This is a genomic window from Idiomarina solivarensis (genome assembly GCF_033052755.1).
Taxonomy (GTDB): Bacteria; Pseudomonadota; Gammaproteobacteria; order Enterobacterales; family Alteromonadaceae; genus Idiomarina.
In genome coordinates, this window is sequence record NZ_JAVFHZ010000001.1 from 458,555 (window position 1) to 573,897 (window position 115,343).

Annotated in this window: 114 protein-coding genes, 1 tRNA gene, 2 pseudogenes and 1 riboswitch (1 of these 118 cut by a window edge); of the genes and pseudogenes, 49 read left to right on the forward strand and 68 right to left on the reverse strand. The window is 45.3% G+C overall.

Annotation, left to right across the window (positions count from 1 at the left end):
• Positions 1-16 precede the first annotated feature (16 nt).
• A complete protein-coding gene (yejK, locus tag RBK99_RS02200) occupies positions 17-1,060 on the reverse strand; it encodes a nucleoid-associated protein YejK (RefSeq protein ID WP_317503004.1) in 1,044 nt (347 codons plus the stop codon).
• A 67-nt stretch (positions 1,061-1,127) separates the two neighbouring features.
• Here yejK and RBK99_RS02205 point away from each other — a divergent pair, with 67 nt between their 5' ends.
• The 3 genes from RBK99_RS02205 (at position 1,128) to RBK99_RS02215 (ending at position 3,427) form a co-directional block, all read left to right on the forward strand.
• Complete coding sequence (locus RBK99_RS02205) at positions 1,128-2,762, forward strand: DUF3413 domain-containing protein (protein WP_317503005.1); 1,635 nt, start codon at positions 1,128-1,130, stop codon at positions 2,760-2,762.
• Positions 2,763-2,848: 86 nt separating this feature from the next.
• Positions 2,849-2,925 (forward strand) — tRNA-Pro (locus RBK99_RS02210).
• 367 nt (positions 2,926-3,292) lie between these two features.
• The gene (locus RBK99_RS02215; protein WP_317503006.1) at positions 3,293-3,427 is read left to right on the forward strand and encodes a hypothetical protein; all 135 of its coding nucleotides are present in this window, start codon (positions 3,293-3,295) and stop codon (positions 3,425-3,427) included.
• A 59-nt stretch (positions 3,428-3,486) separates the two neighbouring features.
• Here the strand turns inward: RBK99_RS02215 and RBK99_RS02220 are convergent, their stop codons facing one another.
• The 7 genes and pseudogenes from RBK99_RS02220 to RBK99_RS02245 form a co-directional block, all read right to left on the reverse strand.
• Positions 3,487-5,013, reverse strand: a complete 1,527-nt coding sequence (locus tag RBK99_RS02220) for a hypothetical protein (RefSeq protein WP_317503007.1) — start codon at positions 5,011-5,013, stop codon at positions 3,487-3,489.
• A complete protein-coding gene (locus RBK99_RS02225) occupies positions 5,010-5,252 on the reverse strand; it encodes a helix-turn-helix transcriptional regulator (RefSeq protein WP_317503008.1) in 243 nt (80 codons plus the stop codon). Before RBK99_RS02225 ends, RBK99_RS02220 begins: the two co-directional genes overlap by 4 nt.
• A 9-nt stretch (positions 5,253-5,261) precedes the next feature.
• Positions 5,262-5,498, reverse strand: coding sequence for a hypothetical protein (locus RBK99_RS02230; RefSeq protein WP_317503009.1), 237 nt, complete (start codon positions 5,496-5,498; stop codon positions 5,262-5,264).
• Positions 5,499-6,173: 675 nt separating this feature from the next.
• Positions 6,174-6,347, reverse strand: coding sequence for a hypothetical protein (locus RBK99_RS02235; protein WP_317503010.1), 174 nt, complete (start codon positions 6,345-6,347; stop codon positions 6,174-6,176).
• Between the two features lie 48 nt (positions 6,348-6,395).
• Positions 6,396-6,743: a Calx-beta domain-containing protein gene (locus RBK99_RS02240; RefSeq protein ID WP_411161961.1), complete on the reverse strand. Its 348-nt coding sequence runs from the start codon at positions 6,741-6,743 to the stop codon at positions 6,396-6,398.
• Positions 6,744-6,866: 123 nt separating this feature from the next.
• Positions 6,867-6,914: pseudogene (locus RBK99_RS13515) on the reverse strand (hypothetical protein); the annotation flags it as partial.
• A gap of 2 nt (positions 6,915-6,916) precedes the next feature.
• Positions 6,917-8,350 carry a Calx-beta domain-containing protein gene (locus RBK99_RS02245; RefSeq protein ID WP_317503011.1) on the reverse strand — a complete coding sequence of 478 codons (1,434 nt, stop codon included), beginning with the start codon at positions 8,348-8,350 and terminating at the stop codon, positions 6,917-6,919.
• 398 nt (positions 8,351-8,748) lie between these two features.
• Between RBK99_RS02245 and RBK99_RS02250 the strand changes: the two genes are divergently transcribed.
• Together RBK99_RS02250 and RBK99_RS02255 are read left to right on the forward strand one after the other, a co-directional pair.
• Positions 8,749-9,612 carry a phage integrase N-terminal domain-containing protein gene (locus RBK99_RS02250; RefSeq protein ID WP_317503012.1) on the forward strand — a complete coding sequence of 288 codons (864 nt, stop codon included), beginning with the start codon at positions 8,749-8,751 and terminating at the stop codon, positions 9,610-9,612.
• Positions 9,613-9,787: 175 nt separating this feature from the next.
• The gene (locus tag RBK99_RS02255) at positions 9,788-10,702 is read left to right on the forward strand and encodes a DnaB-like helicase C-terminal domain-containing protein (protein WP_317503013.1); all 915 of its coding nucleotides are present in this window, start codon (positions 9,788-9,790) and stop codon (positions 10,700-10,702) included.
• Positions 10,703-10,994: 292 nt separating this feature from the next.
• Here RBK99_RS02255 and RBK99_RS02260 read toward each other — a convergent pair whose 3' ends face one another.
• The 15 genes and pseudogenes from RBK99_RS02260 to RBK99_RS02330 all read right to left on the reverse strand — a co-directional run bounded on the left by RBK99_RS02260 (position 10,995) and on the right by RBK99_RS02330 (position 26,885).
• On the reverse strand, positions 10,995-11,189 hold the full coding sequence (locus RBK99_RS02260) for a hypothetical protein (RefSeq protein WP_317503014.1): 195 nt from the start codon (positions 11,187-11,189) through the stop codon (positions 10,995-10,997).
• A gap of 36 nt (positions 11,190-11,225) precedes the next feature.
• The gene (locus RBK99_RS02265) at positions 11,226-11,810 is read right to left on the reverse strand and encodes a putative adenosine monophosphate-protein transferase Fic (protein WP_317503015.1); all 585 of its coding nucleotides are present in this window, start codon (positions 11,808-11,810) and stop codon (positions 11,226-11,228) included.
• Complete coding sequence (locus RBK99_RS02270) at positions 11,803-12,288, reverse strand: YhfG family protein (RefSeq protein ID WP_317503016.1); 486 nt, start codon at positions 12,286-12,288, stop codon at positions 11,803-11,805. The genes RBK99_RS02265 and RBK99_RS02270 overlap by 8 nt, the downstream gene beginning before the upstream one ends.
• Before the next feature lie 507 nt (positions 12,289-12,795).
• Positions 12,796-13,122 carry a hypothetical protein gene (locus tag RBK99_RS02275; RefSeq protein WP_317503017.1) on the reverse strand — a complete coding sequence of 109 codons (327 nt, stop codon included), beginning with the start codon at positions 13,120-13,122 and terminating at the stop codon, positions 12,796-12,798.
• 111 nt (positions 13,123-13,233) lie between these two features.
• Positions 13,234-14,988, reverse strand: coding sequence for a hypothetical protein (locus RBK99_RS02280; protein WP_317503018.1), 1,755 nt, complete (start codon positions 14,986-14,988; stop codon positions 13,234-13,236).
• Positions 14,989-15,069: 81 nt separating this feature from the next.
• Positions 15,070-16,542 (reverse strand): DUF5677 domain-containing protein, encoded by a 1,473-nt coding sequence (locus RBK99_RS02285; protein WP_317503019.1) that lies wholly within the window; start codon positions 16,540-16,542, stop codon positions 15,070-15,072.
• A gap of 145 nt (positions 16,543-16,687) precedes the next feature.
• A complete protein-coding gene (locus tag RBK99_RS02290) occupies positions 16,688-17,689 on the reverse strand; it encodes a hypothetical protein (protein ID WP_317503020.1) in 1,002 nt (333 codons plus the stop codon).
• A gap of 89 nt (positions 17,690-17,778) precedes the next feature.
• A complete protein-coding gene (locus RBK99_RS02295) occupies positions 17,779-18,621 on the reverse strand; it encodes a hypothetical protein (RefSeq protein ID WP_317503021.1) in 843 nt (280 codons plus the stop codon).
• A gap of 66 nt (positions 18,622-18,687) precedes the next feature.
• Positions 18,688-20,289, reverse strand: a complete 1,602-nt coding sequence (locus tag RBK99_RS02300) for a GmrSD restriction endonuclease domain-containing protein (protein WP_317503022.1) — start codon at positions 20,287-20,289, stop codon at positions 18,688-18,690.
• Between the two features lie 151 nt (positions 20,290-20,440).
• Complete coding sequence (locus tag RBK99_RS02305) at positions 20,441-21,286, reverse strand: DUF6602 domain-containing protein (RefSeq protein ID WP_317503023.1); 846 nt, start codon at positions 21,284-21,286, stop codon at positions 20,441-20,443.
• A 116-nt stretch (positions 21,287-21,402) separates the two neighbouring features.
• Positions 21,403-21,978, reverse strand: a complete 576-nt coding sequence (locus RBK99_RS02310; protein WP_317503024.1) for a hypothetical protein — start codon at positions 21,976-21,978, stop codon at positions 21,403-21,405.
• 689 nt (positions 21,979-22,667) lie between these two features.
• Positions 22,668-24,011 carry a tyrosine-type recombinase/integrase gene (locus RBK99_RS02315; protein WP_317503025.1) on the reverse strand — a complete coding sequence of 448 codons (1,344 nt, stop codon included), beginning with the start codon at positions 24,009-24,011 and terminating at the stop codon, positions 22,668-22,670.
• A gap of 347 nt (positions 24,012-24,358) precedes the next feature.
• Positions 24,359-24,579: pseudogene (locus RBK99_RS02320) on the reverse strand (transposase); the annotation flags it as partial.
• 10 nt (positions 24,580-24,589) lie between these two features.
• Positions 24,590-25,681 (reverse strand): hypothetical protein, encoded by a 1,092-nt coding sequence (locus RBK99_RS02325; RefSeq protein WP_317503026.1) that lies wholly within the window; start codon positions 25,679-25,681, stop codon positions 24,590-24,592.
• Positions 25,682-25,823: 142 nt separating this feature from the next.
• Positions 25,824-26,885: a Fic family protein gene (locus tag RBK99_RS02330; RefSeq protein ID WP_317503027.1), complete on the reverse strand. Its 1,062-nt coding sequence runs from the start codon at positions 26,883-26,885 to the stop codon at positions 25,824-25,826.
• 123 nt (positions 26,886-27,008) lie between these two features.
• Between RBK99_RS02330 and RBK99_RS02335 the strand changes: the two genes are divergently transcribed.
• Positions 27,009-28,922, forward strand: coding sequence for a methyl-accepting chemotaxis protein (locus RBK99_RS02335; protein ID WP_317503028.1), 1,914 nt, complete (start codon positions 27,009-27,011; stop codon positions 28,920-28,922).
• Here the strand turns inward: RBK99_RS02335 and RBK99_RS02340 are convergent.
• Together RBK99_RS02340 and RBK99_RS02345 are read right to left on the reverse strand one after the other, a co-directional pair.
• A complete protein-coding gene (locus tag RBK99_RS02340; protein ID WP_317503029.1) occupies positions 28,912-29,316 on the reverse strand; it encodes an HIT domain-containing protein in 405 nt (134 codons plus the stop codon). The two genes, RBK99_RS02335 and RBK99_RS02340, sit on opposite strands and share 11 nt — an antisense overlap.
• A 3-nt stretch (positions 29,317-29,319) precedes the next feature.
• Positions 29,320-29,826, reverse strand: a complete 507-nt coding sequence (locus RBK99_RS02345) for an alpha/beta hydrolase (protein WP_317503030.1) — start codon at positions 29,824-29,826, stop codon at positions 29,320-29,322.
• 163 nt (positions 29,827-29,989) lie between these two features.
• Between RBK99_RS02345 and RBK99_RS02350 the strand changes: the two genes are divergently transcribed.
• Positions 29,990-30,775 carry a hypothetical protein gene (locus tag RBK99_RS02350; protein ID WP_317503031.1) on the forward strand — a complete coding sequence of 262 codons (786 nt, stop codon included), beginning with the start codon at positions 29,990-29,992 and terminating at the stop codon, positions 30,773-30,775.
• Positions 30,776-30,785: 10 nt separating this feature from the next.
• Positions 30,786-31,610: a TIGR02285 family protein gene (locus tag RBK99_RS02355; RefSeq protein WP_317503032.1), complete on the forward strand. Its 825-nt coding sequence runs from the start codon at positions 30,786-30,788 to the stop codon at positions 31,608-31,610.
• Between the two features lies 1 nt (position 31,611).
• On the opposite strand, the gene RBK99_RS02360 is transcribed toward RBK99_RS02355, so the two are convergent.
• From RBK99_RS02360 to asnA, 5 genes are all read right to left on the reverse strand, one after another.
• Positions 31,612-31,995 carry a glutathione S-transferase N-terminal domain-containing protein gene (locus tag RBK99_RS02360; protein WP_317503033.1) on the reverse strand — a complete coding sequence of 128 codons (384 nt, stop codon included), beginning with the start codon at positions 31,993-31,995 and terminating at the stop codon, positions 31,612-31,614.
• Positions 31,996-32,078: 83 nt separating this feature from the next.
• Positions 32,079-33,062, reverse strand: coding sequence for an LLM class flavin-dependent oxidoreductase (locus RBK99_RS02365; RefSeq protein WP_317503034.1), 984 nt, complete (start codon positions 33,060-33,062; stop codon positions 32,079-32,081).
• Between the two features lie 6 nt (positions 33,063-33,068).
• On the reverse strand, positions 33,069-33,806 hold the full coding sequence (locus RBK99_RS02370) for an SDR family oxidoreductase (protein ID WP_317503035.1): 738 nt from the start codon (positions 33,804-33,806) through the stop codon (positions 33,069-33,071).
• Between the two features lie 23 nt (positions 33,807-33,829).
• On the reverse strand, positions 33,830-34,417 hold the full coding sequence (locus tag RBK99_RS02375) for a TetR/AcrR family transcriptional regulator (RefSeq protein WP_317503036.1): 588 nt from the start codon (positions 34,415-34,417) through the stop codon (positions 33,830-33,832).
• Positions 34,418-34,474: 57 nt separating this feature from the next.
• Entirely contained in the window at positions 34,475-35,455 is a 981-nt protein-coding gene (gene asnA, locus RBK99_RS02380) for an aspartate--ammonia ligase (RefSeq protein WP_317503037.1), read from the reverse strand.
• A gap of 150 nt (positions 35,456-35,605) precedes the next feature.
• Between asnA and asnC the strand changes: the two genes are divergently transcribed.
• The 11 genes from asnC to RBK99_RS02435 all read left to right on the forward strand — a co-directional run bounded on the left by asnC (position 35,606) and on the right by RBK99_RS02435 (position 49,698).
• The gene (gene asnC, locus RBK99_RS02385) at positions 35,606-36,076 is read left to right on the forward strand and encodes a transcriptional regulator AsnC (protein WP_317503038.1); all 471 of its coding nucleotides are present in this window, start codon (positions 35,606-35,608) and stop codon (positions 36,074-36,076) included.
• Complete coding sequence (gene selD, locus RBK99_RS02390; protein WP_317503039.1) at positions 36,073-37,113, forward strand: selenide, water dikinase SelD; 1,041 nt, start codon at positions 36,073-36,075, stop codon at positions 37,111-37,113. The genes asnC and selD overlap by 4 nt, the downstream gene beginning before the upstream one ends.
• Positions 37,114-38,118, forward strand: coding sequence for a tRNA 2-selenouridine(34) synthase MnmH (gene mnmH, locus RBK99_RS02395; protein ID WP_317503040.1), 1,005 nt, complete (start codon positions 37,114-37,116; stop codon positions 38,116-38,118).
• Positions 38,119-38,212: 94 nt separating this feature from the next.
• Positions 38,213-40,831, forward strand: a complete 2,619-nt coding sequence (locus RBK99_RS02400; RefSeq protein ID WP_317503041.1) for a M14 metallopeptidase family protein — start codon at positions 38,213-38,215, stop codon at positions 40,829-40,831.
• A 139-nt stretch (positions 40,832-40,970) separates the two neighbouring features.
• Positions 40,971-41,144, forward strand: coding sequence for a DUF1328 family protein (locus RBK99_RS02405; protein WP_317503042.1), 174 nt, complete (start codon positions 40,971-40,973; stop codon positions 41,142-41,144).
• Between the two features lie 115 nt (positions 41,145-41,259).
• Entirely contained in the window at positions 41,260-42,936 is a 1,677-nt protein-coding gene (locus RBK99_RS02410) for a carbon starvation CstA family protein (RefSeq protein ID WP_317503043.1), read from the forward strand.
• 19 nt (positions 42,937-42,955) lie between these two features.
• Positions 42,956-43,228, forward strand: a complete 273-nt coding sequence (locus RBK99_RS02415; RefSeq protein ID WP_317503044.1) for a cory-CC-star protein — start codon at positions 42,956-42,958, stop codon at positions 43,226-43,228.
• Positions 43,229-43,261: 33 nt separating this feature from the next.
• Positions 43,262-44,272 carry an ArsA family ATPase gene (locus tag RBK99_RS02420; protein WP_317503045.1) on the forward strand — a complete coding sequence of 337 codons (1,011 nt, stop codon included), beginning with the start codon at positions 43,262-43,264 and terminating at the stop codon, positions 44,270-44,272.
• 73 nt (positions 44,273-44,345) lie between these two features.
• Positions 44,346-45,362, forward strand: a complete 1,017-nt coding sequence (locus RBK99_RS02425; RefSeq protein ID WP_317503046.1) for a zinc-binding alcohol dehydrogenase family protein — start codon at positions 44,346-44,348, stop codon at positions 45,360-45,362.
• Positions 45,363-45,432: 70 nt separating this feature from the next.
• On the forward strand, positions 45,433-46,584 hold the full coding sequence (locus RBK99_RS02430; RefSeq protein WP_317503047.1) for an efflux RND transporter periplasmic adaptor subunit: 1,152 nt from the start codon (positions 45,433-45,435) through the stop codon (positions 46,582-46,584).
• A 12-nt stretch (positions 46,585-46,596) separates the two neighbouring features.
• Complete coding sequence (locus tag RBK99_RS02435) at positions 46,597-49,698, forward strand: efflux RND transporter permease subunit (RefSeq protein ID WP_317503048.1); 3,102 nt, start codon at positions 46,597-46,599, stop codon at positions 49,696-49,698.
• A gap of 58 nt (positions 49,699-49,756) precedes the next feature.
• Here RBK99_RS02435 and RBK99_RS02440 read toward each other — a convergent pair whose 3' ends face one another.
• The 5 genes from RBK99_RS02440 to RBK99_RS02460 all read right to left on the reverse strand — a co-directional run bounded on the left by RBK99_RS02440 (position 49,757) and on the right by RBK99_RS02460 (position 54,973).
• Positions 49,757-50,800: a GtrA family protein gene (locus RBK99_RS02440; protein WP_317503049.1), complete on the reverse strand. Its 1,044-nt coding sequence runs from the start codon at positions 50,798-50,800 to the stop codon at positions 49,757-49,759.
• An 18-nt stretch (positions 50,801-50,818) separates the two neighbouring features.
• Positions 50,819-51,187, reverse strand: a complete 369-nt coding sequence (locus RBK99_RS02445) for a hypothetical protein (RefSeq protein ID WP_317503050.1) — start codon at positions 51,185-51,187, stop codon at positions 50,819-50,821.
• A gap of 75 nt (positions 51,188-51,262) precedes the next feature.
• The gene (locus tag RBK99_RS02450; protein ID WP_317503051.1) at positions 51,263-52,939 is read right to left on the reverse strand and encodes a M28 family metallopeptidase; all 1,677 of its coding nucleotides are present in this window, start codon (positions 52,937-52,939) and stop codon (positions 51,263-51,265) included.
• A 54-nt stretch (positions 52,940-52,993) separates the two neighbouring features.
• Positions 52,994-53,497, reverse strand: a complete 504-nt coding sequence (locus RBK99_RS02455) for a DUF192 domain-containing protein (protein WP_317503052.1) — start codon at positions 53,495-53,497, stop codon at positions 52,994-52,996.
• 69 nt (positions 53,498-53,566) lie between these two features.
• Complete coding sequence (locus RBK99_RS02460) at positions 53,567-54,973, reverse strand: protein adenylyltransferase SelO (RefSeq protein WP_317503053.1); 1,407 nt, start codon at positions 54,971-54,973, stop codon at positions 53,567-53,569.
• Between the two features lie 106 nt (positions 54,974-55,079).
• On the opposite strand from RBK99_RS02460, the gene RBK99_RS02465 reads away from it, so the two are divergent.
• A complete protein-coding gene (locus RBK99_RS02465) occupies positions 55,080-55,976 on the forward strand; it encodes a gluconeogenesis factor YvcK family protein (protein ID WP_317503054.1) in 897 nt (298 codons plus the stop codon).
• On the opposite strand, the gene dcd is transcribed toward RBK99_RS02465, so the two are convergent.
• Positions 55,973-56,560: a dCTP deaminase gene (dcd, locus tag RBK99_RS02470; protein ID WP_317503055.1), complete on the reverse strand. Its 588-nt coding sequence runs from the start codon at positions 56,558-56,560 to the stop codon at positions 55,973-55,975. The genes RBK99_RS02465 and dcd overlap by 4 nt on opposite strands.
• 45 nt (positions 56,561-56,605) lie before the next feature.
• Positions 56,606-57,589, reverse strand: a complete 984-nt coding sequence (gene apbC, locus RBK99_RS02475) for an iron-sulfur cluster carrier protein ApbC (RefSeq protein WP_317503056.1) — start codon at positions 57,587-57,589, stop codon at positions 56,606-56,608.
• Between the two features lie 108 nt (positions 57,590-57,697).
• On the opposite strand from apbC, the gene metG reads away from it, so the two are divergent.
• Positions 57,698-59,731 (forward strand): methionine--tRNA ligase, encoded by a 2,034-nt coding sequence (metG, locus tag RBK99_RS02480; RefSeq protein WP_317503057.1) that lies wholly within the window; start codon positions 57,698-57,700, stop codon positions 59,729-59,731.
• A gap of 11 nt (positions 59,732-59,742) precedes the next feature.
• Here the strand turns inward: metG and RBK99_RS02485 are convergent, their stop codons facing one another.
• Positions 59,743-60,045, reverse strand: a complete 303-nt coding sequence (locus RBK99_RS02485) for a PilZ domain-containing protein (RefSeq protein WP_317503058.1) — start codon at positions 60,043-60,045, stop codon at positions 59,743-59,745.
• A gap of 98 nt (positions 60,046-60,143) precedes the next feature.
• On the opposite strand from RBK99_RS02485, the gene hspQ reads away from it, so the two are divergent.
• Both hspQ and RBK99_RS02495 read left to right on the forward strand, forming a co-directional pair.
• Entirely contained in the window at positions 60,144-60,455 is a 312-nt protein-coding gene (hspQ, locus tag RBK99_RS02490) for a heat shock protein HspQ (protein WP_317503059.1), read from the forward strand.
• Positions 60,456-60,516: 61 nt separating this feature from the next.
• Positions 60,517-60,885, forward strand: coding sequence for a histidine triad nucleotide-binding protein (locus RBK99_RS02495; RefSeq protein WP_317503060.1), 369 nt, complete (start codon positions 60,517-60,519; stop codon positions 60,883-60,885).
• 4 nt (positions 60,886-60,889) lie between these two features.
• Here the strand turns inward: RBK99_RS02495 and RBK99_RS02500 are convergent, their stop codons facing one another.
• Complete coding sequence (locus RBK99_RS02500) at positions 60,890-61,333, reverse strand: hypothetical protein (RefSeq protein ID WP_317503061.1); 444 nt, start codon at positions 61,331-61,333, stop codon at positions 60,890-60,892.
• Between the two features lie 6 nt (positions 61,334-61,339).
• Positions 61,340-63,079, reverse strand: coding sequence for a gamma-glutamyltransferase (gene ggt, locus RBK99_RS02505; protein ID WP_317503062.1), 1,740 nt, complete (start codon positions 63,077-63,079; stop codon positions 61,340-61,342).
• A gap of 78 nt (positions 63,080-63,157) precedes the next feature.
• On the opposite strand from ggt, the gene rrtA reads away from it, so the two are divergent.
• Positions 63,158-63,727 carry a rhombosortase gene (gene rrtA / locus RBK99_RS02510; RefSeq protein ID WP_317503063.1) on the forward strand — a complete coding sequence of 190 codons (570 nt, stop codon included), beginning with the start codon at positions 63,158-63,160 and terminating at the stop codon, positions 63,725-63,727.
• Between the two features lie 11 nt (positions 63,728-63,738).
• Here rrtA and RBK99_RS02515 read toward each other — a convergent pair whose 3' ends face one another.
• The 14 genes from RBK99_RS02515 to pspA form a co-directional block, all read right to left on the reverse strand.
• On the reverse strand, positions 63,739-66,222 hold the full coding sequence (locus RBK99_RS02515) for a S9 family peptidase (protein ID WP_317503064.1): 2,484 nt from the start codon (positions 66,220-66,222) through the stop codon (positions 63,739-63,741).
• Positions 66,223-66,250: 28 nt separating this feature from the next.
• Positions 66,251-66,889, reverse strand: a complete 639-nt coding sequence (gene maiA, locus RBK99_RS02520) for a maleylacetoacetate isomerase (RefSeq protein WP_317503356.1) — start codon at positions 66,887-66,889, stop codon at positions 66,251-66,253.
• The gene (locus RBK99_RS02525) at positions 66,889-67,914 is read right to left on the reverse strand and encodes a fumarylacetoacetate hydrolase family protein (protein WP_317503065.1); all 1,026 of its coding nucleotides are present in this window, start codon (positions 67,912-67,914) and stop codon (positions 66,889-66,891) included. Before RBK99_RS02525 ends, maiA begins: the two co-directional genes overlap by 1 nt.
• Positions 67,915-67,920: 6 nt before the next feature.
• Positions 67,921-69,051 carry a homogentisate 1,2-dioxygenase gene (locus RBK99_RS02530; protein WP_317503066.1) on the reverse strand — a complete coding sequence of 377 codons (1,131 nt, stop codon included), beginning with the start codon at positions 69,049-69,051 and terminating at the stop codon, positions 67,921-67,923.
• Complete coding sequence (gene hppD / locus RBK99_RS02535; protein WP_317503067.1) at positions 69,044-70,117, reverse strand: 4-hydroxyphenylpyruvate dioxygenase; 1,074 nt, start codon at positions 70,115-70,117, stop codon at positions 69,044-69,046. The genes RBK99_RS02530 and hppD overlap by 8 nt, the downstream gene beginning before the upstream one ends.
• Before the next feature lie 190 nt (positions 70,118-70,307).
• On the reverse strand, positions 70,308-71,888 hold the full coding sequence (gene tyrR / locus RBK99_RS02540; protein WP_317503068.1) for a transcriptional regulator TyrR: 1,581 nt from the start codon (positions 71,886-71,888) through the stop codon (positions 70,308-70,310).
• A 116-nt stretch (positions 71,889-72,004) separates the two neighbouring features.
• The gene (locus tag RBK99_RS02545) at positions 72,005-72,346 is read right to left on the reverse strand and encodes a 4a-hydroxytetrahydrobiopterin dehydratase (protein ID WP_317503069.1); all 342 of its coding nucleotides are present in this window, start codon (positions 72,344-72,346) and stop codon (positions 72,005-72,007) included.
• 19 nt (positions 72,347-72,365) lie between these two features.
• Positions 72,366-73,160: a phenylalanine 4-monooxygenase gene (gene phhA, locus RBK99_RS02550; RefSeq protein WP_317503070.1), complete on the reverse strand. Its 795-nt coding sequence runs from the start codon at positions 73,158-73,160 to the stop codon at positions 72,366-72,368.
• A gap of 59 nt (positions 73,161-73,219) precedes the next feature.
• On the reverse strand, positions 73,220-74,446 hold the full coding sequence (locus tag RBK99_RS02555; protein ID WP_317503071.1) for a trans-sulfuration enzyme family protein: 1,227 nt from the start codon (positions 74,444-74,446) through the stop codon (positions 73,220-73,222).
• A 109-nt stretch (positions 74,447-74,555) separates the two neighbouring features.
• Positions 74,556-75,539, reverse strand: coding sequence for a TIGR01620 family protein (locus tag RBK99_RS02560; protein ID WP_317503072.1), 984 nt, complete (start codon positions 75,537-75,539; stop codon positions 74,556-74,558).
• Positions 75,536-76,909 carry a YcjX family GTP-binding protein gene (locus RBK99_RS02565; RefSeq protein ID WP_317503073.1) on the reverse strand — a complete coding sequence of 458 codons (1,374 nt, stop codon included), beginning with the start codon at positions 76,907-76,909 and terminating at the stop codon, positions 75,536-75,538. Before RBK99_RS02565 ends, RBK99_RS02560 begins: the two co-directional genes overlap by 4 nt.
• Positions 76,906-77,289, reverse strand: coding sequence for an envelope stress response membrane protein PspC (gene pspC, locus RBK99_RS02570; protein WP_317503074.1), 384 nt, complete (start codon positions 77,287-77,289; stop codon positions 76,906-76,908). Before pspC ends, RBK99_RS02565 begins: the two co-directional genes overlap by 4 nt.
• A complete protein-coding gene (pspB, locus tag RBK99_RS02575) occupies positions 77,286-77,528 on the reverse strand; it encodes an envelope stress response membrane protein PspB (RefSeq protein ID WP_317503075.1) in 243 nt (80 codons plus the stop codon). The genes pspC and pspB overlap by 4 nt, the downstream gene beginning before the upstream one ends.
• Positions 77,529-77,543: 15 nt before the next feature.
• Positions 77,544-78,218: a phage shock protein PspA gene (pspA, locus tag RBK99_RS02580; RefSeq protein ID WP_317503076.1), complete on the reverse strand. Its 675-nt coding sequence runs from the start codon at positions 78,216-78,218 to the stop codon at positions 77,544-77,546.
• 190 nt (positions 78,219-78,408) lie between these two features.
• Between pspA and pspF the strand changes: the two genes are divergently transcribed.
• From pspF to putP, 7 genes are read left to right on the forward strand one after another with little or no spacing between them, the layout of a single operon-like run.
• Positions 78,409-79,482: a phage shock protein operon transcriptional activator gene (pspF, locus tag RBK99_RS02585; protein WP_317503077.1), complete on the forward strand. Its 1,074-nt coding sequence runs from the start codon at positions 78,409-78,411 to the stop codon at positions 79,480-79,482.
• Entirely contained in the window at positions 79,475-81,103 is a 1,629-nt protein-coding gene (locus RBK99_RS02590; RefSeq protein ID WP_317503078.1) for an ABC transporter substrate-binding protein, read from the forward strand. Before pspF ends, RBK99_RS02590 begins: the two co-directional genes overlap by 8 nt.
• Positions 81,100-82,128 (forward strand): ABC transporter permease, encoded by a 1,029-nt coding sequence (locus RBK99_RS02595; RefSeq protein WP_317503079.1) that lies wholly within the window; start codon positions 81,100-81,102, stop codon positions 82,126-82,128. The genes RBK99_RS02590 and RBK99_RS02595 overlap by 4 nt, the downstream gene beginning before the upstream one ends.
• Positions 82,115-83,008: an ABC transporter permease subunit gene (locus RBK99_RS02600; RefSeq protein WP_317503080.1), complete on the forward strand. Its 894-nt coding sequence runs from the start codon at positions 82,115-82,117 to the stop codon at positions 83,006-83,008. Before RBK99_RS02595 ends, RBK99_RS02600 begins: the two co-directional genes overlap by 14 nt.
• A complete protein-coding gene (locus tag RBK99_RS02605; RefSeq protein WP_317503081.1) occupies positions 83,008-84,000 on the forward strand; it encodes a peptide ABC transporter ATP-binding protein in 993 nt (330 codons plus the stop codon). The genes RBK99_RS02600 and RBK99_RS02605 overlap by 1 nt, the downstream gene beginning before the upstream one ends.
• Positions 83,997-84,809, forward strand: a complete 813-nt coding sequence (locus RBK99_RS02610) for a peptide ABC transporter ATP-binding protein (protein WP_317503082.1) — start codon at positions 83,997-83,999, stop codon at positions 84,807-84,809. The genes RBK99_RS02605 and RBK99_RS02610 overlap by 4 nt, the downstream gene beginning before the upstream one ends.
• Before the next feature lie 22 nt (positions 84,810-84,831).
• Entirely contained in the window at positions 84,832-86,361 is a 1,530-nt protein-coding gene (gene putP, locus RBK99_RS02615) for a sodium/proline symporter PutP (protein WP_317503083.1), read from the forward strand.
• Positions 86,362-86,457: 96 nt separating this feature from the next.
• Here putP and rssA read toward each other — a convergent pair whose 3' ends face one another.
• Positions 86,458-87,432, reverse strand: coding sequence for a patatin-like phospholipase RssA (rssA, locus tag RBK99_RS02620; protein ID WP_317503084.1), 975 nt, complete (start codon positions 87,430-87,432; stop codon positions 86,458-86,460).
• An 80-nt stretch (positions 87,433-87,512) separates the two neighbouring features.
• Here rssA and RBK99_RS02625 point away from each other — a divergent pair, with 80 nt between their 5' ends.
• Positions 87,513-88,835, forward strand: a complete 1,323-nt coding sequence (locus tag RBK99_RS02625) for an anti-phage deoxyguanosine triphosphatase (protein ID WP_317503085.1) — start codon at positions 87,513-87,515, stop codon at positions 88,833-88,835.
• Positions 88,836-88,899: 64 nt separating this feature from the next.
• On the opposite strand, the gene recA is transcribed toward RBK99_RS02625, so the two are convergent.
• Together recA and RBK99_RS02635 are read right to left on the reverse strand one after the other, a co-directional pair.
• On the reverse strand, positions 88,900-90,018 hold the full coding sequence (gene recA / locus RBK99_RS02630; RefSeq protein WP_317503086.1) for a recombinase RecA: 1,119 nt from the start codon (positions 90,016-90,018) through the stop codon (positions 88,900-88,902).
• 99 nt (positions 90,019-90,117) lie between these two features.
• A complete protein-coding gene (locus RBK99_RS02635) occupies positions 90,118-90,624 on the reverse strand; it encodes a CinA family protein (protein WP_317503087.1) in 507 nt (168 codons plus the stop codon).
• 30 nt (positions 90,625-90,654) lie between these two features.
• Between RBK99_RS02635 and mutS the strand changes: the two genes are divergently transcribed.
• Positions 90,655-93,252, forward strand: coding sequence for a DNA mismatch repair protein MutS (gene mutS, locus RBK99_RS02640; protein ID WP_317503088.1), 2,598 nt, complete (start codon positions 90,655-90,657; stop codon positions 93,250-93,252).
• Positions 93,253-93,287: 35 nt separating this feature from the next.
• Here mutS and rpoS read toward each other — a convergent pair whose 3' ends face one another.
• From rpoS to ftsB, 9 genes are all read right to left on the reverse strand, one after another.
• Positions 93,288-94,256: an RNA polymerase sigma factor RpoS gene (rpoS, locus tag RBK99_RS02645; RefSeq protein WP_317503089.1), complete on the reverse strand. Its 969-nt coding sequence runs from the start codon at positions 94,254-94,256 to the stop codon at positions 93,288-93,290.
• Between the two features lie 78 nt (positions 94,257-94,334).
• The gene (locus RBK99_RS02650; RefSeq protein WP_317503090.1) at positions 94,335-95,249 is read right to left on the reverse strand and encodes a peptidoglycan DD-metalloendopeptidase family protein; all 915 of its coding nucleotides are present in this window, start codon (positions 95,247-95,249) and stop codon (positions 94,335-94,337) included.
• A gap of 2 nt (positions 95,250-95,251) precedes the next feature.
• Positions 95,252-95,836, reverse strand: coding sequence for a YqaA family protein (locus tag RBK99_RS02655; protein WP_317503091.1), 585 nt, complete (start codon positions 95,834-95,836; stop codon positions 95,252-95,254).
• On the reverse strand, positions 95,833-96,474 hold the full coding sequence (locus RBK99_RS02660; protein ID WP_411161967.1) for a protein-L-isoaspartate(D-aspartate) O-methyltransferase: 642 nt from the start codon (positions 96,472-96,474) through the stop codon (positions 95,833-95,835). Before RBK99_RS02660 ends, RBK99_RS02655 begins: the two co-directional genes overlap by 4 nt.
• The gene (gene surE / locus RBK99_RS02665; protein WP_317503093.1) at positions 96,474-97,226 is read right to left on the reverse strand and encodes a 5'/3'-nucleotidase SurE; all 753 of its coding nucleotides are present in this window, start codon (positions 97,224-97,226) and stop codon (positions 96,474-96,476) included. Before surE ends, RBK99_RS02660 begins: the two co-directional genes overlap by 1 nt.
• The gene (gene truD / locus RBK99_RS02670) at positions 97,223-98,275 is read right to left on the reverse strand and encodes a tRNA pseudouridine(13) synthase TruD (protein WP_317503094.1); all 1,053 of its coding nucleotides are present in this window, start codon (positions 98,273-98,275) and stop codon (positions 97,223-97,225) included. The genes surE and truD overlap by 4 nt, the downstream gene beginning before the upstream one ends.
• On the reverse strand, positions 98,275-98,754 hold the full coding sequence (gene ispF, locus RBK99_RS02675) for a 2-C-methyl-D-erythritol 2,4-cyclodiphosphate synthase (RefSeq protein WP_317503095.1): 480 nt from the start codon (positions 98,752-98,754) through the stop codon (positions 98,275-98,277). The genes truD and ispF overlap by 1 nt, the downstream gene beginning before the upstream one ends.
• The gene (ispD, locus tag RBK99_RS02680; protein ID WP_317503357.1) at positions 98,754-99,467 is read right to left on the reverse strand and encodes a 2-C-methyl-D-erythritol 4-phosphate cytidylyltransferase; all 714 of its coding nucleotides are present in this window, start codon (positions 99,465-99,467) and stop codon (positions 98,754-98,756) included. The genes ispF and ispD overlap by 1 nt, the downstream gene beginning before the upstream one ends.
• A 54-nt stretch (positions 99,468-99,521) precedes the next feature.
• Positions 99,522-99,803: a cell division protein FtsB gene (ftsB, locus tag RBK99_RS02685; protein WP_317503358.1), complete on the reverse strand. Its 282-nt coding sequence runs from the start codon at positions 99,801-99,803 to the stop codon at positions 99,522-99,524.
• Between the two features lie 92 nt (positions 99,804-99,895).
• Here ftsB and RBK99_RS02690 point away from each other — a divergent pair, with 92 nt between their 5' ends.
• Positions 99,896-100,618, forward strand: a complete 723-nt coding sequence (locus RBK99_RS02690; RefSeq protein ID WP_317503096.1) for a sulfite exporter TauE/SafE family protein — start codon at positions 99,896-99,898, stop codon at positions 100,616-100,618.
• A 40-nt stretch (positions 100,619-100,658) separates the two neighbouring features.
• Positions 100,659-103,151, forward strand: coding sequence for an EAL domain-containing protein (locus RBK99_RS02695; protein ID WP_317503097.1), 2,493 nt, complete (start codon positions 100,659-100,661; stop codon positions 103,149-103,151).
• A 1-nt stretch (position 103,152) separates the two neighbouring features.
• Here RBK99_RS02695 and RBK99_RS02700 read toward each other — a convergent pair whose 3' ends face one another.
• Positions 103,153-103,419, reverse strand: coding sequence for a DksA/TraR family C4-type zinc finger protein (locus RBK99_RS02700; RefSeq protein WP_317503098.1), 267 nt, complete (start codon positions 103,417-103,419; stop codon positions 103,153-103,155).
• 112 nt (positions 103,420-103,531) lie between these two features.
• On the opposite strand from RBK99_RS02700, the gene RBK99_RS02705 reads away from it, so the two are divergent.
• The 3 genes from RBK99_RS02705 to RBK99_RS02715 are packed head-to-tail and all read left to right on the forward strand — an operon-like array spanning position 103,532 to position 105,049.
• A complete protein-coding gene (locus RBK99_RS02705; RefSeq protein ID WP_317503099.1) occupies positions 103,532-103,834 on the forward strand; it encodes a putative signal transducing protein in 303 nt (100 codons plus the stop codon).
• Between the two features lie 21 nt (positions 103,835-103,855).
• The gene (locus RBK99_RS02710) at positions 103,856-104,593 is read left to right on the forward strand and encodes a ZIP family metal transporter (RefSeq protein ID WP_317503100.1); all 738 of its coding nucleotides are present in this window, start codon (positions 103,856-103,858) and stop codon (positions 104,591-104,593) included.
• A 33-nt stretch (positions 104,594-104,626) separates the two neighbouring features.
• A complete protein-coding gene (locus RBK99_RS02715; protein ID WP_317503101.1) occupies positions 104,627-105,049 on the forward strand; it encodes an MAPEG family protein in 423 nt (140 codons plus the stop codon).
• Between the two features lie 19 nt (positions 105,050-105,068).
• Here the strand turns inward: RBK99_RS02715 and RBK99_RS02720 are convergent, their stop codons facing one another.
• Entirely contained in the window at positions 105,069-105,728 is a 660-nt protein-coding gene (locus tag RBK99_RS02720) for a Fe2+-dependent dioxygenase (RefSeq protein ID WP_317503102.1), read from the reverse strand.
• A gap of 79 nt (positions 105,729-105,807) precedes the next feature.
• Here RBK99_RS02720 and RBK99_RS02725 point away from each other — a divergent pair, with 79 nt between their 5' ends.
• From RBK99_RS02725 to thiH, 11 genes are all read left to right on the forward strand, one after another.
• On the forward strand, positions 105,808-106,602 hold the full coding sequence (locus RBK99_RS02725) for a 4-helix bundle domain-containing protein (RefSeq protein ID WP_317503103.1): 795 nt from the start codon (positions 105,808-105,810) through the stop codon (positions 106,600-106,602).
• Positions 106,603-106,737: 135 nt separating this feature from the next.
• Entirely contained in the window at positions 106,738-107,130 is a 393-nt protein-coding gene (locus RBK99_RS02730; RefSeq protein WP_317503104.1) for a c-type cytochrome, read from the forward strand.
• A gap of 34 nt (positions 107,131-107,164) precedes the next feature.
• Entirely contained in the window at positions 107,165-108,322 is a 1,158-nt protein-coding gene (locus RBK99_RS02735; protein ID WP_317503105.1) for a multicopper oxidase domain-containing protein, read from the forward strand.
• Positions 108,323-108,333: 11 nt separating this feature from the next.
• Positions 108,334-109,086, forward strand: a complete 753-nt coding sequence (locus RBK99_RS02740) for a formylglycine-generating enzyme family protein (RefSeq protein WP_317503106.1) — start codon at positions 108,334-108,336, stop codon at positions 109,084-109,086.
• The gene (locus RBK99_RS02745; protein WP_317503107.1) at positions 109,079-109,708 is read left to right on the forward strand and encodes an SCO family protein; all 630 of its coding nucleotides are present in this window, start codon (positions 109,079-109,081) and stop codon (positions 109,706-109,708) included. The genes RBK99_RS02740 and RBK99_RS02745 overlap by 8 nt, the downstream gene beginning before the upstream one ends.
• Positions 109,709-109,748: 40 nt before the next feature.
• A riboswitch (TPP riboswitch) is annotated at positions 109,749-109,867 on the forward strand.
• A gap of 83 nt (positions 109,868-109,950) precedes the next feature.
• Entirely contained in the window at positions 109,951-111,648 is a 1,698-nt protein-coding gene (gene thiC, locus RBK99_RS02750; RefSeq protein WP_317503108.1) for a phosphomethylpyrimidine synthase ThiC, read from the forward strand.
• On the forward strand, positions 111,648-113,156 hold the full coding sequence (gene thiE / locus RBK99_RS02755) for a thiamine phosphate synthase (protein ID WP_317503109.1): 1,509 nt from the start codon (positions 111,648-111,650) through the stop codon (positions 113,154-113,156). Before thiC ends, thiE begins: the two co-directional genes overlap by 1 nt.
• The gene (locus RBK99_RS02760) at positions 113,146-113,904 is read left to right on the forward strand and encodes a HesA/MoeB/ThiF family protein (protein WP_317503110.1); all 759 of its coding nucleotides are present in this window, start codon (positions 113,146-113,148) and stop codon (positions 113,902-113,904) included. Before thiE ends, RBK99_RS02760 begins: the two co-directional genes overlap by 11 nt.
• A complete protein-coding gene (thiS, locus tag RBK99_RS02765) occupies positions 113,888-114,088 on the forward strand; it encodes a sulfur carrier protein ThiS (protein ID WP_317503111.1) in 201 nt (66 codons plus the stop codon). The genes RBK99_RS02760 and thiS overlap by 17 nt, the downstream gene beginning before the upstream one ends.
• 2 nt (positions 114,089-114,090) lie before the next feature.
• Entirely contained in the window at positions 114,091-114,861 is a 771-nt protein-coding gene (locus RBK99_RS02770; protein WP_317503112.1) for a thiazole synthase, read from the forward strand.
• Positions 114,858-115,343, forward strand: the 5' portion of a protein-coding gene (thiH, locus tag RBK99_RS02775) for a 2-iminoacetate synthase ThiH (RefSeq protein WP_317503113.1). Its footprint extends 657 nt past the window's final position; the window shows 486 of its 1,143 coding nt (coding positions 1-486); its start codon is at positions 114,858-114,860; its stop codon lies off the right edge, out of view. The genes RBK99_RS02770 and thiH overlap by 4 nt, the downstream gene beginning before the upstream one ends.

The window sequence follows — 115,343 nt, forward strand, 5'->3', positions numbered from 1 at the left end:
ATCCTTACTGCATCTTCTAGCTATCTATACCAAAATAACGTCGTAATTGATCACGTAAATTCGGTGGCGTCCCATTTATTGTCAAGGTATCGGTGGCTGCATCGTAATGTACTCTTTCACCTAAGGCTGTGTGGTCAAAACCAACACTGACACCGCCTCCCTGCCCCTGAAACTTTACCAATTTCCGTAATGTCGACTTATCCGCCGGAAAGTCATCCACCAATTCACGTGAATTCTGTTCAGCAAAATCTTTAGAGAAGCTCTCAAAACTCTTTTCGGTAGGGTATTGCTCTGCAAACTGTTCCGAAAGATCTTTTATTTTTACTGTGTCGCCCTGCTTCCACTGGTCATCACAGTATTCATAAGCCGCTTTACTCAGAGCCTGCCGCTGCTCTGTCTCCAACTCCGAGTGTTTAGCATACTCCTGCACTGAATCAACCAACTGCTGCGTATTAGCCTTGGAGTTCAGACGCTCTGTGCATCCTAAAAAGTCGAGGAAAAAATCGGACACTTTGCGTCCCGCTCGTCCTTTTATAAAGGAAATATAGCGCTCACTTTCGGGTGATGTTTTCCATTCAGTTAAATCGATACGAGCCGCCAGCTGTACTTTAGTAATGTCCAATTGAGACGACCGATCAACCGCTAAATCGGGGTTAATGGTGACCCCTTCCTTTACCGGCAAAAAGCACACTAACAAATACTCAGTACTTATATGCTGATAGCGCGTCACCAGTAAAAAACCGGCTTCGAGCAGATTATAGTTCTGTAGTTGCTCTAGCAGCAATTTCGCTGACTGTTGGCTGAATTCGACAAAATCTAACTGCTTATCGTACCAAGCTGACAAATGCTCTGGAAAAGGACCAGGCTCACCGTCCTCGCCTTCCTTTAGAAAACTCGCATAACCTTTAGCGGGCTTACTGGTGTAGACATCTGTGAGTTCAACCAATAAATCATGCAGCTGGTCATCCTCAGCTAACTCAGACGGCGCTAGCCGCAAACCAACTTGCCCATCATTTTGATAAAACTGATGAATGATACTTTCTTCTATCCGCAATTGCATAACGGGGACTATCCTTGCTGTTTTGCTGTGTTACTATATCGGCATTGTAACACGGGACAGACAGACGATGGGAAAGTACCAACGTAGGGATAAAATAGCCCGACTAATAAGCTGGGGACATTGGTTTACCTTTGCCAATATTATTCTCTGCTTGTTTATTGGCCTTTTATATATTGAAGCGGCCCCGAAATCACCAACAGCTATCGGCAATCTTTATATGCTGGTTAGCTGGATTGGTCACTTCGCATTTCTGCCTTTCGTGTTTTTTATTATTTTAATATTTCCGTTTTGTCTAGTGGTCCCTTATTCCAAGATACTTCGCGGTTTTGCCGCCTTGGTGACCTCCTTTGGCCTTATCGCATTGATTGCAGATGCCATTTTCTTCCGCCAGTACGGATACCACCTGAATACTTACTCTTTGGCTCAAATGACACGTGACGCTGAAGCAGTCTTCACCGGCGCTAGTTTTGTTATTATTTCCGCCATTCTTTTTGGATTTTTACTGATTGTCGGTATTCAGCTTCTATTAGCAAACCTGGCCTGGAAACGACTTGATGAGCTGCAGCGCCGGAAAATCGGGGCCCCTGTAACCGCTCTTTTCGTCTTGTGCTTTTTTATAAGTCATAGTGTTCACGTTTGGGCCGATGCCGTCCTCTATGATCCTATTACTCAGCAGGACGATATGTTTCCTTTGTCATACCCTGCAACAGCCAAGACCCTAATGGCTAAACATGGGGTTATCGACGTTGAAAGCTATCAAGCCAGACAGCAGATGTTAATGGCGACGGATCAAATAAAACTTAACTACCCTCAGCAACCTCTGCTGTGCTCGAAAACCGACTTTCAACAATCAACAACGCTCATTCTATTTGAACGTGCCAGCGCAGAAATTCAGAACAAGTTAGAGCAATTGACCGCAGAAAGTCAGCTGGAACGGGCTAATATTCAACTACTGGCTCACCCGAGTCGCGAGGGTGGCTTGTTTCAAGTGCTGTATGGTCTTCCGGACTTTTATCAGGAATCTATTGAACGACAACAACTGAAACCTGCGTACCTCAAACCACTTAATGATTTCAATTTTGATGTGAACTGGTATCACAGCAGGGGCTGGAACGATGCATTAAGGCTGTCTCAATTTGACAGTAACTGGAGCAGTCAGGAGCTGGAGAACTTCAACGCACTTAAGCAGAACCAGATTAATGTTGTTTTAATAGCAGAAGGTGACCTTCCTGCTTTAGATGACGTGCTTAAACACACCAGAGGGCACCAGCTGTTAATAACCTCCTTATCACCCGAACGAAATGACGAACTGCTAGGCAATAAACAGTTTGCTCTTAAAAATATGCAAGTGCCTCTTTGGGAGCGAAACTATGAACTGGCGAATCAGCCTATTGCAGGCCTTATGGATATTATGCCGACCATACTGGAAAGCCGTATTTCATGTGCCGGATCCCATAAAAATTATACCAATGGCGAAAGTTTACAGACCCCTAATCGGCGCTGGCCTTTGGTTGAAACCTACAGCCCGTACATTGTGATCTACGACGAGAAAGAAATTACCATCTTGGACAACAGCGGCCAATTTAGCGTGTATAACAGCAATGATTTCGAGCTTAAAAAGCAAGCCGAACCACCTGTTCCGGTGCTTATCGATGCATTGAAAGATTTAAAACGTTTCAGTAAAACCGGTGAAAATAGGTAATTGTCGAAAATAGCAGCAGTTGAATGCCTTAAATGGTGTTGAGGCTTGCTAATTTAAGGTAATCCAGTAACATAGCAATCCTCGGTCGGCGTGTAGCGCAGCCTGGTAGCGCACTGTCATGGGGTGTCAGGGGTCGGAGGTTCAAATCCTCTCACGCCGACCAATTCTTCTTAGTTTAATCTCTTTTATATCAAAACCTTACAAACTCTCTTTTAAAGTTCCATGTTTCACTAATATTGTCTCTCAGAGTGAAATGTTGCTCTCGTGTCGCGTTTTAAAAGTTACTTCAGATTAGAATTTATCGTGTATAAAGTTACTTGGATGTGCTTCCCCTGTATTGTCACTAAGATTCTCTACTAGCTCTTAAATTGAAAGGGTTATAGACTGATTCGTTGCTAATTATGAAAGTATTATTGGGTATTAATCCCCTCCCCCCACTATAAGGCAACTGGATTTGGCTTTTTCTCAGAACTACATATTTTAGAATTTTTAAGGTAAGGTATTTTAGTCTAAGAGACTGAGAGGATTTTATGGAACTTGACTTTACTTTGTTTGAAATTGGTTACGGTGCCTTCTTTATTGCTGTTGGTATTCTGTGTATCGGGTTAACCTTGTTATGGTTTCTCGCTGCAAAGCTTGACAGAAAAGAAGCGGATAAAAGTTAACCCTGTTGGCTGGCCAAGCATTTGCTCGACACCCCATCGTCTTCTCAAACACAACTACTTTAAGTTTTAACATTAGATATTTGTCTAATTCTATAGTAACCAGATTTCATCACAATGAGCTCAATATCACAAACCTTATGAGCCTTTGTTGACGGGTTACAAATCAAATGCCAAACCCAAATGTTAGACTTTTTTAGACCTAGGTTCCTTAATGTTTGATTCGTCAATCCAGAAGCCTCAGAAACATTTTTTAATCGTACCTTATGAACAGGAATACCTTGCGTTTGAATGCTAGATATAGCTTCAACAACCTTATGCATTGATTCTTTTCTGATTTTCTTTGATACATACCGAGCATGTTCCGCTCTATTCCTTTTACTTGGTTTTCTCTTTTTTACTAAGTGCCCAGCAGGTACACCTGTACCTTTAGTGAAGTTCTTAATGAACTCCCCTGAGCTTGCCTGATAGCGCTTCATCATAACCGTAGACATGTAGTTTAAAAGCGTTCCCGGTGGTAGCTTAATTGAACTTCTATTGATCTTAATAATAACCTCCTTAATTAAGTTACGTGGGCATGTAAGCTGTCTTAAGCAAACAACAACCGAGTAAGCAACTAGATCTCGAAAACCAACTTTTACTTTCGTTCCTTTCAGAAGAATAGGAATCACAAAGTTCGCATATTTCAAGCACCATTTCTGATGGTTACTTAAGCTCTCAGGAACATGAAAATAGTTTCGGCAGAAGTCCTCAGACGAAATTAGCGAAGGTTTGAAGTTCTTGTTGTAAGCTCTAGGTACGGTCTTTTGCGTATCTTTTATACCTAACTGCGCTATCAAGCTCCCAAGGGTTCTTCTCTCTCTTCTTCTACTATTACGATATGCCTTGCATGCTGTGTGATATTTAATGTTTATCGTCCCAGGAAGACGCATCACTCCTCTGGGGCTTTTATTAGCTTTCTCATCGACAAACAGCTCTCTATCAATACATAGAGCGGTAAATAGACTATTAAGTCGCTCTTTTAACATAAACCAAAGTTTTACATTTTTGGAAGTTGCCTCTTCTGTTTTGAAAAGCCAGTAAAAATGTAATCCTCCAGAGCCAGACTCCACAACCAAATCTGGCTCAGGTAAGCTTTCATCTTCACCTAAAGCAGTATAGAGAGAGTTGTGTATGCGAGCGGTCTCAATTAACGAGAGTCTCTTTTCCAACTCTTTGTCTCGAACATCGAGGTCAACCCAAACGCAACATACCTCAGATAACCTCGCAATCCTTGAAATAGGAGCTTTGCAAAAACCATTAGGTGTAAAGAAAACTTCTTCGCCTAAAAAATCATCATCTTCTTCAGATAGATTTCCATAAACTGCTTCACGGAATGATTTTTTAGTCAAAGACCTAATATTTTTCGAGTTCACCGAACCAAACAAGGTGGTATTTTTAACTCTAAAGCTTAACTCTTCCTCTACATGCTTCTCTAATTTATCAGCATATAAACTTCTCACATCCCTATGAGCAGAGGTCTCAAAACCAACCACCGAGCCGAAAAAGTCCGGCAGTGTTACTTCTGAAAAAACACTGTTAGTTCTCATGTCAGCTTGTTCTTAGCTACAAAATCTCTAAGGTCATCAAGCAGGAAGTAAACCTTAGAACTTCCAGGTATTTTCTTAACCGGGGGCAATACCTTATCAGCTTCTTCAATACGACCAGCCTCTAAGTGCATTTCCCTAGTCTTTTGCCAACGTCTTAGAGTTTTTCGGCTTATATTAAAGTATTTCTCACACACGTCTTTTGCGCTTATTAACTGCATTGAAGCTTTAGTATTACTCATAACTGTCTCCTATCGAATTTCAACGTCATCTAAATGATTTAAAAAGTTATTAATATCTTGAACGCTAAATCTTACTGTCCCTCCTCCGTATAAATAGATCGGTGATGGGCAACATCTCTTGGCGTCAGATTTATTCCCGCTGCGATATAGCCTGTTGTAATCCCTCATCATTCGCTCTACTGATGAAACCGAGGTACTAAACATTTCAGCTAACTGAGTTTTTTTAAGTAATGTAATGTCTTTCATAGTTTTCTCCCTTAATGGACGGATATATCTTATCCAGAAGATCTATGCCCTCCAAAAATCGGAGAAATTTTTGGTGTGGGTTTTTTTGAGGAGTTTTTTAGAGGAACAAAAAGGACTTTTTAGTTAGCATCGTCCCTACTTTTTGGGTAGGGACGATGCGTAGCATATTCGTGAAAGCCGCTTCAACAGCGGGTTTCACGAAAAGTAATTAAGGGGATGAGCAAGTGATCAGAGAGGTTTATAGTTCTTGGTGACACTTTTTTGATGTCATAGGTTAAAGCTACGAGTAAGGAAAACTCGATAAAATTATGATGAAAATTGGGAAGAAGCCTAAATATTTATAAAATATGCGGACATGTCCGCATAACGTAAAATCTTGATTCTAAACTTCCACTAAACTTACCGAAGAACTGATAGCCCTAATACCTAAAGTCTAATAAAACTGGATTAGCAACTGTCACATCGATACTCCCTGCTCTATTTATTCTATTGGCGAATGAGCATTTCCAGACAATGTAAGTTCAACCTCACCGTCCTCAGACATGTGATAAACGTATATTGGTCCAACTTCATCATCCTCAACTGCATCAGTAGTCGGAGAGTCGTCAACAACAATTGACTCAAAAACTCTCATTAAAGAAGCAAAAGGAGGGCTCTTTATAGGGCTCTCTTTTTTTATTCTATTGGAGAGTGAGCAGTGCTTGATGGTTGAAGCTCTACTTCTCCGTCATCAGACATGTGATAAACATAATTTGGCGTTACTTCTTCTTCAGGCTCTTTAGTTTCTGGTGAATCACCAAAAAAAAGATCAAATAAAAAACCAAACAAAAAGTCTAATACGATTTTCATTTTTCTTCCCCATTTGCGGACATGTCCGCATATTTTTATATTTTCAGCCTACTTCGCAACCGTGTCGTTATTCAAGCCAAGCAATCTGATAAACGGTATTATCAATATAATCAAAAAGCTAATTAGTCCCATACTACCGCCTGACGTGTCGCCTCCTGTCGACTCCGCGACAACGACATTCACGGTGGCACTTTCTCCTGTCGAAAGCTCAACAGAGAAACTTCCTGTATTATCACTAGTCAGGTTAATACTTATTTGTTTGTTCGTTTCGCCTGCTTCAAAACTTACGGTCTGGTTTAGTTCTTCAAAGTCAGTTCCAGCTACTAGCGAACCATTTACTGACGTAGCGGTAACTGAAGTGCTTCCTTCTGTGTCGCCTGAGCGGTTAATAGCCACTCTTGCAGTACTTCCGGCATTTGCCTCCGTGGATGACAGCGAATACTCAACTTGTGGTGTTTCATTGTCAGTGATTGTTACTTGTGCTTGATCAAGGATTTGCTCTTCGTCTTCAACGGTTATTTTGAAAGCTCTCTCTCCAGTAAACTCTTCATCATCTTGGGTCTGAATTGTTAATGATTTTTCTGTTTCACCATCTCCAAAACCAAACGCTGATTCACCTTTTCAAAGTCATAAGCAGTCGCTGAGTTACTATCTGCATAATCAGAGCTCACATTAACAACAAACTCTCCGTCACTGCCATTAATTCGAGATATAGCAACCGTCGCAATCTCTCCTTCCACAACGGATACGCTCTCTGACAGTTGGAACTCACCAGGATTGCCGGAGTAATCATCATCAATAGATAATGACGCATCACCACCTGAAACATTGGCTTTATATGGATATACAAGCGACAAGCTTAAGTTTTCAGTACCTTCATTTTTTGCGTCGCTAACAAGTCCTAGATCAACTGTAGCCTCTGACTTGCCCGCTTCAAATAACACTCGTTTATGTACTTCTTTTAAGTCATAAACAGTTGATGCAGTATCACTATCTGCAACTAATAAAACAGACGAACTTTCACTTAAATCTCCAGTTCTCGTTAGTACTATTTCAGCAACCTCCTGATTTTCCCCAAACGTGTAGGAAGGTTCTTTAAAAGAAACGGCTCCAAGAGACGCAGGGCGTTCACGGCGCTCGCTCGCTGAAACCTTAGTCTGCAAAATGGCCTGAACGTTATCTGCTACGCCACCTTCGCCACATATAGATCCATCTTGGCTAGAGCTGGACGATGAGAAACTAAGACGCTTGTCTGAAAGACCAAGGGTTATTTGTGACCACATAACTGTTTTTTTCTGATCACACTCAAAAGCTTGAGCAAAATCAAAACGCGATGAAGAACGATTAGCGCCTTCTTCATGATTAGCCTCAAGATTATGGCCCAGCTCATGAGCTAAAGTTACCGGAACAACTTCAGTAGAGGGGGATAATATTATTTCATCCGCTATTGAAGATATCTCGCCCCCTTGCGAGGCCGCTCCTAACTTAACTTCACGAGTAGGGTCACGGTAATCGGTAACATACAGACCAATATCTCCACCGAATTCTGTGTACGCCAAGTATTCCGGGTAATTATCCTGATAATTGCCATTTTCATCATAATACCCATCGGGATTCAGTAAACGAGAACTAAATATAGAATTTGAACTCTTAACAACTACATTACCATCATCATCGGTTTCTTCTTGATAAGGCTGATCATCCGGTATGCCAGTAACCGCTCTAAGCTCTATAACTTCAAAATGAACTCCGGCCTTTGAGTTACTGTATATCTCATTGACGTCTGACACCAAACTGTTAACACGCTCGTAGAGAGCTTCAAAACCACCCAAACGACTCTTATAGATAGGCTGGTAAAAAACAACAAGGTCTATTGTTACAGTATCACTAGACGCAGCAGCCATTACCACGGGCTGCTCTTCTGGAGTTGGGTCAAAAACGTCTTGAGCGTTTGCTATTAAGGGGAGCAATAAAGCGGAGGTTAAAACTGTTTTCTTAAACATCAGGCATCCTTTCCAATAAAATCAGGGGCTAACTTACCAAAATCAGCAACTAACTTTCAATTTAACAAAAGGCTATATTCTTCTTGATATTTTAGCCATGCGGACATGTCCGCATTAAAAAGGTTGATGCTCCTAAAGCAATAAGCTAAGTTAATAGCATAATCACAAAAGACGCTCGGGCTGTCGCAATTACCAAAAGGAGAAGCAAATACTAAAAAACGCCCGAACCTTCCAAATAATATCGTTAAGATATTTCGGCTAGCTAGCCGCTTGAGTAATTACCCCTGTTTATCTTAGATAGCTTTAAAGGTGCGCCTTTACTGCGGGGTTTAAAACTCACCTACTACTGACATTACTCAATATTCGGGCTTTTCTTTCTTTTTTATTTAGGAGCCCATATGAGCAAACTTGGATATACACTGAATCAACTAATAAAAAAGCAGCGAGGCGGATCGTTCGCTACTCGTTCAGCTTCAAAGAGAATTCTAAACTTAGTAGCTAAAGAGCTTATTGAAAAAGGGTACAAGATCAAAAGCCCTGATCAGCTCAAACCAAAGCACATCGAGTACTTGGTGACTAAGTGGCGTCAAAATGAACTTTCAGCAGCCACTATAAAAAACAGAATGGCTGAGCTTCGCTGGCTCAGTGCACAAATAGGTAAACCCAATATTGTCCATCGCACCAATGACGCATACTCAATAAGTCGTAGGGTCTTTGTTGGGACGAATAAGGCGCACAACCTGGACATGTCCAGGCTTCAAAGTATTCAGGATATACCAACAAGATACTCCTTACTGCTCCAATCACACTTTGGACTTCGAAAAGCTGAATGCATCCACTTTAATGCGGCATACGCTGATAAAGAGGATCACATTTATCTAAAGAGCACATGGACTAAAGGAGGCAAAGCCCGTTCTATTCCTATAAAAACTCAAGGGCAGCGAGATTTGCTCAACGAAATTAAGGCAAAGTTCGGCTCTAAGTCGCTAATAGCTAACAACCGTAACTTTAAAGAGCAAATGAAAGTTTATGAGTACGAAACATGTCGTGTAGGTTTAAATAAAAATCATGGATTACGACACCATTACGCTCAAAATCGATTTAAAGGCATTAGCGGCTACAGTTGCCCCCACCAAGGTGGAAAATCCAGAAAAGAGATGTCAAAAGAGGAGAAAGAAGTCGATAACAACTTTCGCAGGCAATTAAGCAGAGAGCTAGGACATGAGCGAATACAGATTACTGCTATGTATATTGGATCTTAATAAACGGGTTATATAGACGTTTCAAAAGATTTAGAACTAAAAGTCGACAGTTTCTTAAAATTGATAGCTCCTTGCACAAACCCGCCGGCGTAAGAAGTTCTCGCAAATAACGTAATGTATTACTGAAATTTAACAGAAACATTGAAAATCAAAATAACTGCCGAAAGGATAGATTATGACGAGTACAGAAAAAAGCACAAAGAACTCAGAGCCTAAGTTGGCAAATGAGCTAATTTTCACAGCCCTAGAGCGCTTAGAAAACCGTCAAGCCAACGATTGGCGCAGAAGTAAAGTCATTGGCATTAGCACAGGTTATGGCGATTTAGACGAAGCCACCCTGGGTTTCAGAGCGGGAGACTTAGTAGTAGTAGCAGGACGCCCAAGTATGGGTAAAAGCACTCTTGTAAAGAATTTCGCTGAAAACTCCTCCTTTGAAACCACATCTCCAACAATTATGTTTACTCTAGAAAAGTTGAGTAACAACTTTGCTGAGCAAGTCCTTGCATCCATGTCTAGGGTAAAATTAGAAAAGGTGTTAAAAAAAATTACTGATGAAGATGATTTAGCACGTCTATATAGCGCTGCAAATTTTCTTGCAAAGGAAGCAAATCTATATGTAGATGATAATCCTTGCTTGACTCCGAGTGATATAAGGAAGCGTTCTAAAGCATTATCAAAAAAGCATGGCGAAGTAACCATGATTGTTATCGATAGTCTCCAACTTATAAGACCTAACAGAAAAAGAGAAACTTTGTCAGCTGAAATCGCTGATATAACACGCGATTTAAAAGCTTTAGCAAAAGAGCTTAACTGCCCTGTAATAGTGGTATCGCAACTGAACAGGTATTTAGAGCAGCGAGCAGATAAAAGACCGACTTTATTAGATTTACGTGATTCTGGGGCTATCGAACAAGATGCTGACTTAATTTTATTTTTGTATCGTCACGATATATATTACCCTAGCGGAACTGAGTCGGATGTTGCTGAGGTTATTATCGGTAAAAATACGCACGGAGAATGTGCAAGTTTTTCGCTGATATTTAATAAGAAATTTTGTCGATTCGATAACTATTTCGACATAGTGACCTAAACACAACTATAGCTTTCACTATCTAATTTTTCCTGATAGTTAGTATTAAGTTGAGGTTCAGTTTGCAAATATTACTTTAGGCCATTCTAATTTGTAGCTGAACCCTTCTAATACTCGCGACATAGAAAAATAGGCTAAATCATTATCAAACCCCGGGTCGTTTTGAACGATTGAGCTCACAGCCAGAAGCGGACGTTAGCGCTTGCAGCATGCGCGCGCATGAAGTGGAGCGGAAGGCGCAATATAGTGGGCGTCGTCGTGCTTGCACTCGTTATAGGTCATTTTACTACTCTCAAATAAGGAGGAAGCCTCTTCCCTCCGGCCCTTTTATATCCTCACCCAAGAAAGCTTTCCGTGCCTCGTCTACGATCTCTTCAAGTTCTTTAAGGTAGTATTCACAAAGCTCCTCAATAGGCTTTTTCTTCAAATCGTCATCATCCGGAACCGGCATAAAATTGTTGGCTATCATATGAAGCGCAGCAGCCAATAGTTTTTTGTCCGCGTTTACGACTTTGTTAGCTTTCTAGGATACACAGATATTAAGAACAGCTTTCATTTTTGAAAAATCACAATGGACGCCTAATATATTTGCCTCAATCCAATCATCAACACTTACAGCATCGAAAGATATCTTAAATCCAGCATTAATAACTAAATGTTCAAAAAAAACACGTTGAGCACGACCATTCCCCTCTCTAAAAGGGTGAATCATATTTAGGTCACAATAGTATTCAGATAACTTTGCAATAAACTCGCTGTATTCTAAGCCCACCAGATAGTTATCTTGTGACAACTGATTGAATAACTTATATGCTTCACTTTCGATAAATGAAACATTACAAAATCTAGTATGCCCTTTCGTAATGTCAACTTTTCTAAGCTTTCCTGACCACTCATATAAATCTGAAAAAAGAGCATGGTGAATGTTGCAAAGGTAAGTTAAATCATAAGGAGGCTCTTTGAACTCAATTGCTGCAGCGGCAACACGGGATAAGTCTATTTCCGCTTCAGAGAGTAAATTTTCATCGTGAATTGATAACCTGTTTTTAAGTATGCTAGTTCCCGGGTAACAATATGGATCATTCCCAATTCCATATTTATCAAGCATTGACTAATTGTGCTCTTTTCGCGTAATACTTTAATAATTCATCTCGTCTATCTTGGAGCTGCTTCTTGTTCGCACTTAAAGCAGGTTTTTTAGATGATATGCCCTCCAAACGAAGACTTTCATTATAGTTTTTTAGTTTAACTGAGTTTGAATATTCGACCTTATCAGATAATGAAAATAATTTACGTTTTCGCTGGTTTTTTGATGAGATCCTGCGAGCCTTAGCTTTTGCTAAGTCCAACTTATATAAACGCTCAATAATTGAAGAACCTGTCTCGAACGCGCCCCAAGATTCTATAAAGAAATAAAAAGAATTTTTTACTTTTCTTTTTTTAATACATATACCTAAATTTGAGTGCAAATCTTTAAGAGCTGACTGTACTTTCCTTTCAGAAATGCCTGTAGAATTAACTATTACCTTGGTATTAGCATGTTTAAATTGTACTAGAGTTGCTAGAACTTCAAGTTCGTATTTCATAGAGAATACCTTCCTGCATATATATGCGCCTTTAAGGCTAGTTTACTATAATTTGATAAAGATAGCAGCTTAGACCGAAAAGAAAGCTAACATTTTTATACTGTGCGTGCGCATTTAGAAACTCGTCCAGTTGATAGTTTTCGGTTTTTACTTACTGATCAAGCGGGCATTCCTGACTTGAAAGATTCCGAGTTAGCAAATGCAATTTGAGTATGCTCAATTACACTCTATCGAGCGTACAAGATCCAACCTTTATTTTTTGTTATGTCATTGACAGTAAACGACTTAAATACACAATGACCTCTCCCCCAAAAATAGGGCCATGACATCGATGAGATGGTGTTAGTTCAGAGGAAAGGTCACAAAGAAGACCTAACGCCGCACTAAGGTATGAGCAGCGCAACCACTAAACCTAACCATACAACCGAAAACACAAAACCCAACGATGGAATAAAAAACGCCAAGCGTTGCGAATCACTCTTAAATGCTTTGTTATGCTTGTGCTCGCTATGACAACAAAACTCCAGTTAAAAGATTTGCCAAGCCAATGAAAACTATAGTTGGGGTAGCTGCACCTAAGATGCCTGCTATTGCTTTTTTGAGCAAACTATTCCACTTTAGATTTGCTAAAAAATCACCTAAACACAATACAACAGCACGGCATGCTGCCCACCAAACCAATACTGTAGAAATGCCTCCAATTACATAAAGTAAACTAGAATCCCACGCTTTAGCTCCAACCCAAATAGCGGCAGTTAAAGTCACCCATTCAACCCAAGAAAACCAAGCTTTCACATAGCCTTTGTCCACCAAGCGATCTAAGAAAGCAAACATTGCCCCTCCAATTTCCCCAAAAAGCACAACGCCGAGCTCTGCGGCAAATTCGGAGCGCAGCGGAAAATTTGTCCGACAGCAGCGCCTTGTTATGCTATCTTGCGTGCCTAATCATTTATGCTTTTCAAACATCATCTTACCAATCCACCAAATTGACTGCCCAACATTGGAAATCAATTGTTGTCCTTGCCTTAAAAACGAATTTTCAGTGTCAATTCCGGCAAGCTCTAAGGCTTCTCCGATCTTTGAACTTGTCGGGTGTGCATCACCTACTCTCATATCATAAGCACCTACAATTGGCCCAAACACTTTACGAGCAGTATCATCTCCAACTTTCCGGGATAGTATGTCTTGCAGTAGTTTGTTTGAGCGAAGTTTGTCCTTATTCGCATGCGCTGATAACGCCCGCAACTCTTTGACATTAAGCCGGTCAGAGAAAACGCGTACAATTTCTTTTGCTAGCCTTAGCAAGGACGCCCGATCTTTACTTTCGAATCTAGATATTTTCTTTAAGGCTTCAGTACGGTCGATATCATGTGAGAAAAGAGAAACATTAAACTCTTGCTTAAATCCATTCTCTAGCATGCTCATTACTTCGAAAAGCAACTCCTCTACAGCATGTGTGGATGCGGGTTGAGCCTTCACTTGAGAATCTAATAACTCACTGGAAACCTTACCCTCTGGGACTGCATTATGTGCCGCCCATAAGTGCTGTTCCCATGAAGGGAGACGAGCGATGTCATAAGCATATACTGTAATGAAATCCGCTGAGTTGATTCCAAAGTGAATTCGATAACCAGACGTTGAGTGAATAGAACCTGTTTCGGCTGTATACCATTCAAGTGAAAATCCTCGAAGCCCCAACAGTTCATTTACAATACTTGAACGAAACCACAGCCATCTTCCAACGTCTTCATTGTTTAGCTCAGATGATGCGATGCGAGTACTATCTGTTTCGACTATGAATTGAGGTAGGTTTGTGTCAGCATCCCCTCTAACGCGCTTGCTTATGCCTTGGTGATCAATCCATTCATCCCGCCAAAATTCTCCTTCCACCCGTACACCATCATAACCCGACTTGTTTCCTTCAGACTGTTCATAATCAGTATTTTCGTTTGTTTCAGGCCCCATTACAGGGGCATCTTCCTCTTCATCTACATCTGTACGCCAAGCACGAAACATTGCCCAGCTACCACCAAATACATCATTCAAATTGCGGATAAGCAGTTCATATCGGCCGTCATCCCTCTCTTCTTGGTGATCGTCAAGGCCAGCGTATTCGCTATTTTCAAGTGTTGGTACGTTTTCCACTCTTTGCCGATAGTACGATAGCTTTAGAGACAAATTTCTAGCTGCTAAATAGTCCAGAAGAAACTCTCTCTTTATTTCGATCAAGCGCTGGTTTCCTTTGTCATCGAGAACCTCCCGAGCTACTACCACAAAACTTTCTTCTGGCCTTACCCAGTTACACCCCTCTTTTATAAGACGAAGCGCTACGACTAAGTCAGGATTCAATATCCATAAACTTCCGCCAACTACAGGTTGAGGGTGCTCAAATATGAGGTGGGTTCCGATTGGTTCTTTGTCATTCCATTGGTACTGTTCAATTGTAGAGTAATAGCCATCTTCATAGGCATAAGGTTGAGGGGTACAACCAATCCCAATGTCACTCCAGCTAGCTTTTTCTGCTATTTCTCTGTGCTCTGGAGGAAATGCTACAGAACCACAACCAAAGTATTCGCCAACGTGCCCTACATATTTGCAGTTTCCTTTTTCATCGTTAATTGATGCTCTCAAAGGTACCCAAGTAGACTTTGAAAAAGTCCGGCGTGTTTCCTTTTTTTGAAGAATCCAATCTTGATTCATTGATCGTCAGCTCCTTTGGTTATAACGCCTCAAACGCCGGCAGAGCGTAGCGACGTCCGCGCGCTTTGACTTGGTAGCTTTTTAGTCATTTTCAACACCTGAATCAGCAATTCTGTGAGAAAATCCAGGATAAGATTTATCGAGGTCATCCAATATAGAATTAACTAATAGGCAAGCATCTAAAATTGTATCGGGCAGACTTTGTTGCTTCGGATAGCGATGGAGCCTGTGAAGTGGGTTTCCGCATGTTTCGAAGCAGGATTCTCGAACCGGTCCCCATGTTCCATGTGAGTACCCAGAAGTCCATGAATAGTGCGCGTCGTAGGAATCTTTAACGCCTGCTTTTTCACTAATTTTCCTGAGATCCAAGCCACTCCAGCTCCCTAGTTCGATGTTTAGAAACTCTTCCCAAAGGTCTTCGCCAGCTATCGCCTCAATGGTGCTCTGGTTAATGTGCTTGGGCGGGTCCATTAGCTCATCAAATCGCAAGGCATTTAATTTCGCTTGCCCCGCCCCATAAGCACGCCATTTCTTCCATAATTCAGGAGCATCTTTATGCAATAAATATCTTAGTGAAATATGAGCTTCTAGGATTGTTCTGAGACCAAGCCTTCCCAGAATGCCGGTTCCAATGCCTATACCTAGCATTTCGTCGAGGACTTTTACTACATAAAATGCTATTCCAAATACAGCATCGTGCCTCGCATCAATAGCGGTTGTAGAGTGTGTATCAGCCCAGTGTGACTCGATTTCATTAAGGAGCGACGTTATATCAGCTCGAGAGATAGAAGGTGCTTCTGCAATTGTTGATTCTTTTTCTTCCATAAGGGCCAAACAAGGCGAGTTTCTCCACGCTTCGTCCCAGAAAGCGTTTGGCCACGTCAAGTCTTTCTCTACAAGTGGATTTTCAGCCATTTCGGAAGCTCGAATGGATGGTCGTATTTTCCTTAGATCACCCTCATACGGATAACCAAACCATTCCTCTGCCATTTTCCGCGGCACATGGAATTTTCCCGAAATCACCTGTGCCATCAATTTTAGCCAGCGACAGTCCGTAGCTTCTTGTGACTGGTGCGGCAGATTGAAACCCACTGCATCCATCAAAATCGATATATCGGGCTCTTCTTTAGGTAATAAATTAACCCATGTTCCCCTTGCAGGTAAGTTATCAAATAGAAGTAAAACTACTAGCGCTGATGCGGTGGTTCTATTTTCTAAGATAAACGCAATGAATTGCTCTCTCAACGCTTCAGGAAGTTTTGAAATTCCAGTTAATGAAATATCTGAAAACTGATCTCTTTCATCATGCTCATCGATGAATGAAAGTATTCTTCGGAATTCCGCAATAGCGTAATCTTGGTCTTCAATCACTCGGATGATGGCAGCCCAAATCATTTCGGGAAGTCTCTCATTGGACCAAGACGAAAAAGTGACCTTATCAGCTACTGCAGCAAAGCCCGACTGTAGCTGTTTCCCAACTTTCTTGTGATCTTGAAGAGAAGTCCTATTTTTACCGCTACGTGACTTCTTTCTCTTATTCTTACTTTTTGGCATTCAATTTCAATCCATGCTGAAATGCGACTCGGAAAGCTAACTCTTAGCTAACGGGCAAAAATGCTGTGCGATACCATGCGAAGCATAGCACAGTGCTTTTGTCCCAGTGACCGCAGGGAACGAGTTTAGCTCCTTGTTAACCATCTCAAAAACTCAGATATTGCTGCAAACTTAAAAACCATTGATTTTTGAGATTACGCTTCCTAGTTTCAATTTCTTTTTCGGAACTTGGACTTATCCTATTAAGCTTATTCATAATTTGGCCTCTATATTGCTCAAATTTATGCATCCAGACAGTTGGATTTCGGGGTGAAATCATTCCTGAGTTTTTACCGTTTTCAGCTTGTGCCACTGAATAAATACATAAATTCTTTAAAAGGTAAGCCACAACCTCATCTCTAGTTACAATATTTGCGACTGTACACTCCAAGCCTTTGCTGCTTGAAGCTATTTCTTGTGCGTTTAGGAATATTGATATATCTGTTGCTCCATTATGAAGCTTACGTTTTTCTTCAACATAGTCCTTACCAACAGATAGAAATGAGTCTACTTTTCGGCGAATACTTTCGTTATTACTTACGTTATGTTTAACAAATATGAATATAAGACCTGACAATATAATAAAAGTGAATTGAGGGAGATTCTCATCTTTAATAAGATCTAAAAACTTTGTTACCGACTGCTCTTCTGAAAGAGAGCTGTTATATATCCCTTTTATTATTGCGAGGTATTCCTCGATTAGCTCAATGTTCCCTTTCATGATCGGAACAAGGTTTTCAGCAGACTTGCAAAATTCATCTATATTTTCATCTAGAATATCAATACCAAATCTCTCAGATAAATGCTTTTTGTAGTAATCCACGTATCCACGCGGATTTTTATCAGTTCTATATAACTCGGAGATTGCAAATGCAGGGTTTAACTCAGATCCAGTGGATTTAGCAAATTCCATGAATTTATTTACTGTTTCGGGGTAATCGTTCTTGCATATATTGTTAAATATATTTGTGTCCATTAAAAAATATGCATCAACTTTTTTCCCTTGAGGATCTCCGAAAAACGGCGAGCCAAAGTAAACTGTAGAGCAATCATCCATTTTAATCTCATGAACTTCTGCTTCTTTGTTATTAAATTCAAATATACTCATAATACTTCCCTGAGAATGGCTAACGCCGCGTTAAAGGGCCGAGCATAGCGAGGTCCCAGTGAGCACAGCGAACGTTTTTGAACGGTTTGTTAGGAATTTTCCACGTGAGCCCTAAGCACGGCATCCGCACAGGACATATTTTTACCGTATTGATGCTGTAAAAATGCATTGAACTTTCGAGATTTAATATCGAATGTTAAGCCATTTAGCTTTTTATTAGCAAGGAAGGCAGGTAGTTCATAATTTGCAATAGACTCTTCAGAGATAGTAGATAAGATCAAAGAATCAACTTTTCGCATACAAACCCTTGAAAGGTTTATCAAGGCAAAAATCTCATTTACTTCAAACTCAGAAAAAGAAATTTTGGAAAAATCAAAGCCATTTAGTTCTGTTGGCTGCTTTGACCAATAATTATTCAGATAATTGGAGTCATTCTTTACAAGTGAACTATAACCATCACTCATTTCTTCTCGAACATGGGCAATGTGATTTCTTCGTAACCGCAAATATGCCATAGTTTTGATAACGGCGCTTTCTGGATCTTCACCTAGCCAATTACTCAACTTTACTCTTAACTGCTCTTCAGGCTTTTTATCAGTCACGTCATCATAATCTGACGGCATTACGTAGGCACGAAATTCCTCAATTTCTTCAATATAACTTAATAAATACTCGACTGACGCAATCACACCCATACTCACAAGTGAGTGGAAGGCTCTAGCGCGAAATTCTGGTAAAGCTTCGATTTTCACATGAAGTCGTTCAGAAAACTCATTATTATTGTAAACATCCGTTGTATATGCATCTAAAACATCGTGCTCCAGCTTCGAGAGTATCTTATTCACTTCAATATCTGAAAAAAGGAAATAGCAAAGCTGATCGTTCATATCTTCTAGCTTTGATTCAAATCTTCTAAGCACTTGAGATTTCACTAATCTCCTCCCTGATGCCTAACGCCTAAAGCAGCGGCGCATTTATGCGTCCGCTGCCTTTACTTGTTATATGCTTTCGCCTTGTGCAAGTTTAGTAATATCCTGAAGCATCAATTTAGCTCTTGCGTCTAGAAACTCTGAATATTCAAGAGTTGAATAATCTACTAAAGAGGGATCAGGAAGGTAGTTCGAACAAAATACATTTTTTGCTTCTGCACCCAAATCAGAAATTAATCTAGGCAAATAATCATTAGGATGATCATCACTTATAGCATTATTTTCGGAGGCCGCTAACATGCAAAAATTCGCAAGGCTATTATGTTCTCCCGGCGCCTTAATCCGTTTTAAATGAGCTTTGGGATAAATATGGTGGAACTGCTTGCTATTGTAGTTGGATAGCGCCACCTCAGGATCAATAAGAGCTCCATTAGTAATGTTTCGAGGCCCTTTTAAGGCAAGCAATATTATTAGAGCCCTAGACCTAGAGTTATTACTTCTAAATGCAAGTTTTTTGAACGTCTCCAGTGCAGGGATGTTTCCGAACGATTTTTTGGGATCTTCTCCATTTACTACAAATGAGTCTATAGCCTCCAAATCTTGGGAAACGAAAGACTCTGACGCCCCCCTATATCGCTCAGAAAATGCACTAAGCCAAAACCATTCTCTAACACGCCTTACATCTTCTAGGCTTAATGTTTTCCTTTTTGAATAAATGTAGGAAAGGACAATTGCAATTGCCTCGTAAGGAAGAAAGTCCCAGCTGTAAATTTTGAACTCTGTTTTGAGGAGGTCCACAGTCTTTAATAGTGCTGATTTGGCAATTTCTACTAGATCATCCATTTCTTCTTTCGCCAGACTTCGAAGAGACAAAACCTGTTCTTTCTTTATTCCTTTGTGCTTTATTGCAGATAGACACTTTAGAACTGTATTGCCATCAATATCATCGAAACCCTTCGGCTTCAAAGAAGCCGCTATTTTTTGTGCCTCGTCATTTAAATCAAAATTTTCTGTCCAAGTTGCAGCAACCATTAAGTCATATGTTGAAAGCCTAGTCCCTGAACTGTTGATCCTCTCGAATATTGGACACACCTCTTCAACTGTTAGATCTTTCAAAGTAACGACTGGAATTCTATAGTTTGTAATTACGTCTATTAGGCCGTCTAATTTTTTTTGGAGCTCGTCCGCATTCGGATAACTCACCAGACCTGACCTAAAATTAAGCAATTTGGTGGTATTGTAAATTATTCTTAGTGGAAACTGTGTCTGGTTAAACTCTTCTGGGGCTTCCATAAAACATTCATCAACAAGGTCATAAACTGCATCAAACCCGTTCTGCCCCTCCAAAGCACCTAATGCCGAATAAATTACTGTTAGTCGTTGCTGGCCATCCAAGACATAGTCTGTCGGTGTCATATCGTCAGTCTCTGGAAGCTTAAATGCTCCTATATTTCTTTCTACCGCCAATGAGTTCTTTGTACGCCAAAGCAATAAACTACCCACAGGGTAATTGTTCGCTATAGAATCGAGAAGTTTCAGAGCTTGCTCTTCTTTCCAAACAAACTGCCGCTGAAACTGAGGAACTTTAATCTGTCCAGAATTAATATCTGCAATCAGATCCTTTAGAAATGGCGTCCCAGTTTCAAGTCTACTTGCTATATTTGCTGACATATAATTCCTTAACTAATATTTTCTCTGAATCCAGACTAGCATATAACGCAGAGTGTAGCGGCAGTTTGTGGAGTGGCGTTTTGTGCTAGCGTAGCGACCAGCACAAAAAGAGCCACGGAACAAACTGTCCGACTGGCACGTATTGTTAGGTTTATCGCTCATAAATTTCTCTAATACCAGCACCAAGCCAATGCACATAGGATGTTGATGTATATTTTCCAAGATCAATATGATTAAGATCACTAAGCAGCGAAGATATAAGCATACTAAATGTATGCTCACCCCAACGACCTATAGCTACAGAGCCGTCAAGCATTGAATAGACTTGCCCTAGCCCTAATATGTAAACACTGCTAACCAGGTATTGGTGACCATTATCCCTTTCATGACCTGGTGATTTCTCAGAATACCTAGAAAAACTCCACTCTCGTTGAAATTCGTCTGACAACCGGCAAAAGTTTTCCTTTATTGTTTCCAAACTTCTTTCATCTTGGAAAGAGAACACAACCAGTTTAGGAGGCCTATAATCAACTAGCTCATTAGTTGATTTCACCGTAACTCCCGCAATATTAGAGACAGATTCAAGCCCCTCAAATGCCTTCTTCAAAACTCCCGAATCCGTTCTTACCTTCACCTCAATTACACAATAAACTGATTCAATAGGGACAATCAGATTTCTATTTTCATCTGTATAGAAAGTTGGATAATTTAGTTTGTCGAATATAATGACATCCAGATGATTGCTGAGGTTTCCATTAGAGCTGACTATCTTCCCTTTTCCAACCCCATATTTTAATGGAAGAACCTCTGCAAGTAATTCCCTAAGAGCATTTTCAGATCCCAATCCATATTCAAGGTTGTGCTGAATGAGTAAGCCATTCTCGCGACGTTCATTTAACTTGTTATTAAATCTCTTGTTAATATCACTAATTACTTTCGTGAGCGGTTGACGATCAGATAGATCATCTATTCTCGGACTATCTCGTTTTTCACTCATCTAAATTGATTCTCCCTGAAACCTAACGCCGAAGCACAGCGGCGACCTTGGAGTGGCGACGAAGGAGCCACGTAAAGGGCGTCCGGCGACCATCGGCCGCGAACTGCTGCGCCTTGTTAAATACCGTGTTCAAGCTGATAACCCAAGCTTGCAGTGAACATATCTACCTGCGCATCTTTGAGAACATACTGAGGGATATATTGCATTCCGTCAGGGAGATCTTCTACCGGACTCAACAATGCGCCCCGACCAGGCCCGAAACGGTCGAGAATATAGTCTTTGAGGATGCTACGACCGCTTATGGAGTATGCAGTTCTAAAAATGGATAAATCACCAAGGTAACCGTTGACCTCAATCCAACAGTGACCACCCCAACTTTTCTGCACAATTTTCCCTGTACCGCTTGGCTCAGGCAGTTTCTCCTTGTACTTAAAAATTCGAGCGCCGGAGATTTTCAAGTCGCCGGCCACTACTATGGCAGGGGTGGAAAAATGATCTTTAAGGTAGCTTGCCCAGGCACAACTCAGCATTACACAGGAACCAAATGAAGGCGGCACCTCACGCATTAACGCTTGTGCGCTCTCGCCAAACGGAGCCGGGTCATGGAACCGATAACCGAAATAGGCTTCTGACTCAGCAACTCCGCGAGATCGAGCAATTTTTTGCTTAAGCTTTATTTGACGTGTGTTCATAGGTATTTAACATATGTATATTGTGCGTGCGCATTTAGAAGCTCGTCCAATTGATAGTTTTCGGTTCTTAACTTACTGATCAAGCGAGCATTCCTGACTTAAAAGATTCCGAGTTAGCAAAGGAAATTTGAGCATGCTTAGTGACACTCTAGCGAGCGCACAATATCCAACCTTTATTTTTTGTTATGTAATTGACATTAAACGACTTAAATACACAACACAACAACAAAGCGCGCAATATTGCCGAAATGAATTTGCCGTGCATCGTTAGGGACACCCTCCCTTAAATAGGGATAGCGTTGCATTCACCAACTGAACTCACAGCACAAACCTGACTGCCAGAACTAATTAAAGCGCAAGAACACCACATAAAATTGAGTATAACCCAAACTTGTCCTATATAAGTTTATGGCATTCTGCCATCTCTTCTATTGGAAGAATCATTACTAGAAGGATTTTATTCGAATGAGCATAAAACCAGGACCTAAACCACGGAAAGAGGACGGGACACGAGATAAAAGACGTCGTGTAACACCAGAAAACCAACCTAAACACCCTCCCCTGAAGCCCCATAAGCATGAGAAATAGAAATGAATTAAAAGGCTCTTAAACAGAGCCTTTCTCATCGACTTTGAGTAGACAATCCAAATCTTTTGTTGAACCTGCAAAGCTTTTAGTCAAGATCTCAATTAAACCAAATCACTAAAAAGAGATCCCCAATACGACAAAGCCTCTTTCATCTCATCAAAGTAATCATGCTGATCGTACACCCTCTCCATACCACTTAAAGAATGCCCCAGTATTTTCTCTGCGCAAGCCGGACTAAAAGCGTTATACCGACCTGCCGAATTATCGCTTTTAACTGATATTAAATGGCTACGAATGGAACGCCTTATATCGTGGGGCTGAAAGTCCGGTATCTGCACTTTTCCTTGCTTTCGAATGCGGTTTAAACTTCTATTGAGCGTTTTAGTATCCATATGGCTAACACTCTTACCCGCTGACACCGAATCGCGCTTTGCAGGGAATACAAACTCGCTTTTGAGTAAAGCACTATGGCTTTCCTGATCTCGAAAAGCTTTCAATAGCTCATCTGACATCGGGACTTTCTGATAAACCACCTCATTTCTTGTGCTGTGTTTTTCATTAACGGCATACCAAACGCGCTTTTCAAAATCCACATCACTCCATTTGGCTGTTATAGCCGCCCCGCTTCTCACTCCACTTAATAGAATAACCTTAAAGCAATTGAAGTTCTGAATTGACATTCCGGCACTCAAAAAAACGTCCAAGGCTGATCTAAGCTCATCTACGCTCGGTGTTCTGCGGCGTGGAGTATATTTCGCGTAGATTGACTTAGACGCACCCTCAAGAGGATTGAAGTCCATACGACCAATAGCCAGGCCGTAACTAAACATCTGCTTAAGTAGCGCAAGTGTCTTACCAGCCTGACTCTTCGCGCCCCTTTCTAAAATTGGGGTAAAGACGTCTTCATGAAGCTGGTGTCGGGTAATGTTCGTAAGAAACACATGACCGATGCGTGGCAATATGTCCTTATTAAAGCTAGCTTCAACAATCTCTGGACGCTTTCGACCCAAAACCTTATTTTTGAAAAACTCAGAGTAAAGCCTTTCAACTGTCCAACCATCCTTCCCATCTCCTGACGACAGCTTTTCTCGTTCAACCTGAATATCAATGCCATTCCTTACTTTCTCCAGGTTTTCTCTAGCCATGCTTTTAGCTGTTTCGATATCGACTTCAGGCATGCCACCTATTCGATAGTTAACGGACTTTACTGGCTTAGTTTTCGTTCTGTAATAAAGGTAAAAGGCTTTGGAGCGAACACCGTGTTTATTCATCCGACCCAGTCGAACATGAAATCCGGGGATTTCAGGATCGTTTATTCGAGTTATCTCTTCAGAAACCTTACTTAAAAGATGCTTAGTCAGCTTCTTAGTTATTGTGGTGTTTTTTGCGGTTGCCGCTAATGGCGGAGTAATTTGCTTCTCGGAACTTCTATGTTGCAGACCCATTTTTAAATCCTCAAGTTATGTTTCACCTGTGTCGCAACAGTTAATGCTGAACCTTTCTAAGGGACATTTACCTTAGAATAGAGACAACGTAAAAACCGTTGCAAAGCGAGTAAAAACACTAACTGAATCAGTACTTTACTTGTAGAGGACAAACTTCTTTAAACTGGGACAATTGAAAAAATTTAATGAATTTTCACTTGAGAATTGTCATGGGGTGTCAGGGGTCGGAGGTTCAAATCCTCTCACGCCGACCAATTCTTCTTATCTAAATCTCTTCAATATCATTGCTTTAGGACATTTCATCCTAGGTTATATGTATCACGAAGTTCTGCTCTTATAGTGAAATATTGCTCTATCAGCTGATATGTCAGGACGACTCTTTTGCGAAGAGCGTTGCCGCTTGTCGCAAAAAATCTCATTCCTTCTTAAGTCGGGAATTCTCACGTTTAAGCCGCGCCATTTCTTCGTAGCGGGGGTTACCTGAGCCCTTGAAGACTTCGTCAGAGGATGGCTCGGCCTCTCGCCGCCACCGGCTGAGAAAGTTAGGGTTAATACCGACTTCCATAGCAAAGTGGCTACTAATTAATTTTCTTAATTTTTAACTTTCCATTGGCTCTGAACGCATAAAGACCGCTTTCAACATCAACTGAAATTATCTGACCTTCCGCTTGAATGCGCTTTTCTTTATTGTGCCCTTTTAAGGGAACCATAAGTAAGTCGCCCTTCTCAGTATCATTAATCACCAGCTTATCATTTACGACATCAATACGAGCACCATTCGCTACGATCTCACTCACCGCAGCTTCTAAATCAGAATTTGAGTCAAAAACGACTTCCCCTTCTGTATTAACAACAGCAACTCTACCGATATTTTCTTGAAGGATAATGTATTCTGAATCAGTACCAGGCTTGACTTTCTGTACAGTAAACATGAACTCTCTATTTGGTATAACCCACTTGCTTTCATTTTTATTAAGCGCAACCAAACGGTAGTCTACATTTATAACAACGACTCCGTCAGCAATCGGAATTGTCTGGAAAATATCTGCACCACCGAAACTGTAATTTGTTTTTTCGGAAAATTCTTTACCGTAATACACATCAATGTCACGTACGGAGCTTGAGTCTGTTGAAAAGGGTGATACAGCTAACTGTTTTAGATCAGGAGAAATAAAAATAGAGCGATATGATGTGCCCCTTGGAAGTATCCCGCTTTTAACTAATTTACCTTTTTTATCGTAAATTCTTACCGGTGTGTGGTTAGATGAATTCATCTCTCCAATAATAGCAAAGTAATCTCCGCCAGGAACAGTTACAACATCTGCAACATTATAAAATTTTTCAATCACCTTATCTTTGTTGAACAATACCATTTGATTAAAAGCGTCAGGATCTGGCGCGCGCTTTAGGGAGGCCGCCAGTAAACGCCCATGGTTAAGGGTCCAGGCATGGTTAACTTCCCAATCGAGGGAAACAGCCCTAACCAAATCTTGGTTCTTAGTGTAAAAGTTTACTTTACTTTTTTCCGACTCATCAATCACAGCTATATATTGTGAGTTTAAAATGTAGGTGTAGGAGCTGTTCCTCTCATTAAAGTGTAACTCTTGTGAGTTTACTCCTGTACTAGCTAGTAACGTTGCTATCAGCGTAATTAATAGTAGAAGCTTCATTTTCTTTTTCCCTATTGATTTTTTTACAAATTGACCCACCCATTCGAGCTACAGGATCTCCTGTATCTGTTAGGGCTAAAGTCATAGGGTGTCAGGGTTCTGAGGTTCAAATCCTCTCACGCCGACCAATTCTTTTCAGCACTCATCCATCCCATTCAGTTGGCAAGCTGAGTTGTTCCGCAATTTCTGTTGTTACCCTCCAGTAACCGCCTCTTGCAGAACCTTTTCGCACTAAAAGCCCCTGTTCTTTAAGCTTAGAAATGTGTTTTTCTACCGCTCTTGACGAAATATTAAGAACCTCCGCCACTCTCGCAGCGCTCCAGTCCGCTTGTTCATTTAACAACCTGAGAACCATATTTCGGGTACTAACACCAGAAAATTTCAGCTTTTCCGAACCGTTAACCGAACGTAACAACGAACCATTCACCGAACCTGCTAAAGTTTCGTTCGTTAATATTGGTGCCTGAACTGTCTCGTCACGAGCTGCCGCCCTGCTTTTTTCTACTTGTATCGTTTCGGAAATGCTTTGCTGTACGCAGTTAAGAATGAACTCAATCATTGGTACTCTGTCATTCTCACTAATTGACTGTCTTAAGCAATCCAGGTACTCATCTTTATTGGTTTTAAATACTTCCTCAAAACTTAACCATGCAATGGCCGGATGCCACTTTGCCAGAATAAGGCTGAACCAGAGTCGTCCGATACAGCCGTTAGCAACCGAAAAAGGTTGGATAAATTCGAACTGCTGTAGAAAGTTAGCCGCTTTCAATAATGGGTGTTCGTCACTTTTTTGTAACCAGGAGAGTAACGTTTTAACTGACTTACCCGCCTGCCCTGCAGGTGCTGTCATATGAACAAGCTTGTTACTTCTATAGACTCCCATTCCTGTTGCACGATAACTTCCGGCGCTAGGTGTTACAGCAGCACATATCAGCCGATGGGCCTCTTTCAAATCACTCTCTGCGCAAAAGTCCCAGTCTGCCAACTGTTCGTAAGCCACTTCTAAACGAATTTTCTGTAGTTGCTGCGGCTGCTCTTCAAACCCTATAGACGCAAGCACTTTTATCGGCATTTGCTGAACTTTAAAGTCCGCTAAATCGCTACTACCGGTTTCTAATAGTGCAAGCCAGCGTCCAAAATCGGTACTGATTTGAGCCGTGAGGTTTACGCATCGATTGGTAATTAGATAATCTGGTGCTGCCATTATTTATCAGTAACCACAGGGCTACTCTCCATAATCTGTTCTAATATTTAGTTATCTTTGGTCGATAAAGCAGTTATCAGCTTAACGCATATAGAAACGGTCTGGTAACTATTTGAGGGTGTCATGAACTTACAAAACAAATTAACTCTGAGCATGGCTATTGCGTTAACCGTATTGCTCGCTATTGCCATGGGCGTCTCAACGTTCATGATGCGTTCATTAATAGAGGAACGTGTAACAGAACAAGAACTCCCGGCTACGCTCGGTGAAATTAGGGGGAAGGTTGGGCAGCTTATAGCAACCCCTGTACTGGTATCTCAGGAACTGGCCAATAATCAGTATCTAATTGATGCACTGAAAGGCGTTGAATCTGAAGCCGAGCAAACTGAAATTACACGTTACCTTAATCGTATTTATCGGCAGAGAAACGCGGTTGCCGCTTTTACCGTCAGCGCCGGAAGTAATAACTATTACACCGCAGACGGTTTATTTAAAAAGATGTCGGCCAGCGAAGAACGAGACCAATGGTTTTTCGACTTCATAAAAGAGGACAGCAGCCAGGCGCTGAATTTCGACGTTGACGAGCAATCGGGTATACCCACTGTTTTTGTTAATGTTCGTATTAGTGACAACGGTCGTACACTTGGCGTCGGTGGTATTGGGCAAAGTCTCGAAGCACTGCAAAATGCAATTGCTGATTTCAATGTAGGAAAGAACGGCATTGCTTATCTGGTTGATGAAGAGGGTCGAATTCAAATTCACCCTCGCATCAACGACTTCCGTCTCTTATCAAAAGAAGTGGGGAAAACGGTTGCGGATAAGCTCCTCAGCGACAATGAAGTTGAAATAGACTACACCAGTCAAAGTGGTGAGGACCTCATCGTTGCCAGTACTTATTTGCCTAACAGTGACTGGCGGATCCTTATAGAATTGCCGGAGGAGGAACTCTACGCAGGGCTAAACCAAACCGTTACCACCATCGTTATTATCAGCTTCATTATTGGTTTAGGTTTTGTTATTGCCAGTTGGTTCTATGCGCGCCGTATTGTTCGCCCTATTAAGTATGTCGCCAATAACCTGAACAGGATGTCAAACGAAGGCGGCGATCTGACTCAGCGTTTGCATGTCGATAGCAATGATGAAGTCGGGGATTTAGCAAAAGGTTTTAATGCCTTCGTTGCAAACCTTGGAAGCATCATTACTCACGTCAGAGACACCGCTTACGAAGTGAATGAAAAAGTGCAGAGTATTGATAAATCAATGCTCCAAATTGACAGTTTGTCTGCTGAGCAGGAAAACAAGACAGATCAAGTAGCTGTCGCAATGAGCGAAATGGAAACCACTGTAAGAGAAATAGCTGAAAATGCCAACCAGACCGCGAATCATGCCAGTGACTCGCAAAGAACAACGTCTGAAAACCAGAAACAACTGCAACAAGCAGTCGCAACCATGCAAGAACTCTCTGAATCCATGCAAGGCGCCGCTAACTCTGTACAGGAACTCGCTGAAGAGGTTGCCAGTATCGTAACCGTTATTGACACTATCGAAGGTATCTCAGAGCAAACCAACTTACTGGCCCTAAATGCGGCTATAGAGTCGGCCCGTGCCGGTGAAGCCGGGAGAGGCTTTGCGGTTGTTGCCGATGAAGTGCGTACCTTATCGCAACGAACCGGTAAATCGACAGAGGATATTCGCCAGAAAATTGTACGCCTACAGCAAGGTTCAAAAGCGGCAGTTTCAGCAATGGAAAAAAACCGCACTCAAGCGGATAGCACCAGCGAACGCATTTTAACCGCAAATCAAAAACTCAATGACTTGGTCGGTTTGATTCAGGATACCGCTGACATGAGCACTCAGATTGCAACAGCAACGGAAGAACAGGCTTCAGTAAGTCAGGATGTAGCCAAAAACGTTCAGGCAATTGCTGACTTCTCTACTCAGGTCTCAACAGCGGTTAAAAGCAGCCATAGCGAATGCGAGCAAATGTCATCACTTGCTGACAGTTTACGTAGCCAACTTGAGCAATTTAAAACGTAATTTCCGCAAACAGCGACTGCAGCCTTGCAACTTCATTTTCGTCAAGAGGATGCATTGGCTGCTTTCCCCAAACTGGAGCAGGCCAAGCAACGTCTGTTTGAAAACGCGCAAGATGATGCACGTGCAGCTGAGGAACTTGGTTACCCAGGGCTGCAATATTCAATTTATCGGGCTGGTATTCAGCTTTTAACCACTGGCTAAGGAAACGACTTTCCCTTAACAGCTGCAGCTGTTGTTCTTCTGTCAGATCGATTATCTCGCGAACATCCGGTATTTTTGGAATCAACAAAAACCAGGGAAACTGTCTGTCATTCATTACCCTGACCTCACATAATGGCCAGTCCGTTAAATGATAACTGTCGCGGGCTAATTCTGTCGCTAATTTAAATTCCATAACCTACTCTTGTGTTGTCAAAATTGTTTGAAGAAAGTCACTAAACAATGCGTTAGTTTGCGGCAAACTGTCAATTAAACGGTGATCATCATTAACAATATGCAACTGAGCATGGGTTCTTTTCGCATAACGCCAACTGTTTTCAACAGGAACGATATCATCCTTCCAGCCGTGAACAATGTGTATTTTGCATTGTGGCGTTACCTTGTCGAAGTCCACCTCCCCTCCTAAATAGAAAGCAGGAGCCAACAGGAACAAGCCTTTACAATTAGAAGCTTCGCCCGCTGCCGTCGCTACGTAACCTCCCATGCTGGATCCCACAAGCACAAAGGGATCCGATAAGGAGCCAATATATTCCATCAGCTTTTTCACTCGAGTATCAGGGTTATCCATTCCCCGGTAGTCGAGACTAGTAACGTGCATCCCTGCTGCTTCAGCCGTTTCTGCGAATGCGCTGATCTTCGTCCCCCAGGGGCCACTCTCTTTGCCGTGATTAAAAATAACCTGCATTTAGCAATTGCCTATCGTTGGTTGCTTAGATAAATTGGATACAAATGTTAACGATTAGGTAACAATGTTAACCCATACCATGATGTTAAAAACGACCAGTATCAATCTGTTCATCTTTTTTTTATTCTTAAGCAGGCCAGTCCTAGCTCAGGAAGATGCTCCGGTGGCCCCATTGATTTTCGGAGTTAATGCATCACCGCCCTTTCATATCCTAAAAGGCGATGAAGCCAATAACGGTTTCTGCGATGTATTAGTCAAAACCATTCAGGCGGAATTGCCTGACACCCGTCAGATCATTCGTAAAATGCCTCACGGACGTATTCGAACTATCATGAAGCGTGAAGGCAGTATGTGTTTCCCTTGTATGATAAACCGTACAACCTACAACCCTGATTATTACTTCAGCGAAACAACCCATTTATATCCCCCCCACGGCATTATTACCCGCTCTTCGTTAGCTCCGGAAATAATAGAAAAATATGGTAACCCTGTGTCATTGAAACGGTTAGTGGATGAATCTGAACTCCGTTTCGCTCAACCGGTAGGTCGCCGCTACGGGGATATTCAGCACTTACTAGACGACTATTTAATTGGTACCAAATATCATAAACAAGTGAGTGGTGAATTGGCTTTATACAATCTACTTTCAATGATTCTTATCAATAGAGTTGATTATACCATTGACTACGAAATGATGATCCCATCCTATCGCCGTAACGCTGAAGGTCAGGAAACAAATGAAAGTCTGACGTTTATTCCAATAGAAGAATACAAAAGCAAAGTTATTCGCGGTGCGGTCGGTTGCAGTAATAACGCCTGGGGGGAAAACGCGATAAAACTCATTAACCAAGCCGTTCATAAAATTCGCGCTAATGATGAGTTTAAGCAAAGTCTCGACTACTGGTTAGGTGCTAATCGGCCTAAACTCGATAAGCCAGAACCAAAATGAGGGCAGATTTATGATGTTCAAAAAACAATTAGCTTTGCTGTCCCTTGCATTAGTATTTTGCCAAAGCAGCATTGCAAGTGAGGAAGATATTATCTGGGGAACCAGTTCTTCGCCTCCTTTTCATGTTTTTAGCGGTGTCTATGAGGGTCAAGGCTTTTGTGACGCTTTAGTGACAGGTTTCCAGCGTCAGCTTCCCGAACTTTCCCATCGAGTAAGAAAGTTACCATCGCGACGCATTACGATGATAATGAAAAAGAATAAAAATCTCTGTTTCCCCTGCTTAATCAAAAGAACGAGTTATAACTCTGAATTTAATTACACCGATACCACACACTTGTATCCGCCTCACGGCATTATTACGACGGCCGATAACGCGAAAAAAATCATTCAAAAATACGGTCACCCTGTCAGGTTTTCAGAGTTAGTAAAAGACGCAGACTTGCGTTTTGCTCAGCCTACAGAGCGGCGTTATGGACGCCTCCAGCCATTGCTGGAAGAACATCTTATCGACTCAGAAAACTTTAGTTTCATTAGCGGGCAAAATGCCCACGTTAATCTCTTGACCATGCTAGTTAATGACCGCATAGACTACACGGTGGATTACAAAATGGTCATGGTTTACTACAACGAAACGAAAGACAAAAACAGCGGGTTAGTGTTTTTGCCGATCAAAGAGTACGACGGCGTGGTTATTGAGGGTGCCGTTGGCTGCACTGATAACGAGTGGGGCCGCAATGCGGTTGACCAACTCAACAAAGTAATTCAGCAGCTGCAAGCCGATCCGGATTTCCAGCGTAGCTTAGATAAGTGGCTGGGAAACGATCGGCCTAAGTAAATTAAGCGAAGCGTTGCTGCAAATACTGATTAATGTCATCGGACTCGTACATCCATTTTATTTCATTACTCTGCTCTATTCGTAAGCACGGTACCTTAATTCGGCCGCCGCCATCCAGTAGCTCTTGTCTGTGCTGTTCGTTATTTTTTGCATCTCGTAACTCAATGTTCAAATTAAGTCGCGCAATTTCTTTGCGGACTTTGACGCAAAAAGGACACGCAGCGAACTGATACAAAGCAAGCGACTTGCAAGCTTCGTCAACTTTCTGCTGTTCTTCCTCAGAACGTGCTTGCCCCTTTGGGGTCGTTAATTTTTCAACGAGTAAAACAATAGGCGTCAAAATAAGCCGCAAAGTGCGGAAAAAGTAACGGATAACAACTCTCATAAATTCACTACCAAACAACCTGATTAAGATGCCAGTATTCTAACTTGTTTAGAACAGTGCGTCAGTCTTTTAGCAAACACCGCTTACTTTTCTTGCAAAGCCTCGGCTGCAATTTCAAACGATCGCAAACGAGCCTTGTGCTCATAAGCATGGCAGGTCAGAATAACCTCATTGACACCGGTGTCATCTATAAACTGGTTAAGATGACGCTGAACTGAGTCTTTTGTGCCTACCGCAGTATAAGTTAACGCATGATTCGCACCGGCAAGTTCATGCGGTGCCGCAACGGCTCTTATATCATCAACAGGGGCTTTTAAGGGGCCCGGCATACCACGACGCAACGCAATAAACTGTTGCTGCATAGAACTCATCATCTTGCGGGCTTCAGTCTCGCTGTCAGCAGCAAAAACATTCATTGCTGCGGCAGCATAAGGCTCGCTCAAATAACGAGAGGGCCGGAAGTTGTCCCGGTAAGCTTTTAGTGCATGTTGCAGATAATCTGGCGCAAAGTGCGAGGCAAATGCATAAGGCAACCCTAAATGAGCGGCTAATTGCGCACCAAATGTGCTGGAGCCCAACAACCACACCGGAATTTTTTGCTGAAATCCGGGCACGGCTTTAATGGCATCACTTTCCTGCGCTTCTTCCAAATAACCTAACAACTCCTGCACATCATTTGGAAATTGCTCTGCGTCATCCGGCTTGCGGCGTAGCGCTCGTAAGGTGCGGCCATCGGTTCCCGGCGCTCGGCCTAAACCGATATCAATACGCCCCGGATACAATGAATCCAGCGTTCCGAACTGTTCAGCCACAACGAAAGGCGCATGATTAGGCAGCATGACACCGCCCGAGCCAACTCGAATTTTATCCGTTTTACCCGCCACATAACCCAGAGCGACGGCTGTTGCTGCTGATGCAATACCGGTCATATTATGATGCTCTGCCATCCAGAAGCGGTGGTAACCCCACCGCTCTGCATGCTGGGCTAAATCTGCAGAATTATGCAGAGATTCAGCCACTGACCCACCGTCCGTGATAGGCGCTAAATCAAGAACCGAATATTTCATAGCCAATTACAGCTCTTGCTTGGTTGGGCGAATGATCATCTCATTCACATCAACTTGTTGAGGTTGCTCAATGGCAAAGGTAATAGCACGAGCAATAGCGGCAGAATCAATGGCATCTGAGTATAAATCGTCGGCCATAGCCTTAGCGTCTTTGTCACTGATGTGATCAGTAAGTTCAGTTGCCACAGCGCCAGGTGAAATATTAGTCGCACGGATTTCACCGTTAGACTCCTGACGAATACCTTCAGAAATAGCTTTCACCGCGAACTTCGTTGCGCAATAAACCGTGCCGCCACCAAAGACTTTCTGACCAGCAACCGAGGATAAGTTAATAATATGACCCACTTTTTGTTCACGCATAACCGGTAACACCGCGGCAACACCGTAAAGCACGCCCTTGATGTTCACATCGATCATGGTATCCCACTCGTCCACTTTTAAAGCATCCAGCGGTGCCAGTGGCATTAGTCCGGCATTATTGATTAGCACATCAATACGGCCAAATTCAGCCTTAGTATCGTCAGCTAGCTTTTGAACAGCTTCTCTATCGGTCACATCAACGACGCGATACGCCGCCTGACCACCGTCCTTTTTAATTGACTCTGTTAATTCTTTTAACCGATCTTCACGGCGTGCCGCCAGCATCAGTTTTGCCCCTTTACCCGCAAGCATACGCGCTGTTTCTTCACCTAAACCACTGCTTGCGCCTGTAATAATCACTACTTTATCTTGTACTTCTGACATAGCTTTACCTCCGGTTACTGCTATTAGTCGACTGCCCCTAACTGCTTTAAAATCATCTCTTCAAAGCGCAGTAGTGGCAGCATAGAACGCTGCACTTTGGCTCGCAGTAAAGCCCCTTGCCAGCCAGAGAGAATAAAAGCTCCCATCTGCTCTGTATCGATATCTTGCTCGATTTGCTGTGCTTCTCGTGCTGCATCCAGGCAACGCGCAATACGTTGCTCCCAGTTAGAAAAAATACTGTCTAACCGCTCACGAAAAAGGGGGCTCTGCGAAGCCAGCTCCTGACCCAGGTTGCCTATCAGACAACCTTTCGAAAAATCACACGACTTCATATCTTCAACAGAACCGCGCAGATAAGAGCGCAAACGTTCGACAGGTCGCAACGTTTCGTTCCCCAGCGTTTCGTTCATGCGCTCTTCATACTCTTCTGCATAGGTTTCAATAACCGCAAGGCCGAAATCATTTTTACTTTTAAAATAATGATAAAACGATCCTTTCGGTACTTGCGCTTCGCTCAGAATTTTATTCAGCCCAGTGCTGCCGAAACCATGAATAGATATCAGGTCGGCACCAATGGTGATGATGTGTTGTCGCGTGTCATTCTTTATCATACAAACAATATTAGACCAGTCGTCTACAAAGTTCAAGGTAAGCCATTAACGTATTACTTATAATGCCCCCGCAATTGGCTCAGGCCAGACCCCGCAATGAATTTTGGCGATATGATCACTTTGCAGTATTTGCATCACCACACGGGACTGCCCTATTCCACCACCAATGGTTAATGGCAACTCGCCGGCCATCAGTGACTGGTGCCACGGCAACTTCAGCTTTTCTTCTTGTTCGCGAATGGCAAGCTGTCTCTTTAACGCTTGTTGGTCGACACGAATCCCCATAGAGGATAGCTCCAGCGCGTCATTTAACTCCGGATGCCAAACAAGAATATCGCCATTAAGCCCCGTACTGCCCTGCTCGTTAATCGAGCTCCAGTCGTCGTAATCCGGTGCCCTGACATCATGCGCGTAACCATGACTGAGCTCGCCACCGATACCAACCAAAAATACCGCGCCGTGGCGCTTAACGATTTCACGCTCGCGTTGTTTTGCGGTCAGTTTCGGATAGGCTTTGACGAGCTCTTCCGCATGAACCACATGAAGCTTCTTTGGTAGCAAATTAACACCGCCGTATTGCTCAATATATTCACGCTCGGTGTCGCGCAAAGCCGAATAAATCTGTTTAACGGTTTTGCACAGAAACGCGAGTGAGCGTTGTTCTTCTGTGATCACTTTTTCCCAGTCCCATTGATCAACATAAACCGAATGCACAGAGCTCAACGCTTCTTCGTCAGGACGCAGCGCTTTCATCTGCGTCACAATGCCTTCCCCTGCCCCAAAGCCATAACGACCCAGAGTATAGCGCTTCCATTTGGCTAACGAATGAACCACTTCAAAGGTTTTGCCAGGAACCGCTTTCACATTCACGGCAACGGCCTTTTCCCAGCCGGATAGATCATCCTGAACACCACTGCCATGCTCACTCAGTAATGGTGACTGCACTTCAATGAGCCCAAGCTGATGCTGTAATTGCCGAGTGAAACAGGCTTTTACGAATTGAATTTTTTGCTGCTGTTGCATGTAATGTAATTTCATAAGAGCTCCAGATCGTTAAAATAAATACTAAAAGACAATTCAATTAACACCTGCTGAAGCTTTTTATTCAATATGCATTAACAAAAATAGCTTTCCTTAATGCTTTTCGTTAATTTGTAGGCACACTTTTTAATGAAGTATTAAAAAAGCATGAAAAAATCACCTGAAAACTATCAAATCGATGATCTCGACCGTCTAATCCTGCAGACGTTAATGCAAGATGCCCGCATTGCTTATGCAGAACTGGCAAAACGATATAAAGTGAGTCCAGCCACTATTCATGTTCGAGTGGAAAAAATGAAACGGGCTGGGATTATCGAAGGCACACATTTACAGATAAACGCCAAGCGCTTAGGCTACGATGTCTGTTGCTTTATTGGCATTACGTTAAAAAGTGCGGGCGATTACCCAACCGCAATTGAAAAATTGGAAAAACTCGAAGAAGTCATTGAAGCGTATTACACCACTGGGCAGTACAATGTTTTTATTAAAATCATGACGCCATCAATTAATGAACTACAGCATACGCTTATTAACCGAATTCAGGCTATTGATGAAATACAATCGACGGAAACACTGATTTCATTGCAGCAGCCCATAAACAGAGACATACAGCCATGAGTAATCAAATTCGCTTAACCGAATACAGTCACGGCGCCGGTTGTGGCTGTAAAATATCGCCCCAAGTACTATCCACCATTTTGCAAAGCAAACTGGACCTGGCAGCGGACCCTAAATTACTGGTTGGTAACAGTAGCCGCGACGACGCAGCAGCGTACGATATGGGTAATGGCCAGGTGATATTAAGTACCACCGACTTTTTTATGCCGATTTGTGATGACCCGTTTGATTTTGGTCGCATTGCTGCAACCAATGCCATCAGCGACATATACGCTATGGGAGGACAACCGCTAATGGCGATTGCTATTTTAGGATGGCCGGTGAATAAACTTCCTGCAGAAGTCGCTCAGCAAGTCATTGATGGCGGCCGCCAAGCCTGCGCAGACGCAGGTATCATGCTTGCCGGCGGACACAGCATTGACGCGCCAGAGCCTATTTTTGGGCTAGCGGTAACCGGTCAGGTTGAAAAGCAAAAGCTGAAACAAAACAACACCGCAAAGGCGGGCGACATTCTGTTGCTAACCAAGCCGTTAGGTGTTGGCATTCTCACCACAGCACAAAAACAAAAGAAATTGTTGCCAGAACATAACGGAATCGCTATTGAAGCCATGTGTCAGCTTAACCAAATTGGTCGTGTTCTAGCGGAGGTTGCAGGTGTTAATGCTATGACCGACGTAACGGGGTTCGGTCTCGCCGGTCACTTGATTGAGATGGCTGAGGGCTCCGACCTCTACGCGCGTGTTCAGTTTGACAACGTACCCACACTGCCCCATGTGCATAGCTACCTTAGTCAGGGTTGTGTCCCGGGTGGCAGTCAACGAAATTTCGATAGTTACGGCCAGCATCTAAGCCCGCTACCCGAGCACCAGCGCAATTTACTCTGCGATCCACAAACATCCGGAGGCTTACTGATTAGTGTTGCCAGAGAGGAAGTTGAAGCACTGCGTCAACGTTGTGCCGAGCACAATCAATCCATACAGGTTATTGGCGAGCTCTATTCTGCTGAATCACAGCAATACAGAGTGGTCGTTGAATAAATGTTTGAACAATCGATACCCCAATCACAATTTGACCGCCTGTTTATTGACGATACTCCGTTACTTGACTTAAGGGCTCCGGCTGAATTCGCCAAGGGTGCCTTTACCAAAGCGGTTAATCATCCGTTAATGACCGATGCAGAGCGCGCCAAAGTCGGAACCTGCTATAAGCATCATGGCCAAACAGCAGCGATGGAACTGGGACACCAGTTAGTTAGCGGCAATATAAAGCAACAGCGGATGGCTAAATGGCAAGCCTTCTTCGAAAGCTATCCTAGCGGTGCAATTTATTGCTTCCGTGGCGGCTTACGTTCACAAATAGTGCAGCAATGGCTACGCCAGATAGATATAGACAAGCCACGAATTGAAGGCGGTTACAAAGCCCTGAGACAACACTTAATACAACGGACTGAAGAGCTCGTGTCCTCCTTTCGCTGGATTGTTGTCAGTGGTCGTACTGGCTGCCAAAAAACCGAGTTCATCAAGAACAAGCGCCACTCTATAGACTTAGAAGGCTTAGCTCACCACAGAGGATCTGCTTTCGGACGTTATCCGGAGCCACAGCCAAGCCAAATTGATTTCGAAAACCGGTTAGCCATTCAATTGATTAAGCTTAAAGCGTTAGGAGCCGGCACGTTATATATTGAGGATGAAGGCAGTCATATTGGTTCTGTCTCAGTGCCTTGGTGTTTACAACAGTTCACCCAAAACGCTGAGCGTCATACCATTGAATCGACCCTGGAACAGCGCATCGAAGTTATTTACCAGGAATATGTTATTGATGCAGAGAGCCGCTATTCATCGCGGGAGCAATTCGAGCATTACCTGCTCGACAGTTTAAGCCGAAACCGCAAACGTTTGGGCGATCTCCGCTTCCGTCAGCTGTTCAGCACACTCCAGCAAGCTCTAAGCAAAGACAGTCAAGATCTACATAAGCAGTGGATAAAAGGACTGTTGGTAGATTACTACGACCCGATGTATGACTACCAAATGAAAAAGCGATAAGCATCGCTAAAAATCTGCGACTTGCCGAAAACAGCAGTCAACCCTCAAGGCTTTTGTTATGGTACTTGAATAATAACACCAAGGGGATCTACCTATGTTCACACGAATGTTAAGCCGAATGACGGCGGCCGCATTGGTTTTTGTTGCCCTGCCCTCTATGGCAGAAACAAAAGACCTTTCGTACTACCTGCCTCAGGACGTCAGCTACAACCCAAACATCACCAAGCCAAAGGAAGTTCTTGGCTACCAGGTGGGTGACTGGCACGCCCGTCCCGAACAAATTGTAAACTATATGAAAGTTCTGGCTGAAGAGTCAGACAGAATCACTCTACAGGTAACCGGCCGTACACATGAACAACGTCCATTATTACTACTAACCGTGACTTCTGAAGAAAATCACAAAAATATTGAGGATGTTCGCGAGCGTCATCTGGCGGCGGCTGATCCGAATCGCGATGCCGATCCTGATAACACCCCGGTAGTCATGTACATGGGGTACAGTATTCATGGCGATGAATCAAGCGGCAGTAACGCTGCAATACTCTTTGCTTATTATCTTGCCGCCGCTGAAGGCGAAGCGGTTGAGACACTCCTTAATGACTCTGTTATTTTGCTCGATCCTGCTTTCAATCCGGATGGTCTGGCCCGCTTTGCGCAATGGGCCAACCAGCATCGTGGACAAAACCTGGTAGCGGACCCTCAGCATAGAGAGCATGTTCAACCTTTCATTCGTGGCCGGGTAAACCACTACTGGTTTGATATGAATCGTGACTGGCTTTTGCTACAACACCCTGAGTCACGCGCACGGATCGCTAACTTCCAAAAGTGGAAACCCAACGTGCTCACCGATTACCACGAAATGGGAACCAACAGCACTTTCTTTTTCCAGCCGGGTATTCCTTCACGCAAAAATCCACTCACTCCGGATGAAAACGTGCGCTTAACGGAAATTCTGGCAGTAGAACACGCCGATTCGCTAAATGATATTGGCAGTCTTTACTACACCGAAGAGTCGTTCGATGATTTTTATTATGGGAAAGGCTCTACCTATCCGGACATTCAAGGCGCTGTCGGTATTCTTTTTGAACAGGCTTCCAGTCGAGGCCACTTGCAAGACTCAGTGAATGGTGAAGTCAGCTTTCCGTTCACCATCCGTAATCAGTTTGTTGCGTCACTGAGCGCCATTTACGGTACACATAAACACAAAAGCCGTTTTATCGAATTTCAGGAACGCGCTTATGATGAGAGTCTGGAAGCAGCCAAAGATGCAAATTTCGACGGTTATTTGCTGGGCGATTCAAGCGACCCTTCAAGAGTCGAAGGATTACTGAATATCTTTGAGCAACACGGAATCAAAGCCTATCGAATAGAAAAAGACATTGAACAAAACGGGACTAAATTTAGCGCTGGCAGTAGCTATTACGTGCCGCTTGAGCAGCCGCAATACGGTTTAATCCAGGGTATATTTAACACTCGGAAAAGCTTTCCAAACAATACTTTTTATGATGTTTCAGGTTGGACATTACCACTAGCATTTAATATCCCATTTGAAACCCACCGTGGCCGTATTCAAATCGCAGATAAAGCCTGGACTGATATTAAACGCAATACATCCGCACTAACGAATGCTTACGCCTACGCATTTAGCTGGAACGACTATCTGGCGCCTGGACTTTTGCAGGAACTTTTAGAGCAAAATATTCATGCACGCCAGAGTACAAAGCCATTTACTGTTAAAACAGAAGAGGGTCGTCGGGAGTTTTCAGCAGGCGCTATCGTTATACCCAAAGCCTATCAGGAGCATGATTGGCTAGACGTTCAACGCCGTTTAGCGACCGCGGCAAAAGAAAAAGGCATCCATGTAACCTCAATTGAAACAGGCTTAACCCCAGAAGGCGTTGATCTTGGCAGCCGCAATATTAAGCCAGTAGAGCAACCCAGTGTGATGATGTTAACCGGTGCGGGCGTTAACCTGTACGAAGCGGGTGAAGCCTGGTATTACCTGGACCGTCATGTGGGTATTCCTTTATCTATGATCGATACTGACCGGCTGTCGCGAGTCGATTTAACGCGCTACAGCCACATCATCATGGTGGATGGCAGTTACCATACCCTGGATAAAAAACTGGGTAGAAAAATAAAGCAATGGGTAAGCGAGGGTGGCACCATTATTGGCCAGCGCGGTGGTGCTGAGTGGTTGTCTGAGAACGGTCTTCTCCACACCCGCTTTATTGATGAATCTGTTTTTGAGAAAGCCTTTTCAGAGAACCAAATGAGTTATAAAGATCGTGACGATTTTTATGCACAGCAACGTATCGCTGGTGCCATTTTCTCAATGGACGTTGATACCTCTCATCCTCTATTCTTTGGTTTTCCAAGCGAGCAAATGCCGGTCTTCAAAAACTCGGTTGCCGCTATGGAAGCACCTGAATCACCTTTTGTTTCAGTAGCTCATTACTCAAAGCAACCGTTAATGAGCGGCTACACCGATGAGCGCAACCGCGAAATACTTAAAGGTAAAACCAATATAGCCGCCCATCGATTTGGCGACGGTCAGGTTATTGGCTTTGCGGATAACGTCAACTTTCGCGCCTACTTTTGGGGAACGGCCAAATTATTGAGTAATGCCATCTATCTTGGTCCCCGCATTGAAGTGTATGCAGAGAAACTGGCTGATAAAAAAGCAGCTGATGCGGCGGCCGAAGCTCACTAATTTATCCATCGGCAATGATTCACCCTAGACTGCTAAGAGTTTTCTCTTAGCAGTTTTTTACACTCCATCATTCTGGCCATCTGAGCAATCATGGTCTACCTTACTAATTGAATCATATTAATTAGTGAGTGAGGTGCTTATGTTACGTTGGGTTCTTATTTTCCTCGTCGTTGCCGTTATTGCTGCTATTTTAGGGTTCAGTGGTATTGCCGGGGCCGCGGCGGAAATAGCTAAGATCATCTTCTATATCTTCATTATTCTTTTTGCAGTTTCTTTAGTCATTCGCCTACTCCAGGGTGGCAAACGGCGATAACTTTAATCAGTATTAGACATTGGTCGTATGCCAACAGCTATTGAGTTTACGCTACAATAACTGTTGGCATTTTTTATGTTTGTCTGTCTAACACTACAACAAAGAGGCTCTTGCCATGAACGCAATCGTAATGATGGTTCTGGGTTTAGGTGCGATGTTTCTCGGTTATGTTTTCTATTCAAAATTCATTGCAGAGAAAATTCTCAAACTCGATCCAAACTTCAGAACACCGGCTCACGAATTAGAAGATGGCGTTGACTTCGTCCCTACCAATAAGTATGTCCTCTGGGGTCACCACTTTACTTCAGTTGCCGGGGCGGCACCTATCATAGGTCCGGCTATTGCCGTCATCTGGGGTTGGGTACCGGCATTTTTATGGGTCATATTCGGAACCATCTTCTTTGCCGGCGTTCACGATGCAGGCGCTATTTGGGCCAGTAACCGTAATAAAGCAAAATCAATTGGTAACCTGACCGGCGATGTCGTTGGCAAGCGCTCTCAAACCTTGTTCATGATTGTCATTTTCCTTGTCCTGCTGATGGTCAATGCCGTTTTCGCTACGGCCATCTCTGGCTTGCTCATCGAGTTTTCCAGTTCCGTTGTACCGGTTTGGGGCGCTATATTTGTTGCACTCATTATCGGCCAAATTATTTTTCGCAAATGGATGGGGCTTGGAGCAGTATCAATAATTGGTGTTCTGGCGCTGTACGCTCTCATCTGGGCCGGTCCTTCGTTTCCTATTGAGTTACCGGAAACCATAATGGGCGTTAGTGACAACGCGCAGTGGGTTCTTATCCTGTTCGGTTATGCTGCTATTGCTTCGTTACTGCCCGTTTGGATGTTGTTGCAGCCTCGCGACTACATTAACGGCCTGCAACTGTTTATCGGCCTTATTTTGCTTTACGGCGCCACCTTATTATTGGCTCCGGAAATCTCCGCTCCGGCCTTTAACAGCAATACACCAGAAGGCACTCCGTCTATGGTTCCGCTGCTATTTGTCACCATTGCTTGTGGCGCAATTTCAGGCTTTCATGGGTTGGTCGCTTCGGGAACAACCTCTAAACAACTCGATAAAGAGACCGATGCACGCTTCGTTGGTTACTTTGGTGCGATAGGCGAAGGATCGCTCTCCTTAGCAACCATTATCGCTGCAACAGCAGGCTTTGCTACCCTTGCGGACTGGGAAGCCGTTTACTCTTCCTTTGGTCAGGGTGGCGTGTCGGCCTTTGTGGAAGGTGGCGCGAATATTATTAGCCAGGGTCTGGGTCTGGATGTCGACATTTCAGAAACTCTGCTCACTGTAATGGCTGTACTTTTCGCTGGCACCACAATGGATACAGGCTTACGTCTACAACGCTATATTTTTCAGGAATGGGGAAACCTATATAAAATTAACTGGATGCAAAAAGCCTTTCCTGCAACGATGCTTGCCGTCGGCAGCTGCTTATTGCTTGCCTTTGGTGCGGGAGGTGCAGACGGTACAGGCGGCTTGGTTATTTGGCCTCTTTTTGGTACAACAAACCAGCTACTGGCAGGCCTGACTTTACTCGTTATTACGGTCATGCTGGTACGCTTAGGCCGCCCTATGTACTACACCTTGTTACCCTTAATTTTCTTATTAATCATGACGGTGTTCGCTCTCATTGTGCAGCTTCAGGGTTTCTATCAAAACCAGGACTGGTTCCTGATGGGCCTCGACTTAGTGGTTCTGGTTGCGGCTATCTGGATTGCTCTTGAAGCCAGTGCGAGTCTGTCGAAAATCCGTAAAGAACAAAAAGCACAGAAGCCATAGTAAAGGGAGAGAGAGCAGTATGAACGTTCAGTCAGTTCGCCGTTGGTTTAGTCGGGCAAGCGATTTAGCTAACGAGTTTTATCATGCGCCCTACCGTTCGGCCATTGCCCGTGCGAAGCGCGATGAAGATGATCTGTTCATGCTGCTCGTTTTTTCTGAAATGATGGGTGTGCCGAATCCGGCCGCCTATTATACTTTAGAGTTACAACCTTTAATGCTCGAACGTTTTCACGAATGGCATCAACGTATGGGTATGGAACACTCTCCTCTTGACCACTTCCGTTGTTGCTAGTTTTTTACCCGATCAAATTAGGGTTAATTTCTCATGTTGTTAAGCGATAAAAAAGTTTTATTGATTGGTGGTAAAGGTGGCGTTGGTAAAACAACCGTCTCTTCTGCTTTGGCTGTACTTGCTGCCCGCGAAGGAAAAAAGGTTCTGTTGGTCTCAACCGATCCGGCGCATAGCCTGGCCGATGTATTCGACAAAAAGATTGGCGACCAAAAAACCACACTGCGTAAAAACTTAACAGCATTAGAAATTGATCCTGACCACGAAGTTAAAACTCATATCGAACGAGTGAGCGCTCAGATGAAGCGCTTTACTAACCCCGATCTTTTTCCCGAAATTGAACGGCAGATGCGCTTAACTCAACAATCTCCCGGGGCCCAGGAAGCTGCGCTGTTAGAGAGAATTTGTAACGTTATTGACGAGGCCGAAAAAGACTATGACTTACTTATTTTCGATACCGCTCCCACCGGCCACACATTACGTTTGTTGAGCTTACCTGAAGCTATGGCAGCCTGGACACAGGGAATGCTGCGATCGCAAAAGCGGTCGAAGGATCTTGACTCGGTGCTCGATCACCTGTCCCCAAAAGCGGGTAAAGACATCAATAATCCGATGGCGGATCCTAACGAAAATGCCAGCGACGGAATGACCGACCGTACCAAAGCCATTACCGAGCAGTTGTTGAACCGACAACGGTTATTTCAGAGAACCCGGCGTTTATTGCAAGACAGCAGCTATACGTCAATTCTGTTTGTGTTAACCCCAGAGCGGCTGCCAATACAGGAAACGGAACGTGCACTGCAGTCGTTAACGGAAGAGAAGTTACCTATTGGGGGCGTTGTCATTAACCGGATTTTACCTGAGCAAGCCGACGGTAGCTTTCTGGCCCGCCGCAGGGAGCAGGAGAAAAGTTACTTGGAAGATATTCAAAAACGTTTTAAAGCCTGGCCAAACTACCGACTTTATTTATTGGAAGAAGATGTGCAGGGAATCGCTGCGTTAGAAGCCTTTGCGAATAACCTGGAACAGGCTGGTTTTTCTTCCTAATTGCCACTTTACTGTCATCGGTTTCTCTTATAATACGTATACAGTGTCATTATTGTTACTTAAGGAGAGTACTATGCGCGCTGTAGGATACAAAGAATCACTTCCTGTAGAGGACTCCAATTCATTACTGGACATCACTGTTGACGACCCGTTACCTGGGCCTGACGATTTACTCATTAAAGTTAAAGCGATAGCGGTCAATCCTGTTGACACAAAAATCCGCATGCGGACGGCGCCAGAGTCGGGTCATAAAATCATTGGCTGGGACGCCGTTGGTGAAGTCCTCTCCATAGGCGAAAACGTAACACACTTTACCCCCGGAGACAGGGTTTGGTATGCCGGTGATTTAACCCGGCCAGGTTGCAACGCTCAACGACAAGTCGTTGACCATCGCATTGTTGGTAAAGCGCCTAATAACCTCGATGACAATCAGGCAGCAGCCCTGCCCTTAACCAGCATTACCGCCTGGGAATTGCTGTTTGAACGATTGCAAATTGATAAGCCATCGCCTCATAAGAAAAGAACACTACTAGTTATTGGCGGTGCCGGGGGAGTTGGATCAATACTGATTCAACTTGCTGCTCAGCTTACAGATGCCACTATTATTGCAACCGCCTCCCGCGCGGAGTCTCAACAGTGGGTAAAAGCATTAGGGGCTCATCATGTGATTAATCATCATGAGGATTTAGCCGCGCAACTTGAAGGTATCGGCACCGACCCAGTCACCGACGTGGCCTGCTTAACCCATAGTGAACAATATTTTGCTCAGTGCATGAACCTTATGGCCCCTCAGGGACGCTTTGGCTTAATAGATGATCCCTCAGAAAGTATCGACATCACGCTGATGAAACAAAAAAGTATTAGCCTGCACTGGGAGTTTATGTTTACCCGCTCTCTATTTACCACTGCAGACATGGTTAAGCAGCAAGAGCTATTGAATCATATCGCAAAGTTAGTTGAGAAAGGCCAGATACGCTCGACGCTTGGTAAAACCTTTGGTGAGTTGACAGCAAACAATCTGCGCGAGGCACACAAAGCTATTGAGAGTCAAAAAACGATAGGAAAGATTACGCTAACTGTGGCTGAATAGTTTTACAAACATACATGAATGTATGTATAATTCGGGATTGATATAAAATTAAAAGGTCAGAGGTAATTTAATGAACACGCGTTTTAAGTTTGCCCCTATTTTGGCAGCGGGTCTATTGTTAACGGGAACGCTAACAGCATGCAGTGACCAACAACAACAGCAAAGCCAGCAGCAAGCCGTTCCGGTAGAAGTTATTACCATTGCTCCTGAACCCGTTAAGTTGAGCACTGACTTACCTGGCAGAACAGCCTCCTACCGCGTTGCACAGGTTCGTCCGCAAGTTAGTGGTCTGTTACTTGAACGAGCTTTCGAAGAAGGCACTTTTGTTGAAAAAGGTCAGCAGCTCTATCAAATTGATCCTGCCGTTTACGAAGCTCAGCTTGCAAGTGCCAAAGCCGAAGTGGAGAGCGCAAAAGCCATATTGCACAGTTCGAGATTACGCTACGAGCGTTTTCAGGAACTCTTAGAAGAAAATGCAGTGAGCCAGGACGAGTTTGATAGTGCCGAAGCCACTTTTTACCAAAATAAAGCAGCAGTTTCATTAGCAGAAGCTCAACTAAAGAATGCTCGAATTAATTTAGAATACACTAAGGTTAACGCCCCTATTAGTGGCATCGTTGGTCGCTCAAACTTTACTGAAGGCGCCCTACTGACAGCTTCCCAGGCAGAGCCTTTAGTCACCATCAACCAATTGGACCCAATCTACGTTGATATCAGCCAATCCAGCAAGCAGTTTATGAAACTGAAAGCGGATATCGAGTCAGGACGCATTCAAGCGAACGAAAAAGGCAATGCAATGGTGCGCTTAAAGCTGAATGGACTCGATTATGATCAGAAAGGTGAGCTGCTTTTCTCTGAGGTCAGCGTTGAAGAAGATACCGGCGCGATTTTATTACGTGCTGAGTTTCCAAACCCCGATAAAACGCTTTATCCGGGCATGTTTGTTCGCGCTGAGGTCAGTGAAGGAACGCTAAATTCGGCTATTCTGGTGCCACAAAATGCCGTTACCCGAGACCCTCGTGGCCGCCCTTATGTCATGTTGGTTAACAGCGAAAACAAAATTGAACAACGAATGATAACCACTGATCGTGCAATGGGAAGCGACTGGCTAGTCACTGAAGGCATCAAAGAAGGCGATACGATTGTCACCGCTGGCTTGCAGAAAATCCGCCCGGGCGACACAGTGACTATCGATTCATCTAACTCTGAACAGCAGCAGTAAAGGAAGTCAGTAATGGCCAAGTTTTTTATTAACCGCCCAATATTTGCCTGGGTTATTGCGCTGCTGACAATGATGGCAGGCGCAATCGCAATGCTGCAACTGCCGATAGCGCAGTACCCGACAATAGCCCCTCCTGCTGTTGAAATTCAGGTCAGCTATCCGGGCGCTAACGCAGAAACCGTATCGAATACTGTAACCAAAGTGATCGAGCAAAATATGACAGGTGTTGATAACCTGCTGTACTTTTCTTCACAGAGTAACTTTGGTAGTGCCACCATTAGCCTGACGTTTGCATCGGGCACGGATCCCGATATCGCTCAGGTTCAAGTGCAAAACAAACTCTCACAGGCAACGCCACAGTTACCTCAGGAAGTTCAGGCACAGGGAATTACCGTCAGTAAATCAAGCAGCTCCTTCCTAATGGTTGCGGCACTGGTTGCTACCGATGACAGATACACACAAACCGATTTAAGCGATTACATCGCCTCTAACATTCAGGATCCTATCGCTCGTACAACGGGTGTCGGTAACGTGCAACTGTTCGGCTCTCCCTACGCTATGCGCATTTGGGTAGAACCTTCTGCATTGGTTAACTACGGCATCACAATGGCTGAGATAAAAGCAGCTATTCGGGCTCAAAATGCCCAGGTCGCAGCAGGTCAACTTGGTGGAACACCGGCTGTAGAAGGCCAGCGCCTGAACGCAACGATCATCGCGCAGACTCGCTTGTCCGATGTATCAGAATTTAAAAATATCACCTTAAAAGTGATGCCGGATGGCTCGCAGGTGCGTCTTAAAGACGTTGCCAGAGTTGAGAAAGGTGCCGAGAACTATTCAATTAAAGCCAACTACAATGGCAAGCCTGCGACAGGCTTAGCAATTAATCTTCAAACCGGTGCCAATGCACTAGAAACCGCTGATGCGGTAAAGGCCCGTCTTGACGAACTGGAACAGTTCTTTCCGGCCGGAATGAAGATGGTTACGGCCTATGACACCACACCATTTATCAAAATTTCTATTTCGGAAGTTGCTCAGGTTCTGGTGGAAGCCATTATTTTAGTCTTTCTGTTGATGTTCCTGTTCTTGCAGAACCTTCGTGCAACGTTAATACCCACGCTGGCTATACCCGTGGTTATTCTTGGTACCATGGGCGTTATGTCATTAGCCGGCTTTTCAATTAACACCCTGACCATGTTCGGTATGGTTCTTTCCATAGGGCTGTTGGTGGATGATGCCATTGTTGTTGTGGAGAACGTTGAACGACTTATGTCTGAAGAGGGGTTGTCACCGAAACAGGCAACCATTAAATCGATGGGGCAAATTACAGGAGCATTGGTTGCTATCGGCATTGTCATGGCGGCAGTATTCGCACCGATGGCATTCTTCCCCGGCTCTACCGGAGCCGTCTATCGACAGTTCTCATTGACCATTATTACTTCAATGAGCTTGTCGGTGCTGGTTGCAATTATCTTCTCCCCTGCACTGTGTGCCACTATCCTTAAGCCCGTTAAGCACGACAAGAACAGTGGCTGGGGGCCGCTTGGCTGGTTCAACCGTACACTTGAAAAATGGACCATTAAGTACACCAATTCGGTAAACGCCATTTTACGTCGTACTTTACGTTTTGGCTTGTTGTATTTAGGCATTATTGGCTTACTTGCGTATCTGTTTACGCAACTGCCAACTGGCTTCTTACCAAACGAAGATCGCGGTGTGTTTCTCACTCAGATGCAATTGCCGGTAGGTTCAACTCTTGAACAATCGGTTAATACCATGAACAAAATTGAAAACTATTACCTGAACGAAGAAGAAGCGGTTCAATCCGTATTCTCCGTTGTCGGTTTCAGTTTCTCAGGCCGTAGTCAGGCTAATGGTATTGCTTTCGTGCGCCTTAAAGACTGGAGCGAACGTACAGAAAATCAGAGCGTTGAAGCGGTTATTGGCAGAGCCTTTGGCTTCTTCGCGACCATTAAAGAAGCAATGGTCTTTGCGTTTAACCTGCCTCCTATTCCTGAACTCGGTGTTTCTAGTGGCTTTAACCTGTTCATACAAGACCGCGGTAATCTGGGTCATGATCAGCTCGTTCAAGCCCGGAATCAACTGTTAGGGATGGCTGCACAAAATGACAAGTTGGTGCAGGTTCGTCCTAACGGACTAGAAGATGCTCCGCAGTTGCGCATTGACGTAGACTTTGAAAAAGCTCAGGCACTGGGCCTGACCATTGCAAGTATCAATGAAACATTAAGCACGGCTTGGGGCTCAGCTTATGTTAATGACTTTATCGATCGCGGTCGCGTTAAACGAGTCTATATTCAGGGTATTGCAGAAGCTCGCATGCTCCCGAAAGACATAAATGAATGGTATGTCAGGAATAACCAAGGTGCGATGGTGCCGTTTAGCTCATTCTCAAGTTGGGAATGGACTTATGGGCCTCAGCGCGTTGAAAGTTACAACGGTGTGCCTGCTCTAGAAATTCAGGGGCAAGCGGCCCCGGGAATCAGTACCGGTCAGGCAATGATTGAAATGGAGCAAATGATCGCCAAGTTGCCTCCGGGCATCGGCTATGAGTGGACGGGAATCTCTTTGCAGGAGCGCAAGTCAGGTGACTTTGCACCTATTTTATACAGCGTTTCCCTTATTGTCGTTTTCCTATTCCTTGCAGCGCTTTATGAAAGCTGGTCGATTCCGTTCTCAGTTATGCTGGTTGTCCCTCTGGGTATTCTTGGGGCAGTCGTTGCGGTAATGCTTCGCGGCATTTCCAACGACGTCTATTTCCAGGTGGGTCTATTAACGACAGTCGGCGTATCCGCAAGGAATGCGATACTTATTGTTGAATTTGCGAAAGACTTGCAGGCTCAGGGTAAAGACCTATTGGATGCAACCCTAGAGGCGGTACGCTTACGTTTGCGCCCTATTTTGATGACCTCATTAGCGTTCGTGTTCGGTGTTATGCCGTTAGCGCTGAGTGACGGTGCAGGTGCAGCAAGTCGTAACGCCATCGGTACCAGCGTGGTTGGTGGTATGATTGGAGGTACTCTATTAGCTATCTTCTTTGTCCCACTATTCTTCTATGTTGTAAGGCGAATATTCCCGCCCAAACAACCTGAGGAATAATCAAAATAAAAAACCCGGAGCTTTCTCAAAACTCCGGGTTTTCTTTTATAGAACTCAATTAAACAGCTTTTTTAAAGACTAACAGTTTCTGTCCTCTGTAGCTCAATAGAAAAACTAGCCCTTCAGCTAAGGGCTTACCTATGAATGGTGTTAAACCAAGGTATCTAAAGGCTTCTGTAAGACCATAATTAGCAGCCACCAGGACAACGGCAAGACAACTGTATTTAGCTGCGTCCCAGGCAATATGAGATCCTTCTTTAAACACCCACTGACGATTAAGTGAAAAATTGAATACGCCGGAAACAACCCTCGCCAGAACAATTGATTCAAGCACCTGTCCGGAGAAAAAATAGGCGGTAGCGAACACTGTGTAATCGAGCCCGGCCGACAATATGCCGATACTCGCAAACTTAAAGAACTTCTGGTAGATTTTTATCGAGTCGACTACTGGCCGATAATGACTGGCCTCATTGCCTTCTTCGTAGACGGTAGCAATTTTTTGCGAACTTATACGATAGCCAAAACGCTTTGCTGACAGCAGCATTTCCAATTCAAACTCATAACCACAGCTATCAAAAGTCACCAGATTTTCTATAAAGTCTAAAGGGATACCCCGCAAGCCTGTCTGTGTATCACGTATATCCTGGCCCGTTACCATCCTAAAAATTATGCGAGTGAATTTATTGCCAACTTTAGAACGTAACGGAACATCATTTTTTTCGAATACACGACTGCCTAACCATAGCTTATTCGGATAACCCTTTAGGCGTGTACAAATGGCAATAATATCGTTAGCTAAGTGTTGACCGTCTGCATCGGCCGTCACAGCACCAGAACAACGGTCTTCCTGCTGCTCGAGGATCCAACGAAAAGCAGTGCGTAATGCGGCTCCTTTTCCCTGGTTTTGATTATGAGTTAAAATGTAGATGCGATGGCGATTGCTCAGTTGGTCAAATACGGTAGCCGAGCGACTACCATCATTCACTATAACAATCCCCAGGTGGTGGCTCCATTCGGGGTCTTCAGCTGTGATCTGATCAATAAGCGCCAGCAGGTGCTGGTCGGGATCCAGAGCCGGAATAACAATATAAGGTTTCTTCATTCGAGCTCTGAACCTTTATTAACTTTTTTTGTCGTGATCCTCTTTGACTTCGTACTCGCCGTCAATAACCGAACCATTCCCTTGTTGCGTATTTTCATTATGTTCTTGTCGCTGCTGATATTGACGTTGTTGTTCTTGATAGTGTTGTTTAGCCTGCTTTCGCATGCGCCAAATCTGCTTAATCGTATGCCGTTGCCGCCACAGCATCGGAATTGCCAGCAGCGCTAAAACTGCCGCAATGACCATCCCAAAAGCTAAGCCTAAGCCAACCAGGACCAACAACAAAACAAGGCCCAGCAATCGGCTGAGCCAATTGCCGGAGGATTTCCCTCCGGCACGTGAACCCTGATTAAAACGGACATAAACTTTATCTCGTTTATGAGTCATAACTACTCCTCAAAAATGACTACAGTGTTAAGACAACATCAATCACTGACCGTTCCAGCAGGATTATCTTAACCTCTATTGACGCATATCTTCGGTCTTTTTACGAGTCGCTTCAAATTCATTACCCGGAGCCCATTGCGGCCAGTCGCGTGAATTTGCTAACTCTTTGCCTATTGAATAGAAAACTGACATGTCCTGTTGAACACCGCGTAAATCCCAATTTTCATTATATTCATCGGCCGGCTTGTGATACGCATCACGGTTGAATATAGCACGCTGTTGTTCAGTCCATTCGCGACCTCTCTCTATATGATCATTGCCGCCTTTCGCATACAGCATTGGCACCCCTCTTTTCGCCAGATTAAAATGATCTGAACGATAGAATGAACCAACTTCTGGATTAGGCTCTGGTGCTATATAACGATCTTGGGCCTTTACGTAGCGTTTCAAGTACTTTTCCATAGTAGAGTTGCCATAACCGACCACAACCATGTCTTTCATCGGTCCGTAAACGTTCATTACATCCATATTAATTCCGCCTACCGCTTTGCCCAGTGGTAGCAAAGGGTGACTTGCATACCAGTCAGAACCCAATAAACCGCTCTCTTCGGCGCCTACAGCGGCAAAAACAATAGAACGCTCCGGCTGCGGGCCTTTGGCAAACTGCTCAGCCATCGCCATTAGAGCCGCAGTGCCCGACGCATTATCTTGCGCACCATTATAGATAGGATCATCTTCACGAACCGGGTCAGTACCCAGGTGATCGTGGTGAGCCATATAGATAACGTGCTCCTCGGGATACTTTGACCCCTCAATGTAGCCAATCACATTATTGGTATCTAAGTATTCAAACTTATTTTTAATTGTCAGTGAAGCCTTAATTCCTAATGGTTTTGGCTTAAATTCACCGCTTAATGCAAGCTCACGCATTTGTTCAAGGTCTTTACCAACCGCAGCAAATAATTCATTGGCGCTTTCTTTAGTCACCCAGCCTTCAACTGCCGCACGATCCATATTTTTATTTTCACGTTTTAAATCAAAACGCACCGGTGAACCTCCGGCTACAACGCCCCAGCCATAACCGGCTGGCTCCGTTTCATGCACGACAAAGGCCGCTTTTGCCCCTTGACGCGCGGCTTCTTCAAATTTGTACGTCCAGCGACCATAATAAGTCATGGCCTTACCGTTAAACAATTCAGAGTCTCCCGTCGCATAGCCGGGATCGTTAACCAGCATAACCACTGTTTTGCCTTCGACATCAAGTCCAGCGTAGTCATTCCAGTCATATTCAGGAGCCACAATTCCGTAACCAACAAAGACAACCTCACTACTATCAAGTTTAACTTCATCAACCACGCGTGGCGTCCAGGCCATCATCTCAGTACGATATTTCATTGGCTCGGGCGCTGCTTCACCGCCACTGAAAGTGAGAGAGCTGACTTTATAAGGCATCAATTTGACCAAAGGCACGGGTTGACGATAACTGTCATTTTCCTGATCGTAAGGTTTCAATCCCCATTCACGAAAGTGGTTCTCTATAAAACTGACCGTTTTCTCACCACCAGCAGACGCTGGCGCACGGCCACCAAATTCATCTGAAGACAAGGTTTTCAGATAGTCCCGGTAATTTGGGTTGAACGCTGAATCTTGTATATCCGCGACCGCTTTATCCGCCTCATTAGCAGACTTGTCTGCTGGCCCACAGGCAGTCAGAACACTTAGGCCTAAGGCCCCAATTATGACGTACTTCATGGTCTCTCCTATTTCATTTTAGGCATTGCGCACTGTATTTATTACAGACTGTTTTTATTTATTATCTTTGGACGCACAACTTCCCTGCTTAGCGACACTCAGTTGGTCGCCCATACGGACACTATGCTCAGCGAAGAAACCAGCATTTACTTCTAATACACTCCAGTAGTTTTCACCGGGAGAGTAGCTTCTGCATTCTCTTGGATCATCGCTGCGGCAAGGACGCATCGTAAAGGTTTTAACAATACGTCCCTGTTTATCAAGGTAAGCAATATCTAATGGAATTAATGTTTGATACATCCAGAATCCGCTGTAACCGGGACGCTCATAGGGATAACGAAACCACATGCCCTGATATTCCCCAAGCGACTCACGCTGCATTAATCCTCTGGCCTGTTGTTCTTGAGAATCAGCCAGTTCCACGGTTAATGGCTCCTGAATATTCCCCAGACACACTTGAGTTTTTTTGAATTCTTGAGGTTGTGGCACTTCCCATTCTTGTGCCACGCTACTCAGAGGTAACATACTGACTAAAATAAATAGCAGTCGGTAATTCATAATTTGGATCCCTGTAATAATCTCGCACTCTGATTCTGTCTTATCCAAAAGCAGATGGCAATTTAAACGTCAGCTAGAGCAAGACAGTTGTGAGACCTGTTCCTCTGCTGTTGGTGGCTTGGCCCATTGGCTTTTTCTCGCACGTTCGGAAAACGGGTTAAGCAACACATTAAGATAATCATTCAATAGAGAATAGTCTTCCTTTTCAGCCGCTGTAATAACTCGATGCGCATGGTGTGTTCTGACGATAACCCATGGGTTGACGTGCTGCATCACTTCAATGTCGGGTTTATTTTCAACCGCTTCGGTATATTCTCGCCACCAACTGTCGCCGTTTTGGGCTAATATGCCTTTAGGCTCTTGTGCTGTCACCGAATCAATCAGATCACGGAACGAGAGCTGATAATCCGCTTTATTCACTTCCAGTAAGCTAAGCCAGCCACCAATTAACGACATTCTCTTGTCTGCAGGCACTGATAACATGCCCAGTCGCTTTGTCATTAAGTTTAGGTAAGCTTTTCGCAGCTCTGGTTCGTAGCTCTCCTGTGCCGCTTCTAAATCATCAGCACTCACTAATGGGCTGATTGCCTGAGCCAGTCTTTTTAAGTTCCAAAGACCTATTCCAGGCTGCTGTAAAAATCCATAGCGGCCACCCGCATCGGTGTGATTAAAAATCCTTTCTGGTTCATAGTCATCCAAAAACGCGTAAGGACCAAAGTCAAAGGTCTCCCCCGCTAAACTCATATTGTCCGTATTCATAACGCCATGAATAAAACCATAGGCTTGCCAACTGGCTATCATTTCAGCCGTACTTTTAACCACCTGCGCAAACTGTTCTGAGATACTGGCATCGGCTAAATGGGGCCACGTCACTTCAATCGTGTCCTGCCATAGGCTCTTCATTGTGTCCTGTAATCCCCGGTGGAAGCAATGCTCAAAATGTCCGAAACGTACATGCGTTGCGGCCGTGCGAGCCAACATCGCTCCCGGCTCAACACGTTCCCGTTGTATTTTTCCTTCCGTTTTAATTAAGGCCAGCGCTCGTGTGGTGGGAATATTCAGCGCATTAAAGGCTTCGCTTGCCAGCAGTTCACGAATCGATGAGCGCAGAACGGCACGCCCATCAGCTCCCCGACTGTAAGGCGTTGGGCCTGCCCCTTTTATATGAATATCCTGTAATTTACCGTCAACCAACACCTGACCGAGTAATAGCCCACGACCGTCCCCTAAATAAGGATTAAAATGCCCAAACTGGTGGCCCGCGTATTTCTGCGCGACGGGTTCTGTGCCGGGCCAGGGTTCTAACCCGCCAATCCATTCGGACAAGTTGGTTGGAGGTTCCTCATCAGGAGACAATTCTGACCATAACGGCTTATTCAACCAAACAAGTTGAGCCTTACCGTCGGGCTTTATTGATTGCCTCGTTGTTATTTCAGGGAACTTACGGGCAAAACGGTTATCAAAAACTATTGGCATACATCCTCCTGCTAATTCAATTGTTACACAGTCAGCGGGGCTTGCATAATTCATAATAAATCAGCTAAGGTCGCAACGTTAGGCCATTGGCAGCAAAGGAAGCCGCATGCAATTGCACTCTTTACGACGCATCACGGCAATAGGTGGTGGTCATGGACTCGGTCGGGTTCTATCGACTTTGTCGTTTATGAAACATAAGCTCGTCGGTATTGTCGCAACCACGGATAACGGCGGCGCCACAGGGCTCTTGCGTGAATCTCAGCACTGCATCGCCTGGGGCGACATCCGTAATTGCCTGTCGCAACTGGTTGAACAACCCCTGGCTGCCGAAGTGTTAAATTACCGTTTTGACTGCACTTCTTCACTTCACGGCCACAACTTCGGGAACTTACTGCTTTATACACTGGATCAACTCAGTGCCCGCCCATTGGACGGCATACAGCTTCTCAGCCGTTTGTTAAATATCGATAACCGAATACTACCTATGTCCGAATGCCCTACCGATCTTATCGCCACGACCAGTGACGGTATTCAATGTCACGGTGAAATACGCATCGATAAATTACCAATGATGCCGCGCAAGCTTTCCCTATCGGGTACCGTAAAAGCAACACCGGAAGCGATACGACATATTCACAACAGTCAGCTTATTTTATTAGGTCCGGGAAGTTTTATGACGTCGGTCATGCCACCTTTGCTGGTCAATGGCATTCGGGACGCATTGCTGACGACTCAGGCAAAAGTCGTCTTTATCGATAATTTAATTGACGAGAATGGACCTGCGGGCAAGTTAAGCCTTGCTGACAAAGTTGCTTTTATTGAGGCGCAACTTGGCCAGCAGATTATCGATTTAGTGTTAAGCAATAAAGTCGAAAAAGGCTTGAAGCTCCCCGTCGTTGGTGGCCTGGAGAGCGATGACGATGTATTCTATCGGCATAACACCGATAACTTATTAGCAAAGCTCGACGAAGCCACTAAGCAGCTTTTAGTTGAAAGTGCTTAACCGCCATCAGCTGAAATGCGCGAAGCAACCGCACTGTGTTGATCGCGGTACTTCGCATCTTCGCGTTTGTTGTAAGGTCTGGCACACGGACCACTTAATTTTTCAAAACTAATAGCGCCTATCTTCATTCCTGCCCGCAGGGCTAACGGTAACTTCCCACTGTTATAAAACTCCAGAACAATTTGCCCTGACCAGCCAGGATCAATGCGGTGTGCAGTGACATGGACCATCAAGCCTAAGCGCGCGAGTGATGAGCGACCATCTAACCATCCGACCATATCGGCTGGCAACGTGATGGACTCATGGGTGACTGCTAACGCAAACTCTCCCGGGTGAATGAAAAAAGCCTGATCGTCTTTCAGCACAATTTCATCGCTCATTACTTCCTGAATTGCTTCTTCAATGGCCTCGCGTGAGCCGCTGATATCGATAAACGGTGCGGCATGGTCTTGCAGAACACGAAAATCATTACCTAAGTGAATATCCAGTGTAACGCCTGAGATGTTACTGGTCTTGGGTGCGGGTTCGACACCGATAATACCGTCTTTCAAATGTTGTTCTATTTCCGTGTCGTTTAGGCGCATTGTTCATCAATCTCCGTGTTGTCGTTTAAGACCTTAAGGCGAGTACTATAACGAATTTTCTTGCTGATAATAGAGGTTCGCCGCAACTTGTTGTGCTGAATTTAAAATAAGCTGACTTAGGGGGTGTTCTGGCTGTGCTAATAATAGTGGTGTCTCACCATCCAGACTTTCTCTTAAATCACTATTTAAAGGCCACTGACCCAGTAACGGTAATTTATGATTGCCGGCCATTGCTGCGCCACCATTTTTGCCGAATACCGGATCTTCATGTCCACAGGATGGGCACTGATAATAACTCATGTTCTCCAGTATACCCACCAGCGGAATGTTAAGCTTTTCAAACATGGCTATGCCTTTTTCAGCATCTTTAAGTGCCACAGTTTGCGGCGTTGTTACCACAACGGCACCAGTAACGGGCAATTTTTGCGCCATGGTCAGTTGAATATCCCCAGTACCAGGCGGCATATCCACAATGAGATAATCCAGTGCCGGCCAGGCAGTATCTTTATACAGTTGCTGCAACGCACCACTGGCCATAGGGCCACGCCAGATCGTTGCGTCTTTATCATCCACTAAATACCCAAGCGAATGCACGTGTAACCCATGTCGCTGCAACGGCTGCATTTTATTGTTCTTTGTCAGCTCCATTTCTGAATGACTTCCACCCAGCATGGTGGGAATAGACGGGCCGTAGATGTCCGCATCCAGCAAACCGACACTAGCCCCCATTTGAGACAAGGCTAACGCAAGGTTCACACTAACAGATGACTTCCCTACGCCACCTTTACCCGAGGACACCACAATGACGTTGCCCGTGGTTAATGGTAAATCGGGCTGTGAGTTTTTTAGTTTTTTCACCTGGCAGTTTAGCTGCCATTCAAACTGCCCTAATTCAGCATCGTCCTGAATAGCCCTCAACAAACTTTCTCCGGCCACAAAGGGCAAGTTTAATACCCGTTGCTTACCCGATCCCGTGACCCAGTCTTCGGGAATACCATTAGGCAATAAGGGGTGCGCAAAATCTTTCATAATCAACCTCGGGGATCTGTGTATCAGCCAACAGCTATGCTAACATGAGCACCATAATACTTTGGGATTTACATTCGATTATTCAACTAAACGGAAGCAGATTTTCGCATGAGCCAATCCGCACGTAAAATACTGGTTACTAATGCCTTACCATACGCCAACGGGCCTATCCATATCGGCCATATGTTAGGTTATATTCAGGCTGATATCTGGGTACGCTTTCAGAAGCTTCGTGGCAACGAATGCCATTTTGTCTGCGCCGATGATGCCCATGGCACCCCTATAATGCTTAAAGCTCAACAGCTTGGAATTACACCGGAACAAATGATTGGCGACATGCAACGCTCGCACGAAGCAGATTTCAGCGACTTCCGGGTTGGCTTTGACCACTACTACAGTACGCACAGTGATGAAAACCGGGAGCTGGCAGAAACCATCTACACGCGTCTTGATAAAGCCGGTCACATTAAGACTGAGGTAATTGAGCAATTGTACGATCCGCAAAAGGAGATGTTTCTCCCGGATCGCTTTGTCAAAGGTAACTGCCCAGATTGTGGTGCCGAAGACCAGTACGGTGATAACTGCGATGTCTGCGGTGCGACTTATGCACCAACCGATCTGAAAAACCCGAAATCCGTTGTTTCAGGAGCTGAGCCGGAATTACGCGAATCAGAACACTACTTTTTTGACCTTCCCGCTTTTGGCGACATGCTGAAAAGCTGGACGCGCTCTGGTTCATTGCAAAATGAAATGGCGAATAAGCTGAATGAGTGGTTCGAACAAGGCTTACAACGCTGGGATATATCCCGCGATGCGCCCTACTTTGGCTTTAAAATTCCGGGCACTGAAAACAAATATTTTTACGTTTGGCTAGATGCCCCGATTGGTTACATGAGTAGTTTTAAAAACTACTGTGAAACTACCGGCAAAGCAGACTGGGATACCTATTGGCAAGCGGGTAGCGAAGCGGAGCTTTATCACTTTATTGGTAAAGACATTATTTATTTCCACAGTCTCTTCTGGCCAGCGATGCTAAAAGGCGCTGATTTCCGTCAACCGACCAATGTCTGGGCGCACGGGTTCATTACCGTTAACGGCACCAAGATGTCTAAGTCCAAAGGGACATTCATCAAGGCTCGTACCTACCTTGAACATCTGAATCCAGAATATTTGCGCTACTACTTTGCAGCCAAGTTAACCAGCCGAATCGATGATCTTGATCTGAATCTGACAGACTTTGCCCAACGGGTAAACTCAGATTTGGTCGGTAAAGTGATTAATATAGCCAGCCGTTGTGCAGGCTTTATTCAGAAGAAATTCGACGGTAGGCTGTCTGCTTCTGTTGCTGACTCCGCCTTACTCGAAGACTTTCAGCTGGCCGGCGACAATATCGCAGACCTTTATGAAAAGCGTGAGTTCTCGCGTGCGATGCGCGACGTCATGGCATTAGCCGATCGGGCCAACCAGTACATAGCGGATAAAGAGCCGTGGCAGTTGATAAAAAACGAAGGCAGCGAACAGGAAGTTCACGAAATCTGCTCGTTGGGTATCAACCTGTTCCGGGTATTAATGGTTTATCTTGCACCGGTTGTACCCAAATTAACAGAAGACGTTCAGTACTTCTTAAACGATACGTTCACTTGGGAAAGCCATAAAACCGCTTTAACCAATCACCCAATTAATAAATTTAAAGCGCTGATGCAGCGCGTTGAAATGGACGATGTAAATGCCATGATTGACGCTTCAAAAGAAGAACAAATTTTGCAGGCTCCAGCTGTCGAAGCCAATGATGAGTTGAAGAAAGAACCCATTGCAGATGAAATCAGTTTTGATGATTTTGCAAAAGTCGACTTACGGGTCGCTTTAATTGCGAATGCAGAGCATGTTGAAGGCGCGGACAAACTGTTAAAGCTTACGCTGGATCTTGGGAGCGAAACTCGTCAGGTTTTTGCTGGTATTAAATCAGCATACGACCCTGAAACCTTAAAAGGCCAGTTAACTGTTATGGTTGCTAACCTGGCTCCGCGTAAAATGCGCTTTGGTTTATCAGAAGGTATGGTACTAGCGGCAGGTCCGGGTAAAGATGAAATTTACATTCTTAACCCACATGAGGGTGCAAAACCGGGCATGAGAATAATGTAATAAATAGGCTGTCAGTCCATTGAAACAATGCGACAGCCTAAAATAAAGTCGCCGCTGTTGTCGTTAAGTTGTTCGCTACGAACGACTTCAGCGGTCACGTTTAACGGCGCAACTGAGCCAGACGTGGCCACTTCAACAAGCAGAACTTCCCCAACGCCCGCCGCCGTGGGCAATTTTAAAGAAATACCTTCTGCACTTAAATCCAGACAAATACCATTTACTTGCTGCTTTCTGCCATTTTTGGTCAAAATAGCCGTTACGTTTGCATTAACAGCCATTCGCATGAAATGTCGGTTTTCTCGCGATTCCAGCATGTTGTCCTCATTTTTGTTTAGAAAATGTAAATTTCACTTCAGTTTTAGCACGCCCTGGCCGATAAAAAAACAGTATCGGATAACACGGAGCCGTCATCATGGTAGAAGCGAAATTTTCAATTGGCCAACTCATTACCCACAGTCTATACGGCTACCGTGGCGTTATTATTGATGCCGACCCCTGCTTTACGTTGTCTGACCGTTGGTACGATAAAATGGCGACATCAAAACCAGATAAAGATCAGCCCTGGTATCATATTCTAGTCAATAACTCGTCAATTCAAACCTATGTTAGTGAAAGCAGTTTAGCCGCTGACTTTTCCGAGCAAGAGATTCAACACCCCATGATTGACTTACTGTTTTCGGGAAAATCAGCCAGCCAGTACAAGTTATCAGAAAATCTAAACTAAATTTGCCGATGCCCGACGCTATGGTTACCATAGAATAAATTAGCGTCATGAGGGTAAGACAATGTCTGAAGAAACCATTTTCACTAAAATTATTAATCGCGATATCCCTGCAGATATTATCTACGAAGATGACCAAGCGCTTGCGTTTAAAGATGTTAACCCGCAAGCCCCTTTCCACTGTTTGATTATACCTAAAGAGCCTATTGCTACGGCTAACGACATTAACGAAAATAACTCAGCGGTGGTTGGCCATTTGTATGTTATCGCAGCGAAGTTAGCTGCTGAGCACAATTTCGCAGAGGATGGCTATAGACTGGTTATGAACTGCAACGAGTATGGTGGCCAAAGTGTGTATCATATTCACCTGCATGTGCTTGCTGGTAAACAAATGGGTTGGCCACCTTATACGGATAAACCAAAACAAGCTTAATCGATTATGGACGGTATCTGGCGTCTAGAATTCTATCGATGACCCAGCGGCCGTCCTCTTCAATAAGCACCACATCGCGACTGTCTTTTATACTATCGCCCTCGTAGGTACCTTCAAAAATAACCGTCGCTCTAAGCTCTCCTGAATTATTTAAATAATCCGTCATAGAGTCGCTGACTACTTCTATTTCGACCGTATCAAAGTAACGCCCGAGTAAATACCGTTGTACTGAACTGACCGCACCGTAATGACTGATTAAGTCAGCCATTCGGGTTGAAGACAGACGTTTCGCTTGCTCTAGATCCTCTTGTTCATATACGGAATGGTAAAATTGTTGAATAACGTCAGCGGGTTTTGCTTCTTCTAAATTGATTGGCTCTTCGCCGCTACACGCAGAAATTGCAACAGCTGCAATCGTCAGCAAAAGCACCTTTAAAACTCTTATCATAATTCGTTATTCTCCTTTAGCCACACCTTCACGGCGTGGGTCGGCACCACCCACTAAGGTACCGTCTGATTGAATGCTGATTCCGTGTAAACCGCTGTTTAAATCCATTACCCGTACGTCGTGCCCTCGCTTTTCCAGTTCCGTTTTCAGTTTGCTGATTTTCCGTCCTTTCTCTAGCGAGGTATAATTGTTCCGGTTGGTGACATGACCAAGATTAATTGATTCTTGCACATTAAGATTCCAGTCCAGCATGCCAATCACGCTTTGGGTCACATAATTAATGATACGGCTGCCGCCGGGAGAGCCAATGGCGTGCAGAACTCGCTCACCCTCTTCGTTCAACACGATGGTGGGAGCCATTGAACTACGTGGTCGCTTACCCGCTTCAACCCTATTAGCGAATTTTTCTTTACCATTGCCCGGCACTAGAGAAAAATCGGTCAATTGATTGTTTAGCAGAAAGCCGCCGACCATCACAGTGGAACCAAATCCCATCTCGATACTGGTCGTCATTGAAACCACATTACCCTCAGCATCAACAATTGACACATGGCTGGTGTTGGGTAACTCATAGGCTATATCCTGCTCGTATTCGGGTTGCAGCTGAACGCCAGGCTGAGCTTTGCCCATATCCTTTTCGGTAATTTTAGCCGCTCGGCTCGACAAATAAGATTGGTCCAACATAGCCGACACAGGAATATCAACGAAGTCCGGATCAGCAATCCATTGATTTCTGTCGGCAAAGGCTAAACGCGATGCTTGCGTAAACAAATGAGCGAACTGCTCTGAGTTTGGCTGCAACACACTAAAATCAAAGTTCTCCAATATTCCCAACGTTTGCAACAGGGTAATACCGCCGGAGCTGGGCGGACCCATTCCGCAAACCTGATATTGACGGTAGTCACTGCAGACAGGCTCGCGCAATTTGGCCTCATATTCACTTAAATCTTTCAGACTTAAAACGCCTGGTGCAATAGCGCTGTTCTGCACTGCTTCGACAATTTTCTCTGCTAGCGGGCCAGTATAAAAGGCTTCCGCCCCTTGCTCTGCAATCAGACTCAAACTATCGGCGTAGTCCGGATTTTTTAGCACGTTACCAACTTGCAGGGCCTTGCCATTTGGGAAAAAATAGTCACTTGTCACCGGCATTTTCTTAACACCCGGGTTAATCTCCAACTGAACCAACTTAGCCAGCCTTGGAGTCACTTCGAAGCCGTTTTCTGACAGTGCAATAGCGTCCTTGAAAAGGGAAGACCATTCAGCCTCACCCCAGCGTTCATGAGCAAGCTCCAGCCCTTTAAGAACCCCGGGAGTACCAACCGAGCGTCCGCCAACCACCGCATCAATCCATTCAGGTGCATTACCACTTTCATCAAGAAATAGTGTCTCAGTGGCCGCCAGCGGAGCTGTTTCGCGGGCATCAATAGTATAAAGCTTGTTTTTCTCGTTATCCCAATACAAGATAAAAGCCCCGCCTCCAATACCGGATGACTGAGGTTCAACCAAGCCGAGCATCGCCTGCACTGCTATGGCTGCATCAATGGCCGATCCCCCTTGCTTTAATACCTCATAGCCGGCGTCAACGGCATGCGGATTAGCCGCTGCAACCATAAACTTCTCTGCAGTTACCGCTGTCTTTTCAGCAAAACCTGTCGCCGCTTCAGGTTCGCGAACTTCTCGCTCGGCAACGGGTGAGCATGCTGACAACACACTTGCTGCTATTAGTGTAGGGAGCCAGAACTTCATAAGGCCTCATTCATATTAGGTGCGATTTCCCCTATCATACGAACCAGAAACCAATGACGCAATGAAAAGGAACAGTAAATGGAGAGGTTTAACCGATACTGGACCGGGCTTATCCTGGTTCTAATGCTTTCGGTCTTTTTGCAGCTAATGACTGAATGGCACTCATTACTCACATTTAATTCAAACAGTGTGATGCAAGAAGGTTGGCCCCTTATTACAACCCATTTTATTCATTTAGACTGGTGGCATGCCTTTTTTAATTATTCTGGTTTAGCGCTCATCGTTGTCATCTGGCGTGAGTACTGGAGTGCTCGCTGGCTAGCCAACGCCCTACTTATCAGCGGCGTAGCCACGTCCGTTATACTTTGGGCTATTCCGGTCAATTTAAGTTTTGTGGGGCTATCCGGGGTCTTGCACGGGCTACTTGGCTATTGTCTGATTAAAGATATTCGCTCAGGAAGAAAGTGGATGTGGCTTATATTGGCTGCACTTGTCGCTAAAGTGGTTAGTGAATTACTGGGCTGGCAACCGGATCATTTTGTCGGCCAACATGTCAGCTATATCCATGCGGCAGGCTTAGTCAGTTCGTTATTGCTGTATAAACTGGAACGGCGCCGGATTAGCGACGCCGTTCCTCGTAACCAGTAAAATCGACCGGTTTATTTCAGATTTTCTTCAAACAATTTGAAAATTCGACGGTATTCGTTCAGCCAGCTTTCTGGCTGACGGAAACCGTGCGGCTCCACTGGGTATATCGCGGTTTCCCAGTTTTCCTTCTTCAGCTCTATAAGACGCTGAACCAACCGAACACTGTCCTGGAAGAAAACATTGTCATCCACCATAGGTGAATTGATAAGTAGTGCGTCTTCCAAACCTTTTGCAAAGTAAATAGGCGAACTACGACGATAGGCAATCGCATCGTCCTGCGGTAAATTTAGAATGTTCGACGTATAGCCTGTGTTGTAGTGTGCCCAGTCGGTTACCGGACGCAAAGCCGAGCCAGCTTCAAATAGGCCTGGCTCTTTAAATAACGCCATGAACGTCAGGAAGCCACCGTAAGAGCCTCCATAGGTTCCCAGTCTGTCACCATCGACATTCAAATTACTTTGCAGGTAGCCCGTTACATCCACTAAGTCTTCAACTTCCGGGGTGCCCATTTGACGGTAAATCGCTGTACGCCAGTCACGTCCATAACCTTTTGAACCTCTGTAGTCCAAGTCTGCAACAACATACCCATGTTTATTCAGCAGGCTATGAAACATAAACTCACGGAAGTAACCCGACCAGCCCATATGAGCATTTTGCAAATACCCGGCACCGTGAATGAAAACAACGGCAGGGTATTCTTCTGCGCGGTTTTCATCAAAGCCTTCTGGCTTATAGATACGAGTATAAATAGGCTCTTGAACGTGAGATGAATCAACTGCGACAATTTCAGGAGCCGTCCAGTCAATACTCAGAAACTTCTCAGAAACTGTGTGTGTGACACGTTTTGCGGCTTCCGTAGAATCTACCGTTTTATAGTAAAGTTCAGGCGGCATTAGCGGTTTTGAATGCGTAAGAACCAGTTGATCATCTTCAGAATTCAAATCAAACGTGGTGATGCCATTAAGATCGGTCAAGCTTTCAGGTTTGCCTGTTCCGTCGGTTTTAACCCGGTAAATTTCATAAATTCCCGGATGTTCAATATTTGCCTGAAAATACAAATATTCTCCATCACTGCTCATTTCAGCCGACTCTACAACATACTCGCCGTCGGTTAACTGACGGGTGCTGTCATTAATGGCTCTGGCGTATAACTGAGAATAACCATCAGCCTCGGACATAAACCACAGCTCTTCGTTGTTTAACCAGCCGAAGCTGTTATGCGTGTAGTTTATCCACGCGTCATCGTGCAAACGGTCCTGAGAAACCAGCTTTTTACCCGCCATATCAACCGTGGCGATCCAGCGGTCTTTATTGTCCCAGGCTTCCAGCATAACAGCAACTTCAGAGCCGGAATCGTTCCACTGAATCGCGCCGTTTTCCCAACCCCAGTCACTCATTAAATGAATAGCACGAGGTTTCTCTTCTGATTCATAACTCTCACCACGCGCTTCGTGGTTTTCACGTTTTACGTCTGCCAAAACATCTTCATTCCAGCCGGGTAACGTATTGTAAGTCAATGTTGTATCAGCATGCGCATTTAAGTCGAGCAGAACAAGCTGATGCTCTTTCGGTTTCGCGTCAGCCACTCGACGGCGTACTCTTTCGCTGGTAACACGGCCATCTTCATTAATATAATCCGGCATAATATCGCCTTCATCGCGCCACCCTTCAGGTTCATTAATGGCAACCAGCAAATAGTCGCCTGTTGGCGATAATTTAGCCTGAACCAATTCCTTTTTCTTATCTAAGTAAAAAGGCTGAGGCGCTAACGAGGGGTTTTGATTCTGCAGTTGCTGTTGATAATCAAACTGCTGTTTGGCTGCCCTACGTTCTTTCTGAACGTATTCAATGAGTTTTTGTTCTTCTTCAGCCAGGTAGTCTTTTGCTTCTTCATTAGCCTTAGGTGCTTCTTCAAATTTAATTGAGGCAACTTGTTGTGTCAGTCCAGTTTTTACATCGACACGGTAAAAGTCATTGCCCTGTTGATAGGTCAAACTGCCATCCACCATTGCTTGCAAGTTATGCTGATTTTCATCGTCTCGCGTTAATTGCACCACATCGCCATTTCCGAAACGAACAAAAACATTGCCCTTGTAGGTGTATGCAAGCCAGTTCCCTGCCACTGATGACTCTTTTTCATCAGCCGCGTATAAATGCATGTCCGAAAGAGGAACTTTTTGCGGTTCTCCCGTAGCATTTTTAATGATCATTAAATCGCGAATTTGGCTGGCTTCACGTTTTTGTTCAAACAGAATGTGTTGACCATCCGGGCTCCAAAAGGCATTTTCTGGAAAACGCCCCATCCAGTCAGGGTCAGCCATAATTTGTTCTAGAGTCAACTCAGCTGTTCCTTGAGCACTGGCAAGAGAGTTGGCTTGTAGAGTGGGAGTGGTTTTCTGCGTGTCGGCATTAGTAGTATTCTGAGGAGAGGTCGATGCGCAAGAAGCGACAAACAGTGCCGCTCCAATGGCCATCACCAGACGTGATTTCACCATGTTATTATTCCTTTTAGGATCCGCTGGATTATTGTGCATCCGCTTGATTTTCAGGACGAGCCTGTTGCACGGCGTCAAGCGCTTGCAAACGTTCATGCACCGCCATCAATGTTGGATAAGATGATAAATCCAAATTAAAGCGCTCTGCATTGTATACCTGAGGTATCAAACAGATATCGGCTAATGTTACCGAATTACCGTAGCAATAATCACCTGCAGATTCGGTCAAGCGCTGTTCAAATGCGGTAAAACTTCTTTCGACCCAGTTTGCAATCCATGCAGAACGCTGTTCGTCGCTACAGTTAAGCTCACCGGTTAAGTATTGCAATACCCGCAAATTGGTCACGGGTTGTAGTTCGCATGCTAAATCATAAGCCAGTGCCCGAACTTTTGCCTTGTCGGCGGGGGAAGAAGGCAACAGCGCTGTATCCGGATAGCACTCTTCCAGATATTCAATAATCGCTAGTGACTGATTTAACTTAACATCACCATCGATAAAAGTAGGAACTAATCGGGCAGGATTCAGCTTGCGATAGGCCTCGCTGTGTTGCTGCCCTCCGTCTTTAACTAAGTGAACCGGTTCGTAATCGTACGCCAGACCTTTTAGGTTGAGCGCAATACGAACACGGTAACTGGCGCTTGAGCGCCAGTAGCCGTAAAGTTTCATCACTTTTCAGGACCTTCGTATTGAACCACTTTCTGATTAATGGTGCCGAATATAGACTGGCCGCCATCATCTTTCATTTCAATCTTAATGGTGTCGCCAAACTGCATGAACTGCGTTGCGGGTTTACCATCACGAATGGTTTCTATCATACGAACTTCAGCAATGCAGCTGTAGCCGACACCGCCTTCATCAATCGAAGTCCCGTGATCAGTTCCTTGTTTATTCGAAACTGTACCAGAGCCAATAATAGCTCCTGCGCCTAAATGACGGGTTTTCGCTGCATGAGCGACCAACTGACCGAAATCAAAGGTCATGTCCTCACCGGCATTTGGCTTACCAAAAGCTTTACCGTTGTACTCTGACAGTAACGGTAAGTGAACTTTATTAGCTTTCCAGGCGTCGCCTAGTTCGTCAGGCGTTACCGCTACCGGAGAAAAAGCTGAGGACGGTTTACTTTGGAAAAAGCCGAAACCTTTACCCAGCTCACCGGGAATTAAGCCCCGCAATGACACGTCGTTTACCAACATCAGTAGCTTGATGTGTTGACCTGCGGCTTTGGCATCAACACCCATAGGCACGTCATCAGTAATAATGGCCACTTCGCCTTCAAAGTCGATGCCCCATTCGGTGCTGCCCATTTCAATGTCATCGTACGGTGCTAAAAAATCATCCGAGCCGCCTTGGTACATCAAAGGATCTTCCCAGAAGCTTGGCGGCATTTCGGCACCACGCGCACGACGAACCAATTCAACATGATTCACATAAGCGCTGCCATCAGCCCATTGATATGCTCTTGGCAGCGGGGACTCGCATAGCGAGGCATCAAATTGAACACTGCCATCAACGTCACTGTCATTTAGCTGCTGATAAATTTTTTCAAGTTTCGGCGCAATGCCGTCCCAATCATCCAATAACTCCTGCATGCACGAAGCGATTGCGGGAACAGCGACTGCTGAATTTAAGTTTCTGGAGACCACCATTAACTGGCCGTCACGAGTACCATTTCTGTAAGTGGCGAGTTTCATAAGTTGTTATTTCTCCTGCCAACTGTAGACGTAGTCCGGATTCTCAACCGCCAATGCCTCATCACTTGCTTGTAGGGCATCGCGAGTATCAAGCATAACCGCAACTTCATCTGTGAATTTCTTTTTGTGCTCACGCCCGGCTTTAAATGCTTTCGGGTGTGGGCCATGAGTAAAGCCTGCCGGATGGAAGGTTACCATACCGCGGTCGATATTATCACGACTGAAAAAGTCACCCTCATGATAGAAAAGCACTTCGTCGTAATCATCATTATTGTGGTAAAAAGGCACTTTCAATGCCCCCGGGTCTGACTCAATCGGACGCGGAACAAAAGTACACACCACGAAACGATCGGCAACAAAGGTCGTATGTGCCGAGGGTGGTAAGTGATACCGATGGCTCATCAACGGTCTAATATCGCGCCAATTGAGACGAACCGGTGCCAATTCGCCATGCCAGCCAATTGCATCCAGCGGGTTGTATGGGAATGTGATAACCGACACTTGTTGGTGACGCTTCACATACACCTGCCATTGATCCTCGCTGTACTGCGCTTGAAATGCCTCATCAATATCTGGCGTATCCAAAACCGCAGGGTCAAAAATAGCGTGGTTACCGACCAGGCCTTTTTCAGGCAAACCGTATGAGCCATTGGTTGCCTCAATCATCAGCAACTGCATGGTCTCGTCAGGCTCCAGACGCCAATTGGTAGATCTAGGGATTAGAAAGTAATCGCCCTTCACCAGATGGATATGCCCGTAATCACAATACAAGTGACCACTGCCCTCATGGACAAAAAGTAAGTCATCGCCGTCGGCATTACGCACTAAATAATCCATTTTGCTGTGACAATGCCACAAACGGAAACGGCAGTTATTGTTGTGTAATAAATCAGGCGTTAACCATGGGTTTTCCGGAGCTATGGCTTCTAACTTGTTAAAATCAAAAGCCCGTGGGCGCAACGGCCCACGCCACTCCGACCAACCGGTCGGAGCATGCTGATGGTGAAAATGCGTGGCCGGACCAAAAAAGCCGCTGCGGCCAGCTTCACGTTCATAAATGGCTTGCTCCGGAAAGTCAGCGTGGGCTTGTCGTGATGACTTGCCTACCTGCTTCGGAAAGCTAATCCATTTACGCATCGCTCAACACTCCCCGGCGAATTTGATCTTCTTCAATGCTCTCAAATAAGGCTTTGAAGTTACCTTCGCCAAAGCCTTCATTTCCTTTACGTTGAATGATTTCGAAGAACACGGGACCAATAACCGTCTGAGTAAATATTTGCAGCAAAATACCGTCTTTGGTTGGCGCACCATCAATCAAAATACGCTGTTCACGTAACGCGTCCAAATCTTCCTGGTGGCCTTCAACACGCTCGTTTACTTTCTCGTAGTAAGTTTCCGGTGTTTCCATGAAGTCCATGCCAATAGAGCGCAGGTCTTTTACGGTCTTATAAATATTGTCGCTGGTTAAGGCAATGTGCTGGATGCCTTCGCCTTTGTACTCTTTTAAGTACTCTTCAATCTGCGATTTGTCGTCATGAGATTCGTTAATTGGAATCTTGATCTTACCGCAAGGCGCTGTCATAGCACGGCTTAACAAGCCTGTCAGTTTACCTTCAATGTCGAAGTAGCGGATTTCGCGGAAGTTACCAATGCGCTCATAAAAACCAGCCCAGGTATCCATATTGCCGCGGAATACATTATGAGTCAGGTGGTCAATTTCGAACAAGCCAGCGGCGTGATCGCTCATTTTCGCTTCCCAGTTTTCGTAGAAGTCGAAGTGCTGCTTATAAATTTCATTGTTTTCGTAGTTATCAACGAAGTACAAAGCACTTTCGCCAATCCCGAATACCGCAGGTACACCTTCAACAACACCTTTATCTGCGGGGAACGCTTTCGCCCCATTATCAAGTGAGTGCTTTAACGCATGCGCAGCATCTTTTACACGCCACGCCATGCCACAAACACTTGGTCCGTGGTCTTTTGCAAACTCTTCTGCCTGACCGCCTGGCTCGGCATTAATGATGAAGTTAATATCATTCTGTTTGTATAACCAAGCTTGTTTACTTTGGTGTTTAGCCACTTCGGTAAAGCCCAGCTTATCGAACAAATCTTTCAACGCATCAATGCCGTTTTGATCCGGAGCGGTATATTCAACGAATTCAAAGCCGTCTGTATTTAACGGGTTAATCATTTTATCTGTCATGGTGACTTCCTCTTAATATTCGATTGTTAACACCATGACTGTAGCGGTACTTGCGGGGAAAAGGCGAATCTGAAGAAAAGATTGATATTAGGAGAACTTTGCACTTAAACGTAAAGTAAACGGTACAGGCTGCATACTTGCTCTGGATCAAGGTGCAGCCTCGGTAATCTGTAAAGATTTTAGTACAAAGCTATTTTTTTGTCTGCTCTGCTTTACGCGTGCGTCCACTGCGTTGTTTGCCAATGCCATAATCACGTAACTTATTCGCAACGGCCGTATGTGAGAGACCTAGGCGTTTTGCCAGCTGGCGCGTACTGGGGAAGCTCGGATAAAGCCGTCGCAAAACATGGCTCTCGAAGCGGCTAACAGCGTCATCCAGACTCATATCGTCAATATCTAACGCCAGCTGATCGTCTTCCTGATTCAATTCAGGTAAGCGAATATCGGCCGGCTCAAGCGTGTAACCTTCTATCATCGAAACAGAGCGAAACATGGTGTTTTCAAGCTGGCGAACATTGCCCGGCCATTGATAACGTTTTAATCGTTCTTTTGCGGCACGACTTAAACTCACCTGACTGCGCCCTAACTTCTTGCAGGCCTGTGCAACGAAGTGTTCTGCTAACAGTAAAATGTCACTTTTCCGTTCCCGCAGCGGAGGTACATTAAGTGCCAACACGTTCAGCCGGTAATACAAGTCCTCACGAAACTCACCGTTCTCAACTAACTCGTACAGGTTTCCTTGTGCCGTGCAAATAACACGAACATCCACACTCACTTCCTGCTCTTCACCAATACGGCGAAAAACACCATCCTCCAGAAAACGGAGTAATTTAGCCTGGAGACCAATCGACATTTCACTGACCGAGTCCAATAGCACAGTTCCACCAGCCGACTGCTCAAGCACACCGGTTTTACGGGTATTTTGAGCGCTCAAACTGCCCTCGCCGTGACCAAACAGCTCGCTCTCGGCGACGTTATCCGGTAACGCAGCACAGTTAATTGCCAGAAAAGGTTTATCTTTACGCGGGCTGGCAAGATGACAGGCTTTTGCTAATAGTTCTTTGCCCACCCCCGTCTCACCTTCAATCAAAAGCGGAGCATCCAGCTCAGCCATACGCTGAGCGTCTTTAATCACCCGTTTCATGGTGTTGTTATCGGTCAACAAGCGCTCAAAAGCTTTCTCATTACTTTGACTTTGCCAGGTGGCGGTTACTGGCTCTGACTTACAGGTCATGACCGCACCGGCGAACGCCGTGCTGCCCTCTTCGTCGTTCACCCAAATAGGCAGAAGCTGCGCGTAATATTCAGAATTGCCAATAGTGACCGACTCATAAATTGGATCTTTAGGTTTTTTATCCAGCCAGCGCTGCAGAGAAATTCCATGGACGTACTGCAGCAAAGGTTCGCCTTTCAGACTCTCTTCCTGCCCCGCCAGTAAACGTAACCCAGCGTCGTTGATAATATCGATATAGCCTTTGCTGTCGATAGACAAAACAGGGTCCGGTAAGGTGCTTAGCAGCAGACTAAATTCGTAATGCTCACGCTCAAACGGCATGTAGGGAATGGTTTTTACGTCGATAATATTGGGGATGCGACGAATTTGAGGCATTAAGTGCCTGAAGTCATCGAAAGCGAGTTCGGGGAAGTTAAGGAAAATTTTGCCTTTAGGATCGACTTCAATCCCACGCAAATCAATTTCGTGATCTCGTAAAATTTGCAAAACATCCTGACAAATACCCAAGCGGTCATCACACGTTATCTCAAGTCGCATAAACCCTACTGCTCCGAACTAAATGTAAAGCAAATAATACACTATTGTTATCGTCGACAAAACAAAAAACCCCGGCCAATAGGCCGAGGTTTCGCAGGATTCACCGACAAAAGGAGTTAAGCGTCTACGACACTGTCCGTTTTTGCGGCCATAATAAAGTCATTTTTGTGCAAACCATTGATAGAATGAGTCCACCAAGTCACTGTCACCTTGCCCCATTCGGTGGTTATTTCAGGATGGTGTTGTTCTTCTTCCGCAAGGTCGCCTACACGATTTGTGAATGCCAGCGCTTGTTTAAAGTTTTTAAACTTAAACTCACGCTTCAACATCATAACGCCATCGGTTGTTACTGGCGTCCAGTCGGGAATTTCTCGCATCAGCTCTTTTAGCTCTTCATCACTGACTTGTGGCGCATCGGCATGACACGCTTCGCAACGTGCATTTTCCAAGTTGGACATATTTTAATACTCCTTTATCTTAAGCTGCATCTTTCGGTGGAAATTTTGGTTCAAACAACCCAAGCTCCATCGCTTCATGTACCAACGACATAATATCCATATCGGATATCTGAAAGAGCTCATCTACACTCTCAATGGTATAGTAGATAGGTTGAATGATATCAATTCGATACGGCGTACGCAGAGCATCCAGTGCTTTAAGAGGCTTCCGCTCTGGCGTATCACTGTTTACTGCATATTCTGTTTCAGCTGGTGACGATAAAATACCACCACCATAAATCCGGATACCCTCTTCGGTTTTCAACAGCCCGAATTCTACGGTGAACCAATATAAACGAGCCAGATAAACCCGCTCTTTTGGCGTAGCCGCGTAGCCTAATTTACCGTATTGGTGCGTAAAGTGCGCAAATGCAGGGTTGGTTAATAGCGGGCAATGCCCAAATATTTCGTGAAAAATATCCGGCTCCTGCAAATAATCAAACTCTTCCCGCGTACGAATAAAAGTAGCGACCGGAAATTGCTTGTTTGCCAGTAAGCGGAAAAACTCATCAAATGGAATTAACGCCGGAACTGCAGCAACCTGCCAACCCGTTTCACGCTCCAAAACATCGTTAACTTCGTGCATCTGTGGCAAGCGGTCTTTCGGCAAGTCGAGTAATTCCAGTCCCTTCATATACTCATCGCAAGCTTTACCCGGTATGCATTCCAACTGACGCTCTACCAAGTCTTTCCACACTTGGTTCTCTTCATCGCTCCAATGAATAACACCGTTTTCATCCGGTTGCTTTGATACGTATTGACTTTGTTTACCCATAATTCAGCCTTGTTGCTTCCTCATTAGTGTTAGATCGTTATTGTTATTATTAGTTCAGATTACGCTGATTGCTGCCATTGAATCTGACAGGCATTTAGCGCCTGTTCGAGATCAAAAATAATATCATCAGCGGCTTCCAGACCGACGGCTATTCTAATTAATGTATCAGAAATCCCCGCTTTTGCCCGAGCTTCCGCTGTATAAGGAGAATGCGTCATTGACGCGGGATGCTGAATCAAGGTTTCAGCATCGCCCAGGCTCACAGCTAACGTGATCATCTGTAACTGGTTCAGAAAATACCGAGCTTTTGCTTCATCACCGTCCAATTCAAACGCAATCACAGCTCCATTGCTGGTCATCTGTTTACCCATTAACGCTTGCGCTTCATGGTCCGGCGACCCCGGATAGTAAATCTTTTCAATATCACTGCGGCCGGCAAGAAATTGGTAGACTGCATCCGCGTTTTGACAATGGCGTTGCATACGAACATCCAGAGTTTTTAGGCCGCGTAATATCAGCCATGCATCATGTGGGCTAATGGTCGCCCCCATGTCTTTTAAGGTTGTACTCTTAATTGTGTTTATATCGTCGTCACTACCGCAAATTATGCCGGCAACAACATCACCATGACCATTAAGAAACTTAGTTGCACTATGCACAACAATATCGGCACCATGTCGCTTAGGCTGCTGCATTAACGGAGTCATAAAGGTGTTATCAACCACCAGCCGAATGTCATACTCAGCAATTACTGCATGAACCTTTTCAATATCCACCACTTTTAAATGAGGGTTCGCCGGGGTTTCAAGAAAAACCAAGCGTGTATTGTCACGCAAGGTTTTTTTCAGCAAGCCTTCGTCGTTTAAATCAATAAAGTCAGCTTCTACCCCAAAGCGCTCGAACAGCTCACTAAATAATGCAAAACTGCAGCCATAAATGGCATCAGACACCACGATATGGTCTCCGCTACGCACAAAGGCCATGGTTGCGGCGGCAATGGCTCCCATCCCGGTAGCAGCAGCGGCGGCGGCCTCATACCCCTCCAGACTCGCCATACGACGTTCAAGTTCTGCAGTCGTAGGGTTGCCTAAACGACTGTAGATATAGCCTTCTTCTTCGCCCGCAAAACGACGAGAGCCCTGCTCAGCAGAAGAGAATTTAAACGTCGAGGTTTGGTAAAGCGGCGAGGTTAACGCACCATGAGGATCATCATGCGATTCACCAGCATGAATTACTTGAGTCGCTGGCTGCCAGTTATTATTGTTTTTTTTAAAGTCAGAAGACATGCGTTTTTTTGCTCGTTTGTCAGAATTTTGTTAACGAGCAACAGAGTGCAACGAGCATACCTTAATTGGCAATCTTTGCGCTGCGTCAAAGCTTACAGAAACTGTAACGCTAATTTTCCACCTGTTGTTCTGCTGACGCTTTATCCTTTGCCTGACGAGACTTATAGACGAAAGGCAAAACTCCCTTTAACTGACTCAGTAAGTCTTTTTGCAGTTTTAGATAGCCTGGCTTTTTGACCTTTTCAAACGGCATTGGACGACACAGTGATATCACTTGATAACCAAGGCGTGCGGTTAGCAAGCCCGCACCTAAGCCCTGCCCTGCACGAGTTGATAAGCGGGTCAACAACTCCGCGCTAACCCATTGCGCACCTAAATCCGCTGCTACCTCGCTGAGCCCTGCGTAAGCGATATTGGCAAACACCTGCCGCCACAACCGCAGCCGTGCCCAGTAGCCCAGTTTTACGCCGTAAAGCTCAGCAATACGTGATATCATGCGTTGATTACGCCACATCACTATGAGCATATCCAACAAGGCAAATGGGCTCACCGCGACCATGGCCGCAGCCTCCGCTGACCAGCGACTTATAACTCTCGTTGCCTGCTGATCGACCCGGCTCAAAATGTCGACTTCAAAACGCTCACGCTCTTCATCCGCCGACCAGTAAGGTTGCTTTATTTGTTGCCAGCGGTGCTCTAAGTCCGGATGTTGTAATAAGTGCAGCTGCTGCTCAGGTTGAGGTTCCGCCGACTGCCTCTTCCAGCGCCTCTTTAAACGCTGCAGCAGCCATACCTCACGCACGATAAAACTCAAAAACGCTAATGCAATAACACCAAAACCAACAGCCCAAAGGCTGCCTAAGAAGATATTCTGCTGAAGTCTCTCAAGTACCATTAATACCGCTTCAATTAAGGCCGCCGACAGTGCAAAAGCAACGCCTAATGCCAACCATTTCCCCCACCGCCGAGGCTTATTAGAAACAGGTGCTTTCGCCAGTTCTTGCTCAGGTAGATCAGGAATAGAGCGTCTGTCAGAAACCTCAACCGCTGGTTCATCCACCGAATAATAGGTTAATTTGCGCGAGTCACTCACTTTAGTTTATCTCCTAAAACGTATTCGAGTAGCTGATCAAGACGGATATGCGGTAACGGCGAGTGCTGCACAGTAAAATCAGGATAAAATTGCGGATACACATAACCTTGTTGCCAGTCGTCAGCAGTGGGCATCGCATAGGGCACTTCCGGAGCCCCAACCCGAACAAACTTACGTTGTTCGTTAACACCATCAAGCACCGTCGTTCCGTCGCTTAACTTTTTGATTTGGCTAGTCGCAATGCCGGCAACGCTAAATACCTGATGCGGAATTTGATCAAACTGCAATTCCTGACGCTGTTTTTGTGTCATCAGTCGCAATAACTGAGTCAACTGTTGATGATCTTGGGGAGCGATGCTGTCTGCTTTGGTCGCCACCAGAGCCACTTTATCAATAACCGGCGAAAACAGGCGCTTCAATAAGCTGTTATTACCATAAGAAAAGCTCTTCATTAACTCGTTAATAGCCAACTGCAGCTCAGCAAAATGATGCTCACCATTTTGTAACGCCTGTAACACATCAACTAACACCACCTGACGGTTAAAGTGCTTGAAATACGTTTGGTAAAACGGAGTAATCACCTGCTGTCGATAGTATCGGTATTTTTCCCGCAGTCGCTTTGCCCACGCCTCAGGTATTGCTTGTTCCAGAGGCCATGGAAAGAAATCCAGGGCTGGAGCCCCCTCAAGCTCGCCCGGTAAGACCATTCGACCTGGCTGCAATAACAACAACTTGCGCTCTCTGCACTGACGTAAAAAGCTGCGGTAGTCTGAGGCTAACTCACGCAGTTGCTGCTCCGCCTTGTCATCTGACGCAACAGTGGCCTTTTCTTGCACTGTTTCCAACCACTCTTCCGCCAACTGATGGCGTAACTCAGCTTTCAATAAACGCTGTTGCTGTTGACTCCACTCGTCATAACTTAAGTTCAGTAACGGTAAATCCAGTAACCATTCACCCGGATAGTCAATTAGGTCTAACGTCAAACGGCGAGTATCCAGTATTCGTCCAGCCAGCCCCCGCCGCGGCTGATATTTTATTTCTACGCGTATCTCGCTGACGTCCCGGGTCGACTGTGGCCATTTCGGCTCTTTGCCGGTTAATGACTCTATCGCTCCTTCGTAATCAAAACGAGCAACCTGCCAGTTACTGCTGGTATGTAAACGACACCCATTCAGCCGTTGCTGCTGCTTTACAGAAAAATAGGGCAATTGTTGGGTTTCGTTTGCGTAGAGTAACTGCTCCAGCATGCCAGTAATCAGTGCCGTTTTGCCGGCACCACTGAGCCCGGTTACCGCAAGGCGTATATGACGATCAAACCCGCGATGAATAACATCGCGGGTCTGGTGTTGTAACTTCTGAAATCGGCTCACAGACGATTGAATTCTCGTTGAAGATTATAGTGGTTTGAGGTTACGTACTTTTCCATCGATTGCAACTGTTCCTCTAACTCATCAAACTCGCGCTTGATGTCGCGAAAGGCGTTTCTAGGAGGCTCTCCGCCCTGCCAAACCTTTGTTTTCACATCAACGTTGTGACGGCCACTGTTAGGCGGTTTTTTATCCAAAATTAACCACCCCGCCATGTAAAGCACAAAGAAAAAGCCGCTGGAAAAAATTAACCCGGTGAAGAACACCACACGAACCAGCCAGGGCTCCAGGTTCAGGTAGTCGCCGAGACCTGCACAGACTCCAGCAATTTTACCGCGTTCGGAGTCTCGTCGCAGCTCACGCTTTGGTAATTGTACACTCATTGTCTGTCCCTCCAGCCCGGAGCGTCAGCATCCAGAATACGTTCCAGTGTCTGCACACGCTCTCGGATCCGTTTTGCTTGATCAGCCAGTAACGCCAGCGACTCCCTCTCATCTTCATTCAATCCCTGATTCATTTGTCGTTTACTGCGATAATGAAGGATGATCCAGATGGGCGCGACCACCACAACAAACAGAATAATCGGCGCCATCAACATCCCTAAGATTGATTCAATATCCATTTTCTTCAGCCTGTATTAAGAGTCTTGTTTGGTTTTTTTACTCATACGAGCACGCAACGCTTCCAGCTCGTCATTAACCTTACCCTCATTTTCTAATTCAGCAAATTCATCACGTAAGGTACGTTTGCCCATATCATAAGACTCTACCTGGGCTTCTAAATCATCAATTTTTGCTTCGTAGCGATCAAAGCGCTGCATGGCATCATCCACTTTTCCGCTATCCACTTGCTGCTTAACCTGTAACCGGCTACTCGCCGTTTTCTGACGCATCAAGATGGTTTTCTGACGAGACTTGGCATCTGCTAGTTTTTCCTGAAGCTGACCAATTTCGTCATTTAATTTATCCAGGCTTTCATTAACGCGATCCATTTCATGTTGTAACGCATCAACACCTTGCTGCGCTTTTTGCTTTTCAATTAACGCCTGACGCGCTAAATCTTCACGCTCTTTGTTTAACGCAAGCTCAGCTTTGTTTTCCCATTCCTGAACTTCGCTTTCCATACGTTGTTGCTGGCGCTGAATGTCTTTCTTTTCAGCTAACAACCGCGCCGAAGTAGAACGAACTTCAACGAGTGTATCTTCCATTTCCTGAATAATCAGGCGCACCATTTTTTGTGGATCTTCAGCTTTATCCAATAAAGAATTGATATTGGAGTTCACGATATCGCTAAAACGTGAAAAAATACCCATAATAATTACCTCATACTGGTTTAATAAACAATTCGGTAATTTATTATTCAAGTATCAAGCCAACTTTTATTTATTTTACAACAAGCTGTTTTATAAAAGTTTTTTTGATTTTACGCTCATTGCGCACTTGCGCGAGTTCGTAAAATAAACTAATAATTAGCAAAAATAACTATAATATAAGGCATTCGACATGCGCCCTGAGCGAAAACCCGATAATCTCATCGGACAATCTAATAGCTTTTCCGATGTACTGGAACAAGTGTCGCAAATTGCCCCCCTAGATAAACCTGTCCTTATTATCGGTGAACGGGGCACAGGTAAAGAACTCATTGCCGCGCGCTGTCATTATCTTTCCAAACGCTGGCAGCAACAGTACATAACGCTTAACTGCGCCGCTCTGAATGAAAACTTACTCGACAGCGAGCTTTTTGGTCACGAAGCCGGGGCTTTTACCGGAGCCGCAAAAAAGCACGAAGGTCGTTTTGAACGCGCAGACGGAGGGTCGCTGTTTTTGGATGAACTGGCTAATACCTCGCTACGAGTTCAAGAAAAGCTCCTACGAGTTATTGAGTACGGGGAATTCGAACGGGTTGGGGGCCGCCACCCTGTAAAAGTCGATACACGACTCATTGCCGCCACTAATGAAGATCTTCCTTCTCTTGCCGCCAGCGGTAAATTCCGGCTGGACTTGCTCGATAGGTTGGCTTTTGATGTTATAACTCTTCCTCCATTAAGAGAGCGACGTGAAGACATCATGTTACTGGCTGAACACTTTGCAATTTCCATGGCTCGCGAAATGGAACTGGAACTGTTTAGCGGCTTTTCTGAAAAAGCTCGTAAAACATTATTGGAGTATCATTGGCCAGGCAACGTGCGCGAGCTAAAAAACACGGTAGAACGCAGTTTGTACCGATTGGGGAATGGGCATGTTCCCATCCACGATATTGTGATTGACCCGTTCAACAGTCCGTTCCGTCCCAAAACATCGGTTACCAACGTCTCTTCATCAGAGCCAGCTAATAGCGGGCCTAACAGGCCTGATAGTAATGAATCGATTGATATACCAAAGTTAAATGCCGACCAGCCAATAGACTTTAAACAAAAATCACAAGACTATGAAGTCGACGTCTTGTCACAGGCGTTGCGTTTATGTCAGTTTAATCAAAAGAAAACGGCAAGCTTTCTTGGGCTGACTTATCATCAGTTACGGGGTTACTTAAAAAAGTATCAGTTATTGGAAGGGGCCTCAGCAGCTAATGATTAAACATTACGCCACTGTAGCAATGATTGCAGCACTCCTGGTTTCTGCTTGTCAGTCAGAAGAACCGGAGCCACCGCCATTGGCAAACGGAATCATTTATTGCTCTGAGGGAAATCCAGACACGTTTAATCCGCAGCTAGTCACCTCAGGCACCACCGTTGATGCCACTGCGGCTCAACTCTATGACCGACTGATTGATTATGATGCCGAACAGCAGAAGTTTGTTCCCGCTCTAGCTAAGCGCTGGGAAACCCTGGATAACGGAACACGCTATCGCTTTCATTTACGTGAAGGCGTGAAATTTCATACGACCGATTACTTTAAGCCAACGCGTGAACTGAATGCCGAAGATGTTCAATTCAGCTTTAATCGCTGGCTCGATGAAACCAGCCTGTATCATCCTGTTGGTGGCGGAAGTTACCCTTTTTTCAGTGCGACCGGTCTGGATGAACTCATTCAGAAAGTCGTCAAAGTCGACGAAATGACGGTCGATATTGTGCTAAATAACGCCGACAGTTCCTTTCTGGCCAACTTAGCTACAGATTTTGCCATCATTTTATCAGCGGAATACGCTCGCCAGCTTTTAATTGCTGAACGTCCCGGACAAATCGATATTTTGCCAATTGGTACCGGTCCTTACCGTTTTGAAAGTTACCGCAAAGATGTACTAATACGCTATTCGCGCCATCCGAATTACTGGCGCCGAGGCCCTGGTATCAAACATTTGGTCTACTCCATTACGCCTAACGCCAATAAGCGCATGCTTAAACTGGTTACCGGTGAGTGTGACATTATTCCCTACCCTTTGGTCAGCGAACTGAAAGCACTGGATCGTGAACAAATCATTGTGACAGATGAAGTCAGCCCGAATGTTTCATTTTGGGCTTTTAATACCGATAAAGAACCCTTTGACGACCCCATTGTCCGTCAGGCGCTTAGTCACGCAATTAATCGCGAGGCCATCATTGAGACCATCTACAATGGTAATGCGCAGCTTGCTAAATCCATCCTGCCTCCTACGTCCTGGGCCTATGATGCACGCGGAATTCAGTACCAATACGACCCTGAAAAAGCAAGGAAAATGCTGCAAGAAGCAGGTTATTCAGACTTAAACATCAATATTTGGGCGATGCCGGTGCAACGAGTGTACAATCCAAATGCACGTAGAATGGCGGAATTAATGCAGTCCGATCTAGCCCAAATTGGTGTATCCGCCCGGATTGTTACCTATGAATGGAATACTTTCCGCCGCCGGCTTTCCAGAGGCGAACACGATACCGTACTTATCGGTTGGTATGCAGACAATGCCGATCCGGATAATTTTTTCCGTCCTTTGCTAAGCTGTGCTGCCGTCGCCACCGGGGGCAATCGCGCAAACTGGTGCCATCCAGGCTTTGATCAATTGCTGTACAGTGCAATAGCAACAACCAACCCAAAGAAGCGTAAAGCACTGTATCAGTCAGCTCAGCACTTACTAAATCAGCAGCAACCATTGCTACCAATTGCACACTCTAAGCGTTTTCAGGCACAGCAAAAAAACATTAGTGGTGTTCAGCTTCCACCCTACGGTGGCATTAACTTCCGATTGGCAACAAAGAATAAAGCGGAGGTGAAGTCACAATGACCCGCTATTTAATAGGACGCTTATCGGTTTTTATTATCGCCATATTTTTGCTGACGGTCTTCAGTTTTAGCCTCAACTACTTTTTCCCAGGCGATCCAGTCACTAATATGAGTGGAATTCGTAGTTTTCACAGTAATTACCCGTTAATTGTTGAGTTACGCGCGGGCAACGAAAATATAGGCATTCAGTACCTCCAATACTTACGTCATTTGTTTGCAGGAGACTGGGGGCAATCGCTCAGCTATGGCACACAAGTGTTTCCCGATGGGATCCAACATTTTATGGCGTCTATGGAATTGATTGCTCTTTCTCTTTTAGTTGCGGTTATTGTCGGTTTACCTCTGGGGGTGTTTGCCGCCTCACGATTTCGACAAAAAACCGATAATGCCATTATTAGCCTGGCCATGGTTGGTTATTCTGTCCCCGTATTTTGGTTAGCCCAGCTATTGATACTGCTGTTTGCAATAAAGCTCGGCTGGTTCCCTATTACCGGACAAATTAACCCGTTGTATGGTATCGAACCACAAACCGGTTCCATTCTGATTGATATTTTTCTAAGCCACTCTGACTACAAAGCGGCGGCTCTGCAGGACGCACTCAACCATATTATTATGCCCGTACTGATATTGGCTATTATGCCCATGATGCTGCTGCTCCGGTTGATGAGAAACGCTACTCAGGACATGCTTCAGAAGCCTTTTGTCAAAGCAGCTCGAGCACGCGGTTTAAGTGAGTGGCGTGTCTTAGTCAAACACGCCGTTCCCAACGCGTTGCAATCGGTATTACATCAAACCACGTTACTCTTTAGCCTAATGCTGACCAACAGTATTGTTATTGAATCCATTTTCAACTGGCCAGGTATGGGCAATTGGCTTATTCGTAGTATCTTTGAACGCGATTACCCTATTATACAGGCTGCTGTCCTTATGTTTGCCTTCGTTATTTTGTTTTTTAATCTCATGGTAGAGCTTTACCACGGTTGGCGATTCCCCATAGTGAGGCACGAACAATATGCCGCACGTTAATCTTTATCATCACGATGAAACGCCATCACCGCTACAGTTAGTTTGGAAGAGCTATCGCGCCAGATTCCTATCAATGGCCGCACTGTACGTATTACTGGCTATGATAGCGGTCGTTTTGCTCTCACCATTGCTGGCACCCTTTAATACATCAGCTCAGTTTTCAGACGCGATAGCGCTGCCCCCATCCTGGGTGGAAAGCGGTAATATGAATTATTTGTTCGGTACCGATGACCTTGGCCGTGACATGCTTTCACGGTTACTTATTGGTGGCCTCTACAGCTTGGGGCTCCCCATTGTTATGGTCGCTGTGTCATCCATTATTGGCATGAGCATTGGCGCCCTCGCGGGTATTGACCGAACCATAAAATATCAGAGCCTGTCACGGTTATTTGACACCTTGTTGTCCGTTCCATCGTTTCTTATGGCACTGATTATTATTGCAATATTGGGTACAGGCTTTAATAACGTTGCTTTTGCTATAACACTCTCTCTTATACCACAGTTCATTTTCGTGACACGCAATGCCGTTCATGAAGAATGGCATAAAGATTATGTCACCGCTTCACGGCTAAATGGTTGCTCCAAAGCCTATTTGCTTTATAGAGTGATATTACCTAACGTTACTCCGGCCTTAGTGATGCAGCTAACGGTATCACTCTCAGTCGCTATTATGGATATAGCGGCCCTCAGCTTTCTTGGTCTGGGAATACAAGCACCCACACCTGAATGGGGCAGCATGTTGGCCCGCAGTCTGGATGAAGTCTACCTATCGCCCTGGTCAATGGTACTCCCGGGGGTGACCTTGTTCATCACGATAATGGCAATTAACATTGTCGGTGACAGCTTACGTCGTGCTTTAAAAGAAAGGGTGAACAGCTGATGCAGTTACTCGATATCCGCAATTTAACCGTGGAGATGCAAACACCCCACGGCCTTGTTAGGGTTCTCGATAAAGTGAACTTGCAGCTCGCCGAAGGAGAAATACACAGTATTGTCGGCGAGTCCGGCTCGGGTAAAAGTTTATTGGCAAAAGCTATCGTTGGCTTTATCAATCCCAATTGGCAGGTCACTGCTGATCGTCTTTGGTGGAATGGGCAAGATCTTTTAGCTATGACGCCAAAGGAGCGCCGACAAATTACCGGACGCGATATGGCGATGATTTTTCAAGACCCGAACGCGTATCTTGACCCCAACAGCACTGTTGCCCAGCAAATTATTGAGGCAATTCCAGCGGGCGATGTGAGGGGCACCTTTATGCGCCGGCGGGTTGATCGTAAAACTCGCGTTAAACGATTGCTGCATAGAGTTGGTATCCGGGATCATGAGTCCATAATGGACAGCTACCCTTTTGAACTTTCTCAAGGGATAGCCCAGAAAGTCAGTATCGCTATTGCGATTGCTCACCGTCCTAAACTGCTGATTGCCGATGAGCCCACTACTGCGATGGAGCCTTCGACGCGGTTGCAAATTCATCGATTACTAGCTCGTTTAGCGGTCAGCCAACAAATGTCCGTAGTGCTTATTTCACAAGATGTCGCATCCATTTTGCCGGAAACCAAGCGTTTAACCATGCTGTATTGTGGTCAGTTAATGGAAACCGGGCCAGCAAATGATATTTTATCTGAACCAGCGCACCCGTATACCGACTCAATGATCCGTATGTCGTTACAGACTCAGCAGGAACTGCCTCATAAGGCCAGATTACCCACCCTACCGGGCACAATTCCAACGTTGCGTCACATGCCTATTGGATGCCGACTGGGGCCAAGATGCCCTTATGCCCAAAAGACCTGTGTTAAAGCCCCTGCGGCGACCCATGAAAGACAACGCGTCTTTCATTGCCACTTTCCACTAGTGGATATCAGCTCATGAGTCATTTACTAGAAATCAGGAACCTCGGTAAAACCTTTCGTCCTCGTAAAGGCTGGCCGTGGACACCCAAGTCAGTTGCTATTGAACCGTTATCCTTTACGCTCGAAGCAGGAGAGATATTGGCCGTAATGGGAGAAACAGGCTCAGGTAAGTCGACACTTGCACAGATTATTGGAGGTGTCGATGCTGCTACTAGCGGGGATATACTGCTCAATGGCCAAAAGCTGCATAGCAATAATTATTCTCAGCTGTGTAATAACATTCGCATGATTTTTCAGGACAGCGAGAATTCACTTAATGCGCATCTTACCATCGGCAAGCAGCTTGAAGAGCCCTTGTTATTTAATACCAAGCTAAGCTCTGCTGAACGCCAGGAACGCGTCAATTTAGCGCTGCAACGAGTCGGCATGTTACGCGAACACTGGGAATTTTATCCTCACATGCTGTCGAGCGGACAAAAGCAACGCGTTTGCATCGCCAGGGCCATTATTCTTGAGCCACAGATCATTGTTGCTGATGAAGCCTTGGTTGCACTCGATCCATCTGTTAGAGCTCAAATTATTAACTTAATGCTCGATCTCCAGAAAGATATGGGCATTTCGTATATTTTAGTAACACATTCGCCCCAAATCGTTAAACACATTGCTGATAAGATCTTAATTTTATATCGTGGTAAAATGATCGCGTTTGATAAAACAGACATAGTACTAGAAGACACGCAGCAACCTTATGTTCAACAATTGCTGCATGAACATTTAAAACAGAACATTCAATACAACAGCGACACAAGCGCTAAGATCGCTGACTAATAACTAAAAACAGGAGTTTAATGTGGAAACAGGTACTCTGATATCACTAGCGCTCTATTTCATTGTTATGCTAGGTATTGGGCTTTACGCCTATAAAAAGTCAACTGACTCTGTCTCGGGCTACATGCTTGGCGGTCGTGGCTTAGGCCCTGCGGTGACAGCGTTATCAGCTGGCGCATCCGACATGAGTGGTTGGATGTTGATGGGCTTACCCGGTGCAATTTACATTTCAGGTGTATCACAGTTGTGGATTGCAGTGGGTCTGGTCATCGGGGCGTATCTCAACTACGTTATCGTTGCCCCTAGGCTAAGAACGTACACCGAAGTGGCTAACGACTCAATTACTATTCCCGACTATTTTGCCAACCGTTTTAATGACAAAGGGCGTCGGCTTCGTATTTTCTCATCAGTCGTTATTATTATCTTTTTCACCTTGTACACCTCAGCCAGTTTGGTGGCAGGCGGTAAACTCTTCGACAGCTCATTTGGCATGGATTATACCACCGGCCTATGGGTAACTGCCGGAGTCGTTTGTGCGTATACGCTCTTCGGAGGTTTCCTGGCGGTCAGTATGACCGACTTTGTACAGGGCTGTATCATGTTCGTCGCCCTGGTGTTGGTTCCAATTGTGGCCTTTGCTGAACTCGGCGGCTATAGCGATGTTGTTGGCCAGGTTAAGGCAATAAACCCCGACTTCCTGGAGTTCTTTAAAGACGGTGAAACAGGAGAGATACTTGGCTTCCTGGGAATCATATCTTTATTGGCCTGGGGTCTTGGTTACTTTGGTCAACCTCATATTATTGTACGTTTTATGGCCATTCGCTCAGTGAGCGATGTAAAAGCGGCACGCCGTATAGGTGTTTCCTGGATGGTTGTTTCAATCATCGGCGCAATGGCAACCGGCTTCGTTGGTATCGCTTATGTTGCTGACACCAAAATGACACTGGCGGACGCTGAGACAATCTTCATTATTTTCTCACAGTTCCTGTTCCACCCGCTCATTGGCGGCTTCCTGCTTGCAGCTATTCTGGCAGCCATCATGAGTACCATCTCTTCGCAACTACTGGTAAGTTCAAGTTCTTTAACGGAAGATTTCTATAAAGCCTTCTTGCGCAAAGATGCCAGTCAAAAAGAGTTAGTCTTTGTGGGCCGCTTGTCAGTACTAGCGGTATCACTCGTGGCTATCTGGTTAGCATGGAACCCAGAAAATACCATTCTGAGTCTGGTTAGTAACGCTTGGGCAGGATTTGGCGCAGCCTTTGGTCCAGTGGTTATTCTTAGCCTATTCTGGAAACGTATGAACCGTAATGGCGCATTAGCGGGTATGTTAGCCGGTGCTATTACCGTTCTGTTCTGGATTTACGGACCAACGTTCGGCGGTCAGCACCTTTCCGCTTATGTCTATGAAATTGTGCCCGGTTTTATTCTGTCAACTCTGGCAGTCATTATCTTCAGCAAAATTACCGCTGAACCAGAGCAAGAACTTCAGGATAAATTTGTTGAAATGGAAAGTGTCATTGACGACTACTACCATGGTGACAAACGAGGCTAAAATAAATTACGCCTTGTAAGTCATAAAAAAAGACCAGTCCGTTGTGGCTGGTCTTTTTTATTTATTGGAATTTTTTATCTTTATAAAGAGAAGGTCTTATCCAAGCCTTTCTCGATAAAGCTCAATTTCTTCCATAATCAAATCACGCATTCTTGTGGTGGTCTCGTAACCAATATCAATAGCTTCCTGCCCACGATAGAACTCCATAATACCAATATGGCCCAGTTTCGGCTGCACCAGTATGTCGGGTGGGTCACCCGCCATCCTGGCTTTTGTAATACGCTCCTGCATGATATCGATGGAGCTGGCCATAACACTGAACATACCAGGCGCTTTTTCGCCATTGTTCCGAAAACGCTCTTTAAAGCTATCGAGATACTCTTTACTGCCTGACCACATATTGTCGAAAAAACCGTTCTCGTTATCCTGAACTTCCATATCGGCTTTTTCTTTCTCAAGCTGCTCGGCTTCAGTTTGAGGCGGGATACTGCGTCCTTGCCGTTGTTGTGCCTTAGAATTGAGCTGTGAATTCAAATGCACAGCAATGACAAAATCAGCACCTAATGCGCGACACAAAGACACGGGAACAGGGTTCACCAAGCCTCCATCGATTAACCACCGGCCATCAAAGGACTTAGGCGATAATACGCCCGGCATCGCGCAAGAAGCCCTTGAAGCGTCGTATAAGTCGCCTTTTCTTAGCCATATCTCCCGACCACTGTATAAATCCGTGGCAACAGCACCATAGGTCACTGGCAAATCTTCAATATTACGCTGACCAAACTCTTCCCTTGCACGGTTAAATACCTTTTCGCCACCTATGATGCCGCCGTGATTAAAACCAAAATCCAGCAGATTAAACACCTCCCATCGGTTCATTCCCTGGACCCATTGCTCTATCTCAGCAAGTCGTCCTGAGGCATAGCCAGCTCCCACAAGTGAGCCGATAGAGGTTCCTGCAACCATATTAATGCGAACACCCGTCTCTTCTAAGGCTTTTATTACCCCTATATGAGACCACCCTCTGGCAGCTCCGGAGCCCAGAGCTAAAGCGACTTTCACTTCCGACATGTGCTTTTTCCTACTTTTCTTAGCAATGCATCTATCGTACTATGATTATTCATTCGTCAACAACATCACTGAGCAGTTAGATGACTTGGACAGAACGCCAATCAGGCGCCTCAGAACCGCGCCCTAACGATACCCGAACGGATTATCAACGTGACAAAGCCCGTATCCTTCATAGCGCTGCGTTCAGACGATTGCAGGCAAAAACTCAGGTTATGTATGTTGGTATGCACGACTTCCCCAGGACACGGCTAACCCATTCCTTAGAAGCCAGTCAAATTGGCGCGAGCCTGGTTGTACATTTAAGCTACCAACATCCCGAGTTAGCCGCTCAGTTGAAACTGTCCGAACCTCTACTCGAATCACTTTGCCTGGCACACGATATAGGTCATCCGCCTTTTGGTCATGGTGGTGAAATTGCTCTTAATTACATGATGCGTAATAACGGTGGCTTTGAAGGAAATGGACAGACATTTCGTATTGTCACGCAACTGGAAGCCTATACACCACAGCACGGTATGAACTTGACCCGCCGCACTCTTCTCGGACTCCTCAAGTATCCGGTGTTAGCCAGCGCTATCAGGCAACACAAGCTTCCTGCCGACGTCACAAATTTTCGTCACCTACCGACTCGGGAGTGGCTGCCGCCTAAAGCTTTGTACGATGAGGATTCCGAACAATTAGACTGGGTTCTCCAGCCGCTCAGCACAAATGATAAACAAAGCTTTCAGACATTATTGCAGCAGCCTTCAGCAACCACTCACGGCAAAAGTGCCCTAAAAAGTATTGATGCGTCGGTTATGGAGGCTGCAGATGACATAGCTTATGGTGTTCACGATCTAGAAGATGCCATTGTTGTCGGTCTTATTCAGCGGCATCACTGGGAAGATAATATGCTTCCCGATTTAAGACAGCTTGACCCTGAGTTGCCTAACTTTAGCGCGGAGAAATTAACAAATGACCTTTTTTCTGGCACCCACCACCTTAGAAAACAAGCGATAGGGAGTTTGGTTAATGGGTTCTTAACCTCCGCTAAGATTGAGTCAACGGACAGCCCTTTCGACTGCCCGCTTCTTCAATATGAGGTTCAATTAGGTGCAGCTGAAAAAATTCTTCTTAATTCACTCAAGCAATTTATATTTAAATGGGTTATTCGAAAGCCCGAAATGCAGGCTCAAGAGTTTAAAGGGCAACAAATTGTTATGGAACTCTTTGAAGTTTTAGCAGTAGAACCGGAGCGTTTACTCCCAGAGAATACGCGTTTACGTTATATGCAACAGCAACAACAGGGTGGCAACGCTTTACGAGTTATTTCAGATTACCTTTCTGGAATGACCGATGGCTACGCAGCAAAGTTGTACCAGGAACTATTTTCCGCCAGCTCGCCGAAAAGTGCGTTTCAGTAACTCTAAATAGAAAAAAGCCGGAGCAATAAACTCCGGCTTCTTACTTTCAGTCAAAAACGTCGTTTTATGACAGACTAATATCATCTTTTTCGCTATTTTTCGCTGCGCCTTTCTTTTCATTTTTAGCGTCGCCGGAAGCTTCTTCTTTCGCGGCAGCTCGCTCAGCTTCTCTGTCTTCTTTCGTTCTTTTGGCGGGTTTTGATAATAGCAACTCGCGTATACGGCCTTCTAATTCGTCAGCAATTTTAGGATTGTCTTGCAAAAACTTCATAGAGTTTGCTTTACCCTGCCCAATTTTATCGCCGTTATAGCTATACCACGCACCGGCTTTATCAACCATTTTGTGCTTAACGCCTAAATCAATAAGCTCACCTTCTTTAGAAATGCCCTTGCCGTACATAATTTGGAAATGCGCTTCTTTAAATGGAGGTGCAACCTTGTTTTTAACCACTTTAACGCGAGTTTCGTTACCCACAACTTCATCGCCCTCTTTTAAGGCTCCAGTGCGGCGAATATCGAGACGAACCGAAGAATAAAACTTCAGAGCATTACCACCTGTTGTGGTTTCAGGGTTACCAAACATGACACCAATCTTCATGCGAATTTGGTTGATAAAAATGCACATCGTGTTTGATTTTTTAATGTTCGAGGTAAGCTTACGTAATGCTTGTGACATTAAACGAGCTTGCAAGCCAACATGGCTATCCCCCATTTCACCTTCAATTTCCGCTTTTGGTGTCAGAGCAGCAACCGAGTCAACAATAACAATATCAACGGCCCCAGAACGAACCAGCATGTCGCAAATTTCTAATGCCTGTTCACCCGTGTCGGGTTGCGATATTAATAGATCGTCTACGTTAACCCCTAACGCTTCTGCGTAAATAGGATCCAATGCGTGCTCAGCATCAACGAAAGCGCACGTTTTACCCATTTTCTGGGCTTCAGCTATCACTTCCAGGGTCATGGTCGTTTTACCACTGGACTCCGGGCCATAGATTTCAACAACCCGACCAAAGGGCAGGCCGCCAATACCAAGAGCAATATCCAACCCTAACGAACCGGTTGAAACAGAATCAATATCCAGGGTCTGGTTATCGCCCAGACGCATGATAGAACCTTTACCAAATTGACGTTCGATTTGTCCGAGCGCTGCATCTAACGCCTTTTGACGATCATTGCTCATTATAAGCTCCGTTATTAATTACTGGTTTTATAAACAGTATACTGTACAGATTCACAGTATCAAGCGTTGTTCTTCTTTTTTCACTAAATCAAAATTAAGTCACTGTAATTCAATTATATTTATAAGTTTTCTTAAAGCAGAATCGAGAGTTTTTAAACGCACTTGAGTGCGCTCTCCGGCAAAATGTTCGTGCCAGGCCCAGCAATTTTCTTGATGAGCTATAGCCATCCAGACCAAACCAACGGGCTTATCCGTTGTTCCCCCTCCAGGTCCGGCAACACCACTTACCGCAATACTCCAGTCAGAGTTGCAAACCTCTAGGGCTCCAACCGCCATTTGTTCAACACAAGCCTGCGATACCGCCCCATATTTTTCGAGCACACTATCCTCAACTGACAACAGCTTTTGCTTGAGCGCATTAGTATAGGTGATTAATCCACCATTAAACCAAGCAGAACTTCCAGCCACTTCGGTAATAGCGTATCCTATTCCCCCTCCGGTACAAGATTCTGCCGTGCACACTGTCTGCTGTTTTTGCTGTAGACTAACACCGACTTGTTCCGCGAGTTTAAAGGTTTTCGGCGCGATTGCCGTCGTTGCGAACATAACACTGGCTCCAGATAAGAATAATCAACTATGCCTGAATTCTCTGATAAACAGATCCAATCACATACCCCGATGATGCAGCAATACCTACGTATAAAAGCAGAACATACTGACATGCTTTTATTCTATCGCATGGGGGATTTTTACGAACTGTTTTTTGAGGACGCCAAACGTTCAGCGCAGCTACTCGACATTTCATTAACTGCACGCGGACAAAGTAATGGTGAGCCGATCCCTATGGCTGGTGTCCCTTACCATGCGGTAGAAAACTATCTGGCACGGCTAGTCAACATGGGGGAATCCGTTGCCATTTGTGAACAAATTGGCGACCCCGCAACCAGTAAAGGCCCGGTTGAGCGGCAAGTAGTACGTATTGTTACCCCGGGAACAGTAACCGATGAGTCATTGTTAGCGGAAAAGCAACAAAATCTATTAGTTGCCATTTGTCCGTTGAACCCGAAACAGCCGGAAGGTGAATACGCGATATCTAGTCTGGAGCTTAGTAGCGGCCGATTTTGGCTAACAAAAGCCTACTCAAGCGAACAACTTGCGGCTGAAATGCAACGTTTAGAGCCAGCTGAACTGCTTTATCCTGAATCGATTTCTCTTGCCGGTTTGCCCTTAGCAAGAACGAAATGCAAACGGCGTCCAGCCTGGGAATTTGAGCAACAAACCGCCTTTATGCTGTTGACTCGTCAGTTCGGAACTCAGCATTTGGAAGGTTTTGGCCTTAAAAACAATGAACCCACGCTGGCCGCAGCGGGTGCTATTTTACATTACGTAAAAGAAACTCAACGTGCCGCTTTACCTCACATTCAGGCGCTGGTCACCGAACATCCGCAGGACGCGATCATTCTCGACGCCGCAACGCGCCGAAACCTTGAGCTACAACAAAGTATAGGAGAAGGCAATACACACCTTTCTGCTGTACTGGATAAAACTGTTTCAGCAATGGGTAGCCGCCAGTTTCAGCGTTGGTTGCAACGCCCTATTCGAAACCATCAGGAACTCAACCAGCGCTATGACGCAGTTGACGCCTTAAAAGAAAATAATGGATTTGAGGACATACAGGCTGCGTTAAAAAAATTAGCGGATATTGAACGTATTGTGGCGCGCATTGGTTTACGAAGCGCACGACCAAAAGACTTCGCCCGATTACGGGACAGTCTGACTCAGATACCCGACATTCGTGAATATCTGTCTCACCACTCACTCAATTATTTGCAACAGAGCATTCAGCCTTTTCCTGACATTGTGGATTTATTGACACGCGCGGTTATAGAGCATCCGCCTTTACTAATCCGCGATGGTGGTGTTATTGCAACAGGCTATGATCGGGAGCTGGACGAATTGCGCGACCTGGCTACCGGTGCTACCGACTATCTGAAGCAACTAGAGCAACGCGAACGCGAAAGAAGTGGCATTGCGACTCTAAAAGTAGGATATAACAGAGTTCACGGCTACTTTATTGAAGTGAGTCGTCAGTCATCAGAATCAGTACCCGACGACTATCAGCGTCGCCAAACGCTGAAAAATACTGAACGCTATATTATTCCTGAGCTAAAAGAGCATGAAGACAAAGTTTTAAATGCCCAGGCGCGCTCTCTGGCCAGAGAAAAATGGCTTTACGATCAACTGTTTGAACATTTACTGCCGCAAGTTAACGCACTCCAGCAGACGGCCTCAGGCCTGGCTCAGTTAGATACCTTGTGCTGCTTTGCCAAACTGGCTGACCAGTACCATTACTGTCGCCCTCAATTGCAAAAAGACAGCAGCTTAATTGAGTTAACAGCGGCTCGACACCCGGTTATTGAACAGTTGAGCGACAACCCCTTTATTGCCAACCCAATGTCGCTCACGCCAGAGCAAAGAATGTTGATGATAACCGGTCCGAATATGGGTGGTAAATCAACTTACATGAGACAAGCTGCCTTAATTGTGATTCTGGCTCACATGGGCTGCTTTGTCCCCGCTGACAAAGCCACTATTGGTGACATTGACCGCATATTTACGCGTATCGGTGCCTCTGACGACTTAGCCTCCGGTCGCTCAACCTTTATGGTAGAGATGACAGAAACGGCCAACATTCTACACAATGCAACCAAAAATAGCCTGGTACTGATGGATGAAATTGGCCGTGGCACCTCAACTTACGATGGCTTGTCGCTGGCGTGGTCTTGTGCCGACTATCTCTCCCGACAACTTCAGTGCCTGACACTATTTGCCACACATTATTTTGAATTAACCGAGCTTGCAGAAGAGTTGCCAGCCACAATCAACGTACATGTTGATGCGAAAGAGCATGGCGATACCATCGCGTTTTTACATAAGGTCAGTTCGGGGGCGGCCAGTCAGAGCTTCGGCCTGCAAGTTGCTAAGTTAGCAGGTGTTCCTGATCATGTTATTCAAAAGGCAAAACAAAAGCTTTCAGAACTTGAGCACACTCACCACGGCATTTTAAATGAGCCACAGCAAAAAACAATGGACCTTCATCAACCGGCACCACGAGAAAAAGAGCCTGATCCGCTGCGTAGCGAGTTAGAACAACTGAATTTGAATGATGTCACTCCAAGGCAAGCACTGGATATACTTTATCTGTGGCAACAAAAACAAAAAGGCTCAACCTGAAGTATCAGGTTGAGCCTTCCTTTTAACACTCTCTTTTATTGAGCCGTAAAGAGTGAGTCTAGTGTTAACCCTTGTTGTTTTAAAGAGTCACGCAACTTACGTAAAGCTTCGACTTGTATTTGTCTTACTCGCTCACGAGTCAAACCAATCTCACGTCCTACATCCTCTAACGTGGAGGGTTCATAACCTAATAAACCAAAGCGACGAGCCAGTACTTCACGTTGCTTCTGATTCAGCGACTCAAGCCAGTCTGTAATATTCAATTTCAGGTTTTCATCCTGCAAAACGCCTTCCGGACCGGTATCGCCGTCATCGGTTAAAATATCCAGTAACGCTTTGTCGTTATCTCCGCCAATTGGCGTGTCTACCGAACTGATGCGCTCGTTCAGACGCAGCATTTTAGTAATAGCACCTACAGGCTTATCCAAGCTTTTCGCGATGTCTTCTGCAGTTGGTTCGTGGTCCAGTTTATGCGCTAACTCTCGTGCAGCCCTTAAATACACATTAAGCTCTTTTACCACATGAATTGGCAGACGAATGGTTCGCGTCTGATTCATAATGGCGCGCTCAATAGTTTGGCGTATCCACCAAGTCGCATAAGTTGAAAAGCGGAATCCACGCTCAGGATCAAATTTTTCGACCGCTCTAATAAGACCTAAATTCCCTTCTTCAACTAAATCCAGTAGGGGTAACCCCCGATTAGAGTAGCGCCGGGCAATTTTAACGACCAAACGTAAGTTACTTTCAATCATTCGGCGGCGAGCGGCCTTATCACCTTTTAAGGCTCGGCGGGAATAAAAGACTTCTTCTTCAGCAGTCAATAAAGGAGAAAAACCAATTTCTCCCAGATACAACTGCGTAGCGTCCATCTTTTTTTGATATTGAGTTGATGACGATGATAGTGCTTCTTCCAGCTCTTCTACAGAACTGTCTGTGCTATCGACAATAGCTTCCTTTTCCGTCACTTCTACGTTGTCGACTGATTCTTCCTTTATGCGGCTCATAACAAGCTCCCGTTATACTGAACATCGTGTTACAACACACGTTAACTTCCTTATCTTGTTATTATTATTCCCACATGACTAGCGAGACTTTGGTAAGTAATGCCTAGGATTTACCGACTTACCACGGAAACGAACTTCAAAATGCAACTTCACGCGTGAACTACCTGAATCCCCCATTCGGGCGATAGTCTCTCCAACGTCTACCCATTCTTGCTCCTTGACCAGGATGCTTTCATTATGGGCATAGGCAGTAATAAAATCATCGTTATGTTTCAAAATGATTAAATTACCAAATCCTTGCAAAGCGCTTCCGACATAAACCACTTTTCCTGCCGCCGCAGCATTAACTGAATCACCACGGTTACCAGCGAAATCAATACCTTTATTACCTTGCTCTCGCAACGAGAAACCAGCCAATATCTGACCCGATGAAGGCCAGCGCCATGCGATTTCCTCATTACTAAATTGCTCAACCTCAGGCCGTTCAATTCTTTGCTTTGACTGACTTCTGCGCCTGTTATCGGTTTGTTTTGCAACCGTTTTTCTTGTGCTTCTTTTTTGACCATACTCTTTCTGTTCAGTATTAGCAACGGGCGTTTTTATATTATTTTGTGCGTTATTAGAGGCTTCTTTATTATCTTTAGAACTAGCGGCCGGTTTAGATTTTCTTGTTGACGTTGCGCCCTGCTGCGGCAAGCTAACCAGACTCAGTTTCTGCCCCGGATAAATGGTATATGGCTCTCGTAAATTATTAATCCGAGCTATATCCTGGACATCCATGTTGGCTCTGAACGCAATTGAATACAACGTTTCGCCAGGTTGAACTTCGTACTCTTTCTCAGTCAATGAGTTTGGCTCAAAGTCACGATAGGTTTTGCCGGTATAGAGCTCATCGACGGGCGCGGGGGATGTGCGCCCACTGCAGGCCTGGAGCAAAAGCACTGCAACCAGTGGAAATAGAAGATGTTTTACTGCGTCGGGCGATACCAACATGTTTATACCAATTGCGCTATTACGTAGCCGATAATAACCAGTACTACCAGTGTCCAACCAATCCGGTCAACATATTCACGAAGTTTTACACCCATTTCCGGTCCGCCTGTTCGTAATAACCAGGCCACCAGATAAAATCGCATACCACGGCTTATAGCCGATGCGATGACAAAAGGAAAAAAAGCAATCTGCATCACACCGGCGGTGACGGTGAATAGTTTATACGGAATGGGAGAGAAGCCCGCTATAAATACGATCCACACACCCCAGTCTGCAAACCAGCTTTGTACCGTTAACAGCTTACTTTCATAACCAAGCGTTTCCACTGCTGGCAGTACCAGTGACTCATACGCCCAGTACCCCAGAAAGTAGCCGAGAATGCCACCTGCAACTGAAGTTACAGTGGTTAAAAAGGCCAGCCTCCACGCTTTTTCAGGCTGCGTCATTGCCATAGGTGCCAGCATGACATCAGGGGGAATAGGAAAAATTACAGATTCCGAGAAGCTTAATAGACCAAGAATGACGTTCGCTCTGGGATGCTGTGCCCAGGACAAGACTTTATCGTAAAGTGCTGAAAACAACTTCAAACGACATCTCCCTTTACTAAAGGTACGAAACGAACGTCCCCGATGTGCTGCTGTTCCAGTGAATCACCGAAGCGACGCATCACTACCAAACTTTGCGATTGATGCTGCTCACCAACCGGAATGATCATCACACCACCATCAGCTAGCTGATCTACTAAATCCTGAGGAATATTGCTTGCAGCGGCGGTTACAATAATGCCATCGAACGGACCTTTACTGCGCCAGCCCTTCCAGCCGTCCCCATGACGCATTGAAACATTGTGTAAGTCCAACTGACGCAAACGCCGCTTAGCCTGATATTGCAATGTCGCAATGCGCTCCACACTAAAGACTTTATCCACTAACTGAGCCAGTACTGCCGTCTGGTAGCCAGAACCGGTGCCTATTTCAAGCACGGTTTTACAATGGTGTTGCATTAACAGCTGAGTCATCGTTGCCACCATCAGTGGCTGCGAAATAGTCTGCCCGTTTCCAATCGGCAAGGCCGTATTTTCATACGCCTTATGAGCTAATGACTCAGGCATGAATGAGTGTCTTGGTGTTTCAGCTATAACGCGTAAAACATCCTTATTAGTGATACCCAATTCTTCCAGTTGCTGAATCAATCGCTTTACCCGCGACTGCCCATTAGTAATCATCATTTTTGTTGTTCTAACCAGTCTGTCAGTGTGTCGGTATGCCGTTGTGCTGTCATATCCAGGCTTAACGGAGTAATGGATACATAGCCTTCATGTATTGCCGTAAAATCAGTATTAGGCTCGTCACTGGCGTGGTGACCAATAGGGCCATACCAGAATATTTCGCTACCGAACGGATCGCGATCATGAACCATCGTTTCGGCTCTGTGCCGACGGCCAAGTTTTGTGACTCGGGTACCTTTCAGCTTATCGTAGGTGGTGTAAGGTACGTTAATATTGAGTACCGTATCTAACCGCAGCGGATCGTTCTCCATGGAGGCAACAATTTCAGCGACCACGCGTGCCGCGGTATCGTAGTAATCGTGTCCACGGCCGCCCATCGACACTGCAATAGATGGAAGTCCCATAAAGCGCCCTTCCATCGCCGCTGCGACAGTCCCCGAGTAAAGCACGTCATCACCCATATTTGGGCTGTCGTTAATACCAGAGACAACCAAATCAACATCTTCGGCCATCGGCGAATTTGTGCCTAAGTGAACACAGTCGGTAGGCGTCCCATTAACCGAGTAAAAGCCATTATCCAGCTTGCGTACACGCAACGGGTTGTGCAGTGTGAGTGAGTTACTGGCACCACTACAATTGCGGTCAGGCGCTATAACCCTTACCTCAGCGACTTCTTTTAACGCCTGGTAAAGTGCGAGGATACCCGGAGCATGTACTCCGTCATCATTACTTAATAAGATCTTCATCATCTGGATTCACCACTTAAGTCCACAATTTCATTTAATACCGTTGTAGCATAAGCGCCGGACGGGAGCGTAAAACTCAGCTCTGCGTCATCGCCATGCCAGCAAATCTCGGGGTTTTCTACGCGCAGCAACAAAGCGCGTCGGGCAGCACTAACACGAAGTTTTTTTAGCGCCTGCAGCCAGTTTCCGTAAGGTTGTAACAGACTTGACTCAAAGGCTTCTGCCGCATCTTTTACTAAAGGTTTATCGGTACTACCAGCTAACGGTGCCGTTAAGTAAATTTCGTTATTTAATAAACGCTGTCTGAGTTCGCCATCCCAATGGTCCACAGTAAAAACGGATTGAGAGCCGTGTAGCATGACACAGTCCCCGGCCAAGGTTCCTTCTATACCCAGCTGACGTACTCGTTCGGCCACTATTTCATTAAATAAGTAGCTGCGCAGTGCAGACAAATACAAGCTGCGTTTATTACGGCTAATACGCGCAGGGCGTTCCGACATAAGCCAACGTTCAGCCTGGATCACATTATCACCACTACGGCCAAAACGTTGTTCGCCAAAATAGTTGAGCACTCCCCGCTCAGAAACGTCCTTCCACAACTGCTCTAACGCATCTCGAGAGCTCACCTCCGTTAGCCAAATAACAAAACGATTCGCGCGGTGAAAGCCGGTTTTTAGCTTTTTGGTTCGCCGTATCACCCGCTCAACCGACATTTCATCGTCATTCAAAGCATCCCAGTTAAGCGTTTCTCTTCCCGGCAATTGAATGGAAAACCATTGCCAGGTAATTGCCTGCCGATCTTTTAAACCGGAATAGCTCACATTTTTAGGTGAGACGCCTGCGAAACGAGCTATTTTTTCCGCACAGAAATTGGTGTTCGCACCTTCCTTTCTAACCCACAGCCATTGATGCTCACCTTCACCGTCATCGGACACTTCCAGTTGCTCAATCACCTGAAAATCTTGCGGCGTCTGCTTAAAGTTAGCCGTTGCCCGCGGGTGGCTATGCAATCGCGGTAATTCAGCAAGAGTCACCTGTTGCGGAGCCAGCATTAAAACGACTCCATCAGAACCACGGCATGACAGGCGATGCCTTCTTCACGTCCGACAAACCCCAGCTTTTCTGTCGTGGTCGCTTTTACATTTACGTTATCGACGCAGGTTTTTAAACACTGAGCGATACTGACCCGCATACTCTCAATGTGAGGAGCCATTTTCGGAGCTTGAGCAATAATGGTTACGTCGATGTTCCCTGTGCGGAACTCTCTTCCCTGGCATAAACTAACAGCATGACCGAGAAGTTCTGCACTATTCGCGCCAGCGTAGCGTTCATCGGTGTCAGGAAAGTGCTGGCCAATATCGCCTAGTGCCATAGCACCGAGTAACGCATCGGTAACTGCGTGCAAAACAACATCGCCGTCGGAGTGAGCTATTAAGCCCTGGTGATGCTTAAGCTGAATGCCACCCAAAATAAGAGGTTTATCAGAGCCCCAGCGGTGTACGTCATAACCATGTCCGACACGGATCTTCATCAACGACTTTCCTCTTCATTGTTTGCTACGAGTAACCAGTCACGAACACATTCGAAATCTTCCGGATGGGTGACTTTTAAATTGCGAATAGAGCCAGTAATAAGTGCAGGCTGAAAGCCACACCACTGCATAGCTGACGCTTCATCAGTCAGTTGAGGGTTGAGAGCCCCCATGTGCTCAATGGCCTGCTGTAATCGCTCTGCATTAAAAACTTGAGGAGTCTGGGCCTGCCATAAAGCCTCACGATCAACACTCGATTCTATGTGAGGTGTTCCTGTCGTACCAGGTGAAACGACAGAGCGTTTTAATGAGTCACTTACAGGAATGGCTAGAATAGCCCCTTGCGGATCGTCTAATCCGGCTTGAATAACATGCTTTAAAATAGATTCAGGCAGACATGGACGAGCAGCGTCGTGTACCAAAACATGCGTTGCACCCTTTGCAATAGCCACTCGAATACCCGCCACAACAGATTCCGCGCGGCTGCTTCCACCTTTTACAAAGTGAACTTTCTTAGGCTGCCTATTTTTAAGCTCTAAAAGGTACTCAGCGTCTGGTTCTGAGACCGGAACGAACACTTGTTGCACGCGAGAATCACGGCAAACTGCGTCAATACTGTATTCCAGCAAGGTTTTACCCGCAACGGTGAGGTATTGTTTTGGTACATCGGTTTGCATCCGGCTTCCATTGCCGGCAGCAGGAATAACTGCCATTAGCACATTATTGTCGCTGCTTGCGTTGCTATTCACCAGATTCTCTCCCTGACGCTACGGGTTGCGTTCGGGAACGAGACGAAAGAATATTTCATCCTTCTTAATCATTCCCAATTCATTACGGGCACGCTCTTCCAACGCATCTTCCCCTTCACGCAAATCTTCAATATCTGCGTAAATCAATTGATTGCGCCGTTCCAGGTTTTCATTCGTTGTTTTCTGATTGCTGACTTCTTGCTGCAACCGCCAATAATCCGGTAGGCTATTCTTACCAAACCACAGGCGGTATTGTAACGCAAGGAACAAGGCCAACAACACGACCAGAGTCACCCGCATGCTCAGCTCCGTTGTTTTTCCTGTTATCATTATGAAGACTATTCACGTGACTGAAAAGCCGTTTTCAGAATTTACAGACAAAAGAGGTTCATTTGGAGTATTTCGCTGCCGCTTTAGTGTTCTTTTTCGCTGCTTTACTTCAGGGAGTCAGCGGTTTTGGCTCTGGTCTATTAGCCGTACCCATCCTTGCACTCTGGTTTCCTATTAGTGTATTAACCCCTGCATTGTCCGTCATTAATATTGTTGTCGGCGGTTGGATTTACTGGAAAAATCGCGAGGCGGCGCGCCCATCTCAGTGGAAGTGGCTTATTCTTGCTGGTGTTATCGCTTCTTTAGTGTCTGGCTCTTTGTTGTTAACGGTAAACGAACAGTTCATTAAACTCATTCTTGGATTTGTCATACTGGCAGTCGCAGTCATTCTAGCGAGCGGAAAACAGTTACCTACCGCTGAGCACGCACCCGGTCACATTGCCGTTGGCACAGGGTCAGGCTTACTTAATGGTTTAATGACTCTGGGCGGCCCGCCTATCGTCCTGTTTCTGGCAAACGCCCGTATCCCCAAACAGCAGTTTCGTGCGACTCTCAGCTTATTCTTTTGCTGTATTGCGATGGCCAATGTTGCCAACTTCTCGCGTCAGGCGATTTATGCTGAACCTCACCTATACCTGGTGCTTACTTTACTGCCCTGTGCGATTATTGGCGCCAGCGTAGGTCAACGGCTACAACATCATGTTTCAGAGCAACGTTTCCGACAATTCACGTTAGTGTTAATGATATTTTCCGGCTTGAGTGTTGTAATACAAAGTCTTAAATAATTTTAGCACTTCACCAGTTTGCTCTGGTAAAGTTGACGCTATGCAAGAAATTCTGTTTTCATTTTTCGATTTGGGCCAATTTCCCCAACGCGCCCTGCCCGGTTCCCATAATCTCGGGTTTGTCGTGCTCTCGTATTGTGTCGCTCTGCTCGCTTCTTATACTGCAGTGCTCACACTAGAGCGTGTGCACATTTACCAAGGCGCCCTTGGACGTTACAGCTGGCTCACCGTAAGTGCCATTATTGCGGGCATTGGTGTCTGGAGCATGCATTTTATTGGTATGCTCGCGTTCGAGCTCAACGTACCTATGAGTCACACCGTGCCGTTGACTCTGCTGTCTGTCGTTCCTGCTATTATCGGTAGCTTTATCGCTTTGAAAAGCCAAATTTCGTCACCATCGGTTCGTACCACCGTTATTGGAGGCACGATTCTTGGCGCTGGTATCGGTGTAATGCACTACACCGGCATGGCTGCAATGGTATTGCCAGCCCATTTGCGTTACGACCCTTTAGGGTTTTTCTTTTCAGTGGTTATCGCGGTTTCTCTGGGCATTATTGCGCTACTAACGTACCGCCGCTATCAAAACGCCGAATCAATGACATTACCCCGGCGCCGAGCCATGCAGACTGTTGTTGCTGCTATTATGGCTATGGCGATATCCGGTATGCATTACACCGCAATGATTGCCGCCAACTTTTATCCAACCGGAGAGCCTGAAGCACTCTTCACTGGCCACAGTGCCTGGTTAGCTTATGCCGTTGGCTTTGGTTCTTGCTTTAGTGCGTTGATGGCTATAGTAGCCACGCGAATAGACCACCGTTTACAACAGCAACAACAGTTAGCTCAAATGTCAGCAGAACAACTTTATGAAGTCATCAGTGCCATTGATGACGGCCTGCTGTTATTCGATGAAGCTAATCGTGTTCTTTTGGCTAATCAGGCTTTTGCCCGATTAACCGGCGACGATCTCGACAAAATAAAAACAAACAAGTTGGATATCGAGCACTATATTGTGGGTGCGGACAAACTACTAGAGAATATCCAAAGCTCACTGGCTCGCGGAATTCCCTGGCACGGAAAAGTGAAAGTCAAAAGACGCACAGGCAAAACCTTCCCTGTGCGGTTAAGTATTTCCGAAGTTAAGTACCACCAACAAAAAGCTCGCCATTTTGTGGCGACCGTAACCGATATCACTGCAGAAGTAGAGTCCAGCGAGCGCATTCAGAATCTCGCCTACAACGACGCCTTAACCGGGTTAGCCAATCGCCGTTCCTTAATTGACCATTTGCAACAAGAGCTGAATAACCACCGCGGGGGGGAAGAAAGCGGCGCGTTAATTATCTGTGACATCGATAAATTTAAAATACTCAACAATACCTTGGGTTCTGATATGGGCGACCTTCTGCTAAAACGCGTAGCTGAGCGACTCAAGGAGGCAACTCAAGGCCATTCTTTTTTAGCTCGACTCAGTGCCAACGAATTTGCCGTTGTATTAACCGGACTCAAAAGTAGCAATAGTACTAATGTAAAACAGCAACTGCTCACCCAGATCTATCAACTGCAAGAACAACTACAGAGACCTTACCAATTAAACAACTACACACACCTTTGTTCCTTCAGTGCCGGTGCGTCACTTTTTAACGACAGGGAAACCAATGCAGAAACCTTAATGACCCAGTCAGGGCTCGCTTTATCTCATTCAAAGCGCAACGGTATTGGAGAGGTGTCGCTGTTTCGACAGGCGTTTGCTGATGCCGTCAGTAAACGCGTTAAGTTGGAAGAGCAATTACGTCATGCTATTCAGTCGCAAGAATTTCAACTTTATCTTCAACCTCAGGTTAATTCCGCGTCGAAGACCATTGGCGCAGAAGCGCTCATCCGGTGGCCACAGGCTGACGGGAGCTTTATATCTCCAGCGGACTTCATCCCCCTGGCAGAAGAAACTGGCTTAATCATTCCCTTAGGCTACTGGATTACCGAGCATGCCTGCCAAACTCTGCAGCTATGGCAAAAGGACAAAGATAGAGCGTCTATGCAATTATCAATTAACGTCAGTGCCAAGCAGTTTCAACAGCCTGAGTTTGTTGAACAAGTTGAAGAGCTGGTCAATAAATACCAAATAGGCGCTCAGCGGCTTAAGCTTGAGTTAACAGAAAGTCTACTAATGGAAGATATTTCAAGTGTCACCGATAAAATAAAGCGGCTGAAAACCATTGGTGTAGAGTTTGCCCTCGATGATTTTGGAACAGGCTACTCGTCGCTTTCTTACCTTATGCAAATTCCATTCGACACACTCAAAATTGACGTATCATTTGTCCGCAATATGCTCGATAGCGCAGAGAAGGCACAAATTGTTCATACCATTATCCAACTGGGTGAAAGCTTAAAGCTGAATATTGTCGCCGAAGGCGTAGAAACACAAGAACAGTTTAATTACCTGTCTCAGTTAAAATGCGATACTTTTCAAGGATATTTTTTCAGTAAGCCCCTGCCAGAGGCCGATTTTTTAATGAATAACACGATGTCATCGTAGCCTAACGAAGTTGGCTATCTTTACTTCCACGACGATTGAAGCCGCCCTTTTCGGCGTCCTGCTTGTCCAGCTCGGTCTGGCAATCAACACACAAACGAACACCCACTATGGCCTTGCGTCGTGCTTCAGGAATGGGCTCCCCACACTCCTCGCAATGCTCAAGACTCTTACCGCCTGTCAATTTACTTCGTACGCGTTTTACTTCATCTTCGGTACTGGCATCAATCTGTTCTTGTACGGCACCATCGTGCGACCAACCTCCTGCCATGATTAACTCCTTGATATTAAAATAGAGAACACAAACACACTACGAGTCTGATACATTAACTATAACGTAAAAAATAATCAGTATTGATCAATGTCGTTTAAAAGAAGGGCTTATGAAACTTATTTATACCCACGAAAACAAACTATTAGTGGAAAACGCCCGTAACATACTGCAAATTGAAGGTATTGAAACCGTCATGAAAAATGAGTTTTCCAGTGGTGCGGCAGGTGACTTGGCACCAATGGACACCTGGCCTGAATTGTGGCTTGTTGATGAGGCACAGCTCGCTAAAGCCAAAGAGCTGATGAATACCATGGAAGCGCAAGCAAATGAAGCCGACTGGCGGTGTAACCAGTGCCAGGAAATAAACGGGGCTGCTTTTGAAATATGCTGGAGTTGCGGAAGTCCGGCCTAATTAACAAGGAGACGTCGATATATGTTGTTGTGGGTTATGGGCTTTGCGCTACTGGGTAGTCTGGGAGCTATTTTTTGTTCTGGCTTATTCCTGACGTTTCCACACAGCGTTCGTAAACTGCTGACTCCCAGCCTCATGAGTTTTGCTACAGGAACCTTGCTAGCAGCAGCTTTTTTGGGCATGGTTCCTGCCGCTTTAGAACTCGCCGGGGGCTACACCGTATCATCGACCATACTCGCCGGTATCGTGTTATTTTTCGTGATTGAAAAACTCATACTTTGGCGACATTGTCGCAATGGAGATTGCGATCCACACGAACGTGCCGGCCCACTCATTTTGATTGGTGACGCCGTACATAACTTTACCGATGGGGTCGTCATCGCCGCCGCTTTTCTCACCTCTGTTCCCTTAGGTATAGCGATATCGCTGGCTATTATCGCACATGAAATACCGCAGGAAGTCAGTGACTTCGCTATTCTGTTGGAAAGTGGATACGGTAGGAAAAAAGCACTGCTGTTAAATAGCCTGGCATCACTCACTGCAATTCCGGGCGCCTTGATTGCTTATTTTTGGTTAGCTCAGGTCAGTGCAGCTGTGCCTTACGTATTGGCCATTTCTGCCTCAAGTTTTATTTATATTGCAGCTGCCGATCTTATTCCGACGTTGCAAAGACAATACAACCCAGCTTCATCGGTTCGGCAATTCATTATGATTATTATTGGTATCGCTATTATTGGTTGGGTCAACACCTTAGCCTAAACTTAAGTCAATAAACTAAAAAGGAAGGATAAAATGAACGGAAATGACGTTTACACTATGGCCTATTGGGGCCTTTTCATCTCGCTGGTTATCCTACTGGTTCAGTGGCTTATCGCCAGTGGTCAAAAAGCGAAACAGCCAGGCGCGGTCCCCGGCAAGATCGATGAGTCGCTAAGCCATTCCTCGTTTGTATTCCGTGCCCATCGAACTTTAATGAATTCGCTGGAAAACTACCCGCTTATGCTGGGAACGGTATTTCTCGCTTTTTTTGTTGGCACCAGCGCCTTCTGGACAGGAGTATTTATCTGGGTTTTCGCCATTGCCAGACTCATCCACATGGTTCTTTACTATGCAATAGCGACAGAGAAAAACCCCAGCCCTCGCAGTTACTTTTTCATGATTGGTCTGGCCGCTAATGTTGCCTTGCTTATATTGTGTGGCATGACCTTGGCCTGATGCTCTTCTAATGGGCTGATTAAACGTCAGCCCATTCTCGTAACAGGTTATGAAATACCTTAGTCAGGCGGTCAAAGTTTTCAGACTTGCCATGAGCGTCAAACTCATCCTTTAAAGATTGTTCTACGTCGAATAATAACTCTCTGTGGCCTGGTTCTTTAATCACACTTTGAACCCAACCTATCATTGCCAGTCGCTCGCCACCGGACACAGCTTCCACTCGGTGCAAGTAATGACTGGGGTAAATTAATAACTCCCCCTTCCCCAGCCGCCAGCTTCTCTCACCACTTGAGTCTTCTATTACCAACTCTCCTCCCGCGTAATCATCTAATGACGATAATCCGAGAGTAAAAGAGATATCGGTTCGTACACCGTTCATCAGCGAGTCATCCATATGGGTTCCATAATACTCGCCCTGCTGGTAGCGGTTGATGGTTGCTCGAGCCACTTGTTTTGGCCGCATCACCGATTGCACTAATGCGTGTTTCTGCAAACGTTCCATCAATAGCTGAGTGGCAGCCTGAGCTTTTTTATTCCGGCCCAGTTGCTGGTTTCTCTTTACCTCTTTAGCCGCCCAGCCTGCCGTCACTTTACCATCGGTGAAATGCTCTGGATCCAAGCCTGAAACAACACTTTTGATGGTCTCAGAATCAACGACATCACTAATTTGTATAATCATATATAAGCTTGCGAATAGTTATCATTTCTGCAAATATACACTAGATAATCCATTCAAAAAAGCTTACTAAGGTCACTCTATGTTTGAAAAGAAAAAAGTATGGCTTGGTGTTGGCAGTGTTCTTGCCAGCACGGTCGCAACGACAGCTATAAACGCCGAACCTATGACCCAGCCAAATACAGCACCGGCGATGTATATGGCCGCGCAAATGGCGGAAGGCGAAATGGCCGATCCAACAATTGATTTAACCAGTAACGATACGGCTTACCTTGCTCAGCTGGGATTAATTCGCGGGCATTTATGGGTTGGTATGAAGCTATACGAACAAGGCCATGTCGAAATGGCAAAAACCCATATGAAGCATCCTGGAGATGAGCTTTATAGCGGCTTAACCGAGGCTTTTGAAGCACGAGACCTACCAGGGTTTGCTCAGCCGCTGCATGCGCTGGCAGAAAGCATGATTTACAACAACAGTAAAGAAACCGTTGTTAATAATTACCACGTGCTCTTGGACGCTATTGCCGCTAATGAACCCATTGCGACAATGTCTGCAGAGGATGTACTGTTAAGTATCTCGTCGATGCTGATGACTGCTGCCGATGAATACGCCATAGGAATTAAAAATAATGAAGTGGCCAATGTGCACGAGTATCAGGACGCATTAGGCTTTAAGCAAATTGCTCTTGAACGTCTAGATCGCATAAACGATGTAGAAGCGAAGAAAGCTCAGGAAGCGATTGCAAAAACCCGAGAGGTGATAAAAACATTAGAAGACCTCTGGCCGACGACCACACCCGAGGGCAAAGTGAAGGGCGACGCGAGTAAAATTTATGGCGCCGCTTCAACGATTGAACTAGAAGCTCGCGGTATTTAATACTCCTTTTCCCATTTTAGGCCTACTCCCATTATACCCAATTGAGTAGGCCATCTTTACCTCTTCATTTCACTCGCGAAACCGCGCCATAGCGGTATTCTATGGACATCTTAAGTCAGTCACTAAGGTGTCATTATGAGCATTTATTCTTTAGCCAAAGTATCACTCATTGCAGTGTCAATTGCGGGTTTATTTCTAAGCCTACCTGCCAATGCGGGTGACGGTGAAAACGTCTACAAAAAATATTGTCAGGCGTGTCATCAACCTAACGGCAAAGGTATGCAGGGCGTTTTCCCTCCGTTGGCTAACAACCCTAATTTGAAAGACCAGCCCGAGTATATCGCAAAAACCATTATTACCGGTAAATCCGGACCTCTTTCTGTTAATGGCACTAATTATAACGGTTCGATGCCGCCCATGGGTTATTTAAAAGACGCAGACATTGCTGCGTTAGTTAATTACATCAATACCGACCTGGTACAAGGCAGTGAAACCATCACCGCCGAAGCCATTAGCAGCATGCGTTAAGTCTATTTATTATTTGTTGAAAGGAAATATCACTATGAAAACTCTAAGTCTATCAATTATCAGCGCTTCTCTTTTGGCCGCTATCGCTTCTGTCTCGACTCCTGTTTCAGCAGAAGATATGAAACTTAAGCACGACAGCGAATACGTTATTGACGGTAAAATCTATGGCTTGCCAGAAGCTAAGGTCTACCGCGAAGAATACAATGGCCCTGCGGTAGTCAGTGATTACCTGACCCAAGTGCCTAACCTTGCGAAATTAGATTACTCAGGCAATAAAACCCACAACGTACGCATGGACGTTTTCTCGCAGGAAATTGAAGTTGCACCCGGTGTAAGCTATTCAGCCTGGACATTCGGTGGTTCAGTCCCTGGTCCGGTCTTACACGTCCGTGAAGGTGATCGCGTTATTTTCAAAATGAAAAACCGTTCTGACGAAGAAGTCACTATTACAAAGCCGGTTAAGAATGGCTCGCCGTTCCTCCAACAGGTACAGGCAAATACTTACCAGAATAATAAACCAGTGATCAATCCAATGCCCCACTCTATGGACTTTCACAGTGGCACTGTAGCCGCTGAGGATAAATGGCGCACCATTTCTCCGGGTGAAACCATCGAGTTTGAATGGATCGCAAACTACGCCGGCACTTATATGTATCACTGCGGTACATCAAGCGTTCTGATGCACACCGCTATGGGTCAGTACGGTGCAGTTGTCGTGTCCCCCAAAGAAGGCTATCCAACAGACAAAGACGTTGATCAGGAATATGTACTGGTGCAGTCCGAACACTATTTAGAAGAAGCGTCCGAAGGCAACTACATCTACAACCATGGCGCTGCCTTAGACCGTCAGCCAAGTCATGTCACTTTTAATGGTCATGTTGCCGCTCTTAGTGATAACCCATTACGCGCAGATGAAGGCGACCGGGTGCGTTTACACGTTTTAAATGCCGGCCCATCAGGCACTTCAAGCTTCCACGTTATCGGTGCCATTTTCGATCGCGTCTGGTACGAAGGTGACCCACGCAACGATTGGTACGGCATGCAAACTGTCCTGCTGGGTGCCAGTAACAGTGCAACGATTGAGTTTATTGTTCCGGAAGAAGGCATCTATAAACTTGTGGATCATGAATTTGCTGACGCAGAGCGTGGTGCAGCGGGTGCGTTAATTGCTGGCCCTCGTAAAGGCAAATAAGGGGAAATGTTATGGTTAAGTGGCTTGGAGTTGCTGGTGTGCTGTTCTCACCGTTAATACTCGCCGACCAGGTTCTGGTTAACGGTGGAATCTTTGAACCACCGGTATTACTAGACAAAGAGCGCCTCAGTATAGAAATTAACGCTTTTATGCTGGATGCGACTCCGGTCACTAACCAACAGTATCTGCAGTTTGTATCGAAAAACGCCCGGTGGCAGCGAGATAATATCGCTGCCCTGTTCCACGATGGCAATTACCTAAAGCACTGGAGCAATAGTACTGCTTTTGCTGAAGGCAAAGAAAACGACCCCGTTACTTATGTGTCCTGGTTCGCCGCGCGAGAATATTGCGCAGCAAAAGGAGGACGGCTTCCCAGTCTGAACGAGTGGGAGTACGCTTCCGTACTCTACCGAAAGCAACAGAACATCAGCGACAATGACTACGCACGCGACCTTTTTGCCTGGTATAGCCAGCCACACAGTATAAAACAGAAAAGCGTCGATCCAACTGCACAGCAGTTAATGCATATGCATGATCGCGTTAACGAATGGGTAGAAGACTATCAATTACTACTAACCAACGGCGACGACGTCGATTTACTCTCCGGTTCATGTGGCGACGGAGCACGCTTTATGTCCAGTTTTAGTAACGCGAACTACGCCACATTTTTCCGTTATCAGTCGCGCAGTGATTACGCACCTCAAAGTGCCACCAGCACCATGGGATTTCGCTGCGCATACGATCTGGAGAACAGCCATGAATAGATTATTCCAACTTACAGTCCTAGCCTCTTTTGTATTTTCCGCGCCACTATTAGCGCAGGATCACTCGCACCATAATATGCATGGCGACCATAGCAATCATACAGCGATGAATGCGGCAGAGGTATCCCACTCCCAGTCGGTATACCAGGTTGATGCCACCTGGAACACACACCAAAACAAACCGTTTAAACTCGCTGAACTTGAGGGACAACCGGTAATCATATCTATGATATACGGCAGCTGCACCACGGCCTGCCCGGTACTAGTGCACGATGTAAAACGTTTGTACACAAACTTGGATAAAGACACACAAAAGCAAGTAAAACTGGTAATGGTGAGTTTCGATACCGCGCGGGACACTCCAGAAGCACTAGCCGATTATGTTGCGCAATACCAGTTAGACGATAACAGCTGGTTGTTTCTGAACGGCTCTGATCAGAATATAAGAACACTGGCCACTGTCCTTGGCGTGCGTTATCGACAGCGTCCCGATGGTGACTTTGATCACAGTAATTTAATTACCATTTTAGACCAGAAAGGGCTCATAGTTGAGCGCATAGAAGGCCTCAGCCAACCAATGGATAAGTCCGCTAAAACGATTAATAAGCTGGTAAAACATTAACACCAGTTGCATTACCTTAAAGATTTTGTTCCACTAAAAAGGAATCTTGTCGGAGTGCCAATGACTTTATTAATTAAGTTACTGGCTGAGACCGCAATTGCGGGATCCGTTGAACCTGATCAGGCTAATACCTGCGAAGGGAACAAGAGAGCAACAACACGACCCAACCGTGGTTTATGCGTTGTTGTTCCTTTCAACACTCCTGACAAGCATCTCTAACATCAACAAAATGAGAGAATGCTATGTCATCAACAACCCGATTAAACCGGCAACAGGCCGAATCCTTTTTATCGTCGCTTTCTGGCGAATACTACCCCAACTCAACCCGCGAGTTTCTGTGTGGCGGACGCGCGGATATTAAAGTGCCCTTTCGCCGGATCCATTTAAGTGAAACCCTGCACCAACCAACACCCGGCGTAAAGCTGCCACCCAATGAACCTATTAATGTCTACGATACTTCGAGCGTGTACGGTGATTCAAACGCCCATATCAACGTAAAGCAAGGGTTAGAAAAATTACGGCTTAACTGGATAATCGAGCGCTACGAAGACAATAAACAACACAATCGTGGTATTACGCAGCTGGCTTATGCCCGGCGCGGTCTCATTACGCCGGAAATGGAATTTATCGCACTGCGTGAAAATATGGGCCGCGAGCATTTGGAAAACCCCGTCACACCTGAGTTTGTTCGTGACGAAGTTGCTAGCGGCCGGGCGATTATCCCGGTCAATATCAATCATGCCGAATCAGAGCCGATGATCATCGGCCGTAACTTTTTAGTGAAAGTAAACGCCAATATTGGCAATTCATCGGTAACCTCTTCCATTGAAGAAGAAGTAGAAAAACTGGTCTGGGCCACGCGCTGGGGCGCCGATACGGTCATGGATTTATCCACCGGCCGCAATATTCACCAAACTCGAGAGTGGATCTTACGTAACAGCCCGGTTCCCATTGGCACCGTGCCAATTTATCAGGCATTAGAACGTGTTAATGGCATTGCTGAAGATCTTAGCTGGTCAATCTTCAAAGAGGTGTTGCTAGAGCAGGCTGAGCAAGGTGTGGATTACTTCACCATTCACGCCGGAGTACTCCACGATTTCATCAAACTGACAGCAAAACGGGTGACGGGCATTGTCTCCCGTGGCGGTTCTATTATGGCCAAATGGTGCATGGCGCATCAGCAAGAAAGTTTTCTTTACCAACACTTTCGGGATATCTGCAAAATTTGCGCAAAATATGATATTTCCCTGTCGCTAGGGGACGGCCTGCGCCCTGGTTCTATTGCAGATGCAAACGACGAAGCTCAGTTCGCTGAACTCCGGACCCTGGGTGAACTCACCCAAATTGCCTGGGAATACGATGTTCAGGTGATGATAGAAGGTCCGGGTCATGTGCCTATGCATAAAATCCAGGAGAACATGGATGAGCAGCTAAAGCACTGCCACGGCGCCCCTTTTTACACGCTCGGTCCGTTGACAACAGATATTGCACCGGGTTATGACCACATTACTTCAGGCATTGGTGCCGCAATGATCGGCGCTTTTGGTTGCGCTATGCTTTGCTACGTCACCCCCAAAGAGCACTTAGGCCTACCCAACAAAGAAGACGTAAAACAAGGGTTAATTGCTTACAAAATTGCGGCCCATGCGGCTGATTTAGCCAAAGGACACCCGGGAGCACAAGCACGAGACGACGCCATGTCAAAAGCCCGCTTTGAATTTCGTTGGGAAGATCAATTTAATCTCGCGCTGGATCCGGTCACCGCCCGTAACTATCACGATGAAACCTTGCCTCAGGACTCGAATAAAACCGCTCAGTTTTGCTCAATGTGCGGACCCAAGTTCTGTTCGATGAAAATTTCACATGAAGTACGCCAGTATCATGCAGACAAGCGCATTGACGTAAGAGTGAAAGACGCGACGGCCGAGGGAGTTGAGTAATGCCGACACCAGTCGTATGGACCATAGCGGGCTCTGACAGTGGCGGTGGTGCGGGTATTCAGGCGGACTTGCACACCTTTCGCAGTATGGAAGTGCATGGCTGCAGCGTTATCACCACGGTCACCGCACAAAACTCAGTTGCAACAACCGGGCTGTTTCCTCTGACTGCTGACGCCATTCGTCAGCAGCTGGACTGTCTGCAGCAGGATATGCCCCCTGCGGCAGTAAAAATTGGTTTGCTCAGTAATAAACAACAACTACAGGCCATCGCAGACTTTTTAAAACAGTGGCCTGAAACCCTCCCAAGACCCTTTGTGGTTTGGGATCCTGTTGTGGTAAGTACTCAGCAGGATCGTTTATCTGAGTTAAGCCCGGAACATTGCGCGCAACTGCTCCCCCTGGTTGATATCATCACGCCAAATTTGGACGAACTCGGTTGGTTAAGCGGCGTCAACGTTACGGACGAAACCTCATTGCATCGAGCCGCAGGGGAACTCTTTCACAAAGGGCTGTCCCGGATATTAGTCACAGGTACTGATTTTTCTCTTACTGAACATATTACTGATCACTACCTGAGCGCAAATGAACATATCCAACACCGTCAGCAAAAGGTCGACACCCAACACAGTCACGGCTCTGGCTGCACCCTATCCTCCGCCATTGCGGCAGTAGTCGCTCATGATTATCCGCTGGATGACGCTATTACCGTCGCTAATGCCTATGTGCATCAAGGACTCATTTCTTCCACAGGCATAGGTCACGGACCAGGCCCGGTTGCTCATACACAGTGGCCTAAGCAGCTTAATTATTTTCCGACAATAACAACAGCTTCCTTGCCTGAAGCTACTTTACACTTCCCCCCACTTGACCATGATCCAGGGCTTTACCCTGTTGTTGATTCTGTTGAATGGATTGAACGTTTGTTAGCGCTTGGCATAAAGACACTGCAACTGCGCATTAAAAATCCAGATGCCCGAAACCTGGAAAGCGACATTAGAAAAAGTATTCAACTGGCTAAAGACTTTTCTGCGCAGCTGTTTATCAATGACCATTGGCAATTGGCCATTAAACACAACGCCTATGGCGTACACTTGGGACAACAGGACTTAACTGACGCTAACCTTAGCGCGATTCAAAAAGCCGGGTTGCGACTGGGTATTTCCACACACAGTTACACTGAGTTATTGATTGCTCATGCGTACCAGCCCTCTTACATTGCATTGGGCCATATTTTTCCAACACAAACTAAAGCGATGCCTTCTAAACCACAAGGACTGAAGCGACTAGGTCGTTACGTTCAACTGTTAGCTCCCGACAACATTCCAACCGTTGCGATAGGTGGTATTTCAGTGGATCGGGTCAGTCCGGTTAAAGCTACTGGCGTAAACGGCATAGCCGTTGTCAGCGCCATTACTGCCGCAAAGGATGTTGAACTGGCGGTACGTCAGCTACTGACTAAAATGGGAACCCAGGCTGGGCTCAAGAGGGAGAGCGCCCATGCTGACTAACGACCAATTGTTGCGCTACAGCAGTAACATCCTGATGAGCGAAATCGGTGAAGCCGGCCAGCAGTATTTACTAAACAGTCATGTGCTCATCATAGGGCTCGGCGGTCTCGGTTGTCCGGCCAGCCAGTATTTGGCGTCTTCCGGTATAGGAGAACTCACACTGGTTGATCACGACACTGTCAGCCTCAGTAATTTACAACGTCAAACTTTATACTCCAGTGACGATAAAGGCTTGTCCAAAGTGCGACAAGCAGGTCAGGCTTTGTCCCGTTTAAATCCGGACGTTCGTATAACAGCTATTGAACAAGCAGCCACAGAAGAAAACCTGGATGCGCTCGTTAAGCCAGCCGACTTAGTACTAGACTGCACTGACAACCGCGACGTTCGGTACGTCATCAATCAGAGCTGCTATCGCCTCAGCACCCCATTAATTTCAGCCGCTGCACGAGGCTTTAAAGGACAACTCATAGCCCTTGATCCACAACGCTCACACGGCTGTTATCAATGTCTTTACCCCAGTAGCGTTAAAGAGCCACTGAATTGCAGCAATGCCGGTATTGCGGCTCCTGTTGTTGGAATTATCGGTGCCAGCCAGGCGTTGCTGGCGATTAACTTCTTAACCGAACATGCCCTTCCCTGGGGTTACCTGAAAACCTTTGATGGCTTGCAACAACACTGGCAGAAACTCTATTTACCACCGGCTATCTCATGCCCTGTCTGCGGAGGTGAAAATGCGCATTCAAGTTAATGATAACCCCCTTGAGGTTACAGATAAGACGAACTTATCGGAATTTCTATCGGCTCAGAATATCGACAAATCCGCCGTTGCCGTCGCCCTGAACGGACAAATTGTACACCGCGAACAGTGGCAGAAAACCACACTCAAAAGTAACGATTCCATCACCCTTGTGCAAGCAGTTGCCGGAGGTTAACCATGCTGAGAATAGCCGATCGTGATTTTCATTCGCGCTTACTGATAGGCACCGGAAAATACAGCAGTGCCAATACGATGCAAAAATCTTTAGCCGCTTCGGGCAGCGAGCTGGTCACTCTGGCGTTAAAGCGGGTCGAGCTGGATCGCCCCACTGATGACATTGCCACTCCGATTAAAAATTTAGGCTTGCAGTTGCTGCCAAATACTTCGGGCGCTAAAACCGCTAAAGAAGCGATATTTGCCGCCCGTCTCGCTCGAGAAGCTTTGGATACTGACTGGCTTAAGCTTGAAATACACCCTGACCCTAACTACTTATTGCCAGATCCGATAGAAACCTTGAAAGCTGCTGAAGCATTGGTAAAAGAAGGCTTTATCGTACTGCCATACTGCGGCGCCGATCCAGTATTGTGCAAGCGTCTGCAGGAAGTCGGTTGTTCTGCAGTAATGCCACTTGGCGCCCCTATTGGCTCTAACCAGGGTCTACTGACCCGTGACTTTTTGCGGATCATCATTGAACAAGCTTCGGTACCCGTGATTGTTGATGCTGGCATCGGCGCACCCAGCCACGCTGTTGAAGCCATGGAAATGGGTGCCGATGCGGTCTTAGTCAATACCGCCATCGCTACCGCAAATGATCCTGTCGCCATGTCAAACGCCTTTCGCAGTGCCGTCATTGCCGGGCGCGAAGCTTATGAAGCAGGTTTAAGTCAGGGCGCCTCGTTAAAAGCAGTCGCTTCCAGTCCGTTAACGGAATTTCTGGAGTCGCTATGAGCTTTTACACTACCTGGGAGCAAACCAGTTGGGATAAGACCCGGCTGCAGCTATACAGTAAAAACGCTGGCGATGTCGAAACAGCATTGACTAAGCCTCATCTTAATACTGATGACTTTATGGCTCTACTGTCGCCGGCTGCGGAGCCTTACCTCCCCATTATGGCGGAACGATCACAGCAACTAACACGGCAACGCTTTGGCAATACTCTGCAACTGTTCATACCGCTGTATTTATCTAACCTCTGCGCAAACGATTGCAGCTACTGCGGTTTTTCCATGAGTAACCGAATTAAACGCAAGACCCTGACGCTGACCGAAATAGAACAAGAGTGTCAGGCCATAAAAGCCAAAGGTTTTGATACACTCTTGGTGGTGACCGGTGAGCATGAAAGTAAAGTCGGTATCAATTACTTCCGTCAGGCGCTACCCGTCATTAAGCGGTACTTTAGCTACGTCATGTTTGAAGTTCAGCCGTTAGCA

What these genes read in the sequence shown, in the direction of transcription:
- RBK99_RS02410 (WP_317503043.1), top strand. Translation starts at nt 41,260, where the DNA reads ATGAACGCAATCGTAATGATGGTTCTGGGTTTAGGTGCGATGTTTCTC.
- RBK99_RS02745 (WP_317503107.1), top strand. Translation starts at nt 109,079, where the DNA reads ATGAATAGATTATTCCAACTTACAGTCCTAGCCTCTTTTGTATTTTCC.
- RBK99_RS02330 (WP_317503027.1), bottom strand. Translation starts at nt 26,885, where the DNA reads ATGGCAGCACCAGATTATCTAATTACCAATCGATGCGTAAACCTCACG.
- RBK99_RS02610 (WP_317503082.1), top strand. Translation starts at nt 83,997, where the DNA reads ATGAGTCATTTACTAGAAATCAGGAACCTCGGTAAAACCTTTCGTCCT.
- dcd (WP_317503055.1), bottom strand. Translation starts at nt 56,560, where the DNA reads ATGCGCCTAAACGACACGGAAATAGAACAACATTTGAAAGACGGTATT.
- RBK99_RS02255 (WP_317503013.1), top strand. Translation starts at nt 9,788, where the DNA reads ATGACGAGTACAGAAAAAAGCACAAAGAACTCAGAGCCTAAGTTGGCA.
- selD (WP_317503039.1), top strand. Translation starts at nt 36,073, where the DNA reads ATGAGTAATCAAATTCGCTTAACCGAATACAGTCACGGCGCCGGTTGT.
- RBK99_RS02530 (WP_317503066.1), bottom strand. Translation starts at nt 69,051, where the DNA reads ATGCGTAAATGGATTAGCTTTCCGAAGCAGGTAGGCAAGTCATCACGA.
- RBK99_RS02365 (WP_317503034.1), bottom strand. Translation starts at nt 33,062, where the DNA reads ATGAAATATTCGGTTCTTGATTTAGCGCCTATCACGGACGGTGGGTCA.
- RBK99_RS02635 (WP_317503087.1), bottom strand. Translation starts at nt 90,624, where the DNA reads ATGTTCGCAACGACGGCAATCGCGCCGAAAACCTTTAAACTCGCGGAA.
- RBK99_RS02735 (WP_317503105.1), top strand. Translation starts at nt 107,165, where the DNA reads ATGAAAACTCTAAGTCTATCAATTATCAGCGCTTCTCTTTTGGCCGCT.
- RBK99_RS02230 (WP_317503009.1), bottom strand. Translation starts at nt 5,498, where the DNA reads ATGAAAGACATTACATTACTTAAAAAAACTCAGTTAGCTGAAATGTTT.
- metG (WP_317503057.1), top strand. Translation starts at nt 57,698, where the DNA reads ATGAGCCAATCCGCACGTAAAATACTGGTTACTAATGCCTTACCATAC.
- RBK99_RS02495 (WP_317503060.1), top strand. Translation starts at nt 60,517, where the DNA reads ATGTCTGAAGAAACCATTTTCACTAAAATTATTAATCGCGATATCCCT.
- RBK99_RS02740 (WP_317503106.1), top strand. Translation starts at nt 108,334, where the DNA reads ATGGTTAAGTGGCTTGGAGTTGCTGGTGTGCTGTTCTCACCGTTAATA.
- RBK99_RS02545 (WP_317503069.1), bottom strand. Translation starts at nt 72,346, where the DNA reads ATGTCCAACTTGGAAAATGCACGTTGCGAAGCGTGTCATGCCGATGCG.
- surE (WP_317503093.1), bottom strand. Translation starts at nt 97,226, where the DNA reads ATGATGAAGATCTTATTAAGTAATGATGACGGAGTACATGCTCCGGGT.
- RBK99_RS02425 (WP_317503046.1), top strand. Translation starts at nt 44,346, where the DNA reads ATGCGCGCTGTAGGATACAAAGAATCACTTCCTGTAGAGGACTCCAAT.
- pspA (WP_317503076.1), bottom strand. Translation starts at nt 78,218, where the DNA reads ATGGGTATTTTTTCACGTTTTAGCGATATCGTGAACTCCAATATCAAT.
- recA (WP_317503086.1), bottom strand. Translation starts at nt 90,018, where the DNA reads ATGAGCAATGATCGTCAAAAGGCGTTAGATGCAGCGCTCGGACAAATC.
- RBK99_RS02700 (WP_317503098.1), bottom strand. Translation starts at nt 103,419, where the DNA reads ATGGCAGGAGGTTGGTCGCACGATGGTGCCGTACAAGAACAGATTGAT.
- RBK99_RS02235 (WP_317503010.1), bottom strand. Translation starts at nt 6,347, where the DNA reads ATGAAAATCGTATTAGACTTTTTGTTTGGTTTTTTATTTGATCTTTTT.
- ispF (WP_317503095.1), bottom strand. Translation starts at nt 98,754, where the DNA reads ATGAAGATCCGTGTCGGACATGGTTATGACGTACACCGCTGGGGCTCT.
- asnC (WP_317503038.1), top strand. Translation starts at nt 35,606, where the DNA reads ATGAAAAAATCACCTGAAAACTATCAAATCGATGATCTCGACCGTCTA.
- tyrR (WP_317503068.1), bottom strand. Translation starts at nt 71,888, where the DNA reads ATGCGACTTGAGATAACGTGTGATGACCGCTTGGGTATTTGTCAGGAT.
- RBK99_RS02770 (WP_317503112.1), top strand. Translation starts at nt 114,091, where the DNA reads ATGCTGAGAATAGCCGATCGTGATTTTCATTCGCGCTTACTGATAGGC.
- RBK99_RS02345 (WP_317503030.1), bottom strand. Translation starts at nt 29,826, where the DNA reads ATGCAGGTTATTTTTAATCACGGCAAAGAGAGTGGCCCCTGGGGGACG.
- thiC (WP_317503108.1), top strand. Translation starts at nt 109,951, where the DNA reads ATGTCATCAACAACCCGATTAAACCGGCAACAGGCCGAATCCTTTTTA.
- RBK99_RS02355 (WP_317503032.1), top strand. Translation starts at nt 30,786, where the DNA reads ATGATGTTCAAAAAACAATTAGCTTTGCTGTCCCTTGCATTAGTATTT.
- RBK99_RS02695 (WP_317503097.1), top strand. Translation starts at nt 100,659, where the DNA reads ATGCAAGAAATTCTGTTTTCATTTTTCGATTTGGGCCAATTTCCCCAA.
- thiE (WP_317503109.1), top strand. Translation starts at nt 111,648, where the DNA reads ATGCCGACACCAGTCGTATGGACCATAGCGGGCTCTGACAGTGGCGGT.
- RBK99_RS02590 (WP_317503078.1), top strand. Translation starts at nt 79,475, where the DNA reads ATGATTAAACATTACGCCACTGTAGCAATGATTGCAGCACTCCTGGTT.
- RBK99_RS02465 (WP_317503054.1), top strand. Translation starts at nt 55,080, where the DNA reads ATGCAATTGCACTCTTTACGACGCATCACGGCAATAGGTGGTGGTCAT.
- RBK99_RS02710 (WP_317503100.1), top strand. Translation starts at nt 103,856, where the DNA reads ATGTTGTTGTGGGTTATGGGCTTTGCGCTACTGGGTAGTCTGGGAGCT.
- rrtA (WP_317503063.1), top strand. Translation starts at nt 63,158, where the DNA reads ATGGAGAGGTTTAACCGATACTGGACCGGGCTTATCCTGGTTCTAATG.
- RBK99_RS02455 (WP_317503052.1), bottom strand. Translation starts at nt 53,497, where the DNA reads ATGAATTACCGACTGCTATTTATTTTAGTCAGTATGTTACCTCTGAGT.
- RBK99_RS02360 (WP_317503033.1), bottom strand. Translation starts at nt 31,995, where the DNA reads ATGAGAGTTGTTATCCGTTACTTTTTCCGCACTTTGCGGCTTATTTTG.
- pspC (WP_317503074.1), bottom strand. Translation starts at nt 77,289, where the DNA reads ATGAGTGTACAATTACCAAAGCGTGAGCTGCGACGAGACTCCGAACGC.
- phhA (WP_317503070.1), bottom strand. Translation starts at nt 73,160, where the DNA reads ATGGGTAAACAAAGTCAATACGTATCAAAGCAACCGGATGAAAACGGT.
- ispD (WP_317503357.1), bottom strand. Translation starts at nt 99,467, where the DNA reads ATGGCAGTTATTCCTGCTGCCGGCAATGGAAGCCGGATGCAAACCGAT.
- RBK99_RS02335 (WP_317503028.1), top strand. Translation starts at nt 27,009, where the DNA reads ATGAACTTACAAAACAAATTAACTCTGAGCATGGCTATTGCGTTAACC.
- RBK99_RS02205 (WP_317503005.1), top strand. Translation starts at nt 1,128, where the DNA reads ATGGGAAAGTACCAACGTAGGGATAAAATAGCCCGACTAATAAGCTGG.
- RBK99_RS02650 (WP_317503090.1), bottom strand. Translation starts at nt 95,249, where the DNA reads ATGTTGGTATCGCCCGACGCAGTAAAACATCTTCTATTTCCACTGGTT.
- RBK99_RS02375 (WP_317503036.1), bottom strand. Translation starts at nt 34,417, where the DNA reads ATGATAAAGAATGACACGCGACAACACATCATCACCATTGGTGCCGAC.
- RBK99_RS02415 (WP_317503044.1), top strand. Translation starts at nt 42,956, where the DNA reads ATGAACGTTCAGTCAGTTCGCCGTTGGTTTAGTCGGGCAAGCGATTTA.
- RBK99_RS02725 (WP_317503103.1), top strand. Translation starts at nt 105,808, where the DNA reads ATGTTTGAAAAGAAAAAAGTATGGCTTGGTGTTGGCAGTGTTCTTGCC.
- RBK99_RS02265 (WP_317503015.1), bottom strand. Translation starts at nt 11,810, where the DNA reads ATGCTTGATAAATATGGAATTGGGAATGATCCATATTGTTACCCGGGA.
- RBK99_RS02515 (WP_317503064.1), bottom strand. Translation starts at nt 66,222, where the DNA reads ATGGTGAAATCACGTCTGGTGATGGCCATTGGAGCGGCACTGTTTGTC.
- RBK99_RS02275 (WP_317503017.1), bottom strand. Translation starts at nt 13,122, where the DNA reads ATGTTTGCTTTCTTAGATCGCTTGGTGGACAAAGGCTATGTGAAAGCT.
- asnA (WP_317503037.1), bottom strand. Translation starts at nt 35,455, where the DNA reads ATGAAATTACATTACATGCAACAGCAGCAAAAAATTCAATTCGTAAAA.
- truD (WP_317503094.1), bottom strand. Translation starts at nt 98,275, where the DNA reads ATGCTGGCTCCGCAACAGGTGACTCTTGCTGAATTACCGCGATTGCAT.
- RBK99_RS02435 (WP_317503048.1), top strand. Translation starts at nt 46,597, where the DNA reads ATGGCCAAGTTTTTTATTAACCGCCCAATATTTGCCTGGGTTATTGCG.
- RBK99_RS02405 (WP_317503042.1), top strand. Translation starts at nt 40,971, where the DNA reads ATGTTACGTTGGGTTCTTATTTTCCTCGTCGTTGCCGTTATTGCTGCT.
- RBK99_RS02245 (WP_317503011.1), bottom strand. Translation starts at nt 8,350, where the DNA reads ATGTTTAAGAAAACAGTTTTAACCTCCGCTTTATTGCTCCCCTTAATA.
- thiS (WP_317503111.1), top strand. Translation starts at nt 113,888, where the DNA reads ATGCGCATTCAAGTTAATGATAACCCCCTTGAGGTTACAGATAAGACG.
- ftsB (WP_317503358.1), bottom strand. Translation starts at nt 99,803, where the DNA reads ATGCGGGTGACTCTGGTCGTGTTGTTGGCCTTGTTCCTTGCGTTACAA.
- rssA (WP_317503084.1), bottom strand. Translation starts at nt 87,432, where the DNA reads ATGTCGGAAGTGAAAGTCGCTTTAGCTCTGGGCTCCGGAGCTGCCAGA.
- RBK99_RS02460 (WP_317503053.1), bottom strand. Translation starts at nt 54,973, where the DNA reads ATGCCAATAGTTTTTGATAACCGTTTTGCCCGTAAGTTCCCTGAAATA.
- RBK99_RS02555 (WP_317503071.1), bottom strand. Translation starts at nt 74,446, where the DNA reads ATGTCTTCTGACTTTAAAAAAAACAATAATAACTGGCAGCCAGCGACT.
- ggt (WP_317503062.1), bottom strand. Translation starts at nt 63,079, where the DNA reads ATGAAGTTCTGGCTCCCTACACTAATAGCAGCAAGTGTGTTGTCAGCA.
- RBK99_RS02315 (WP_317503025.1), bottom strand. Translation starts at nt 24,011, where the DNA reads ATGGGTCTGCAACATAGAAGTTCCGAGAAGCAAATTACTCCGCCATTA.
- RBK99_RS02285 (WP_317503019.1), bottom strand. Translation starts at nt 16,542, where the DNA reads ATGCCAAAAAGTAAGAATAAGAGAAAGAAGTCACGTAGCGGTAAAAAT.
- RBK99_RS02430 (WP_317503047.1), top strand. Translation starts at nt 45,433, where the DNA reads ATGAACACGCGTTTTAAGTTTGCCCCTATTTTGGCAGCGGGTCTATTG.
- RBK99_RS02760 (WP_317503110.1), top strand. Translation starts at nt 113,146, where the DNA reads ATGCTGACTAACGACCAATTGTTGCGCTACAGCAGTAACATCCTGATG.
- hppD (WP_317503067.1), bottom strand. Translation starts at nt 70,117, where the DNA reads ATGACAGATAAAATGATTAACCCGTTAAATACAGACGGCTTTGAATTC.
- RBK99_RS02270 (WP_317503016.1), bottom strand. Translation starts at nt 12,288, where the DNA reads ATGAAATACGAACTTGAAGTTCTAGCAACTCTAGTACAATTTAAACAT.
- RBK99_RS02400 (WP_317503041.1), top strand. Translation starts at nt 38,213, where the DNA reads ATGTTCACACGAATGTTAAGCCGAATGACGGCGGCCGCATTGGTTTTT.
- RBK99_RS02705 (WP_317503099.1), top strand. Translation starts at nt 103,532, where the DNA reads ATGAAACTTATTTATACCCACGAAAACAAACTATTAGTGGAAAACGCC.
- RBK99_RS02660 (WP_411161967.1), bottom strand. Translation starts at nt 96,474, where the DNA reads ATGATTACTAATGGGCAGTCGCGGGTAAAGCGATTGATTCAGCAACTG.
- RBK99_RS02310 (WP_317503024.1), bottom strand. Translation starts at nt 21,978, where the DNA reads ATGAACACACGTCAAATAAAGCTTAAGCAAAAAATTGCTCGATCTCGC.
- RBK99_RS02715 (WP_317503101.1), top strand. Translation starts at nt 104,627, where the DNA reads ATGAACGGAAATGACGTTTACACTATGGCCTATTGGGGCCTTTTCATC.
- mnmH (WP_317503040.1), top strand. Translation starts at nt 37,114, where the DNA reads ATGTTTGAACAATCGATACCCCAATCACAATTTGACCGCCTGTTTATT.
- mutS (WP_317503088.1), top strand. Translation starts at nt 90,655, where the DNA reads ATGCCTGAATTCTCTGATAAACAGATCCAATCACATACCCCGATGATG.
- RBK99_RS02485 (WP_317503058.1), bottom strand. Translation starts at nt 60,045, where the DNA reads ATGCTGGAATCGCGAGAAAACCGACATTTCATGCGAATGGCTGTTAAT.
- RBK99_RS02525 (WP_317503065.1), bottom strand. Translation starts at nt 67,914, where the DNA reads ATGAAACTCGCCACTTACAGAAATGGTACTCGTGACGGCCAGTTAATG.
- RBK99_RS02730 (WP_317503104.1), top strand. Translation starts at nt 106,738, where the DNA reads ATGAGCATTTATTCTTTAGCCAAAGTATCACTCATTGCAGTGTCAATT.
- RBK99_RS02300 (WP_317503022.1), bottom strand. Translation starts at nt 20,289, where the DNA reads ATGTCAGCAAATATAGCAAGTAGACTTGAAACTGGGACGCCATTTCTA.
- RBK99_RS02290 (WP_317503020.1), bottom strand. Translation starts at nt 17,689, where the DNA reads ATGAGTATATTTGAATTTAATAACAAAGAAGCAGAAGTTCATGAGATT.
- RBK99_RS02370 (WP_317503035.1), bottom strand. Translation starts at nt 33,806, where the DNA reads ATGTCAGAAGTACAAGATAAAGTAGTGATTATTACAGGCGCAAGCAGT.
- RBK99_RS02450 (WP_317503051.1), bottom strand. Translation starts at nt 52,939, where the DNA reads ATGAAGTACGTCATAATTGGGGCCTTAGGCCTAAGTGTTCTGACTGCC.
- RBK99_RS02215 (WP_317503006.1), top strand. Translation starts at nt 3,293, where the DNA reads ATGGAACTTGACTTTACTTTGTTTGAAATTGGTTACGGTGCCTTCTTT.
- apbC (WP_317503056.1), bottom strand. Translation starts at nt 57,589, where the DNA reads ATGAAAGATTTTGCGCACCCCTTATTGCCTAATGGTATTCCCGAAGAC.
- RBK99_RS02445 (WP_317503050.1), bottom strand. Translation starts at nt 51,187, where the DNA reads ATGACTCATAAACGAGATAAAGTTTATGTCCGTTTTAATCAGGGTTCA.
- RBK99_RS02595 (WP_317503079.1), top strand. Translation starts at nt 81,100, where the DNA reads ATGACCCGCTATTTAATAGGACGCTTATCGGTTTTTATTATCGCCATA.
- RBK99_RS02440 (WP_317503049.1), bottom strand. Translation starts at nt 50,800, where the DNA reads ATGAAGAAACCTTATATTGTTATTCCGGCTCTGGATCCCGACCAGCAC.
- RBK99_RS02225 (WP_317503008.1), bottom strand. Translation starts at nt 5,252, where the DNA reads ATGAGTAATACTAAAGCTTCAATGCAGTTAATAAGCGCAAAAGACGTG.
- RBK99_RS02500 (WP_317503061.1), bottom strand. Translation starts at nt 61,333, where the DNA reads ATGATAAGAGTTTTAAAGGTGCTTTTGCTGACGATTGCAGCTGTTGCA.
- RBK99_RS02220 (WP_317503007.1), bottom strand. Translation starts at nt 5,013, where the DNA reads ATGAGAACTAACAGTGTTTTTTCAGAAGTAACACTGCCGGACTTTTTC.
- RBK99_RS02625 (WP_317503085.1), top strand. Translation starts at nt 87,513, where the DNA reads ATGACTTGGACAGAACGCCAATCAGGCGCCTCAGAACCGCGCCCTAAC.
- RBK99_RS02325 (WP_317503026.1), bottom strand. Translation starts at nt 25,681, where the DNA reads ATGAAGCTTCTACTATTAATTACGCTGATAGCAACGTTACTAGCTAGT.
- RBK99_RS02720 (WP_317503102.1), bottom strand. Translation starts at nt 105,728, where the DNA reads ATGATTATACAAATTAGTGATGTCGTTGATTCTGAGACCATCAAAAGT.
- RBK99_RS02280 (WP_317503018.1), bottom strand. Translation starts at nt 14,988, where the DNA reads ATGAATCAAGATTGGATTCTTCAAAAAAAGGAAACACGCCGGACTTTT.
- RBK99_RS02305 (WP_317503023.1), bottom strand. Translation starts at nt 21,286, where the DNA reads ATGAGTGAAAAACGAGATAGTCCGAGAATAGATGATCTATCTGATCGT.
- maiA (WP_317503356.1), bottom strand. Translation starts at nt 66,889, where the DNA reads ATGAAACTTTACGGCTACTGGCGCTCAAGCGCCAGTTACCGTGTTCGT.
- rpoS (WP_317503089.1), bottom strand. Translation starts at nt 94,256, where the DNA reads ATGAGCCGCATAAAGGAAGAATCAGTCGACAACGTAGAAGTGACGGAA.
- pspF (WP_317503077.1), top strand. Translation starts at nt 78,409, where the DNA reads ATGCGCCCTGAGCGAAAACCCGATAATCTCATCGGACAATCTAATAGC.
- yejK (WP_317503004.1), bottom strand. Translation starts at nt 1,060, where the DNA reads ATGCAATTGCGGATAGAAGAAAGTATCATTCATCAGTTTTATCAAAAT.
- RBK99_RS02420 (WP_317503045.1), top strand. Translation starts at nt 43,262, where the DNA reads ATGTTGTTAAGCGATAAAAAAGTTTTATTGATTGGTGGTAAAGGTGGC.
- RBK99_RS02250 (WP_317503012.1), top strand. Translation starts at nt 8,749, where the DNA reads ATGAGCAAACTTGGATATACACTGAATCAACTAATAAAAAAGCAGCGA.
- hspQ (WP_317503059.1), top strand. Translation starts at nt 60,144, where the DNA reads ATGGTAGAAGCGAAATTTTCAATTGGCCAACTCATTACCCACAGTCTA.
- RBK99_RS02600 (WP_317503080.1), top strand. Translation starts at nt 82,115, where the DNA reads ATGCCGCACGTTAATCTTTATCATCACGATGAAACGCCATCACCGCTA.
- RBK99_RS02340 (WP_317503029.1), bottom strand. Translation starts at nt 29,316, where the DNA reads ATGGAATTTAAATTAGCGACAGAATTAGCCCGCGACAGTTATCATTTA.
- RBK99_RS02605 (WP_317503081.1), top strand. Translation starts at nt 83,008, where the DNA reads ATGCAGTTACTCGATATCCGCAATTTAACCGTGGAGATGCAAACACCC.
- pspB (WP_317503075.1), bottom strand. Translation starts at nt 77,528, where the DNA reads ATGGATATTGAATCAATCTTAGGGATGTTGATGGCGCCGATTATTCTG.